Origin of the sequence: Alloyangia mangrovi, assembly GCF_002300555.2 — a bacterium.
Classification (GTDB): domain Bacteria; phylum Pseudomonadota; class Alphaproteobacteria; order Rhodobacterales; family Rhodobacteraceae; genus Salipiger; species Salipiger mangrovi.
Window position 1 is genome coordinate 1 of the sequence record NZ_NTHN02000014.1, and the last position, 97337, is coordinate 97337.

90 protein-coding genes and 2 pseudogenes are annotated in these 97337 nt (G+C 67.3%); 43 read left to right on the forward strand and 49 right to left on the reverse strand.

Annotated elements, in window-relative coordinates:
• The 5 genes from CLG85_RS09530 to CLG85_RS09550 all read right to left on the reverse strand — a co-directional run.
• The coding region (locus CLG85_RS09530; RefSeq protein ID WP_260348786.1) for a condensation domain-containing protein at positions 1-1589 on the reverse strand (1589 nt) is incomplete at its 3' end.
• A 1-nt stretch (position 1590) separates the two neighbouring features.
• Entirely contained in the window at positions 1591-1827 is a 237-nt protein-coding gene (locus tag CLG85_RS09535) for a phosphopantetheine-binding protein (protein WP_095884277.1), read from the reverse strand.
• Positions 1824-3452: a (2,3-dihydroxybenzoyl)adenylate synthase gene (locus CLG85_RS09540; RefSeq protein WP_095884276.1), complete on the reverse strand. Its 1629-nt coding sequence runs from the start codon at positions 3450-3452 to the stop codon at positions 1824-1826. The genes CLG85_RS09535 and CLG85_RS09540 overlap by 4 nt, the downstream gene beginning before the upstream one ends.
• A 121-nt stretch (positions 3453-3573) precedes the next feature.
• The gene (locus tag CLG85_RS09545; RefSeq protein WP_095884275.1) at positions 3574-3993 is read right to left on the reverse strand and encodes a DMT family transporter; all 420 of its coding nucleotides are present in this window, start codon (positions 3991-3993) and stop codon (positions 3574-3576) included.
• A complete protein-coding gene (locus tag CLG85_RS09550) occupies positions 3990-4493 on the reverse strand; it encodes a DMT family transporter (protein ID WP_095884274.1) in 504 nt (167 codons plus the stop codon). Before CLG85_RS09550 ends, CLG85_RS09545 begins: the two co-directional genes overlap by 4 nt.
• A gap of 332 nt (positions 4494-4825) precedes the next feature.
• Here CLG85_RS09550 and CLG85_RS09555 point away from each other — a divergent pair, with 332 nt between their 5' ends.
• From CLG85_RS09555 to CLG85_RS09575, 5 genes are read left to right on the forward strand one after another with little or no spacing between them, the layout of a single operon-like run.
• Positions 4826-5257: a hypothetical protein gene (locus tag CLG85_RS09555; protein WP_235865519.1), complete on the forward strand. Its 432-nt coding sequence runs from the start codon at positions 4826-4828 to the stop codon at positions 5255-5257.
• The gene (locus CLG85_RS09560) at positions 5254-5907 is read left to right on the forward strand and encodes a MotA/TolQ/ExbB proton channel family protein (protein WP_095884272.1); all 654 of its coding nucleotides are present in this window, start codon (positions 5254-5256) and stop codon (positions 5905-5907) included. Before CLG85_RS09555 ends, CLG85_RS09560 begins: the two co-directional genes overlap by 4 nt.
• Positions 5900-6292 carry an ExbD/TolR family protein gene (locus CLG85_RS09565; RefSeq protein WP_224845495.1) on the forward strand — a complete coding sequence of 131 codons (393 nt, stop codon included), beginning with the start codon at positions 5900-5902 and terminating at the stop codon, positions 6290-6292. The genes CLG85_RS09560 and CLG85_RS09565 overlap by 8 nt, the downstream gene beginning before the upstream one ends.
• Entirely contained in the window at positions 6292-6678 is a 387-nt protein-coding gene (locus tag CLG85_RS09570) for an ExbD/TolR family protein (protein WP_260348787.1), read from the forward strand. The genes CLG85_RS09565 and CLG85_RS09570 overlap by 1 nt, the downstream gene beginning before the upstream one ends.
• The gene (locus CLG85_RS09575) at positions 6675-7727 is read left to right on the forward strand and encodes an energy transducer TonB family protein (RefSeq protein WP_260348788.1); all 1053 of its coding nucleotides are present in this window, start codon (positions 6675-6677) and stop codon (positions 7725-7727) included. The genes CLG85_RS09570 and CLG85_RS09575 overlap by 4 nt, the downstream gene beginning before the upstream one ends.
• 48 nt (positions 7728-7775) lie before the next feature.
• Here CLG85_RS09575 and CLG85_RS09580 read toward each other — a convergent pair whose 3' ends face one another.
• The 10 genes from CLG85_RS09580 to chvE all read right to left on the reverse strand — a co-directional run bounded on the left by CLG85_RS09580 (position 7776) and on the right by chvE (position 20166).
• Positions 7776-8579, reverse strand: coding sequence for a helix-turn-helix transcriptional regulator (locus tag CLG85_RS09580; RefSeq protein ID WP_095881911.1), 804 nt, complete (start codon positions 8577-8579; stop codon positions 7776-7778).
• 30 nt (positions 8580-8609) lie between these two features.
• Positions 8610-10415, reverse strand: coding sequence for a TRAP transporter permease (locus CLG85_RS09585; RefSeq protein WP_095881912.1), 1806 nt, complete (start codon positions 10413-10415; stop codon positions 8610-8612).
• A 72-nt stretch (positions 10416-10487) separates the two neighbouring features.
• Positions 10488-11444, reverse strand: coding sequence for a TAXI family TRAP transporter solute-binding subunit (locus CLG85_RS09590; RefSeq protein ID WP_095881913.1), 957 nt, complete (start codon positions 11442-11444; stop codon positions 10488-10490).
• A gap of 150 nt (positions 11445-11594) precedes the next feature.
• Positions 11595-12641, reverse strand: coding sequence for an aldose epimerase family protein (locus tag CLG85_RS09595; protein ID WP_095881914.1), 1047 nt, complete (start codon positions 12639-12641; stop codon positions 11595-11597).
• Complete coding sequence (locus CLG85_RS09600; RefSeq protein ID WP_095881915.1) at positions 12628-13563, reverse strand: Gfo/Idh/MocA family protein; 936 nt, start codon at positions 13561-13563, stop codon at positions 12628-12630. The genes CLG85_RS09595 and CLG85_RS09600 overlap by 14 nt, the downstream gene beginning before the upstream one ends.
• Positions 13563-14438 (reverse strand): SMP-30/gluconolactonase/LRE family protein, encoded by an 876-nt coding sequence (locus tag CLG85_RS09605; protein ID WP_095881916.1) that lies wholly within the window; start codon positions 14436-14438, stop codon positions 13563-13565. Before CLG85_RS09605 ends, CLG85_RS09600 begins: the two co-directional genes overlap by 1 nt.
• Complete coding sequence (gene araD, locus CLG85_RS09610) at positions 14438-16189, reverse strand: L-arabinonate dehydratase (protein WP_095881917.1); 1752 nt, start codon at positions 16187-16189, stop codon at positions 14438-14440. Before araD ends, CLG85_RS09605 begins: the two co-directional genes overlap by 1 nt.
• 43 nt (positions 16190-16232) lie before the next feature.
• Positions 16233-17471 (reverse strand): multiple monosaccharide ABC transporter permease, encoded by a 1239-nt coding sequence (mmsB, locus tag CLG85_RS09615; RefSeq protein WP_095881918.1) that lies wholly within the window; start codon positions 17469-17471, stop codon positions 16233-16235.
• A 13-nt stretch (positions 17472-17484) separates the two neighbouring features.
• Entirely contained in the window at positions 17485-19002 is a 1518-nt protein-coding gene (gene mmsA, locus CLG85_RS09620; RefSeq protein ID WP_095881919.1) for a multiple monosaccharide ABC transporter ATP-binding protein, read from the reverse strand.
• Positions 19003-19101: 99 nt separating this feature from the next.
• The gene (gene chvE, locus CLG85_RS09625; protein WP_095881920.1) at positions 19102-20166 is read right to left on the reverse strand and encodes a multiple monosaccharide ABC transporter substrate-binding protein; all 1065 of its coding nucleotides are present in this window, start codon (positions 20164-20166) and stop codon (positions 19102-19104) included.
• A 134-nt stretch (positions 20167-20300) separates the two neighbouring features.
• On the opposite strand from chvE, the gene CLG85_RS09630 reads away from it, so the two are divergent.
• On the forward strand, positions 20301-21230 hold the full coding sequence (locus tag CLG85_RS09630) for a LysR family transcriptional regulator (RefSeq protein ID WP_176476566.1): 930 nt from the start codon (positions 20301-20303) through the stop codon (positions 21228-21230).
• Between the two features lie 38 nt (positions 21231-21268).
• Here the strand turns inward: CLG85_RS09630 and yjfF are convergent, their stop codons facing one another.
• From yjfF to CLG85_RS09660, 6 genes are all read right to left on the reverse strand, one after another.
• Positions 21269-22987, reverse strand: a complete 1719-nt coding sequence (yjfF, locus tag CLG85_RS09635) for a galactofuranose ABC transporter, permease protein YjfF (RefSeq protein ID WP_260348790.1) — start codon at positions 22985-22987, stop codon at positions 21269-21271.
• Positions 22984-24033, reverse strand: coding sequence for an ABC transporter permease (locus CLG85_RS09640; RefSeq protein ID WP_260348791.1), 1050 nt, complete (start codon positions 24031-24033; stop codon positions 22984-22986). The genes yjfF and CLG85_RS09640 overlap by 4 nt, the downstream gene beginning before the upstream one ends.
• Entirely contained in the window at positions 24030-25532 is a 1503-nt protein-coding gene (locus CLG85_RS09645; protein ID WP_235865485.1) for a sugar ABC transporter ATP-binding protein, read from the reverse strand. The genes CLG85_RS09640 and CLG85_RS09645 overlap by 4 nt, the downstream gene beginning before the upstream one ends.
• A gap of 93 nt (positions 25533-25625) precedes the next feature.
• Positions 25626-26579, reverse strand: coding sequence for a galactofuranose ABC transporter, galactofuranose-binding protein YtfQ (gene ytfQ, locus CLG85_RS09650; RefSeq protein WP_095883790.1), 954 nt, complete (start codon positions 26577-26579; stop codon positions 25626-25628).
• A 272-nt stretch (positions 26580-26851) separates the two neighbouring features.
• Complete coding sequence (locus tag CLG85_RS09655; RefSeq protein ID WP_235865486.1) at positions 26852-27445, reverse strand: hypothetical protein; 594 nt, start codon at positions 27443-27445, stop codon at positions 26852-26854.
• A gap of 256 nt (positions 27446-27701) precedes the next feature.
• Positions 27702-27929, reverse strand: coding sequence for a hypothetical protein (locus CLG85_RS09660; protein WP_141244686.1), 228 nt, complete (start codon positions 27927-27929; stop codon positions 27702-27704).
• On the opposite strand from CLG85_RS09660, the gene CLG85_RS09665 reads away from it, so the two are divergent.
• Positions 27928-29238 (forward strand): AAA family ATPase, encoded by a 1311-nt coding sequence (locus CLG85_RS09665; protein ID WP_095883792.1) that lies wholly within the window; start codon positions 27928-27930, stop codon positions 29236-29238. The genes CLG85_RS09660 and CLG85_RS09665 overlap by 2 nt on opposite strands.
• Complete coding sequence (locus CLG85_RS09670) at positions 29235-30287, forward strand: ParB/RepB/Spo0J family partition protein (protein WP_095883793.1); 1053 nt, start codon at positions 29235-29237, stop codon at positions 30285-30287. Before CLG85_RS09665 ends, CLG85_RS09670 begins: the two co-directional genes overlap by 4 nt.
• 640 nt (positions 30288-30927) lie before the next feature.
• Here CLG85_RS09670 and rhaI read toward each other — a convergent pair.
• Both rhaI and CLG85_RS09680 read right to left on the reverse strand, forming a co-directional pair.
• Positions 30928-32202 carry an L-rhamnose catabolism isomerase gene (gene rhaI / locus CLG85_RS09675; RefSeq protein ID WP_095883794.1) on the reverse strand — a complete coding sequence of 425 codons (1275 nt, stop codon included), beginning with the start codon at positions 32200-32202 and terminating at the stop codon, positions 30928-30930.
• 75 nt (positions 32203-32277) lie between these two features.
• Positions 32278-34378, reverse strand: a pseudogene (locus CLG85_RS09680) (bifunctional rhamnulose-1-phosphate aldolase/short-chain dehydrogenase).
• A gap of 187 nt (positions 34379-34565) precedes the next feature.
• Between CLG85_RS09680 and CLG85_RS09685 the strand changes: the two are divergent.
• The 8 genes from CLG85_RS09685 to CLG85_RS09720 all read left to right on the forward strand — a co-directional run bounded on the left by CLG85_RS09685 (position 34566) and on the right by CLG85_RS09720 (position 42879).
• The gene (locus CLG85_RS09685) at positions 34566-35366 is read left to right on the forward strand and encodes a DeoR/GlpR family DNA-binding transcription regulator (protein WP_260348792.1); all 801 of its coding nucleotides are present in this window, start codon (positions 34566-34568) and stop codon (positions 35364-35366) included.
• A 46-nt stretch (positions 35367-35412) separates the two neighbouring features.
• The gene (gene rhaS / locus CLG85_RS09690; protein WP_260348793.1) at positions 35413-36411 is read left to right on the forward strand and encodes a rhamnose ABC transporter substrate-binding protein; all 999 of its coding nucleotides are present in this window, start codon (positions 35413-35415) and stop codon (positions 36409-36411) included.
• A gap of 72 nt (positions 36412-36483) precedes the next feature.
• Positions 36484-38028, forward strand: a complete 1545-nt coding sequence (locus tag CLG85_RS09695) for a sugar ABC transporter ATP-binding protein (protein ID WP_095883476.1) — start codon at positions 36484-36486, stop codon at positions 38026-38028.
• Positions 38029-38143: 115 nt separating this feature from the next.
• Positions 38144-39124: an ABC transporter permease gene (locus CLG85_RS09700; RefSeq protein ID WP_095883475.1), complete on the forward strand. Its 981-nt coding sequence runs from the start codon at positions 38144-38146 to the stop codon at positions 39122-39124.
• The gene (locus CLG85_RS09705; protein WP_095883474.1) at positions 39121-40122 is read left to right on the forward strand and encodes an ABC transporter permease; all 1002 of its coding nucleotides are present in this window, start codon (positions 39121-39123) and stop codon (positions 40120-40122) included. The genes CLG85_RS09700 and CLG85_RS09705 overlap by 4 nt, the downstream gene beginning before the upstream one ends.
• Positions 40122-40436 (forward strand): L-rhamnose mutarotase, encoded by a 315-nt coding sequence (gene rhaM / locus CLG85_RS09710; protein ID WP_095883473.1) that lies wholly within the window; start codon positions 40122-40124, stop codon positions 40434-40436. The genes CLG85_RS09705 and rhaM overlap by 1 nt, the downstream gene beginning before the upstream one ends.
• Positions 40437-40443: 7 nt before the next feature.
• Positions 40444-41859, forward strand: a complete 1416-nt coding sequence (locus CLG85_RS09715) for an FGGY-family carbohydrate kinase (RefSeq protein WP_095883472.1) — start codon at positions 40444-40446, stop codon at positions 41857-41859.
• 66 nt (positions 41860-41925) lie between these two features.
• Positions 41926-42879 carry a 3-hydroxyacyl-CoA dehydrogenase NAD-binding domain-containing protein gene (locus CLG85_RS09720; RefSeq protein ID WP_095883471.1) on the forward strand — a complete coding sequence of 318 codons (954 nt, stop codon included), beginning with the start codon at positions 41926-41928 and terminating at the stop codon, positions 42877-42879.
• 96 nt (positions 42880-42975) lie between these two features.
• Here the strand turns inward: CLG85_RS09720 and CLG85_RS09725 are convergent, their stop codons facing one another.
• The gene (locus CLG85_RS09725) at positions 42976-43404 is read right to left on the reverse strand and encodes an Lrp/AsnC family transcriptional regulator (RefSeq protein WP_095883470.1); all 429 of its coding nucleotides are present in this window, start codon (positions 43402-43404) and stop codon (positions 42976-42978) included.
• Between the two features lie 120 nt (positions 43405-43524).
• On the opposite strand from CLG85_RS09725, the gene rocF reads away from it, so the two are divergent.
• Both rocF and ocd read left to right on the forward strand, forming a co-directional pair.
• Positions 43525-44451 (forward strand): arginase, encoded by a 927-nt coding sequence (rocF, locus tag CLG85_RS09730; protein WP_095883469.1) that lies wholly within the window; start codon positions 43525-43527, stop codon positions 44449-44451.
• Positions 44451-45515 carry an ornithine cyclodeaminase gene (gene ocd / locus CLG85_RS09735; RefSeq protein WP_375796909.1) on the forward strand — a complete coding sequence of 355 codons (1065 nt, stop codon included), beginning with the start codon at positions 44451-44453 and terminating at the stop codon, positions 45513-45515. The genes rocF and ocd overlap by 1 nt, the downstream gene beginning before the upstream one ends.
• Before the next feature lie 41 nt (positions 45516-45556).
• Here the strand turns inward: ocd and CLG85_RS09740 are convergent, their stop codons facing one another.
• Positions 45557-46219: a TetR/AcrR family transcriptional regulator gene (locus CLG85_RS09740; protein ID WP_095883478.1), complete on the reverse strand. Its 663-nt coding sequence runs from the start codon at positions 46217-46219 to the stop codon at positions 45557-45559.
• Between the two features lie 261 nt (positions 46220-46480).
• Between CLG85_RS09740 and CLG85_RS09745 the strand changes: the two genes are divergently transcribed.
• Positions 46481-47515 (forward strand): HlyD family secretion protein, encoded by a 1035-nt coding sequence (locus CLG85_RS09745; RefSeq protein WP_260348794.1) that lies wholly within the window; start codon positions 46481-46483, stop codon positions 47513-47515.
• A 69-nt stretch (positions 47516-47584) separates the two neighbouring features.
• Positions 47585-49078, forward strand: a complete 1494-nt coding sequence (locus tag CLG85_RS09750) for a DHA2 family efflux MFS transporter permease subunit (protein ID WP_260348795.1) — start codon at positions 47585-47587, stop codon at positions 49076-49078.
• A 109-nt stretch (positions 49079-49187) separates the two neighbouring features.
• Here CLG85_RS09750 and CLG85_RS09755 read toward each other — a convergent pair whose 3' ends face one another.
• The 3 genes from CLG85_RS09755 to CLG85_RS09765 form a co-directional block, all read right to left on the reverse strand.
• Positions 49188-51107 (reverse strand): DEAD/DEAH box helicase, encoded by a 1920-nt coding sequence (locus CLG85_RS09755; protein ID WP_260348796.1) that lies wholly within the window; start codon positions 51105-51107, stop codon positions 49188-49190.
• A 125-nt stretch (positions 51108-51232) separates the two neighbouring features.
• Positions 51233-52747 (reverse strand): inorganic phosphate transporter, encoded by a 1515-nt coding sequence (locus CLG85_RS09760; protein ID WP_095883465.1) that lies wholly within the window; start codon positions 52745-52747, stop codon positions 51233-51235.
• Between the two features lie 5 nt (positions 52748-52752).
• A complete protein-coding gene (locus CLG85_RS09765) occupies positions 52753-53238 on the reverse strand; it encodes an NUDIX hydrolase (protein WP_095883464.1) in 486 nt (161 codons plus the stop codon).
• 163 nt (positions 53239-53401) lie between these two features.
• Between CLG85_RS09765 and CLG85_RS09770 the strand changes: the two genes are divergently transcribed.
• Both CLG85_RS09770 and CLG85_RS09775 read left to right on the forward strand, forming a co-directional pair.
• Complete coding sequence (locus tag CLG85_RS09770; RefSeq protein ID WP_095883463.1) at positions 53402-54640, forward strand: aminopeptidase; 1239 nt, start codon at positions 53402-53404, stop codon at positions 54638-54640.
• Positions 54641-54816: 176 nt separating this feature from the next.
• The gene (locus tag CLG85_RS09775; protein ID WP_095883462.1) at positions 54817-55092 is read left to right on the forward strand and encodes a hypothetical protein; all 276 of its coding nucleotides are present in this window, start codon (positions 54817-54819) and stop codon (positions 55090-55092) included.
• A 25-nt stretch (positions 55093-55117) separates the two neighbouring features.
• Here CLG85_RS09775 and CLG85_RS09780 read toward each other — a convergent pair whose 3' ends face one another.
• Positions 55118-56002, reverse strand: a complete 885-nt coding sequence (locus tag CLG85_RS09780) for a LysR family transcriptional regulator (protein WP_095883461.1) — start codon at positions 56000-56002, stop codon at positions 55118-55120.
• A gap of 141 nt (positions 56003-56143) precedes the next feature.
• Here CLG85_RS09780 and CLG85_RS09785 point away from each other — a divergent pair, with 141 nt between their 5' ends.
• The 8 genes from CLG85_RS09785 (at position 56144) to CLG85_RS09820 (ending at position 64338) form a co-directional block, all read left to right on the forward strand.
• Positions 56144-57091 (forward strand): tripartite tricarboxylate transporter substrate binding protein, encoded by a 948-nt coding sequence (locus CLG85_RS09785; RefSeq protein WP_095883460.1) that lies wholly within the window; start codon positions 56144-56146, stop codon positions 57089-57091.
• On the forward strand, positions 57088-57603 hold the full coding sequence (locus tag CLG85_RS09790; protein WP_095883459.1) for a tripartite tricarboxylate transporter TctB family protein: 516 nt from the start codon (positions 57088-57090) through the stop codon (positions 57601-57603). The genes CLG85_RS09785 and CLG85_RS09790 overlap by 4 nt, the downstream gene beginning before the upstream one ends.
• A gap of 1 nt (position 57604) precedes the next feature.
• Positions 57605-59122, forward strand: coding sequence for a tripartite tricarboxylate transporter permease (locus CLG85_RS09795; RefSeq protein ID WP_260348798.1), 1518 nt, complete (start codon positions 57605-57607; stop codon positions 59120-59122).
• Positions 59106-60695: a gamma-glutamyltransferase family protein gene (locus CLG85_RS09800; protein WP_260348800.1), complete on the forward strand. Its 1590-nt coding sequence runs from the start codon at positions 59106-59108 to the stop codon at positions 60693-60695. The genes CLG85_RS09795 and CLG85_RS09800 overlap by 17 nt, the downstream gene beginning before the upstream one ends.
• A 61-nt stretch (positions 60696-60756) precedes the next feature.
• A complete protein-coding gene (locus tag CLG85_RS09805; protein WP_095882813.1) occupies positions 60757-61743 on the forward strand; it encodes a bile acid:sodium symporter family protein in 987 nt (328 codons plus the stop codon).
• 189 nt (positions 61744-61932) lie between these two features.
• A complete protein-coding gene (locus CLG85_RS09810; RefSeq protein WP_095882814.1) occupies positions 61933-63213 on the forward strand; it encodes a flavin-containing monooxygenase in 1281 nt (426 codons plus the stop codon).
• A gap of 17 nt (positions 63214-63230) precedes the next feature.
• Positions 63231-63656, forward strand: a complete 426-nt coding sequence (locus CLG85_RS09815; protein WP_092422995.1) for a RidA family protein — start codon at positions 63231-63233, stop codon at positions 63654-63656.
• Positions 63657-63663: 7 nt separating this feature from the next.
• Positions 63664-64338, forward strand: coding sequence for a DUF1028 domain-containing protein (locus tag CLG85_RS09820; protein WP_095882815.1), 675 nt, complete (start codon positions 63664-63666; stop codon positions 64336-64338).
• A gap of 70 nt (positions 64339-64408) precedes the next feature.
• Here CLG85_RS09820 and CLG85_RS09825 read toward each other — a convergent pair whose 3' ends face one another.
• The gene (locus tag CLG85_RS09825) at positions 64409-64930 is read right to left on the reverse strand and encodes a CBS domain-containing protein (protein WP_095882816.1); all 522 of its coding nucleotides are present in this window, start codon (positions 64928-64930) and stop codon (positions 64409-64411) included.
• A gap of 81 nt (positions 64931-65011) precedes the next feature.
• Here CLG85_RS09825 and CLG85_RS09830 point away from each other — a divergent pair, with 81 nt between their 5' ends.
• Positions 65012-65194 carry a hypothetical protein gene (locus tag CLG85_RS09830; RefSeq protein ID WP_095882817.1) on the forward strand — a complete coding sequence of 61 codons (183 nt, stop codon included), beginning with the start codon at positions 65012-65014 and terminating at the stop codon, positions 65192-65194.
• 93 nt (positions 65195-65287) lie between these two features.
• Here CLG85_RS09830 and nqrM read toward each other — a convergent pair whose 3' ends face one another.
• Both nqrM and CLG85_RS09840 read right to left on the reverse strand, forming a co-directional pair.
• Positions 65288-65536 (reverse strand): (Na+)-NQR maturation NqrM, encoded by a 249-nt coding sequence (gene nqrM, locus CLG85_RS09835; RefSeq protein WP_095882818.1) that lies wholly within the window; start codon positions 65534-65536, stop codon positions 65288-65290.
• A 32-nt stretch (positions 65537-65568) separates the two neighbouring features.
• Complete coding sequence (locus tag CLG85_RS09840; RefSeq protein ID WP_235865430.1) at positions 65569-66597, reverse strand: FAD:protein FMN transferase; 1029 nt, start codon at positions 66595-66597, stop codon at positions 65569-65571.
• 164 nt (positions 66598-66761) lie between these two features.
• Here CLG85_RS09840 and CLG85_RS09845 point away from each other — a divergent pair, with 164 nt between their 5' ends.
• From CLG85_RS09845 to nqrF, 6 genes are read left to right on the forward strand one after another with little or no spacing between them, the layout of a single operon-like run.
• The gene (locus tag CLG85_RS09845; protein WP_095882820.1) at positions 66762-68105 is read left to right on the forward strand and encodes a Na(+)-translocating NADH-quinone reductase subunit A; all 1344 of its coding nucleotides are present in this window, start codon (positions 66762-66764) and stop codon (positions 68103-68105) included.
• A 4-nt stretch (positions 68106-68109) separates the two neighbouring features.
• Positions 68110-69309 (forward strand): NADH:ubiquinone reductase (Na(+)-transporting) subunit B, encoded by a 1200-nt coding sequence (locus CLG85_RS09850; RefSeq protein ID WP_095882821.1) that lies wholly within the window; start codon positions 68110-68112, stop codon positions 69307-69309.
• A complete protein-coding gene (locus CLG85_RS09855) occupies positions 69302-70111 on the forward strand; it encodes a Na(+)-translocating NADH-quinone reductase subunit C (protein WP_095882822.1) in 810 nt (269 codons plus the stop codon). The genes CLG85_RS09850 and CLG85_RS09855 overlap by 8 nt, the downstream gene beginning before the upstream one ends.
• Positions 70111-70764: an NADH:ubiquinone reductase (Na(+)-transporting) subunit D gene (locus CLG85_RS09860; RefSeq protein WP_095882823.1), complete on the forward strand. Its 654-nt coding sequence runs from the start codon at positions 70111-70113 to the stop codon at positions 70762-70764. The genes CLG85_RS09855 and CLG85_RS09860 overlap by 1 nt, the downstream gene beginning before the upstream one ends.
• Positions 70764-71372, forward strand: coding sequence for an NADH:ubiquinone reductase (Na(+)-transporting) subunit E (nqrE, locus tag CLG85_RS09865; RefSeq protein ID WP_095882824.1), 609 nt, complete (start codon positions 70764-70766; stop codon positions 71370-71372). Before CLG85_RS09860 ends, nqrE begins: the two co-directional genes overlap by 1 nt.
• Before the next feature lie 20 nt (positions 71373-71392).
• Positions 71393-72616: an NADH:ubiquinone reductase (Na(+)-transporting) subunit F gene (gene nqrF / locus CLG85_RS09870; protein ID WP_095882825.1), complete on the forward strand. Its 1224-nt coding sequence runs from the start codon at positions 71393-71395 to the stop codon at positions 72614-72616.
• A 79-nt stretch (positions 72617-72695) separates the two neighbouring features.
• Here the strand turns inward: nqrF and cynS are convergent, their stop codons facing one another.
• From cynS to gloA2, 6 genes are all read right to left on the reverse strand, one after another.
• Positions 72696-73163 (reverse strand): cyanase, encoded by a 468-nt coding sequence (gene cynS, locus CLG85_RS09875; protein WP_095882826.1) that lies wholly within the window; start codon positions 73161-73163, stop codon positions 72696-72698.
• A gap of 23 nt (positions 73164-73186) precedes the next feature.
• Positions 73187-74908, reverse strand: coding sequence for a bifunctional protein-serine/threonine kinase/phosphatase (locus CLG85_RS09880; RefSeq protein ID WP_217989769.1), 1722 nt, complete (start codon positions 74906-74908; stop codon positions 73187-73189).
• Between the two features lie 68 nt (positions 74909-74976).
• Entirely contained in the window at positions 74977-75822 is an 846-nt protein-coding gene (locus tag CLG85_RS09885; protein WP_095882827.1) for a formate/nitrite transporter family protein, read from the reverse strand.
• 36 nt (positions 75823-75858) lie between these two features.
• Entirely contained in the window at positions 75859-76200 is a 342-nt protein-coding gene (gene nirD / locus CLG85_RS09890; RefSeq protein WP_095882828.1) for a nitrite reductase small subunit NirD, read from the reverse strand.
• Positions 76197-78671, reverse strand: a complete 2475-nt coding sequence (gene nirB / locus CLG85_RS09895) for a nitrite reductase large subunit NirB (protein WP_095882829.1) — start codon at positions 78669-78671, stop codon at positions 76197-76199. The genes nirD and nirB overlap by 4 nt, the downstream gene beginning before the upstream one ends.
• A 432-nt stretch (positions 78672-79103) precedes the next feature.
• The gene (gene gloA2 / locus CLG85_RS09900; protein WP_095882830.1) at positions 79104-79487 is read right to left on the reverse strand and encodes an SMU1112c/YaeR family gloxylase I-like metalloprotein; all 384 of its coding nucleotides are present in this window, start codon (positions 79485-79487) and stop codon (positions 79104-79106) included.
• A 405-nt stretch (positions 79488-79892) separates the two neighbouring features.
• Between gloA2 and CLG85_RS09905 the strand changes: the two genes are divergently transcribed.
• The gene (locus CLG85_RS09905) at positions 79893-81059 is read left to right on the forward strand and encodes a hypothetical protein (protein ID WP_260348802.1); all 1167 of its coding nucleotides are present in this window, start codon (positions 79893-79895) and stop codon (positions 81057-81059) included.
• 9 nt (positions 81060-81068) lie between these two features.
• Here CLG85_RS09905 and CLG85_RS09910 read toward each other — a convergent pair whose 3' ends face one another.
• The gene (locus CLG85_RS09910) at positions 81069-81830 is read right to left on the reverse strand and encodes an NAD kinase (protein ID WP_095882602.1); all 762 of its coding nucleotides are present in this window, start codon (positions 81828-81830) and stop codon (positions 81069-81071) included.
• A 184-nt stretch (positions 81831-82014) separates the two neighbouring features.
• Here CLG85_RS09910 and glyA point away from each other — a divergent pair, with 184 nt between their 5' ends.
• Entirely contained in the window at positions 82015-83310 is a 1296-nt protein-coding gene (gene glyA, locus CLG85_RS09915; protein ID WP_095882603.1) for a serine hydroxymethyltransferase, read from the forward strand.
• A gap of 222 nt (positions 83311-83532) precedes the next feature.
• Entirely contained in the window at positions 83533-85155 is a 1623-nt protein-coding gene (locus tag CLG85_RS09920) for an MFS transporter (protein ID WP_095882604.1), read from the forward strand.
• A gap of 4 nt (positions 85156-85159) precedes the next feature.
• Here the strand turns inward: CLG85_RS09920 and CLG85_RS09925 are convergent, their stop codons facing one another.
• Together CLG85_RS09925 and CLG85_RS09930 are read right to left on the reverse strand one after the other, a co-directional pair.
• Positions 85160-86773, reverse strand: coding sequence for a mechanosensitive ion channel family protein (locus CLG85_RS09925; protein WP_235865410.1), 1614 nt, complete (start codon positions 86771-86773; stop codon positions 85160-85162).
• A gap of 217 nt (positions 86774-86990) precedes the next feature.
• Positions 86991-87644: a peroxiredoxin gene (locus CLG85_RS09930; protein ID WP_095882605.1), complete on the reverse strand. Its 654-nt coding sequence runs from the start codon at positions 87642-87644 to the stop codon at positions 86991-86993.
• 169 nt (positions 87645-87813) lie between these two features.
• Between CLG85_RS09930 and CLG85_RS09935 the strand changes: the two are divergent.
• Positions 87814-89255 (forward strand): annotated as a pseudogene (locus tag CLG85_RS09935) (aldehyde dehydrogenase family protein).
• A 109-nt stretch (positions 89256-89364) separates the two neighbouring features.
• Here the strand turns inward: CLG85_RS09935 and lpxK are convergent.
• The 7 genes from lpxK to rbfA form a co-directional block, all read right to left on the reverse strand.
• Positions 89365-90351, reverse strand: coding sequence for a tetraacyldisaccharide 4'-kinase (gene lpxK / locus CLG85_RS09940; protein ID WP_260348803.1), 987 nt, complete (start codon positions 90349-90351; stop codon positions 89365-89367).
• Entirely contained in the window at positions 90351-91559 is a 1209-nt protein-coding gene (locus tag CLG85_RS09945; RefSeq protein ID WP_260348805.1) for a 3-deoxy-D-manno-octulosonic acid transferase, read from the reverse strand. Before CLG85_RS09945 ends, lpxK begins: the two co-directional genes overlap by 1 nt.
• Before the next feature lie 5 nt (positions 91560-91564).
• Positions 91565-91807: a DUF4170 domain-containing protein gene (locus tag CLG85_RS09950; protein WP_260348806.1), complete on the reverse strand. Its 243-nt coding sequence runs from the start codon at positions 91805-91807 to the stop codon at positions 91565-91567.
• 116 nt (positions 91808-91923) lie between these two features.
• Positions 91924-92730: an inositol monophosphatase family protein gene (locus CLG85_RS09955; protein WP_260348808.1), complete on the reverse strand. Its 807-nt coding sequence runs from the start codon at positions 92728-92730 to the stop codon at positions 91924-91926.
• Positions 92717-94090 (reverse strand): TldD/PmbA family protein, encoded by a 1374-nt coding sequence (locus tag CLG85_RS09960; protein WP_260348809.1) that lies wholly within the window; start codon positions 94088-94090, stop codon positions 92717-92719. Before CLG85_RS09960 ends, CLG85_RS09955 begins: the two co-directional genes overlap by 14 nt.
• A gap of 118 nt (positions 94091-94208) precedes the next feature.
• Entirely contained in the window at positions 94209-94964 is a 756-nt protein-coding gene (locus CLG85_RS09965) for a phosphodiester glycosidase family protein (protein ID WP_095884385.1), read from the reverse strand.
• Positions 94965-94966: 2 nt separating this feature from the next.
• A complete protein-coding gene (rbfA, locus tag CLG85_RS09970) occupies positions 94967-95389 on the reverse strand; it encodes a 30S ribosome-binding factor RbfA (protein WP_095884384.1) in 423 nt (140 codons plus the stop codon).
• A gap of 147 nt (positions 95390-95536) precedes the next feature.
• Here rbfA and dapB point away from each other — a divergent pair, with 147 nt between their 5' ends.
• Complete coding sequence (dapB, locus tag CLG85_RS09975) at positions 95537-96352, forward strand: 4-hydroxy-tetrahydrodipicolinate reductase (protein WP_260348811.1); 816 nt, start codon at positions 95537-95539, stop codon at positions 96350-96352.
• A 189-nt stretch (positions 96353-96541) separates the two neighbouring features.
• On the opposite strand, the gene CLG85_RS09980 is transcribed toward dapB, so the two are convergent.
• Entirely contained in the window at positions 96542-96754 is a 213-nt protein-coding gene (locus CLG85_RS09980; protein WP_224842946.1) for a DUF1674 domain-containing protein, read from the reverse strand.
• 100 nt (positions 96755-96854) lie between these two features.
• Between CLG85_RS09980 and CLG85_RS09985 the strand changes: the two genes are divergently transcribed.
• Positions 96855-97337: transcription antitermination factor NusB (locus CLG85_RS09985; RefSeq protein ID WP_311734981.1), on the forward strand; the 483-nt coding region annotated here is incomplete at its 3' end.

Here is a 97337-nt window from a genome sequence, read left to right on the forward strand (position 1 = left end):
GGCACGTAGGCCGCCCCGGCGCGCAGGATCGCCACCAGCGCGACGGCGAGATATTCGGAGCGCGGCAGGGCGGTGGCGACGACGCTCCCCGGCCCCGCGCCCTGCGCCCGCAGCGCTGATGCCAGCGCGGCGGAACGGCGGTCCAACTCGGCATAGCTGAGGGTCGCTGTGCCGAAGACGACTGCGGGCGCGTCCGGCGTGGCGCGCATCTGCGCGGTGATGAGCTCGGTGAGTGTGACCTCGGGGACCTCATGATCGGTGGCGTTGACCTCATGCACCGCCCAATGCGTTTCATCCGCGGTCAGCGTCGGCACCTCGGCGAGCCGCCCCGCGCCAAGCGCGGCAGTGAGGAAGGCCGCCAGCCGGTCGAGGTGCCCCCGCGCCTCCTCGGCCGAATAGAGCGCCGGGTTGCTGTCGATCTCCAGCGAGAGCGAGGCGGTCGCATCGCCCCGGAAGGTGGCGGTGATGTCGTCCACCGCCCCGGCCCCGAGAATGTGAAGATGCGCCTCGAGCCCGGCGAAGCGCGGCGGCATGTCGAAGGGCTGCACGTTGATCATCGGCCCGTAAAGCCGCGCGTCGATGGCGGTGCGCCGCAGGTCGCGGCGCAATTGTTCCGAGCGGTAGCGGCCATGCTTGCGCAGCGCGCCGAGGCGCTGCGCCTCGGTCTTCAGCAGCTCGGACAGCGGCATGTCCTCGTCGGGTTCGCAGCGGTAGGGCAGCACGTTCATCCACATGCAGGGCACACGGGCAGCCTTGGTCCCCATGCGCGCCATGAAGGGCAGGCCGTAGACCCGCTCGCCCACCCCCGAGACGCGCGAGAAATAGGCGGCGCTCAGCACCGTCAGCGCGTCGGGCCAGCCGATGCCCGCGGCCTTGGAAACGGATGTCAGCGCCTCGCAGAACGCGGGCGGCAAGTCGAGCCGCGCGCGGTCGAAGCGCGCCGAGGTGACGGCGCGCCCCTCGGCAGGGCCGGCGACGGTCTCGAGCCCGCGCATCTCGCCCTGCCAGAAGGCGGCATCGGCGGTGCGGCGCTCGGAGAGGCGATAGGCAGCGTCTTCCTCCAGCACCGGCTCCAGCGCCGGGAAGGGGCTCGGGGCCTTGCCGGACTCTTCTGCCGAGTAGAGCTCGCCGACCCGGTTGGTCAGCAGCACGATGCCGAAGCCATCGGTGGCAAGATGGTGGATGCGCTCGTACCAGAAGGCCCGGCTCTCACCCAGCAGGTAGAGCACGAAGCGCCCGGCCTGCTCCGCGGCCAGATCGACGGCGCGACCGCTGTCGGCCTGCATCCGGGCCAGTGCCTCACGCTCGGGACGGTCGGCACCCGATAGGTCCACCACCTCAAGCAGCGGCGGCGCATCGGCTAGCCATTGCCGCGGCGCGCCGCCCCGCATGCCGAAGCGCAGGCGCAGCGCCGGGCTCTGCGCCACCGCGGCGTCGAAGGCGCGGGTGAAGCGGGCCACGTCGAGCGGGCCGAGCAGCTCGATGTACTGGCCGCAGTTGAAGATCGGGTTCGCGCGGTCGAGTGCCTGTGCGTACCACAGGCCCTCCTGCGCCTCGGTCAGCGGGAAAGCCGCGCGCCCCGTCGCCATCTCAGGCCCCGGCGTGCTGGGCCGCGACCACGCCCCACCAGGCGGCGAAGGTCTGGTGCTCCCAGATCTCGGAAAGATCGGCGTCCTCGGCGTCCTCCTGCCAGGTCATGACCAGCGACATGAGCCGCATCGAGTCGAGCCCGAGGTCGAAGAGATTGGCTTCGGCGGTGATCTCCTCGGGGGCGATCTCCAGCGCCTCGGCAATATCCGCGCGCATCTTGTCCTGCGTGAGACTCATGCGGTCTCTCCTTTTTCCAGGTATTTCTCTTTCAGCGCGGCGCGCAGTGCCTTGCGGCTGACCTTGCCCACGGCGGTGGTCTCGAACTCGGGGACAAAGACGATCTGGTCGGGCACCTTGAACTCGGCGATGCCGCGGCTGCGGACAAAGGCCTTGAGATCCCTGGGCTGCACCTCGCCCGCATCGCTGCGCACCACGAAGGCGCAGGTCTTCTCGCCGAGGAACTTGTCGGGCACCGAGACAACGGCGGCGTCGAAGACGCCCTCATGGGCGATCAGGTGATCCTCGACTTCCTCGGCCGAGATCTTCTCGCCAGCCCGGTTGATGTGGTCTCCGGCCCGGCCCCTCACCTCGAGGTAGCCGCCGGGCAGGCGGCGCACGACGTCGCCGGTGCGGTAGAATCCGTCGGGGGTGAAGCTGCGGGCGTTGGCCGAGGGTTCCTCGTGGTAGCCCCGGATCGTGTAGGGCCCGCGGGTGTAGAGATTGCCGGGCGCGCCCTCGGGCACGGGGTTGCCCTCGTCATCGAGCACCAGCACCTCGTCGTCGGGGCTGATCGGGCGGCCCTGCGTGCTGATGATGATCTCCTCTGGGTCGTCGAGGCGGGTGTAGTTCACCAGCCCCTCGGCCATGCCGAAGACCTGCTGCAGGGTGCAGCCGAGCACCGGGCGGACCTTTGCCGCCGCCTCGGGGATAAACTTCGCGCCGCCAACGCCGAGCACCTGCAGGCTCGACAGGTCGTGCTTCGTGCGCGGCGCGGCCTGCATCCAGAGCAGCGCCAGCGGCGGCACGAGGCCGGTGATCGTCACGCCATGCTCGGCGATCAGCCGGAAGGCGACATCGGGCTGCGGGTTCGGACTCATGACCACGGTGCCCCCGGCGTGCAGCGCGCCGAGGTAGCCGGGCGAGCTCATCGGGAAGTTGTGCGCCGCGGGCAGCGCGCAGAGGTAGACGCTCTTGTCGCTCAGGCCGCAGATCTCGGCCGAGGCGCGGACACTATAGAGATAGTCGTCATGGGTGCGGGGGATGAGCTTCGGCAGGCCGGTGGAGCCGCCGGAGATCTGCAGGAAGGCGACTTCGCGCGGGTTGCGCGGAACCGGGGCGGAGAGACCCTTGTCCCCGAGACTGTCGAAAGCGGTGAATTCCGCCGCCTCGCCCGCAACGATCACATGCGCGACGTCCGCCACCTCGGCCCGGACCTTGCGCGCCAGCGGCAGGTAGTCGAAGCCGTCGTGCCTGTCGGCCACCACATAGGTGCGGGCGCCGGACTTGGCGACGAGGTGCAGCACCTCGGTCTCGCGGTGCGCGGGCAGCGCGTAGACCGGCACCAGCCCGGCGTAGAAGAGGCCGAAGACGGCGACGAGGAACTCGGCACGGTTCGGCAGTTGCACGAGCACGCGATCCCCGGGCGTCAGCCCGAGAGCGGCAAACCCCTCGGCGGCGATGCGGGCGCGGCGGGCAAGCTCGGCATAGCTCCAGCGCGCGTCGCCGGCGACCAGCGCAAGGCGTTCCCCGTGAGTCGCCTCCAGCCGGTCAAGCATCTGGCCGAAGGTCTCCCCCTGCCAATAGCCCTTGTCTTCATAGCGTTTCGCGAAGTCCTCGGGCCAGATCTGCTGGGGGATGCTCATGGTCTTGTCGCCTCTGACTGTTCCTGCACCGCGCGTATGGTCGCGCCTTTGCGCTACCAATCACTACAAAAACAGTCAACTTACAAGACCGTGTGTTTCAGTCGGAAATCACGCGCCGCTCTCAGCCCCGGCGGCTGAGGTAGACCCCCAGCAGGATCAGCGCGACCCCGGCGAGTTGCATCCAGAGCACCGCCTCGACCCCGCGCAGCAGATCCAGCGCCACGCTCGAGAGCATTTGCCCGGCGACGAGCAGCCCGCCGGTCAGCGCCGCGCCGAGCCGGGGGATGAGCCAGCTGCCGCTGGCCACAAAGACCACGCCGATCGCCCCGCCCACCCAGGCAAACCAATGGGCGGAGGCAGCCTCGGCGGGCCAGAGGCTGCCGGCGATCAGCGCGCAGGGCACCAGCACCGCAAAGCCGACGAGGTGGTTCCAGAACGACGACTGCATGGCCGAGGTCGAGAGCGCGAGCCGCCCGTTGAGCTGGCGCGACAGCGACACCAGCATGCCCGAGCAGATGCCCAGAAGGATCATCCAGATCATGCCGCACCTCCCCGTGCGAAGATGATCAGCAGGGTGCCCGCGACGATCGCCGCCAGCGCCAGAAGATCATTGCGCCGCGGCAGCCGACGCTCCAGCCCAAGCGCGCCGGTGGCGTCGAAGACAAGCGCCAACACCACCTGCCCCGCCAGCCCCAGTGCCATCGTGCCGGTCAGCGCCAGCGAGGAGTTCACCACCACGGTCGAGACGACCACCGTCAGCGCGCCGGAAATCCCGCCGAGATAGGCCCAGAGCGGCGCCCGGCTCGCGGCCATGCGCGGCTGCGGCGGCGTGCGGAGCCGGAACAGCAAGAGCAGCAGAACCGCCACCGCGGTGCCGACCCCATGGGCGGTCAGCGAGGCGAAGATCGGTGTCGTATGCGCCGCCATCATGCCATTGCTGAGAAGCATCAGCGTCAACAGGCTGCCCGCGCAGAGGGCGGCGAGGATCTCGACGGGGTGAGGCCGGCGCGGCTCTTCGGCGGTTGGAATGCGGGCGGGCATGGTCTGTCCTGCTGTCTGGAGAGCACTTGCAACCTCCTTACCCACCGGAAGCGGTGGAGGTAAGCCCCCGGTTGCACGAGACATTGCGCGGCGCACAGCCCGCCACCCCACCGCATGAGGTGCCTGCGCAGCGAAAGCACCCGTTTCACCGTTAATACGGCCGCGCGTGGAGGCCCCTAAGGAAGTTTCATACTGGATTGATTTAGTCAGGTATTGAGCATTGCTTGCGTTCGTGACAGACAGAGCGAGAATGGAGTCCTATCTCCCCGTGCATGCCAGCCTACGGACCCCCGCGGGCGAGCCCTTCTAGCCAAAGTCAGGAGACCCAAGTTTTGCGTATTCTCCGCATGACCCTGCCGCTTCTCGCGCTGCTGCCGGTTCCGCTCGCCGCCCAGCAGGCCGAGACCGGATCCGCCGGAACGCTCTCGCTCGAGCTCAACACCACCAAGAGCGTCGAGAGCGGCTGCCAGCTCAGCTTCCTCATCAACAACGGCCATGACACCGACATCGACGCGGCGGTCTACGAGACCGTGCTGCTGAACACCGAGGGGCAGGTCGACCGGCTGACCCTCTTCGATTTCGGCGCCCTGCCCGCCGGACGCCCGCGCGTGAGGCAGTTCGTGGTGCCTGGCACCGGCTGCGAGGCGCTGGGACAAATTCTCATCAACGGCGCCAACCGCTGCGAAGCGGGCGGCACGGAGTCGGACCTCTGCACCCAGGGGCTGGAACTGAAGTCGCGCAGCGACGTGGAGGTGATCGGATGATCGACATGATCCTGGACGGCATCCGCCGCATTGCCGACCTTGGCGGGCCGGTGGTTCTGCTGCTGGTCGCCATCTCGCTGCTGACGCTGGCGGTGGTGCTTTACAAGTTCTGGCAATTCGCAGCCTCGGGCGTCGGTCGCCATGCGGCGCTGCGCGAGGCGGTCAACGCCTGGGATCGCGGCGACCGCACCGGCGCGCGCGAGGCGCTGAACCGCTCGCGCTCCTACCTGCGCCCGGTGATCGACATGGCCATGTCCGGCCAGACCGATCCGGCACGGCTCGAGGCCGAGGCAGAGACCCGCTTTGCCCGGCTCGAGAAGGGCTTCCGCCTGCTCGACTCGGTGTCGCAGCTGGCGCCGCTTCTGGGCCTTTTCGGCACGGTGCTCGGGATGATCTCGGCGTTCCAGTCGCTGCAGGACGCGGGCAGCCAGGTGGATCCGTCGATCCTCGCGGGCGGCATCTGGGTGGCGCTGCTGACCACCGCGGTCGGGCTCGTCGTCGCCATGCCCACCGCCGTGATCCTGAGCTGGTTCGAGGCGCGCATGGAATCAGAGCGCGTGCTCGCCGAACGCGCGGTGCATACCATCCTGTCGCCCACCGGTGCCGCCGCCGAGTCGCGGCTTGCCGAGGGTGCCGCGCGCCATGCGTAAGCTCCGCAAGCGGCGGAAGCTGTCGATGACCTCGCTCATCGACGTGATCTTCCTGCTGCTGCTCTTCTTCATGCTGACCTCGACCTTCACCCGCTTCGCCGAGGTGGAGCTCGCCGCCGCCGGGTCCGGGGCCGCCGCCTCGGACACGCGCCCGCTGTTCCTGCAGCTCGCGCCCGAGACCCTGCGCCTCAACGGCGCCGAGATGACGCTCGAGGAGCTGCCGGCCAAGCTGGCGGAGACGCGGGGCGAGGTCCCCGAGGAGACGCCGCCTCAGCCGCTCATCGTGGCGCTGCGGGGCGAGGTCTCCTCGCAACGGCTGACGGATCTGCTGGTTGCCCTGCGCGGCGTCAGCGGCTTCCGCGCCACGGTTCTGGGAGCGTCGTGATGCGCCGCAGGAAACAGAAATCCGAGCGCGAACCGACGATCGCGCTGATCAACATCGTCTTCCTGATGCTGGTCTTCTTCCTCGTCGCGGGCACCGTGGCGCGGCCGCTCGATCCGGCGCTGAACCTCGTGCACACCGCCGATCTCGAAGGCGCCGCCCCCGCCGACGCGCTGGTGATCAACGCCGATGGCAGCATGTCCGTCCGCGGCGAGGCGATCGACAAGCCCGAGGCTTTCCTCGAGGCACTCGGCGACGAGGCGATGACGCTTGCGCGCATCGTGCCCGACCGCGACCTGCCCGCCGACAGGCTGGTGGAGATCGGCCGCGCCCTGCGCGCTGCCGGGGCCGAGAAGGTGATGATCGTCACCGAAAGGGGGCTCGAATGATTGCATCCTCGCGCAAGGTTAAGCTGGCCGCCGCCGTGCTGGCCCTTTCTGCCCATGGCGGCGCATTGCTGGCGGTGATGCCGCCCAAGATGGAGGCCGAGATGGAGGGCATGGCTGGGGGCAGCGATCTCGCCCTCGGCACCGATTTCGCCGACATGGCCGTGGGCACGATCAGCGCCGATCCGGTCGAGGAAACCGCCGAGACAGTGGTGCCCGACCAGCCGGATCCGATCCCCCCGCAGGTGGTCGAACAGGCGACACCCGTTGCCCCGGAGCCCCCCACCGAGGCCGAACCGCTGCCCGAGCTGACCGCCGCCCTGCCGGTGGTGCCGCCGCTCGAGGCCGAGCCGGTGCTGCCGGCCCTGCCGGTGGAGCCGGTCAAGCCCGAGGACCAGCCCGAGCCCGAACTGCTGGAGGCGCAGCCGCCGCAGACGGTGGAAGCGCCCGAGCCCGAGGTCGCCGAGCCCGTCGAGCCCGAGCCCGAAACCCTCAGCGCCGAGGCACCCGAGCCCGAGACGCTCAAGGCCGAAGAGCCCGAGCCCGATGAGGTCACCGAGGCGGCGCCGGAGCAGTCTCCGCGTCCGCAGCCGCGCACCGCCGAAGTCGCGGAGCGCGCGCAGGAACCCGAACCGCAGCGCAGACCAGAGCCGACCCCCGAACCGCGCAAGCAGGCCGCGCGGCCGCAGGGCAATGCCGAGCGGAATGCCACCGCCGGTGCCGCGACGGGTCGCGCTGGCGGCACCTCGGCCACCGCGGGCAGCGGCGGTCAGGCGCAGGAGGCCGGCAATGCGGCGGCCAGCAACTACCCCGGACTGGTGATGCGCAAGCTCTCGCGGGTGCCGCGGCCCCGCGTCAACGCGCGCGGTGCGGCGGTCATCGCCTTCAAGGTCTCCGGCAACGGAGGTCTTGCGGGGGCATCGGTGGCGCGCAGCTCTGGTTCGGCGACGCTGGACCAGGCCGCTTTGCGCGTCGTGCGCAGCGCCTCGCCCTTCCCCGCACCACCCGCGGGGGCTCAGACGAGCTTCACGATCCAGATCAAGGGTCGCTGACCCAGCGGCGGCGGTGGCCGGGCGATCCCGGCGCCGCCTTCGCCCCCTTCAGAGCGAGAGCAGCCCGCGCGCCATGGCCATCGACAGCGCCTGCTCCGGCGCGGCGACGCCCAGCGTCCGGCAGGCGCTGAGCAGGTGGCAGGCGGCCTCCTGCTCGGTGATGGTGAAGCGCTCGGCCACCTCGTGCAGCTGCAGGCCGTGGGCAAGGTAGCCCAGCACGTCGCGCTCCCGCGAGGTCAGCTGCGCCCAGGGCGACTCGCAGGCCCATTCCTGCGCGGTCTCGTCGCCCGGCGGCAGGATCGCATCGTTGAGCAACGCCGAGATCGCGCGGAAGGCGCGCGCCGTTCCCGGGCCGTAGAGACCCATCGGATCGCTGTCACAGCCGAGCACGATGGTGCGTTCGGCACCTCCGACGATCCAGGTCTGGGTGAGGAAATAGCGATAGTCGAAGTCCAGCAAGCAGCCGAACATGTCGCGCTCGCGCGCGCTGCGCGCCCGGCGGAGCCGCTCCGGGACATCCACGAATTGGTTCGGAACACCCGCCTTGCAGGCCTCGAGAACGGGATCGACCTCGTAGAACCGGGCCTGGTGGTATTGCCGCAGCCAACGGATATCCATCGAACTGCGCAGCCATGCCAACTCGCGCGAGTCCCGCATGATGGCTCCGCAATTGAGGTCCTTCGCCCCGATCCTTCGTACGATCCGCACCGCCGCATCCCAGGACTCTTGCGCGTTCCGCGCCCCTGCAAGGGTGTCGGCCGTGTCGATCAACAGCTTCGCGTAACGAGTCGAAACCATGTCACTCACGTCTTTGTTTGCGTATCCCAGTTCAATGTGAACACGGGATTCCATCAAAGGCCAGCGCGAAAGTTGCCGTGGTGCCTATAGCATAGGTTGAAGCAGGATTCCGCCGAAGACGACGGCCAGCCCCGAAACGACACAGAGCGCCCGGACGAGCGCGGGGCGCCGTCCGATCAGACCGTGCGAGATCAGCGCCAGGCCAAGGCCGATCCGGACAAAGGCAAAGAGCGCCAGTGCCGGGGCCGCGGTCAGCTCGAGGATGCCCGGGTTGGCGATCATCCCGAGCGGAATAATGTAGAGCCCGATCCCCAGCGCCATGGCGGTGCCCGCCACCTTGACCCAGTTCTCGCCTATCATCCCCGCGGCAATGAAGACCGCGCCGCAGACCGGCGGTGTGATGGTCGACAGCAGCGCGAACCAGAAGACGAAGAGGTGCGCCTGCAGCGGCTCGAGCCCGAGTTGCGTCAGCGCCGGGCCTGCGACCGAGACGCAGATCACATAGGCGGCGGTGGTCGGCACCTCCATGCCCAGCACGAGGCAGGCCAGAGCGGTGAGGATCAGCGACGGCCAGAGCAGCCCGCCGGAGCCCGACAGGATCAGCGAGGTGATCTTCACCCCGAGACCGGTCACTCCGAGTACACCGATGACGATCGAGGCGCAGAGGATGATCGCGGCGATCATCGCCACCTGCTTGGCCGAGTTGAGCAGCGCCTCGATGACGCGCTCGGCGGTCTGGTGCGGATCGAAGGTCAGCCGGCCATTGGTCAGCAGCAGCAGCGCGCCAGCGAGGATCGCGAGGCAGGCGGAATATTGCGGCGTGTAGCCAAGGCCGAACATGCCGATCATCAGCACGGTGAAGGGCACGAGGAAGAAGAGGGAGGTGATGATCACGTCGCGCTTCGCCGGGCGGTCCTCGTCGCGGATGCCCTTGAGGTCGAAGCGCGTGGCATAGGCGTTGATGCCGACCCAGACCGCCCAGAAATAGAGGATCGCCGGAAGGATTGCCGCACCCATGATCTGCGTGTAGGGCGTGCCGGTGAGCTCGACCATGACGAAGGCCCCCGCCCCCATCAGCGGCGGCATGATCTGCCCGCCCGAGGAGGCCACGGCCTCGACCCCCGCAGCCAGCCGCTTGGGGTAGCCGAGCCGGGTCATCGCCGGAAGGGTGATCGCGCCGGTCGAGGCGACGTTGGCGCTGGCCGAGCCCGAGATCGAGCCGAAGAGCGCCGAGGAGAGCACCGAGACCTTGGCTGCGCCGCCGGTCAGGCGCCCCGCCGCGGCGGCGGCGACGTTCATGAAGCCCTGCCCCGCCTCGCCCGCGTTGAGCACCGCACCGAAGATCACAAAGATCGACACCACGCCCACCGAGACCGCGGTGAGCGAGCCCCAGATCCCGCCCTCGGCAATGGTCATCGTGCCGAGGAAGCTCTGGATCGGCGTGCCGGCGTGGCCGAATTCGCCGGGGATGTGCTGGCCGAAGAGCGCGTAGGCCAGCGCGATCACCGCGACCAGCGGCAGCGGCCAGCCGATCGCGCGCCGCGCGGCCTCGATCACGCAGAGCAGCAGCACCGCCGCTACGCCGATCTGGAAGTCACTTTCGAGAAAGCCATACTGGTCGCCCAGCATCTCGTGGTTCAGCGCGATCCAGCCCGCGGCGCCGACGCCCAGCACGGTCAGCACCGCACCCGAGATCAACTGCCAGCGCCCGGTGACTCCGAAGAGGAAGACCCAGGGCAGGATCACCGCCATGTGCAGCGGCCGGCTGACGAGATTGGGCACGAGCCCCGAGAAGACCAGCCCGAGGTGATAGACCACGACCAGCGCCGCAAGAACGATCCACACCGCCCGCTGCCATGCCGCCCGCGGCAATTGCGTCTCAAGCCCCATCGTCTGCCCTCGTCTCAATAAGCGCGGGCCGGACAGAACTGCCCGGCCCGCCTGCCTTGTCTTTCCGCCCGGTTACTTCTGCGCGTCGCTCAGCGCAATGCCCGCTTCCTCGTAGTAGCGCACTGCGCCGGGATGCAGCTTGCCCGTCACGTTCTCGAGCAGCGCCGCATCGACGCCGGTCCACCAGGGCGACTCCTCGCCCATGCGCGCCTTTTCCTCCCAGAAGGTCTTGGTGAGCTGGTAGGCGGTCTCGTCGTCCATCTTGGTGGTGGTGTAGGTCACCACCGGCAGCGAAGTGGTGACGATGTCCGCGTCCTGACCGGCATAGGTGCCCGCCGGGATCACCAGCTTGGCGCGGCCAGTTTGCGCGACCTGCTCATCGGTCAGCGACAGCACGGTCACATCGGTCGAGGCTGCGGCCTCGACGACGTTCGGCGCCGGGAAGCTGCCGGCGGTGACGAAGCCGTCGATCTGGCCGTTCTTCAGTGCCGGAACGGCGTTCGACAGTTCGACGTCGGCGATCTTCACCTTGCCGTCGAGGCCGAAGAGCTCGAGGTACTTCTCGCCCTCGGTGGCGCCGAAGCTGCCCTTCCCGAGCAGGATGTTCTTGCCCTCCATGCCGGCGAAATCGGTGACACCGCTGGACTTGGACATGACGAAATGCATGGTCAGCGAGGGCAGCGGGAAGAGCGCACGGATCTCGCCGAAGGCGGGGTTTTCCTTGCCCTCGAAGGCGCCCTTGCCATCGCGGGCCGCCGCGACCAGCGCGGGCGGCGAGGTGAAGACGTAGTCGCCGCCGCGGGCGCGCACTTCCATCACGTTCTGCTGGCTGCCCTGGCTTTCCTCGACGGTGACGATCACGCCGCCGTCGGTGCCCGCCTTCATCGCCTCGGCGATCTGCACGCTCATCTGGTAATAGGAGGAGCCCGACTTCGCCGCCTTCAGCGTGACCCGGGTTTCCGCCTGCGCCGGCATTGCTGCCAGCAATGCAAGCCCTGCCGCCAGCGCGGCCTTGCCAAGAAAGTTCATTTATCCAGCTCCTCCAAAAGCTTCGCGTGACATAGACACCGCGTGTCCCGTCGGGTCAAGCAGATGCCTTGCGCGGTCTTCGCGCCCGTCGGGGTGCCTCCCGGCGCGAGCATGGCACAGCGGGAGCGGCTTTTGCGAGGCGGGGCCGTCTCAGCGGATGCCGAAGGTGAAGCTCATCTCGGCGCGGCGGGTCTCGCCCGGGCGCAGCACCGGGCTCTGCGCGCCCCAGCTTTCGGGCATGTTGATCGCGTCGGGCCAGATCTGCGGCTCGAGGCAGATGGCGTCATGCTTGCGCGCGGCGTATCCGCCCTTGGCCGGCACCGAGCCGTCGAGAAAGTTGCCGGTATAGACCTGCAACCCCGGCAGGTTGGTGGTCATCCGCATGAGCCGTCCGCTCACCGCGTCATGCAGCTCGATCTCGCCAGGATCGAGGCAGAGGCAATGGTCGTAGCCGTCGAGCGCCCCCGAACGCACCGCGGTGAGCGGCTGCCGCCCTTCGCGGAAGTCGAAGGGGCTGGCACCGACCGGCGCGACGCCGGTGGGGATGAGCGCGTCGTCCACCGTCAGGTAGCGCGACGCGGGCACCTTCAGCCGGTACTCGAGCGCCGAGCGCGGCCGCCCCGGCAGCGCCGAGAGCCCCGCCAGCGCGAAGAAGCTGTGGTTGGTCATCGAGACGATGGTCGGCGCCTCGGTCTCGGCCTCGTAGGTGAGGCTGAGGCAGGGGCCGGCCGGTGTCTCGCGCAGCGCGTAGATGGCACGGGCGGTCAACGTGCCCGGAAAACCCTGGTCCCCCGCATGGCTCACCATCTCGAGCGTCACCGAGCAGTCTCCCAATTCGGAGACTGCCCAGTTGCGCCGGTCGAAGCCGTCGGGTCCGCCGTGCAGCGTGGTCGGCCCCTCGTTCTGCGCCAATTGGTGGGTATAGCCGTCGAGCTCGAACCGCCCGCCTGCGATGCGGTTTGCAAAGCGCCCCACCGAGGCGCCGAAGAACATGCGGTTGTCGACGTAGGCCTTCAGGTCGTCGAAGCCGAGCACGATGTCGTCCACCCGGCCGTCTCGGTCGGGCACCTGCAGCGATTTCAACGTGGCACCGTAGGTGAGCACCTCGGCGCTCACCGCGCCCGCGCGGAGCACGATGCGCTCGACCGGAGTGCTCGAGCGGACATGGCCGAAGGGATGGCGCTCAGGGATTGTCATGGAAGGCCTCGACGCGGGTCTGGGCGCCCAGCAGGAAGGCATCGGCCACCAGTTGCAGCGGCGCGAGGTCGACATCGGACTCGCCCGCCGCGATCAGCTCGGCGAAACGGGCGTAGAGACGGCGGTACTCGCGGTCCTCGGCCGAGATACGGGGCTCGCCGCCGACGAAGAGCTTCGCCCCGCCCTCGCGCAGAAGAACGTCGGGCCCGTCGGTCTCGACGAGGATGTCCCAGGTCTGCGGGCCGGTCTGGCGCCAGTCGAACTCGGCCGCGACGGGCGCGCCGGAGGCGGTTTCCATCTCGAGCTTCGCGGCGATGGGGGCCTGCTTGTTCTCGGGCACTTCGAGCTGCGCGGAAACGGGGTGCACCGGGTCGGGCAGGATGCGCGTCAGGATCGACAGCGCGTTGATGCCAGGATCGAAGACGCCGAGCCCGCCCGGCTGCCAGATCCATTCCTGCCCCGGATGCCAGTGGCGCACGTCTTCTTTCCAGGTGATCGTCGCGCGCTTGACCCTTGCGCCGGCCAGCAGTTCGCGCGCCTCCTCGACCGCCGCCGCCTCGCGCGAGTGCCAGGTGGCAAAGAGCGTCACGCCCTTCTCGCGCGCCAGCCGCGCCAGCCCCTCGACCTCCGAAACGCTGGCGCCCGGCGGCTTCTCCAGCATTACGTGCTTGCCCGCGTTGATCGCCGCCGCCGCCTGGGCAAAACGGCCCTGCGGCGGGGTGCAGAGAGAAACGGCCTGCAGGCCGGGCTCCTTCGCCAGCATCTCATCGATGTCGTGGTAGGAGGGCAGCGTCTCATGCCCGGCGTGGCGACTGGCGATGGCGGCAAGCTGCAGCGCCGGAACGTCCTCGAGCGAGGGCAGGTGCTGGTTGCGCGCAATGGTGCCAAGGCCGACGAGGCCGAGCTGGATCGGATCGCTCATCAGGCGTCTCCCATATCGAGGATGAAGGCCGGCTCCGCCTTGCCCTGCCCCGCGCCGGGTTCGGCGAAGAGCGCGCCGGAGTGCGGTGCCTCCGCCAGCGCCTTGGCGCCAAGACCCTGCGTCGCGGTGGTGCAGTAGAGCGTCGTGAACTCCGGCCCGCCGAAGGCCGGGCAGGTGCTGTGGGGCGCGTCCATCTCGTGGCGCGCGCCGAAGCTGCCGTCAGGCGCGACCTCGATCACCGCGCCCTCTCCCCAGAGCGCCACCCAGAGCGTGCCCCCCGCATCCGTCACCGCGCCGTCGGGACTGAGCCCGGCGTGGCTGAAGTCGACGAAGACCTCGGGCGCCTCTGTGGGCCAGCCCGCCTCGTCCAGCGCGACGCGGAACAGCAGCCGCGCGTCGGTGTCGGCGAAGTAGCCGCAGCCCCGCGCCGCATCGAAGCAGATTGCGTTGGGGATAGAGATTCCGTCGGCGATGGTCCGCAGCTGGCCGCCATGATGGCGGTAGATCGCCCCGGCATGCGGCTCGGCATTCTTGCCCATGGTGCCGATCCAGAAGCCGCCCCAGGGATCCGCCCGCCCGTCGTTCGACCGGGTCGCGGGGTTGTCCGCCTCGAGATCCGCGAGGTGCCCGAAGTCGCCGGTGCCGAGGTCATAGGTCCAGAGCCCGGTCTCGGAGGCGATCAAAAGCCGGTCCCGGTCGATCCAGGCCGCCGCCGAGCACATGTCGGTCAGCGGCACGGCCCGGGTGTGGCCGGAGGCCGGGTGGTGCGACAGCAGCCGCCTGCCGGTGATGTCGAACCAGAACAACTCGTCCCGCAGGGGGTGCCAGAGCACCCCCTCGCCAAGCGCGCAGATCCGGGCGTCGAAGACCTCCATCAGTGGCTGTCCTTACCCACGTCGTTGCCCCGGCAGCCCTTGAGGAAGTCGAGGTCCGCGCCGGTGTCGGCGCCCTCGACATGGCTCTGGTGCAGCCAGGCGTAGCCGGATCCGGGCAGATCATGCGTCGGCTTCCACGCGGCGAGCCGTGCCTCCAGTTCCGCGTCTGGGATGTCGAGATGCAGGCGGCGGCTTTCCACGTCGAGCTCGATCATGTCACCGTTCTGCACGACCGCCAGAGGCCCTCCCGCCGCCGCCTCGGGCGAGGTGTGCAGGATCACCGTGCCGTAGGCGGTGCCCGACATGCGCGCGTCGGAGATGCGGATCATGTCGGTGATGCCCTTCTTCAGCACCTTGGGCGGAAGGCCCATGTTGCCGACCTCGGCCATGCCCGGATAGCCCTTGGGCCCGCAGTTCTTCAGAACCATGATGCAGGTCTCGTCGATGTCGAGCGCCTCGTCGTTGATCTTGGCCTTGTAGTCGTCGATGTCCTCGAAGACCACGGCGCGGCCCTTGTGCTTCAGCAGGTGCTCCGAAGCCGCAGAGGGCTTCAGCACCGCGCCCTTGGGCGCGAGGTTGCCGCGCAGCACGGCGATGCCGCCCTGCTGGGTCAGCGCCTTCTCGAGCGGCAGGATAACGTCCTCGTTGTGGTTCACCACGTCCTTGACCTCGTCCCAGATGCTCTGCCCCGAGACCGTCAGCGCATCCTTGTGAAGCTGGCCGCTCTCGCCAAGGCGCTTGAGCACCACCGGCAGGCCGCCGGCGTAGAAGAATTCCTCCATCAGGTATTTGCCCGAGGGCATGAGGTTGACGATGGTCGCCACGTCCCGCCCGCAGCGGTCCCAGTCGTCGAGCGTCAGGTCGACGCCGACCCGGCCCGCCAGCGCCAACATGTGGATCACCGCGTTGGTCGAGCCGCCGATCGCACCATTGGTGCGAATGGCGTTCTCGAAGGCTTCCTTGGTCAGGATGTCCGACGGCTTCAGGTCGTCCTTGACCATCTGCACGATGCGGCGGCCCGAAAGCTGCGCCATCACGCGGCGGCGGCTGTCCACCGCCGGGATCGCGGCGTTGCCGGATAGCGCCATGCCGAGCGCCTCGGCCATCGACGCCATCGACGACGCCGTGCCCATGGTGTTGCAGGTGCCCGAGGAGCGGGACATCGACTGCTCCGCCTCGAGGAACTCCTCCTGCGTCATCTCGCCGGCCTTCACCATCTCCGAGAACTTCCACAGATGAGTGCCCGAGCCGACGCGCTCGCCCTGGAAATAGCCGTTCAGCATCGGCCCGCCGGTGACCACGATGGAGGGCACATCACACGACGCGGCGGCCATCATCAGCGAGGGCGTGGTCTTGTCGCAGCCGACCATCAGCACCGCGCCGTCGATCGGCTGGCCGCGGATGGTCTCCTCGATGGCCAGCGCCGCGAGGTTGCGGAACATCATCGCCGTGGGGCGGAAGGTGTTCTCGGAGGCCGAGAACACCGGCACCTCGACCGGGAAGCCACCGGCCTCCCAGACGCCCGCCTTCACCTTTTCCGCCAGCTCGCGCAGGTGGCCATTGCAGGGGGTGAGGTCGGACCAGGTGTTGAGGATGCCGATAATCGGCCGCCCGTCGAACAGGTCATGCGGGTAGCCCTGGTTCTTCAGCCAGCCGCGGTGGTAGATCGTGTCGCGCGAATTGCCCGAGTACCAATGCGTCGAGCGCAGCTTGCGGGGCCAGGGGGCGGGGGTGAAATCCTTGACGGACATGGGTGGCTCCAGAGCGGCTGTAGTGAGGGGCCGAGCGCGCGGCTCAGCCCTGTTTCGATTTGTTGTAGACGTCGAAGATCACGGCGGCGAGCAGCACGAGGCCCTTGATCATCTGCTGGTAGTCGATGCCGATGCCCATGATCGACATGCCGTTGTTCATCACGCCCATGATGAAGGCGCCGACCACGGCCCCGACGATCTTGCCCGAGCCGCCCGCCATCGACGCGCCGCCGATGAAGACCGCCGCGATCACGTCGAGCTCCATGCCGAAGCCCGCCTTGGGGGTCGCGGTGTTGAGACGCGCAGCGAAGACGAGGCCCGCCAGCGCCGCCAGCACCCCCATGTTGACGAAGGCGAGGAAGGTCAGACGCTCGGTTTTGATACCCGAGAGCTTGGCCGCCTTGCGGTTGCCGCCGAGCGCGTAGATGCGGCGGCCGATCACCGTCTTCTGGGTGATGAAGGCATAGATCACGATCAGCACGCCCATGGTGACCAGCACGTTGGGCAGGCCCCGGAAGGTGGCGATCTTGAAGGTCAGGAAGAGCAGCGCGCCGCAGACGATGGCGTTGCGCACCCAGAAGAAGTTCGCGGGCTCGCCCTCGATCCCATAGGCCTTGTCGCGGGCGCGCTCGCGCAGGCCGAGCCAGACGATGGTCACCGCGGCGATGATGCCGACGCCCATGGCCAGCAGGTTGAAGTTGCGCGAGCCAGCGATCTCGGCCAACCCGGCGGTCATCTCGCGCGGGAAGATGTCCGGCACGAACCCGGTCGAGAGCATCTGGAAGCTCGGCGGGAAGGGGCCCACGGACTGGCCTTCGAGCAGCCAGAGCGAGGCGCCGCGGAACACCAGCATCCCCGCCAGCGTCACGATGAACGAGGGGATCGACCAGTAGGCCACCCAGTAGCCCTGCGCCGCGCCGATGAGGCCACCGACGACGAGACAGGCGAGGATGGTCAGGGGCACGGACCAGCCCCAGTGCACAATCATCACCGCCGCCAGCGCGCCGATGAATCCGAGCACCGAGCCGACCGAGAGGTCGATGTTGCCCGAGACGATGACGATGAGCATCCCCAGCGCCATGATGATGACGTAGCTGTTCTGCAGGAACAGGTTAGTGATGTTCACCGGGCGCAGCAGCGTGCCGCCGGTCACCGCCTGGAAGAACACCATGATGGCAATGAGCGCGAAGAGCAGGCCGTATTCGCGCATGTGGTTGCGCAGGTAGTGCTTCAGGCCCTGGCCCTCGGACTGCCCTGCGGTTTCTGCCGTTTGAGTGGACATGTCCCCTCCCCTCTCACTCGCTGACGATGAGCGACATGATGCGCTCCTGGCTGGCTTCCTCGGCGGAGAGTTCCCCGACGAAAGCGCCTTCGTTCATGACATAGATGCGGTCGCACATGCCCAAGAGTTCGGGCATCTCCGACGAGATCATCACGACGGCTTTTCCTTCGGCGGAGAGCTCGTTGATGATCGAGTAGATTTCGTATTTCGCCCCGACGTCGATGCCGCGCGTGGGCTCGTCGAGGATCAGCACCTCGGGCTCGGTGAAGAGCCACTTGGCCAGCACGACCTTCTGCTGGTTGCCGCCCGAGAGGTTGCCGACCTTCTGCATCACCGTCGGCGTGCGCGTGGCCAGCGCCTTGCGGTAGCGCTCGGCGACATCGGTTTCCTCGGCCTCGTTCAGTACGCCCCTCTCGGACACGCCGTTCAGATTGGCGAGGGTGGTGTTGAAGCGGATGCTCTCGTCGAGGATCAGCCCCAGCGACTTGCGATCCTCGGTCACATAGGCGAGCCCGTTGTCGATGGCCCGGTCAACCTTGGACACGTCGATCGGCTTGCCGTGCAGCGACACCTCGCCCGAGATGCCCCTGCCCCAGCTCTGGCCGAAAATGGACATCGCCAGCTCGGTGCGGCCAGAGCCCATGACCCCCGCGATGCCGACCACCTCGCCGGCGCGGACGTTGAAACTGATGTTCTTGATGACCTGCCGCTCGGCGTGCTCGGGGTGCCAGACGTTCCAGTCCTTCACCGCCATCACCACCTCGCCGGCGCGGCGGGTGCGGTCGGGGTAGCGCTGCGACATGTCGCGGCCCACCATGTCCCGCACGATGCGGTCCTCCGAGAGCCCCTGCGAGGCGTCGAGCTCCGAGACCGCCATGCCGTCGCGGATCACCGTCACGGTGTCGGCGACGTAGCGCACCTCGTTGAGCTTGTGGGAAATGATGATGCAGGTGACGCCCTGTGCCTTCAGCTCGAGCATCAGGTCAAGCAGCTTGCGGCTGTCGTTCTCCTGCAGCGCCGCCGTCGGCTCGTCGAGGATCAGCAGCTTCACATCCTTGGACAGCGCCTTGGCGATCTCGACCAGCTGCTGCTTGCCCACCCCGATGCTGTCGACCAGCGTGCCCGGCGCGTCGCGCAGGCCGACCTTGGCGAGCAGCTCCTCGGTGCGGCGGAAGGTCTCCTGCCACTGGATCACGCCGCCAGTCTGCCGCTCGTTGCCGAGGAAGATATTCTCGGCGATCGAGAGCTGCGGCACCAACGCCAGTTCCTGGTGGATGATGACGATGCCGCGGTCTTCGCTGTCGCGCAGCGTCTTAAACTCGGCGAGCTGACCGGCGTAATGGATTTCCCCGTCGTAGCTGCCCACGGGATAGACCCCGGAAAGCACCTTCATCAGGGTCGACTTGCCGGCACCGTTCTCACCGCAGATCGCGTGGATCTCGCCTTCGCGGACCTGGAGGTTCACCTGGTCGAGCGCCTTCACCCCCGGGAACTCCTTGGTGATACCGCGCATCTCGAGCAGAAGAGTCATGACCCGTACCTGCCTTGTATGAAGTGAAGGTCGGGGGAGGCCCGAGGGCCTCCCCCAATTCAGCGCCCCGGGAGCAAATGGGGCGCTCGGGAGGACCGCTTACTTGATCTGGTCTTCGGTATAGTAGCCGGAGCCGATCAGCACTTCTTCCCAGTTCGAGGCGTCGACGGGGACGGGCTCGAGCAGGTAGGACGGAACGACCTTCACGCCGTTGTCGTAGGTCTCGGTGTCGTTGATCTCGGGCTCGGAGCCTTCCATCAGCGCGTTGACCATGCCGACGGTGACGCGGGCCAGCTCGCGGGTGTCCTTGAAGATGGTCGAGTACTGCTCGCCGGCGAGGATCGACTTGACCGACTGAACTTCCGCGTCCTGACCGGTGACGATCGGCATCTTCAGATCGCCCGAGCCATAGCCGACGCCCTTGAGCGACGACAGGATGCCGATGGACAGGCCATCGTAGGGCGCGAGCACACCGTGCACGTCCTTGTCGGTGTAGTTGGCCGACAGGATGTTATCCATGCGCGCCTGCGCGACCGCGCCATCCCAGCGCAGCGTGCCGACCTTGTCCATGCCCATCTGGCCGGACTGCACGACGATGTCGCCGCTGTCGATCAGCGGCTGCAGCACCGACATGCCGCCGTTGTAGAAGAAGTAGGCGTTATTGTCGTCCGGCGAGCCGCCGAAGAGTTCCACGTTCCACGGCTTGCTGTCCGGGAAGCGCTCGTTCAGGCCCTCGACCAGCGAGGTCGCCTGCTGCACGCCGACCTTGAAGTTGTCGAAGGTGGCGTAATAGTCGACGTCGCCGCTGTCGCGGATCAGCCGGTCATAGGCGACGATGCGCACGCCCGAGGCGGCGGCATTGGCCAGCGCGTTCGACAGGGTGGTGCCGTCGATGGCGGCGATCACCAGCACGTCGACGCCCTTGGTCACCATGTTCTCGATCTGTGCGAGCTGGTTGGGGATGTCGTCTTCGGCGTATTGCAGATCGGTGCCGTAGCCGGCCTCCTCGAGCTGCTTGACCATGTTGTTGCCGTCGTCGATCCAGCGCGCCGAACTCTTGGTCGGCATGGCGATGCCAACGGTACCCTTGTCCTGCGCGAAGGCCGCGCTGGAAAGCGCAACGAGGCTTACCGCGAGCGCACCCGCGAGTTTCTTCAGTTTCATCGGTATCCTCCCGTTGAGGGGGCGTCTCCCGCACCCCGCTAGTCCCCTTGGGGAACGTCAAAAGTCCTACTTAATGGTGACATACCGAACAAATACCAATATTGGTCATCCGCATAACTTTAATGGTATGCGCTATGTCCGAGCTGCTGAGAAACCTGCGCCCCGCGCAGATCCGCCTGATCGCCGCGATCGCCGAACACGGGCAACTGCAGGTCGCCGCCACCGCCTGCCGGATGACCCAGCCCGGCGCCTCGCGGATGCTGGCCGAGCTCGAGAGGGCCATCGGTGCGCGGCTGTTCCAGCGCACGCCCAAGGGGATGGAGCCCACGCCTACCGGCGCACTGCTGGCCCAGCACGCCCGGCGGATCGAGCATGACCTGCGCCGCATGGCCGAGGATTTCGATGACCTGCACTCCGGCCTCGGCGGCACGGTGCGCGTCGGCGCGGTGACCGGCCCGGCGCTCGGCCAGCTGGTGCCGCAGGTGCAGCGGCTGAAGGCGCTTTCCAGCTCCGTTGACATCTCGATCGAGGTCGCGCCCTCGGTGGCGCTGGTGCAGGCGCTGGAGCGCGGCGAGCTCGATTTCGCCCTCGCCCGCCTGCCGCCGCAGGTCAACGAGCGTGACTTTATCCTCGAGCCGGCGCGCGACGAGATCGTGCAGCTTCTGGTGCGCGAAGGCCATCCGAAGCTCGGGCGCAGCCCGGTCGCCATCGCCGACCTGCACGGCACCCGCTGGATCCTGCAGCAGCGCGGCGCGCCGATCCGCGCCGCCATCGAAACCGCCTTCCATGACGAGGGGATGACCTCCCCGCCGGATGTGATCACCACCTCCTCGCTACTGGCGATCATCGCGCTGCTGAAGGATTCCGACGCCGTCGCGCCCATGTCGCAGGAGGTCATCGACCTCATGCTGGAGCCGCCGGTCTCGGCCGAGTTGCGCCGCCTCCAGTTGAACCGGCTGCTGACGGTCGAGCCCTACCTGATCATCCAGGCGCGGGGGCGGCACATCTCGAAGGCGGCGGAGCGGCTGCTCGGCATGGTGCAGGAAAGCATTCGGAGTTTCTGAGGGCATTCCCGACTTCGGGAAATCTTCCCATCCGCATTTCACCCCGCCCGGCGCACGCCTCCGGCGGGGGCATCCATCACCACCTTCTCCATGCAGGCACGCGCCCGTTCGGGCACCCCGGCGCGGATCGCGTCGACAATGGCGCGGTGCTTCTCGACGCTGCGCGCCAGATCGCCCGGCTCGCGCGCCTCCTCGGCCTCGGCGATGAGCTGCGAGTAGAGCGCCGCCTGCACCAGATCGCCCAGCGACTGCAGGAAACGGTTGTCCGAAAGCTGCAGGATCAGCTTGTGGAACTCCAGATCCGCCATGGCGAAGGCCGTGCGGCTGCCGGCCTGCGCCAGCGCCTCGCAGCTTGCCTCGAGCCGCGCGTGTTCCGCCGGTCCCGCCCGCTCGGCCACCAGCGCCGCCGCCGAGGGCTCGATGATCAGCCGTATCTCGTTGAGGTCGGCGACGAAACGCCCCGGCGTCTTCTGCTCGGAATGCCAGCGCAGCACGTCGGGGTCGAACATGTTCCACTCGGACGAGGGCTGCACCCGCGTGCCGACCTTGGCCTTCGAGGCCAGCATGCCCTTGGCGATCAGCGTCTTCTTCGCCTCACGGATGACCGTGCGCGAGACGCCGAACATCTCTTCGAGGTCCGGGTCGAGCGGGATCATCGCGCGCTCGGGGTATTCCCCGGCGACGATGGCAAGACCAAGCTGGTCCACCACGTGGGTGGTATGGCTTTGGGCGCGGTCCGAGAACCCGCCGCCCGCCGTCAATGTCATGATCGCGCGTCTGATGCGGTCAGAAGCCTTATGCGCGCCGTCGTTGCCCAACCCAAACCCTTCTGCAGCATGATGAAGGCGAAGAGCAGGCCCCCGATCACGATCTTCGTCCACCAGCTCGAAAGCGTGCCGTCGAAGACGATATACGTCTGTATCAGCCCCATGATCAGAATGCCAAAGAAAGTGCCCGCGACAAATCCGCTGCCACCGCTCAGGAGCGTCCCCCCCGATGACCACCGCGGCGATCGCGTCGAGCTCGACGCCGACGGTCGCCAGCGAGTATCCCGCCGAGGTGTAGAGCGTGTAGACGATCCCTGCGAGACCGGCCAGACCGCCCGAGACGGCGTAGATTCCGATGGTCGTCCGCGCCCGCGGCACCCCCATGAGCTGCGCCGTCTGCGCCGAGCCGCCGATGGCATAGACGTTCTGGCCAAAGCGCGTGCGGTGCAGGACGATCATCGCCAGCGCATAGGTCAGCAGCATCAGCCCGCCGGTGAGGCGGAACCGCCCGCCGCCCGGGGCCTTCCAGTAGAGCGACTGAAGCCAGTCGTAGAATTCGTGAGTGATCGGCACGGACTCGGTCGAGAGCACGTAGGCCAGCCCGCGCATCAGGAACATGCCCGCGAGCGTGACGATGAAGGGCGGCATCTCGAGGTAATGGATGATCCCGCCCATGGCCGCGCCGAAGCCGGTGGTGATCACCAGCACCAGCGCGAAGGCGACCAGCGGGTGAATGGATGTGTCGCGCAGGATCACCGCGAGGAAGACCCCGGTGAAGGCGATGACCGAGCCGACCGAGAGGTCGATGCCCCCCGACAGGATCACGAAGGTCATGCCGACGGCGGTGATCCCGAGGAAGGCGTTGTCGGTCAGCAGGTTCGCCACAACCCGCGTGGACAGCATCGCCGGGAACTGCACCGCGCAGAGCGCGAAGGCCAGAACGAAGGTGGCAAGCGTGATGTACAGCGGAAGCTTGGTGGACTGGCTCATGACTGGCCCTTCTCTGGACGGGTCCGCGGCGCGGCGCGGGACGGGCGCTCGCGCAGGACGGGGCCCGTCGAGGCGCGCAGCAGGTAGAGGCTGTGGCGCACGCGCGGGCTCTGGATGACGAGGATGGCGATGATGATCAGCGCCTTGATGACGAGGTTGAACTCCACCGGCATGCCCGAGAGCAGGATCAGCGCGTTCACCCCCTGGATGATCAGCGCGCCCAGCAGCGAGGCGGTGATCGAGAACCGCCCGCCCAGCAGCGAATTGCCCCCGATGACCACGGCGAGGATGGCGTCGAGCTCCATCCAGAGCCCGGCGTTGTTGGCGTCCGCGCCCTTGATGTCGGCGGCAACGATGACGCCCGCCAGCGCGGCACAGAGCCCGGAGACGAGGTAAACCGCGATCAGCAGCACCCGCGCATTGATCCCGGCAAGGCGCGAGGAGGTCTGGTTGATCCCAACCGCCTCGATCAGCAGGCCGAGCGCAGAACGGCGGATCACAAGTCCGGTGACGCAGGCCACGGCGATCCACAACCAGATCGGTGTCGGCACGGCGGCGATGGTGCCCGCGCCGAGCCGGATCAGCCCGGGGTCGTTGAAGGTGAGGATCGCGCCCTCGGTCAGCAGTTGCGCGATGCCGCGCCCGGCGACCATGAGCACCAACGTTGCGACGATCGGCTGGATGCGGAAGATCGCCACCAGCAGCCCGTTCCACAGCCCGCAGGCCGCGCCCGCCGCCAGCGCCATGAGCACCGCCAGCGTCCAATGCGCGCCGCCGGTCACGGCCGAGGCGGCAACCGCCCCGGCAATGGCCATCACGGCCCCGACCGAAAGGTCGATGCCGCGTGTGGCGATGACCAGCGTCATGCCGGTGGCCAGAAGCGCCGTCGGCGCGCCGCGATTGAGCACGTCGATCAGGTTGCCGAAAAGCCGCCCATGTTGAAACTCGACGTGGAAGAACCCGGGGAAGACCAGAAAGTTGGCCGCCAGCACCAGTGCGAGGATGACGATCTGCGGGGTGACCCGTCTCAGCGTGGATTTCATCATGCCGCGTCCTCCGCCGCGATGGCCTCGACGATGGATTTGGTCGAGATCTCGTGGCCGGTGAGTTCACCCACCTGCCGCCGGTCCCGCAGCACGACGATGCGGCTGGAATAGGCCACCAGCTCTTCCATCTCCGAGGAGGCGACGATCAGCGCCATGCCCTTCTCGCGCAGGTCTTCGATGAGGGCGATGATCTCGGCGTGGGCGCCCACGTCGATACCACGGGTCGGCTCGTCGAGGATCAAGAGCTCGGGCTCGGTCGCCAGCCAGCGCGCCAGCAGTGCCTTCTGCTGGTTGCCACCCGAAAGCAGCCGGATCGGCATGTCGAGCGAGGCAAGGCGGATATCCAGCGCCTTCACGTAGTGCTGGGCGATCTCCTCGGCCCGGGCACGGGGAATGGGGCGGTGCCAGCCCTGCCGGGCCTGCAACGACAGGATGATGTTCTCACGCACCGAGAGGTCGCCGACGATACCGTCGGTCTTGCGGTCCTCGGGGCAGAGCGCAAAGCGGTTGCGGATCGCCTCGCGCGGATTGGAGATGCGGAGCGGCCTGCCGCGCAGCTCGGCCTTGCCTTGATCCGCCGCGACCACGCCGAAGACCACGCCCAGCGTCTCGCTGCGTCCCGATCCGAGCAGCCCGGCAAGTCCGACGACCTCGCCCTCGCGGATGTCCATGTCAAAGGGCTCGATGCTGCCGCGCTTGCCGTATCCCTTGAGCGAGAGCAGCAGCTCCCCGGGCTCGGACTGAGCACGGTGATGGGTCGCCGCCTCGAGCTGGCGGCCAAGCATCAGGGTGACGATCTCGGTCTGGCTGACATCGGCGAGCCGCCGGGTGCCCACGACCCGGCCGTTGCGCAGGATGGTTGCGCGGTCGGAGATGGCAAAGACCTGGTCGAGGAAATGGGTGATGAAGACGATGGCGAGCCCCCTGCCCTTCAGCCGCTCGATCACCGAGAACAGCAGTTGCACCTCGTCATGGTCGAGGCTGGCGGTCGGCTCGTCGAGGATCAGCACCTTGCCGGAAAGCTCGACGGCACGGGCGATGGCGACGATCTGCTGAATGGCGATGGAATAGCTGTCGAGAAGCCTCCCCGGGTCGATCTCGAGGCCGTAATCGCGCAGGATCTCGAGCGCCTCGGCGCGCATGCGGCGGTGATCGACCATGCCCCAGCGCATCGGCTGGCGCCCGAGAAAGAGGTTCTCGGCGACCGTCAGGTTCGGCAGGAGGTTCACCTCCTGATACACCGTGCCGATGCCGAGCGCCTGGCTGTCCAGCGGATCGCGCGGGTCGATCTCGGTGCCCGAGAGGGTTATGGTGCCGCCGTCGCGGGTGTAGGCCCCGGTCAGGCACTTGATTAGCGTCGATTTTCCCGCGCCATTCTCGCCCAGCAGCGCGTGCACCTCGCCAGGATAGAGCGCCAGCTCGACGTCATCGAGCGCGATCGCGCCCGGAAAGAATTTGCTGATGCCGCGCGCGTGCAGCACCGGTTCTGGCATGGCCATCCCGAAGTCCCCTCCCCTGGACAGGGTTCTGCGCCTCCCGGAACCCCCTCCGGAAGGCGCGTTGGGCAGGGGCCCTGCCCCCGCCGCGCAGCGTCAGTATCCGAGATCCTTCTTGCTCTCGTAAATGGCCGCGTTGTCGTCGTCGCTCGTGTAGAGCTTGGATTCGGTCTGGATCCACTTCGGCGGCATGGTTCCGTCCTTCCAGTAGGCTTCCAGCACGTCGAAGGCCGGGCCGGCCATGTTCGGCGTCAGCTCGACCGTGGCATTGGCCTCGCCGGCCTTCATCGCGAGGTGGATGTCGGGCACCGAGTCGATCGACACGATCTTGATGTCCTCGCCCGGCTTCAGGCCGGCTTCCTTGATCGCCTGGATCGCGCCCACGGCCATGTCATCGTTATGGGCGTAGAGCGCGCAGATGTTGGCACCGCCCTCGGACTTGAGGAAGCTCTCCATCACCACCTTGCCCTGCGCGCGGGTGAAATCGCCGGTCTGGCTGCGGGTGATCTTGAGGTTGGGCGCATCGGCGATGGCCTCTTCGAAGCCCTTCTTGCGCGAGATGGCGGGCGACGAGCCGGTGGTGCCCTGAAGCTCCACGATCGGGCACTCCTCACCGGCGACGGCTTCCTTGAGCCAGTTGCCGGCGACCATGCCCTCGTGCACCTGGTCGGAGGTGACGGCGGTCATGTAGAGATCTTCCGGCGCGTCGATGTTGCGGTCGAGCAGGATCACCGGGATGTCGGCGTCCTTGGCCTCTTCCAGCACGTCCTCCCAGCCGGTGGCGACCACGGGCGCGAGCAGGATCGCGTCGACGCCCTGCGCAACGAAGCCGCGGATCGCCTTGATCTGGTTCTCCTGCTTCTGCTGGGCGTCGGCAAACTTGAGGGTGATGCCGCGCTCCTCGGCCTGTTGCTTGGTGACCGTGGTTTCGGCGGCGCGCCAGCCGGATTCCGAGCCGATCTGGCTGAAGCCGACGGTCTCTCCCTCGGCCATGGCAACAACAGGCACAAGAATAGCGGCGCTTGCGAGCAAGCTTTTCAGAATGGTCATGATGTCCTCCCTTGGACCTCTCCTCAGGTCCTTCGGATATTAAGTATTACTTTATTACTATTGTAAAGCGCCCTGTGCGGAGGGTGAGAAGGAGTGAGCTATCTCATATGGTTAGTGAGACCATGCTGGGTGCCTCGCATGCAAGCGCGCGACTCGGGGACGTATGGAGCCTTGGCCAAGGCCGCTGGGGGCTCTGCCCCCGTCGCCGCCGAGGCGGCGCCTCCCCCGGGATACTTTGGCCTAGAAGAAAGGGGCTGGGCACGTCCTGAGGATCAGCCGGTGATCTCGATGCGGCGGAGGCCGTGGAATTCCTGAGCGGCCATGCCCTGCAGCGGGCGCAGGTGGTGGGTCAGCACGTATTGCGCGGCAAAGGCCGAGGGCGCCTTGAGCAGTAGCAGCCCTTGCTCGAAATCGTCGAAGACCAGCCCCGAGAACCAGCTGCGGTGCAGGCCCGGATCGCTCTGCGCCAGCCGCGCCAGGGTGCGCGACCAGGGGCCGCTGCCGGGCGTGGGGGCGGCCACATCCGCCGCACGGGCGCCGAAGTCGACGCGGACGACCTTTTCGCCGGTTGTGGCGGGCTCGGGCTGCTGCACCTCCATGCGGGCAGAGAAATCGGGACCGACGTTCTCCCAATGCGGTGCCGAGAGCCGGTAAACCTCGGCGTAGTTGAGCCGGTAGGCCGCCACCCTGCCCCGCACGCCGGGCCTGAGCTGGAGCAGGATCTCGGTTTTTGTCAGCCGCTTGATCTCGCGCTTCACCGTGCGCTCGTCGACCGACCAGAGCCGCGCCATCTCGCGCTGGCCGACCGTCAGCTCGTCGTTTCGCCAATTGTAGCGCGCCGTGACGATGGCCACGAGCCGCAGCATCGAGGTCTGGAATCCCGGTGACCCGTTTAGCCCGGCAAGGGCCAAGGCCGTCAAAAGGTCGTATTTCTGGGACCCTGCCTGAGGTCCCGTAAATCGTTTGAAGTCCATGTTCGTCTGCTCTGCCGCCGGTTCGGGTTCGGCTTCATTGGCCGATTCCCCATTGGCTTCGAGACTGCTCGATTTTCCCGTCGTTTGTCAATGTGGACAAAAAAGCGGGACCGGAACCCTTCTCCAAATTTATTTGGAAAAAATCGGTTCATTGGTAATGGGTGACAGGCATGGTGACACCAATATAGGGGGTGTTTGTCACCTTATCCACCATTTTGGCCCCAGAGCTGTCACCGAGTCCGTGACTTGGGTGCTGCGGAAATCCCGTAATCCTGAAAATCTTCGCCGAAATACGAGAAATGCGAACTCTGGGTTTTGCCCTTTCTGCAATTCGCGTTATTGAAGGGGTAGTAACAGAAAACACGAGCAGGCTCATGAGAGATCATTCCGACCTTCAATCCATGAACGAACGCAGCCTTGCGCAGCAGGCTGCGGTGCGCCGCGCGACCTTTTCCCCGGCCGAGGAGAAGATCCTGCGCCCCTTCTCCATCTGGGAGATCAGCCACTTCATGTTCGACGTGCCTGCGGACACGTTGCGCAAGAAGCTGGCCGACGATCCCTCGCTGCCGCAGGGCACCGTGGAAGAGGACGGGCGCCAGCGCTGGTTCTCGCTGCAGGAGATCAACGAGCTGCGCCGGCGCCTGCGCTTCCGCGGCAAGCCGCTGCTGCCCCACCGTCCCGGTGGCCGGGCGATGCGCGTCGCGGTCTCCAACTTCAAGGGCGGTGTCGGCAAGACCGTCGTGGCCCAGCACCTGGCCAATGCGGCGGCGCTCGACGGCTACCGCGTCCTGGTGATCGATTTCGATCCGCAAGCCACGATGACCCACTCCATGGGTCTGACCGAGGTGAAGGAGTGGAACACGGTCTGGGGCATCATGTGCCGCGACCTCTGCCGCGAGGCGGATCGCATCGCCGCCGCCTATGACGACCCGGCCGACTGCCCCTACCCCACCGCCGACGAGCTGCCCGAGGACGTGCAGTCGATCGGCGCGCAGCGCATCCAGGATTTCATCCAGAAGACTGCCTGGCCGACCATCGACATCATCCCCTCCTGCGCCAACGCCGCCTTCGTCGAGTTCGCCTCGGCGCAGTACCGTGCCATGCACAAGGCCTGGAGCTTCTTCGGCTGCGTGTCGCGCTACCTCGACGAGCTGCCCGAGGATCAATACGACCTCATCATCTTCGACTGCCCGCCGGCCATCGGCTACCAGTCGCTGAACGCGGCCTTCGCGGCGGACATCCTCTATATCCCCTCGGGTCCGGGCTACTGGGAGTATGACTCGACCACCAGCTTCCTCGGTCAGCTCGGCGACGCGCTCGAGGACATCTCGGACGGTTTTGCCAAGGTCGCCGAGGATGCCGGCATCCGCCTGCCCAAGCGCTTCGATGACGTGCGCCTCCTCATGACCCGCTTCGAGCAATCGAACCCGCTGCACGTCGCCATGATGGATGCCTTCCGCAATGTCTTTGGTGCCGACGTCTGCAAGCACGCCATCGAGATGACCCGTGCGGTCGAACAATCCGGCCGCTTCCAGCAGTCGGTCTACGAACAGGACTATCGGCAGATGACCCGCGAGACCTGGAAGCGGGCGCGTCAGAGCTTCGACTCCGCCTACGACGAGTTCAAGGAGGTGGTGCTGCGCGCCTGGGAAGCGAAGAACGCGAAGGAGGAGGTTGAAGCATGAGCAGCAAGAACAAGTTCGGCTTCGGCCCGATCGAGACCGCAGAGGTGAAGCCGCGCCGCCGTGACGTGGGCCCAATGGGCGCCGCAGTGCGCGAGGCGGCCAGCAGCATGACCGAGAGCACCGAGAACCTCGTCGAGCAGCGCCGCCAGAATGCCACCGATGCCAAGGCCTTCCGGCTTGCGCAGGAGGAAGGACGCGTGCTCGTCGCGATCCCGCTCGAGGACATCCGCACCGATGATCTTCCGCGCGACCGCCTTGACCTCAGCGGCGTGGCGACCTCGGACGAGATGGAGGAACTCAAGGCCTCGATCCGCGAACGTGGCCAGAAGGAGCCGATCGAAGTCTACCGCACCGAGCACGGCTACCAGTTGAAAAAGGGCTGGCGTCGGATCACTGCGCTTGAACAGCTTCTCACCGAAACCGGGGACGCGCGGTTTGCCAAGGCCATCGCGCGCGTGGCGGAAGAGGCGGGAACGCGGATCGATCTCTATATCGACATGGTCGAGGAGAACGTGATCCGCGAGGACCTGAGCTTCGCGGAGATGGCGCAGGTCGCGATCACCGCGGCGCAGGACAGCGGTCTCGACGGGATGGGCGCCGAGGAACTCGTCGGCCGCATCTATGCGTCGCTGCACAAGATGAAGCGCTCTTACATCCGCAGCTTTGTCTACCTGCTCGAGCAGCTCGACGAGGCGCTGCCGTATCCCAAGGCGGTCTCGCGCAACCTCGGTGTCGATGTGGCGCGGAAACTGCAGGCCGCGCCGGAGCGGGCAGGGGCGCTGCGCAGCGTTTTGTCGACGGTAAGCTCGGCCGAGGAACAGGCCGAGATGCTGAAGAAGTTCGTGCAGAGCGCCGAGCGGGCAGAGGCGAAGTCGCAGGACACGCCGCGGCAGCGCAGTGTGAAATACGAATTCCATGTCGGACTGTCGAAGGTCACCGCGCGCAAGGGCGAGTGCCGGATCCTCTCCGAGATCGATTTCTCCTCGGTAGACCGTAAACGGCTGCAGCGCGCGGTCGAAGCGTTCGAGGCGGCGCTGCGCGACGGGTAACCCATGGGTTACGGGGCGGGTGATGGTAACCCGACCTGAAAACAAAGGGCATGAGAGGCCGGTAACCCATGGGTTACCGGCCTTTTGCTTGGGTGGGGGGGGAGACAAAGATCAGGCGGTCTTGGCCAACGGAAGACGGTTCGAAGCGGTCTTGGTTCGCTGCATTGGAGATGGGGCGACCCTCTTTACCCGCCGTTGGTGGGCGAGGGTGCCGGGCATCTGCTGGGTGACGCGCGACTCTGGGTAACCCATGGGTTACCCAGAGTCGCGCAGCTCAGCCGGGCCATGAGTTCGGGCCTGGCCTAGCCGATCTTTGATGGGGGTGAAAACGTCTTGCGCGTGCCAGACGACGCGTGGGGCAGGGTAGGGCAGGGCGCTCAGAGCGGCAGGTTTCACCAAGCTAAACGCCAGTGAAATCCTCTCCGAAGAGTCGGGCGGCGTCTTCGAGAAATGGGCGATCCCCAACACCAAGAAATTGCCGTTCCAGAGGTGATTCGCCCTGAAATCCCTGCGAATCAGGGGTTTCAGGGCGAAATCTAGACTAGAATCGACCCTAACCGCATGACTCGGAACGAAAAATCCCGGCAGATTTCACTGCCGGGACCGAAATATTGCTCGAGATGCAGGAATTTGCGTCGGATCAGACGATTCCGCCGCCTGCGCCGCTGACCGCGGGCCGTTCAGCCGAGACCTTCGCCCGGTAGTTCGAGGCCCTGTAGGCGGCAACGGGATCGATGGCGCCACCGGCCTCGAGGCGCGCCATGGCGAGGATCGGCTCCACGTCCAACCGGTAAGCCGCCTTGAGTGTCGCCGCGGCCATGAGCGCGTCGTTCTCCTCCTGGAAGCCTTTCAGCGAGGCGCGGTCTACCAGCAGCGCCTGCGCATAGGCCCGACGGACTTCATTGGCCGAGGAAATCAGGCTCTCGATCGGGTCCGTCACGTTGTGCGACTGGTCGAGCATATGGGCGGGCGCGAAGCCTTCCTTGCCCTCGGCGGCGACCAGTTCGTTGAACACGAGGAACAACCGGAACGGGTCGATGCTGCCGGTATCGAGGTCATCGTCGCCGTACTTGCTGTCATTGAAGTGGAAGCCGCCGAGCTTCCCGAACTGGATCAGCCGCGCGACGATCATCTCGATATTGGTATTGGGCGCGTGGTGTCCGAGGTCGACGAGGCAAAAGGCGCGCTCGCCGAGTTCCCTGGCGATCAGATAGTTCGTGCCCCAGTCCTGCACGACGGTGGAGTAGAAGGCGGGCTCGAACATCTTGTGCTCGGAGAACAGCCGCCAGTCCCCGGGTAGGCCCTTGTAGATCTCCTGCATGGCCGAGAGGTAGCGCTCGAATTGCGCCGTAAGGTCGGTCTGTCCGGGGAAGTTCGAGCCGTCGCCGATCCAGACGGTCAGAGCCTTGGACCCCAGTTTCGAGCCGATTTCGATGCAGTCTAGATTGTGCTCGATCGCCTGCGCCCGTACCGCCGGGTCAGTGTGCGACAGGGAGCCGTATTTATAGCTGAGGGTCTGGCCTGGCTGGTCCTGGAAGGTGTTGGAGTTCATCGCGTCGAACCCGAGACCGAGCGAGGCGGCCTTCTCGAGCAGGGCGGCGGGGTCTTCCTTGTCCCAGGGGATGTGCAGAGAGACCGTTGGCGTGGCCGCCGTAAGCTGGTGGATGACACCACAGTCATCGAGCTTGTCGAAGATGCCGCGCGGCTCGCCGTCGCCGGGGAAACGGGCAAAGCGGGTGCCGCCGGTGCCCACGCCCCAGCTTGGGACAGCGACGCCGTAGGAGCCGACTTTGCTCTTGATAGTGTCGATATCGACGCCGCGGCGGGCGAGCTGCGTGCCCAGGGCCTCGTAGTCGAACTTGAGCGCCTCGGCGCGGGCCGCGTTCTGCGCGGCAATGAGATCGCTGTCGATCATGAAATCCTCCCGTGCCATCGCTTCGGACGGCGTGAAAAAGGCGGCCCGGGAACCCCGCGCCGCCGTAACAGAGACTTATCGCGTGAAGGCTTCCTTGTTGCCCGCATCGACGTTGAGGATGTTGCCGGTCGACTTGGCAGAGAGGTCCGAGGCCAGGAAATAGGCCGCTTCGGCGATGTCCTCGGGCAGTACTGAGCGTTTGAGCATCGAGCGATTGCGGTACATCTCTTCGAGCCCTGCCTTGTCGGTGCCATAGGTCGATGCGCGCTGGTCGAGCCATTCACCCTCCCAGATGCGCGAGCCGCGCAGCACCGCGTCGGGATTCACCACGTTGACCCGGATGCCCAGCTCGGCGCCTTCCAGCGCGAGGCAGCGGGCAAGGTGCAGCTCGGAGGCTTTGGCAGTGCAATAGGCCGAGGCATTGGGCGAGGCGGCGAGGCCGTTTTTCGACCCTATGAAGACGATCGACCCACCCAGACCCTGCTTGCGCAGCAGCCCGAATGCCTCGCGCGAGACAAGGAAATAGCCGGTGGACAGGATGTCCATGTTGCGGCTCCAGAGCGCCAGCGAGGTCTCTTCAACCGGGGCCGAGGAGGCGATCCCCGCGTTCGACACTAGAATGTCGACCCCGCCGAACTCGACGGCAGCCTCTGCATAGGCTCTTGCGACGGCCTCTTCGCGGGTCACATCCACGGCGACGGTGCGCACGACATCGCCGGAATAGAGACTGGAAAGCTCGGTGCCGACTTTCTCGGCGGCGGCGAGATCGATGTCGGCCAGCACCACGCAGGCGCCCTCGCGCAGCAGCCGCTCGGCGGTCGCCGCGCCGATGCCGCCGCCGCCGCCGGTGACCAGCGCCACGCGGCCGGCCAGAGACTTCGGTTTCGGCATCCGCTGGAGCTTGGCTTCCTCGAGCAGCCAGTACTCGATATCGAAGGCTTCCTGCTCGGGCAGGCCCTGGTACTCGCTGATCGCCGAGGCACCGCGCATCACGTTGATGGCGTTGACGTAGAACTCGCCCGAGATGCGCGCCGTGGCCTTGTCCTTGGCAAAGGTGATCATGCCGACGCCGGGAACGAGGTAAACCACCGCGTTAGGGTCGCGCAGGGCAGGGGAGTCGTCCCGCTTGCAGCGCGCGTAATAGGCGGCGTAGCTCTCGCGGTAGGCCTCGACCTGCGCGGGCAGGCTGGCCAGCACGGCGTCCAGATCCGGCTTGTTAGGGTCGAAATCCACCACCAGCGGCGCGATCTTGGTGCGCAGGAAGTGGTCCGGGCAGGAGGTGCCCATCGGGGCGAGGGTGTCCAGCGCGTGCGAGTTCACGAACTCCAGCACCGCTTCCTGATCGTCGAAATGGCCGACCATGTGCTGGTTGCCCGATACCATGCCACGGATCGCCGGCATCAGCGCCGCCGCCACCTCGCGCCGCGCCTCGGGGGCAAGGCTCTGCAGCTTGGCGCCGCCGAAGGCGGGAGTGCCCTCCGTCTTGGCCTCGAGCCAGCCGATGGCCTCGTTGATGATCTCGATGGTGGTGGCGTAGCAGTCCTCGGCGGTGTCGCCCCAGGTGAAGAGCCCATGGCTCTCCAGCACGACGCCGTCTGCCTCGGGGTTATCGAGGCAGAATTTCTCGAGCCACAGGCCCAGTTCGTAACCGGGGCGCTTCCAGGGCAGCCAGCCGATGCGCTCGCCGAAGATCTCGCGGGTCAGAGCCCTGGAGTCTTTCGAGGCGGCAATGGCGATGATCGCGTCGGCGTGCATGTGGTCGACATGGGCGCGCGGCACGTAGGCGTGCAGGGGGGGTGTCGATGGAGGCGGCGCGCGGGTTCAGATTGTAGGTGCAATGCGGCAGGTAGCCGACCATCTCGTCTTCGAACTCGACCCCGCGATAGACCCCCTTAAGCGCCCGCAGCTTGTCCATGTAGAGGGTCGAGAACCCGTCCAGCTTCATCGAGCCGACGTCGCCGCCCGAACCTTTCACCCAAAGCACCTCGACCTGATCGCCGGTAAGCGGGTCGCGCTCCAGAACCTTGGCCGAGGTGTTGCCGCCGCCGTAGTTGGTGATTCGCTTGTCCGACCCCAGAAGGTTGGACCGGTAGAGCAGCTTTTCCGGCTCGCTCATCCCCGCAGCCTTGCCGCTATCCCACAGATTTTGCAGGCGGTCCTTGGCCCGTGTCAGCATGGTGATCCTCCATTGTCGCGGTCCGGAATGGCCGCCTCCTCGCCCTGAAAGCTGCGGCTCGCCCTGCGATCTGTCAACCAGAAACGATCAAAAACGATCATGCGGCAGCGCAGCATGATTGAAACTGAAAAAACATGATTGACTTGAGGGGGGGATTCGTCCAATCTGAACCGAACGGGAGGACCAGATGCACGAAACGGAACGCCACAGGATCATTCTTTCCGCCGTCCAGGAGCGGCCGATCGTGACCGTGTCCGAGCTCGTGGCGCTGACCGGCACCTCCGAGGCGACGATCCGGCGCGACATCGCCACGCTGCATGGCGCCAAGCGGCTGCGCCGGGTGCGCGGCGGCGCCGAGGCGCTGACCCCGCCGCCGCTGCCGGGGCTGGCCGGACGGCCCTTCGCGGTGAGCCAGTCGATCAACATCGACCAGAAGCAGGCCATCGCCCGCGAGGCCGTGGCGCTTTGCGACGACGGCGAGGCGATCATCATCAACGGCGGGACGACGACCTTCCAGATGGTCCACCCGCTGGCCAACCGCCGGCTGCAGGTGCTGACCAACAGTTTCCCGATCGCCGAGCACCTGCTGAAGAACTCCAAGAACACGGTGATGCTGCCCGGCGGCGCGCTCTACCGCGAGCAGAACATCATCCTGTCGCCCTTCGCCAATGACATGACGCGGCACTATTACGCCAAGCGCATGTTCATGGGCGCCCATGCGCTTGGGCCGATCGGCCTGATGGAGGCCGACCCGCTGCTGATCCAGGCAGAGGAAAAGCTCATCGACCAGGCCGACGAGCTGGTCGTGCTGGTGGACAGCACGAAGTTCGACAACCGCTCGAGCCTCGTGCTCTGCCCGCTCGAACGCATCGACATCGTCATCACCGATGACGGGATTTCCGACCGCACCGCCTCGATGCTGGAGGCAGCCGAGATCCGGCTGATCGTGGCGCAGACGGGACGGGCAAGAACCGCCGGGGCCGGGTGACCGCCCGGCACGATACGTGACCGCTCATAAATTCAGGGAGGATACCATGGGCATTACGAGACGACTTTTCGGAGGATGCGCGCTGGCCGCGATGATGCTGGCCGGCGGCGCCGCGCAGGCGCAGGACAACGTGCGCATCGCGCTGGTGGTCAAGGCGCTCGGCATCGGCTTCTTCGAGGCCGCGGCCAAGGGCGCCGAGGAAGCCGCCAAGGAGCTGGGCAACGTCGAGGTGATCTACACCGGCCCCACCGACACCACCGCCGAGGGCCAGATCGAGGTGATCAACTCGCTGATCGCGCAGAACGTCGATGCGATCGCCGTCTCGGCCAATGATACCGATGCGCTTGTGCCCGCCCTGAAGAAGGCGATGCAGCGCGGCATCACCGTGATCTCCTGGGACAGCGGCGTCGCGCCCGAGGGGCGGCAGCTCCACCTCAACCCCTCGTCGAACCCGCTGATCGGCAACATGATCATCAAGCTTGCCGCCGACAACCTGCCCGAGGGCGGCAAGGTTGCGGTGCTTTCGGCCACCACCACCTCGACCAACCAGAACATCTGGATCGAGGAGATGAACAAGGTGATGGGCAACTACCCGGGCATCGAGGTGGTGGGCACGGTCTATGGCGACGATCTCGCCGATAAGTCGTACCGCGAGGCGCAGGGCCTGATGCAGACCTACCCGGATCTCGACGCGATCATCGCGCCGACCTCGGTCGGCATCGTCGCCGCCGCCCGCGCCGTCGAGGACGCCGGCAAGGTGGGGCAGGTGAACGTCACCGGCCTCGGCCTGCCGTCCGAGATGGCCGGCGCGATCGAGAGCGGCGCGTCGAAGAGCTTTGCCATCTGGAACCCGATTGATCTGGGTTACTCGGCGACCTACCTCGCCTACGAGCTGGCCACCGGCGATGCCGAGGCCGCCCCGGGCGCCGAGATCCCCATGGGCCGCATGGGCAAGCTGACCCTCGATGACAACAACGAGGGCGCGATGGCCGATCCCTTCGTCTACGACGAAAGCAATATCGACGAGTTCAAGAGCATCTTCTGATCCGCTCCTGACCTGAGCCCCGGCGCGCGCTTGCGCCGGGGTCCCACCCAAACCCACCAATCGGGGGCCTCGATGCAAGTCAGCCTCACCACCCCGCCCGTCGCGCATGTGACGGCCGATGCCGCGCCTGTGCTGCGGCTCGAGGGGATCACCAAGACATTCCCGGGGGTCAAGGCCCTCGACGGCGTCACGCTCGAGCTCTACCCGGGCCAGGTCACCGCGCTGGTGGGCGAGAACGGCGCGGGCAAGTCGACCATCGTCAAGACGCTGACCGGCATCTACCAGCCCGACGGCGGCACGATTTCCCTTGGCGGGGCGCCGGTGCACTTCGCCACCGCGCAGGATGCCACCGCTGCGGGCATCACCGCGATCCACCAGGAGACGGTGCTCTTCGACGAACTCAGCGTCGCCGAAAACATCTTCATCGGCCACGCGCCGCGCACAAGGTTCGGCCTCATCGACTGGCCGAAGATGCGCCGTGATGCGCAGGAGATCCTGTCCCGCATCGACGCCGATCTCGATCCCGACATGCCGCTGCGTGAGCTTGGCATCGCCTCGAAGCACCTCGTGGCCATCGCCCGGGCGCTCTCGGTCGACGCCCGCGTCGTCATCATGGACGAGCCCACCGCCGCGCTGTCGCACAAGGAGATCGAGGAGCTTTACGAGCTGGTCGAGCGGATGCGCGCCGAGGGCCGCGCGATCCTCTTCATCTCCCACAAATTCGACGAGATCTTCCGCATCGCCGACCGCTACACCGTCTTCCGCGACGGCCAGCACGTCGGCTCGGGTCTGATCTCCGAGGTGGACGAGGCCGAGCTGGTGCGCCTCATGGTCGGCCGCTCGGTCGACCAGATCTTCCCGCAGCGCGCCCACAATATCGGCGACGAGGTGCTGAAGGTGGTGGGCTACGCCCATCCCACCGAGTTCGACGAGATCAATTTCACCCTGCGCCGCGGCGAGATCCTCGGCTTCTACGGGCTGGTCGGGGCAGGGCGCTCGGAACTCATGCAGGCGCTCTTCGGCGTGACGAAACCTTCCAAGGGCGCGGTGCGCATCGACGGGCAGGTGCGGGTGATCCGCTCGCCCGCCGAGGCGGTCGAGAACGGCATCGTCTACGTGCCCGAGGACCGCGGCCGGCAGGGGGCGGTGATCGGCCTGCCGATCTTCCAGAACGTCACGCTGCCCTCGCTGGCGCAGACCTCGCGCCACGGCTTCCTGCGCCTGTCCGAAGAGTTCGCCCTCGCGCGCGAGTATACGGAACGGCTTGACCTGCGCGCCGCCGCGCTCGACCAGGACGTCGGGACCCTGTCGGGCGGCAACCAGCAGAAGGTGGTGATCGCCAAGTGGCTGGCGACGAAACCCAAGGTCATCATCCTCGACGAGCCCACCAAGGGTATCGACATCGGCTCCAAGGCCGCCGTTCACGGCTTCATGGCCGAGCTCGCGGCGCAGGGCCTGTCGGTGATCATGGTCAGCTCCGAGATCCCCGAGGTGCTGGGCATGTCCGATCGGGTCATCGTCATGCGCGAGGGGCTGATCGCCGCCGAGCTGGAGGGCGAGGCGCTTACCCCCGAGAACCTCGTGCGCCACGCCGCCGGCATCGGGGCCCGGCCATGAGCTCGGCACCGTTCGCTCTCCATTCTTCTAGGTCCAAATATCCCGGGGGTGAATTGGCCGTCAGGCCAAGAGGGGGCAGCGCCCCCAGTCGCCCTCCGTCACAGGGAGCCGCCACATGACATCCTTCCTGAGATCCCGCGAAGCCATCCTCGCTGCCGCGATCCTCGCGCTTCTCGTGCTGATCTCCAGCCGCTTCCCGGCCTTCGTCGAGCCCGGCAACCTCGCCCGCGTTTTCACCGACACCTCGCCGCTGATCCTGCTGGCGCTGGGGCAGACGGTGGTGATCCTCACCCGCTGCATCGACCTTTCGGTGGCGGCCAATCTCGCGCTCACCGGCATGGTCTGCGCCATGCTCAACGCCGCCTACCCGGGGGTGCCGGTGGCGGTGATCCTGATCCTCGCGCTCGGCATGGGCGCGGTGATGGGGATGATCAACGGGCTGATGGTCTGGAAGCTGAAGATCCCGCCCATCGTGGTGACGCTGGGCACGATGACCATTTACCGCGGCCTCATCTTCGTCCTCTCGGGGGGCGCCTGGGTCAACGCGCATGAAATGAGCGCCGCCTTCACCGGCTTCCCGCGCGTCGATATTCTCGGCCTGCCGGTGCTCGCCTGGATCGCCATCCTGGTCACCGGGCTATTCTTTCTCGGCATCGCCCGCACACCGCTCGGCCGCGCGTTCTACGCCGTGGGCGGCAACCCGCATGCGGCGGTCTATACCGGCATCGACGTCGGCAGGACGCAGTTCATGGCCTTCACCATCTCCGGCATGCTGGCGGGGCTGACGGGGTATCTCTGGGTCGCCCGCTACTCGGTGGCCTATGTCGACATCGCCGGCGGCTTCGAGCTCGAGGTGGTGGCGGCCTGCGTCATCGGCGGCATCTCGATTGCCGGCGGGGCGGGGACCATCCTCGGCACGCTGCTCGGCGCGCTCTTCCTCGGCATAGTCAAGAACGCCCTGCCGGTGGTCGACATCTCGCCGTTCTGGCAGCTCGCCATCTCGGGCACGGCGATCATCGTCGCGGTGGCCTTCAACAGCCGCTCCGGCCGCAGCAAGGGCCGCATCATCCTCAAGCGCGCGGAGGGCCACGCATGACCGACATCGCCGACCATCAGCAGGCCCCCCGCCGCATCCCCGACCGGCTGCAGGGCCCCGGCGCGCGGCTGCTGAAAAGCTGGGAGCTGCTGCTCTTCCTCGTCGCCGTGGCGATCTTCACCGCCAACAGCTTCGCCTCGCCCTATTTCCTCAACGCCTGGAACCTCAGCGACGCGACCTTCAACTTCACCGAAAAGGCGATGATCGCCTTTGCCATGGCGCTCTTGATCATCGCCGGCGAGATCGACCTCTCGGTCGCTTCGATCATCGCGCTCTGCTCCACTGCCATGGGGGCCGCCGTGCAATACGGTGCGGGCACGCCCGAGCTCGTGCTTATCGGTCTTGTCACGGGGCTCGCCTGCGGCGCCTTCAACGCCGTGCTGGTGACCAAGATGGGCCTGCCGTCCATCGTGGTCACCATCGGCACGATGAGCCTCTTCCGCGGCATTTCCTACATCGTGCTCGGCGACGGCGCCTACCGCGGCTACCCGGCGGAGTTCGCCTACTTCGGCCAGGGCTACGTCTTCTGGGTGATCTCCTTCGAGTTCGTGCTCTTCGCGCTCTTGGCGGTGCTCTACTACGTCCTGCTGCACCGGACCAACTTTGGCCGCATGGTCTATGCCATCGGCAACAATGCCACCGCCGCCAGCTTCTCGGGGATCCGGGTGGCGCGGGTGAAGTTCATCCTCTTCCTGCTCACCGGGCTCATGTCGGGCATCGCGGCGATCTGCCTGACCTCGCGGCTCGGTTCGACGCGGCCCTCCATCGCCTTCGGCTGGGAGCTCGAGGTGGTGACCATGGTGGTGCTCGGCGGCGTGTCGATCCTCGGCGGCTCGGGCTCGATCCCCGGCGTGGTGATCGCCGCCTTCGTCATGGGGCTGGTGACCTTCGGGCTCGGGCTGCTGAACGTGCCGGGCATTGTCATGTCGATCTTCATCGGCCTGCTGCTCATCGGCGTGATCGCCCTGCCGCGGCTCTGGGCCATGTGGAGGCACTGATGGAGAAATATGCCTTCCGCATGGAGCTGAACCCCGGCTGCGCCGAGGAATACAAGCGCCGACACGACGCGATCTGGCCCGAGCTTGTCACGCTGCTGAAAGAGGCGGGCGTCGAGGATTACTCGATCCACCTCGATCCCGAGACGGGCCATCTCTTCGGCGTGCTCTGGCGGCGCGAGGATCATGGCATGGATGCGCTGCCGCAGACCGAGGTCATGCAGCGCTGGTGGGCGCATATGGCCGACATCATGCGCACTCATGCGGACAACGCGCCGGTCGCCGTGCCGCTCGAGCCCATGTTTCACATGAAATGAGGCCGCGATGACCAAGCCGCCCCGCCCGAGCCCCCGTCACGTTGCCGTCTGGGACATCGGCAAGACCAATGCCAAGCTCGCGGTCGTCGACATGGCCAGCATGTCCGAGATCGGCGTACGGACCCTGCCGAACAGGGTGCTCCGTGACGGCCCCTATCCGCATTACGACATCGAGCGCCTCCGGGCCTTCCTGTTGAACGGCCTCGCCGAGCTTCAGGCCGAACACGGGATCGACGCGATCAGCGTCACCACCCATGGCGCCTCGCTGGTGCTGCTCGACGGGGCAGGGGCGCTGGCCTGCCCGGTGCTGGATTACGAGCATGACGGCCCGGACCGGCTGGCAGAGGCCTATGACGCGCTTCGCCCCGAGTTCGCCGTCACCGGCTCACCGCGCCTGCCGATGGGGCTCAACGCGGGCGCGCAGCTGCACTGGCTGCTGGAGACGCAGCCCGGGCTGCGCGACCGGCTCGCGCAGGTGGTGACCTATCCGCAGTATTGGTCGGGGCTGCTCACCGGGCGGTTCGGCTGCGAGTACACGTCGCTCGGCTGTCACACCGACCTGTGGCAACCGCGCGAGGGCAGCTTCTCGCCGCTCGTCGCGGCACTGGGGCTCGAGAGTAAGATGGCACCGCTCGCCCATGCGGGCGATGTGGCCGGGACTCCGCTGCCGGAGATCGCCGCCCGCACCGGCATCGCACCCCAGACGCCCGTGCTCTCGGGCATCCACGATTCCAACGCCTCGCTTCTGCCGCACCACAAGGCTTTGGCTCAGCCCTTTGCCGTGGTCTCGACCGGCACCTGGGTGATCTCCATGGCCGTTGGCGGCGCGCAGGTGCCGCTCGATCCGGCGCGCGACCTGCTGATCAACGTGAACGCGCTCGGTGGCCCGACCCCCTCGGCGCGCTTCATGGGAGGGCGCGAGTACGAGATGCTGAAGCCCGAGACCGGGCCCCACTCCGATCGCGACGTGAGTGCGGTCCTGCAAAGGCGGGCAATGCTGCTGCCCTCGGTCGAGACCTCATCCGGCCCGTTCCCCGGACGGCACGGCGACTGGACCGAGGCGCTCTCGCCCGGCGAGAAATCCGTGGCGCTGGCCTTTTACCTTGGCTTGATGACCGCCGAATGCCTGTCGCTGATCGGCGCCGAGGGGTCGGTGGTGGTCGAGGGTCCCCTTGCCCGCAACACGCTGCTGCTCGACATGCTCGCTGCGGCGACGGGGCGCGAGGTGGCCTGTTCCGCCTCGGCCACCGGCACCAGCATCGGTGCGGCGCTGCTGGCGGCAGGCGGGGCCCCGGCCAGCGCGCTGCAGTCGCATGAGGTGACCTCGGGCCGGGAGGCGCTGGAAAATTACGCTGCGGCATGGCGTGCGGTGGTCCGGCAGGAACCGACCGGGGGGTCTTTCACCCGCCGCGCAAACGGCTAGGGTGCGCGCAAGCGAGGCGGTTTCCGCCCAGCCATGCGCGATTTCCCGAATGCGAGAGGTTTTCCCATGCCCTTCCCGACCAATCCCCAGACCGTCGCCGTCATCGGCACGGGCACCATCGGCGCCAGCTGGGCGACGCTGTTCCTCGGCGCCGGCCTTACCGTCCGCGCCAGCGATCCCGGCGCGGGTGCCGAGGCCAAGCTGCGCGCTTTCGTCACCGCCGCCTGGCCGTCGCTGGAGGCGCTTGGGCAGACCTCGGGTCTCAGCGCCGAAGAGGCGCAGGCCGCGCTGACCTTCTTCGCCACGCCAGAAGAGGCCGCCACCGGCGCCGAGTTGGTGCAGGAGAACGCCCCCGAGCGGATCGAGATCAAGCGCGAGACCTATGCCAAACTCGAGTCGGCGCTGGCCCCCGAGGTGGTGATCGCCTCCTCGACCAGCGGCATCATGCCCAGCGAGCTGCAGGCCGGGATGACCCACCCCGAGCGGCTGGTCGTCGGCCACCCGTTCAACCCGCCGCACCTGGTGCCGCTGGTCGAAGTGGTGCCCGGCAAGCTGACCTCGGATGCGGCGGTCGATGCGGCGATGGCCTTCTACAAGGCGATCGGCAAGGTGCCGATCAAGCTCAACCGCGAGATGATCGGCCATATCGCCAACCGCCTGCAGGCCGCCGTCCTGCGCGAGAGCGTCTATCTGGCGCGCGAGGGCGTGGCCTCGATGCAGGACATTGACCTTGCCGCCTCGATGGGGCCGGGCCAGCGGTGGGCCTTCATCGGGCAGGGCAAGATCTTTGCGCTGGCAGGCGGTGTCGGCGGCATGGCGCATTTCCTCGATCACCTCGGCGAGGCGGTCGAGACCTGGTGGGACGACCTTGGCGACGCGCGGCTCGACACCGAGACCCGCGCCATGCTGACCGAGGCCTATGGCACGCCGACCGAGGAGAGCTTTGCCAAGGACGTCGCCTTCCGCGACGCTGCGCTGCTGCGCCGGCTCAAGGCTCTGTCGGAAGACGCCGAGGGCTGACAGCCCGGGCATTGATCGCAGGTTCTACAAGCAAACGCCGGCCGGACACGCGGGTCGGCGTTTACCATTGCGAAGCGGCGGCACGGGGCTGCCGGCTCATCCCCCGACGTGCGACAACAGAAGGCTGCTCTCCGAGTTGAGCACCCCGGGCACGTCGCGGATCTCGCGCAGTACGCGGTCGAAGTTGACGAGGCTGTCGGTCCGTATCTCCACCACCAGATCCCAGGCGCCGTTGGTGGCGTGGATCTTCGCGATCTCGGGGATCCGCGTCAGCGTGCGGATCACGTTGCGCGACAGCCGGCCCTGCAACTCGACCATGGTGATCGCGCGCACTTCGCCTTCGACATCCTGATCGGTTTCGATGGTGAACCGCCGGATCCGACCTTCGGCCACCAGCGCCTCGAGCCGGGCGCGGGCCGTGGTGCGCGAGATTCCGACGGTTTGGGCGAGCTGGGTGATCGACATGCGCGAGTCGCCGCGCAGGGCGGCTATAATGGCGCGGTCGGTGGGGGCGAGTTGTGTCATCCGTCCTATTTGATCTCTGAAGTGATCAAAGTGAACAGCCAATATGACGATCTGTCCACTTTGGTGAGCGAATTTGCCAACAGATCGGTGCATGTTGCGCCAAATCCAGATGGAGTCACCATGTCCAGAACCTGTTCCCTTCTCGGCGCCCCCGTGCAGACCGGCGCATCGCAACCGGGCTGCCTCATGGGCCCCGCCAGCCTGCGCACCGCGGGGCTCGAGCCGACGCTGGCCGAGCTCGACTGGCAGGTGACCGACCTTGGCGACCTGAGCATTCCGGCGCTGTCCCCGCGGGGACACGACAACGAAGCGATCCACAACCTCGCCGAAACCATCGCCTGGATCGAGGTGCTCGAAGCCGCCGCCTATGACGCGGCCAAGGGCCATGACCTGCCGATCTTCATGGGCGGCGATCACTCCATGTCGGCCGGCACCGTCGCCGGGATGGCGCGCTACGCGCAGGAGCAGGGGCGCCCGCTCTTCGTGCTCTGGCTCGACGCCCACCCCGACCTGCATTCGCTGGAGACCACCACCAGCGGCAACCTGCACGGCACCCCGGTCAACTACTTCACCGGCCAGTCCGGCAATGACGCCTACCCGCCGCTCGCCACCGCCGTGCCGGTGGAGAACATCTGCATGATGGGCATCCGCTCGGTCGACAGGGCAGAGCACAAGCTGATCTCGGAGCAGGGCATCGAGGTGCACGACATGCGCGCCATCGACGAGACCGGTGTTCTGGCCCCGCTGAAAGCCTTCCTCGCGAAGGTGAAGGCAGCCAATGGCCTGCTGCACGTCAGCTTCGATGTCGACTTCCTCGAGCCCGGCATCGCCCCCGCCGTGGGCACCACCGTGCCCGGCGGCGCGACCTTCCGCGAGGCGCATCTGATCATGGAGACGCTGGGCGACTCCGGGCTGGTGCGCTCGCTCGATCTGGTGGAACTCAACCCCTTCCTCGATGAGCGCGGGCGCACCGCGAAACTGCTGTGCGACCTGACGGCGAGCCTCTTTGGCCGCCGCGTGCTCGACCGCATGACCCGGAGCTTCTGATGATGGCCGTGAAACCTTCCACACTCAAACCGTCGGCGCAGGCCTATGTGCCCTTCGTGTCGGTCGAGAACATGATGAAACTGGTGCACGCCCATGGCGTCGAGGCCTTCATCACCGGGCTTGCCTCGGTGATTGAGAAGGACTTCAAGCGCTGGCCCGAGTTCGACAAGACGCCGCGCGTGGCGTCGCACTCGCGCGACGGTGTGATCGAGCTGATGCCGACGGCTGATGCCGAGAACTACGGCTTCAAATACGTCAACGGCCATCCCAAGAACATGCGTGAGGGCTACCAGACCGTCACCGCCTTCGGCGTGCTCTCGTCGGTGGCCAACGGCTACCCGATCCTGCTCACCGAGATGACCCTGCTGACCGCGCTGCGCACCGCCGCGACATCGGCGCTGGTCGGCAGGTACCTCGCGCCCAAGGGCGCCGAGGTCATGGCGATGATCGGCAACGGCGCGCAATGCGAGTTCCAGGCCATGGCCTTCCGCGCGCTCTGCGGGATCAACAAGCTGCGGCTCTACGACATCGACCCGGCGGCGACCGACAAGGCCGAGCGCAATCTGAAGGCGCAGGGCTTCGAGGTTGTGCGCTGTGCAGATTCTCAATCTGCAGTTGAGGGCGCGCAGGTCATCACAACCTGCACCGCCGACAAGCAATATGCCACCATCCTGACCGACAACATGGTCGGCGCAGGAGTCCACATCAACGCCATCGGCGGCGACTGCCCGGGCAAGACCGAGCTGCACCGCGACATCCTGCTGCGCTCGGACATCTTCGTGGAATACCCCGAGCAGACCCGCATCGAGGGCGAGATCCAGCAGCTCGACGCGGATTACCCGGTGACCGAACTCTGGCAGGTGATGCGCGGCGAGGCAGCCGGGCGGCGCGACGAGAAGCAGATCACGCTTTTCGACTCGGTCGGCTTTGCCATCGAGGACTTCTCGGCGCTCTGCTATGTGCACGGGCTGATCGAGGGCGGTGAGTTCTGCGAAATGCTCGACCTGCTGGCCGACCCGGATGATCCCCGCGATCTTTTCGGCATGCTGACCCGCGCCGCCTGAGGCGCGGGACTGACCTGACATAAGGCGCCCTCCGGGGCGCCTTATGCTTTGTAGGCGGCGAGAAAGACCCGCACCGCGTCCTTGGCAACGCGGGTGATCTCTTCTTCGGTGGGGGCATCGGGGCGGCGGCCGAAGAGCCGTGGGCGCCAAGTCAACGTGGTGGCAAGCTCGATGAACTGCCCGGCGGCGAGCGCGGTGTCAGGCACGTTCAAGGTGCCGGCCTCGGTCTCGCGCCGCAGGAAGTCCTGCAGGCAGCTCAGGAAATGCCTCGCCCCGGCATCGTAAAAGCGCATGCCGAGTTCAGGCATCCGCTCGACGACGCTGATCACGATGCGCTGCGCGCGGATGACCTCTTCGGAATTGAGCTGCGTCGACAGGCCGATGGCATAGGCCATCAGCCGCTCTTCAAGCGTGCCGGCCTCGGCAAGCCGGGCGAAGATTCCGTCGAAGAAATCGCGGCGCTTGTCCTCGACCAGCGCGACGAAGAGGTCTTCCTTGTTCTCGAAGTACACATAGAGTGTGCCCTTGGAGACCCCCGCCGCCTTGCAGATGCTGTTCATCGAGGCGGCATCGAATCCCTGATCGACAAAGACCTGCCACGCGCCGTCGAGGATTTGACGGCGCTTTTCAGGGTCTTCGCCCGCAGCGTGGCGGCGCTTCTGCGCGCAGGCCTTGGCCTTTTCCGTGAGTATGTCGAGTTTCATGCGCTTCATATAATCGAACCGATCGGTTCGATGAAGTCTTGATTTCGTTGCGGCAGCCTCCTATGTCGTGTCGAACCGAGCGGTTCGATCAGCGAATCCCTCCTCCCAATTGCTTCCGACACCCGAAGGACCTCCTCATGTCCCGCCACGACCGCATCGAACCCGCCGATCCCGAGACCCGCCCCGCCGCGGCTCCGCAGGCCGCCACTCCCGAAACCGCCGAGGCGCCGCCGAAGAAGTCCGGACGCAAGAAGCGCATCCTTGGGGGGGATCGCGCTGATCGCACTGCTGGCAGGGGGCTACGAGGGCTACGGCTGGTGGACCGACGGGCGCTTCATGATCGAGACCGATGACGCCTATGTTCAGGCGGATCTCTCGCTCGTGTCGTCCAAACTGCAGGGATATGTGGAGGAGATCCCCGTGCAGGCGAACCAGCATGTGAGCAAGGGCGACGTGCTGGTCCGGATCGAGGATGGGGATTACCGCATCGCGCTCGAGCAGAAGCAGGCGCAGCTGCCGACGCTTGAGCGGACATTGGCCCGCATCGACGCCGAGACCGCCGCCGCAGAGGCCAGTGTGACGCAGGCGGAAGCCGAGCTGTCCGCTGCCGAGGCCGCGCTGCGCAGCGCGCAGACCGCGTTGACCCGGGCCGAGGGGCTGGCGGCACGCAAGGTGACCTCGCAGGCCGATCTCGACGATGCCACCGAGGCGCTCGAGACCGCCAAGGCCAACCGCGCCGCCGCCGCCGCCGCGATCAAGGGCGCCGAGGCGCAGGTCGAGGTGCTGAAGGCGGAACGGGCCGAGACCGAGTCCAGCCGCCGCGAGATGGAGCTCGACATCGCGCAGGCGCAGCGGGATCTCGATCATACCGTGCTGCGCGCGCCATTTGACGGCACCGTCGCCAATATCGCCATCGAAGAGGGCGAGCTGGTCAGCATCGGCGCGCGGCTTGCCGCCGTGGTCCCGGATCACGGGCTCTACGTCGAGGCGAACTTCAAGGAAACCCAGCTCGCCGGGATCCATCCGGGCGAGACCGTCAAGGTCAGCATCGATGCCATGGAAGGCCATGAAGTCGAGGGCCGCGTGGTCTCGGTCGCGCCGGCCACCGGTTCGGTCTTCTCGCTGTTGCCAGCTGACAATGCCACCGGCAACTTCACCAAGATCGTGCAGCGGGTGCCGGTGCGCATCGAGCTGCCCGAAGGCACGCAGGGCCTGCGCGCCGGCCTGTCGGTGGTGGTCGAGATCGACCAGCGCACCGCGCCCGCGGGCACGGAGCATGCGGAGGTCTCGAAATGAGCACCGCAGCCCAACCCCAGGCCGCAGAACCCGAACTTACGCCGCGCAGGGTCGCGGCGTTTTTTCGTCATGGTCTTCGGCATGTTCATGGCGATCCTCGACATCCAGATCGTCTCGGCCTCGCTGCCCGAGATCCAGGCGGGTCTCGGTGCTTCGGCGGATGAGATCAGCTGGGTGCAGACCTCCTATCTGATCGCCGAGGTGATCATGATCCCGCTCTCGGGCCTGCTCGGGCGGATGATGTCGACGCGGTATCTCTTCGCCATCTCGGCGGCGGGCTTCACCGGGGCGTCCTTCATGTGCGCCACCTCGGGGTCGATCAACGAGATGATCCTGTGGCGCGCGGTGCAGGGCTTCCTCGGCGGCGGCATGATCCCCTCGGTCTTTGCCGCCGCCTTCACGCTCTTCCCGCCGTCGAAGCGGGCGATCGTCTCGCCGCTGATCGGCCTCGTCGCAACGCTCGCGCCCACCGTCGGGCCGACCGTCGGCGGCTATCTCAGCCACGCGATGAGCTGGCATTGGCTGTTCCTGGTGAACGTGCCGGCGGGCATCGCGGTGACCCTGGGGGTGCTGGCGCTGGTCGATTTCGACAAGCCCGACTGGAAGCTCTTCGACAGCTTCGACTGGATCGGCCTCGGGGCGCTGGCCTGTTTCCTCGGCGCGATGGAATACGTGCTGGAAGAAGGGCCGGGCAACGACTGGTTCCAGGATGAAATCGTTGCCGTGCTCTTCGTGGTCATGGTGGTCGGCGGGATCGTCACCTTCTGGCGCGCCTTCACGCTGAAGAACCCGGTGGTGGATTTCTCGGCCTTTGCCGACACCAACTTCGCCGTCGGTTCGGTGTTCAGCTTCGTGATGGGGATCGGGCTCTACGGAATGACCTATCTCTACCCGCTCTATCTGTCGTCGATCCGCGGCTACGACAGCCTGATGACCGGTGAGACGGTCTTCGTGTCGGGGCTTGCCATGTTCGTCTCGGCGCCGCTGGCGGGGATACTGTCGTCGAAGATGGACCTGCGGCTGATGCTGATGATGGGCTTCATCGGGTTCGGGGTGTCGTCCTGGATGCTCACCGGCATGACCGCCGACTGGGATTTCCAGGAACTGCTGTGGCCGCAGGTGCTGCGCGGGCTGTCGCTGATGATCTGCATGGTGCCGATCAACAACCTCGCGCTCGGCACGCTGCCGCCGCAGAAGATGAAGAGCGCCTCGGGGCTCTACAACCTGATGCGCAACCTTGGCGGTGCGGTGGGGCTGGCGCTGATCAACACGGCGCTGACCGATCGCGGCGCGCTGCATACGGCGCGGCTGAAAGAGGCGCTGAGCTGGGACAATCCCGAGGCGCTGCGCCAGCTCGAGATGATGGGGCAGAACCTTTCGGCGCAGGGCATCGACGGTGACAAGGGCGCGTTGCAGCAGATGGCCGGGCGCGTGGCCGAGCAGGCAACGGTGATGTCCTTTGTCGATGTCTTCCTGCTGATCACCGTGCTCTTTGCCGGGCTTGCGGTCATGGCGCTGGCGATGAAGCCTCCGGCCAAGGGGGCAGGGGCGGCGGCGCACTGACGCGCGGCCCGCTCCGCGGGACGGGTCGCGGGCCGGACTTGCAGACAACGAAGAAGGCCGCCGGATCGTCCGGCGGCCTTCTTTTCATTCAGCAATCGAGGCGCGGACCTCAGCCCTTGCGGTGCTTCTTGGGGCCGGCTTTCTTGTGGGCACCATCGGTGTCCTTGAAGGATTTCTTGGCACCGAACTTGCCCTTGGGCTTGTCGCCCTCGGCACGCTCGCGGCGCGGGCGCTCGAAGTCGCCGTCCTCGGACTTGCGCTTAAAGCCGCCGGGGCCACCGAAGCCTTCCTTCTTCTTGAAGCCGCCTTCCTTCTTGAAGCCACCCTCCTTGCGGAAGCCACCTTCCTTCTTGAAACCGCCTTCCTTGCGGAAGCCGCCCTCTTTCTTGAAGCCACCTTCCTTCTTGAAGCCGCCGGGCTTCTTGGGGCCGCGCGGCGCGCTCTTGAGCTCTTCGGGCAGGCCGTCGACCTGCTCCATCACCAGCCCCTGCGCCACTTCCATGTCGGGGCCGAGCGCCTCGAGGAAGCCCTCGACCGCGCTGTCGGCGATCTCGACGTAGGTCAGCTCGTCGGCGATGCGGATGGCGCCGAGCGCCTCGCGGGTGATGTTGCCGGCGCGGCAGATCTTCGGCAGCAGCCAGCGCGGGTTGGCATTGCCCTCGCGGCCGACGGTAACGGTGAACCAGCGGCTCGGGCCGAAGGGCTCGGTGCGCGGCGCCTTCTCGGCGCGGGCGTCGACCGGCAGCAGCTCCTCGGGGGCCGAGCGCAGGCTGCGCCACTGGCGCACCATAGCCTGGGCGATCTCCTCGGCGCTGTACTTCTCGGTGATCTGGGTCACCAGCGCGGCGTCGGTCTCGGGCGAGGGGTCGGTCCACATGGGATCGGCCAGCATCCGCGCCTCGTCACGCTCGAGCACGGCGTCGGCGCTGGGGGCTTCGCCCCACTCGGCCTCGACCTTGGCGAAGCGCATGATGCGCTCGGCCTTCTTGCGGTCACGCAGCGGCACGATGAGTGCCGAGATGCCCTTGCGCCCGGCGCGGCCGGTGCGGCCCGAACGGTGCAGCAGCGCCTCGTTGCTCTGCGGCAGCTCGGCGTGGATCACCAGGTCGAGGTTCGGCAGGTCGATGCCGCGGGCGGCGACATCGGTCGCCACGCAGACGCGGGCACGGCCGTCACGCATCGCCTGCAGCGCGTGGCTGCGCTCGTCCTGGCTCAGCTCGCCCGACAGGCCCACCACGGCAAAGCCGCGGTTGGTCAGGCGCGACACCAGCCGCGACACGGTGGCGCGGGTGTTGGCGAAGACGATGGCGTTGGGCGCCTCGTGGAAGCGCAGCAGGTTGGTGATCGCGTTTTCCTGGTCGCCCTGGGCGACGATCACCGCGCGGTATTCGATGTCGGAGTGCTGCTTGGCCCCGCCCTGCACCTGGATGCGCTGCGAGTCGCGCTGGTAGCGCTGCGCCAGCTGGGCGATCTGCGGCGAGACGGTGGCCGAGAAGAGCAGCGTCTGGCGCTCGGGGTTGGAGGCCTCGAGGATGGTCTCGAGGTCTTCGCGGAAGCCGAGGTCGAGCATCTGGTCGGCCTCGTCGAGCACCACGGCCTTGACCTGCGACAGGTCAAGCGCGCCGCGGCGCAGGTGGTCGCACAGACGGCCCGGGGTGGCCACGACGATATGCGCGCCGCGCTCGAGCGCCCGGCGCTCGGTGCGCGCGTCCATGCCGCCAACGCAGGAGGCCATGACCGCGCCGGCTTCGGCGTAGAGCCAGCTCAGCTCGCGGCGGACCTGCAGGGCCAGTTCACGGGTGGGGGCGATGATCAGCGCTTCCGGCGCGCCAGCGGCGCCGAAGCTCTCGGCGTCGCCGAGGATTGCGGGGGCAATGGCAAGGCCGAAGCCCACCGTCTTGCCCGAACCGGTCTGCGCGGAAACCAGCAGGTCGGCACCGGCGATGGCCGGGTCGGCCACGGCTTCTTGCACCGGGGTGAGCGTTTCATATCCGCGGGCTTGCAGAGCGGCTGCGAGGGTTTGTTTCAAGGTCTGAGATCCGATCCAAGGACTGTCGGCGAGGGATGTCGGTACGAGGAGTCAGACCGAGTCAGGGCGCCGGGAAAGGGTGCGCTATATACCCTGCACCCCGGTCCGTAAAGCGCCGATTGAGCTCAGCCGACCAACGTGGTGATCAGTAGGAAACAAAGCGCCGACAGCAGCGCCGAGGCGGGCACCGTCACCAGCCAGGCGGCGATGATCGTCATGAAATGCGAACGGCGGACCAGCTTGCGGCGCTGGCGCTCCTCGGGCGGGAGCACCTTGGCGGCGCGCTTCGGGTCGGCGTGACGGGCGCGGCGGGCCACGTACCATTCGCGGTAGAAGCCGACGCCGAAGACGCCGCCGACCGCGATATGGGTCGAGCTCACCGGCAGCCCGAGCCAGGAGGCGAGGATCACCGTCAGCGCCGCCGAGAGCGCCACGCAGTAGGCGCGCATCGGGTTGAGCTTGGTGATCTGGCTGCCGACCATGCGGATCATCCGCGGGCCGAAGAAGATCAGGCCGCAGGAGATCCCCAGCGCGCCGATCATCAGCACCCAATGCGGCAACACCCCAAGCTCGGTGGCGCGGTCCTCGGTCTGCAGCGCGCGGACGATGGCGCCGAGCGGGCCGACCGCATTGGCCACGTCGTTGGCGCCATGGGCGAAGGAGAGCAGCCCGGCCGAGACCACGAGCGGCAGGCGGAACAGCGCCTTGAGCGAGGCGTTGCGGTTGGCCATGCCCTGCGACTGCCGCCGCACCAGCGGCACCGAGAGCCGCCAGGACAGCAGCCCGACCGCGAGGCCGACGAGCGCCGCCTCGTGGAGATCGAGATCGATCACCTGCCGCAGCCCCTTGAGCGCGAGATAGCAGGCGAAGGTCCCCGCCATCACCCCGATCAGCACCGGCAGCCAGACGCGCGCCGCGGCGATCCGGTCGGGCACGTACATGATCTTCCACTTGATGAAGGCGAGCACCGCCGCCGCGATCACCCCGCCCATGATCGGCGAGATCACCCAGCTGGCGGCGATGGCGCTCATCGTGGACCAGTTCACCGTCCCGAAGCCCGCCGCGGCGATGCCCGAGCCCATGACCCCGCCGACCACCGCATGGGTGGTGGAGACCGGCGCACGCAGCACGGTGGCGGCGTTGATCCAGATGGCGGCGGCCAGCATGGCGGACATCATTGCCTGCACGAAATGCGCGCTGTCGGTGATCTCGCCCTGCGCGATGATGCGACTGGAAATGGTCGAGACCACCTCGCCGCCGGCGAGCATGGCGCCGGCGGTCTCGAAGAGCGCGGCGATGGCGATGGCCCCGGCCATCGACAGGGCGTTCGCCCCCACCGCCGGGCCCATGTTGTTGGCGACATCGTTGGCGCCGACGTTCAGCGCCATGTAGGCGGCGAAGGCGGCGGCGATGGAGATCATCAGCGTGCCCTGCAGCTCGCCCGCCGCGACGGCGACGATTGCGGTGACGATGGCGATGAAGAGCAGCGAGACTCCGACGCCGACCAGCGGACGGGCGGTGTGGATGGCCGCGGATTCGATCAAAGACAGACGTCCGAGATCCTTGTCCAGGGTCGGCCAGTCCTGCTCGGAGTCGCGCTGTGACGCGGGGCGGCCCGCGCGGTGCCTGGGCTCGGTCATGGGGGTCAGCTGATCTCGGGCTGGGGCAGGAGGCTCGGCACCCGGGCCAGCAGGGCCTGCAGCCCGGGTTCGTCGACCATCCTAGCCGCTTCCCTCGGCAAGACCCAGCGCCGTTCGCGCTGGCCGGCCTCGGGGTAGTCGTCGCTGAGCGCGCGCACCTCGGCGGCATAGACAAAGACCACCGTGTCGAGCGGCAGGCCGCCGTCGAGACGCTTCTGGTACCGGTAGCTGCCGATCTCGGCGGTATCTCCGCTCCCGAAGACGACGCCGGCTTCTTCCCAGGCTTCCTCGAGCGCGGCCCCGGCGGAGTCGAGCCCGGCCTTGGGCCAGCCCTTGGGCAGGACCCAGCGCCCGGTGTCCCGCGAGGTGATCAGCAGCACCTCCAGACCCTCGGGGCAATCAGCATGACGATAGCACATCGCCGCGACCTGAAATCGCGGCGGCCGCCGGAACGCCGGGCCGATCACCTTATGCCAGAGGTTTCGAAACATGGCGCGCCTCCTAGCACCGAAGCCGGGAGATCTTCAATCTATATCGGGACGCGTGCGCTCACATGTGACCGTTTCACGCAAGGTCACGCTGGCGGGCCGGCGCTTGACTGTCCTACGCCGCAGGCCCAGCTTTGCCGCAACGAGACAGACACAGGAGTTTTCCATGACGTCGACCCCCATCGACCCGACGCTGATCGACCGGCTTGCCGAAGTGGCCGTGCGCACCGGCGTGAACATCCAGCCCGGCCAGCAGCTCGTGCTGACCGCCCCGGTCTCGGCGCTGCCGCTGGTGCGCGCGGTGACCCGCGCCGCCTATCGCGCCGGCGCCTCGCTGGTGACCCCGCTGCTGTCGGATTCCGACGTTGCGCTGGCGCGCTTCGAGGAAGGCCAGGACGCCAGCTTCGACGCCGCTGCGGGCTGGCTCTATGGTGGCATGGCCGAGGCCTTCGGCGAGGGTGCCGCACGCATGGCCATCGTCGGCGAGGACCCGATGCTGCTCGCCGGGCAGGACCCGGCCAAGGTGTCGCGCGCCGGCAAGGCCAACTCGATCGCCTACAAGCCGGCAATGGAGAAGATCACCAACTTCAACATCAACTGGTCGATCTGCGCATGGCCGGGCGTGGCCTGGGCCAAGCGCATGTTCCCCGAGCTTTCCGAGCCCGAGGCGCAGGCCAAGCTGGCCGAGGCGATCTTCGCCGCCTCGCGGGTCACCGGCGACGACCCCGTCGCCGCTTGGGCCGAGCACAACGCGACCCTGCGCGCCCGCACCGAGTGGCTGAACGCCGAGCGCTTCTCGGCGCTGCATTTCACCGGCCCGGGCACCGACCTGACCATCGGGCTGGCGGATGGCCACGAGTGGCACGGCGGCGCCAGCACCTCGCAGAACGGCGTCGTGTGCAACCCGAACGTGCCGACCGAAGAGGTCTTCACCACCCCGCACGCGCATCGCGTCGAGGGCACCGTACGCTCGACCAAGCCGCTGTCGCACCAAGGCAGCCTGATCGACGGCATCGAGGTGCGCTTCGAAGGTGGCCGGATCGTCGAGGCCAGGGCCTCGCAGGGCGAGGAAGTGTTGCGCGAGCTGCTGGCGACCGACGAGGGCGCGGCGCGCCTCGGTGAAGTGGCGCTGGTTCCGCACAGTTCGCCGATCTCGCAGTCGGGCCTGCTGTTCTACAACACGCTCTTCGACGAGAATGCCGCCTGCCACATCGCGCTGGGTCAGTGCTACTCGAAGTGCTTCCTCGATGGCGCCTCGCTTACGCCGGATGAGGTCGCGGCGCAGGGCGGCAACAGCTCGATGATCCACGTCGACTGGATGATCGGCGACGCCGAGACCGACATCGACGGCATCCGCGAGGATGGCACACGCGTGCCGGTCTTCCGCAAGGGCGAGTGGGCCTGAGGCCCGGCGCCTCTTTCAAGATGAAAATCGCGGGAGCCGCGCCGGGGAAACCCGGCGCGGCTTTCGCGTCGCACGGGCGCCAAAAGTATTAACTGCACGTTAACTTAGCGCATTGTCCACAGGGCGACTCGGGGTACACTTAATCCGCTGCCACGCGAGTATGAGGGGGTTGGTTCATGCGCAAGACAGAGACAGTCACCATCAGCGGCGAGATTCTTTCCTATGCGGAAGGCCTCGTGGCCCGCGGTGAATACCGCGATGTCGGGTCTGCGATCGAAGGCGAGCTGCTGAAGGCCCGCGCCCGGCGTTCGGGCAAGATCAGCCCATTTCAGAACGAGCTGCGCGGTCGCCTGATGATCCAGCCCGACCAATGGGACGCCATGGGCGTCTCGTCGGAGCCCTTCTTCGGCGATGATCCTGCGCTTGCGCGGATGATCGAAGACCGCAGTTGACGCCACAGTTGACGCCTCTTTCCGATCAATCGTGATCGTCGCGCGGGCGGCCATGCTCGATCAGCGCGGCGATCAGGTTTGAGAGCACCTCGGCCCGGCTGGTGGTCGGGCGCTGCACCACGCCGAGCCGGCGGTGGATCGGCGGCGCGCCGAAGGGAAACCAGTCGAGCGCCGCGGTGATCGAATCCTGAAGTGCGACGTAGGGGATGATCGCAAAACCCAGCCCCGCCCGCACGCAGCCCACCACCGCGGTCATCGTGTTGACCGAGACCACTTGCCGCGGCGCGACGCCAAGCCGGGCAATCTCGGTATCGATCTGGCGCGCCAGCGGAACCTGCGTGCGGTAGCGGATGTAGGGCACCTGCCGCACGAGGTCGTGGATCGCCAGTCCGCCGGTGCCTGGCGGCGTGATCACCACCAAGGGCTCGCTCAGCACCTCGGTCCAGCGCAGGCTCGGCGGCACAGCGACGTGCTCGGCGACCAGCGCCGCGTCGAGCTGGCCCGAGACCACCTCGGCCATGAGTTCCTCGGACATGCCGATGCGCAGGCGGAAGCTGAGCTCGGGATAGCGGCCCTGCAAGGAGGCCAGCGCCTGCGGCACCAGCGAGTTCGCCCCGGTGCGCAGTGTGCCGAAGGCCAGCGTGCCACCGACGTCGCCGCCGGTGACCGAGGCCCTGGTCTCGGTGACGATGCGCAGGATCTGCCGTGCCGATCGCAGCATCTCGGCGCCCTTGGCGGTGAGCACTGGCGGGCGCCGCGTGCGGTCGTAGAGCTGCACGCCCAGTTCCGCCTCCAGCGCCGAGACCTGCTGGCTGACCGCCGAGGCGGTGAGGTTGATCGCCTGTGCCGCGGCGGCGAAACCGCCATGCTGCTCGATGGCGAGAAGGGTCTGTAGCTGTCGGGTATCCATTGGCGCAAAGTAAGTAAAGCTAAAGATAATGGCAATAACTTCGCGCTTTGTGTGGCTTCGCCTTGTGTTACTTCGGGGTTACCCAACCAGAACGTCGGCGGAGAAACCGCCAGCTTGCCAACATACACAGGGAGCCTCCCCATGAACCTTCGCACGGGCCTTGCCGCCCTCCTTGCCGCCGCCACGCTCACCGCCGCGCCTGCCAGCGCCGCCGACTACCCCGACCACCCGGTCGAGTTCATCGTGCCCTGGTCGCCGGGCGGCGGGTCGGACACGCTGATGCGCCTCATCGCAGGCAATATCGCGCCCTACCTCGGCACCGAGATGCCGATCATCAACATGCCCGGCGTCGGCGGCACCGTCGGCCTGCGCGAAGCCTCGCGCCGCGCCAACGATGGCTACACCATCAGCCAGGTGCACGAAGGCCTGCTGACCGCCTCCGAGACCGGCATCACCGACCTCCGCTGGGATGACTTCGAGCCGATCGCGCTGATGACCGCCTCGCCGCAGTACCTCGTGGTGCATCCGACAGAGGATTACTCGGACTTCGAGGAGTTCGTGACCTTCGCCAAGGCTCACCCGGGCGAGATCACCATGGGCGTCACCCTGGGCGGCGTGCCGCACCTGCACGCGGCGATGATCGAACAGGCCTACGGCCTGCAGTTCCAATACGTCGGCTATGAAGGCACCGGCGAGCGGGTGCGCGCCCTCGTCGGCGGCAACCTCGACGCGGCGATCGGCGACATCTCGTCGTCGAAGCAGTTCGTCGACAACGGCGATCTGCAGTTCCTCGCCGTCGGCGCCTCGGAGCGCGTGGACGAAGCCCCCGAAGTGCCGACCTTCAAGGAGCTTGGCGCCGATCTCGAGCTGCAGGTGACCCGCGGCATCGTGATGCCGAAGGGCGCCCCGCAGGAGGCCCGCGACAAGATGGAAGCGGCGCTCGAGGCGCTGTCGAAGGACGAGACCTACATCGAGCAGACCAACAACGCCGGTGCCTCGGTCGATTTCCGCGGCCAAGAGGACTTCCGCACCTACCTGTCGAAGCTCGATGAGACCGTGAAGTCGCTGGCAGAGGTTCTCGCACCGTGAGCGACGCCGGCTACGACAAGCAGCAGGCACGGGAGGCGGGCGAGATTGCCCGCCTCCTGAGCTACGTGCTGATCCTTCTCGCCTCGGTCGGGCTGTTTGTCTCGGCCACTGCGATTCCCACCTCGCGCTTCGAGAAACTCGGCGCGGGGGCGTTTCCCAAGATCGTCTTCGCCGGCATCGCGCTGGTGGCGGTGATCGCCATCATCGACGCGCTGCGCAAGATCCCCGCCGGCGCCTATGGCCGCTTTGCCTGCCAGACCGTGGCCTGGGCCAGGCGCCGCTACCTGGTCTTTGTCGTTCTGGCGACGCTGGCGGTCTACCTGCTGGCGATCCCGCTACTCGGCTTCTCGGTCGCGAGTTTCCTCTTCATCCTCGGGCTCGAGCTGGTGCTCATGCCGCGCCGCCCCGCGACGCTGCTGGTGGCGGTAATCGTGGCGGCGGTCTTCTCCTTCGGGCTGAACTGGCTCTTTGCCGAGGTCTTCACCGTCTTCCTGCCGCGCGGGGTGCTCTGATATGGACAGCTTCCTTTCCGGTGCGGCGCAGATTTTCACGCTCGCCACGCTGATCTACATGCTCGCTGGCTCGCTGGCCGGCATCATCGCCGCCGCGATCCCCGGCTTCACCGTCACCATGGCCATCGTGCTGACGCTGCCGCTGACCTTCACCATGGAGCCGCTGCAGGGCATCGCGGTGATGCTCTCGGTCTACGTGGGCGGCTACACCGGTGGCCTGATCTCTGCCGCGCTGCTCGGCATTCCCGGCACGCCCTCGTCGGTGGCCACCACCTTCGACGCCTTCCCCATGGCCCGCAACGGCGAGCCCGGACGGGCGCTGTCGCTGGGTGTCTGGGCCTCGTTCTTCGGCACGATCATCTCGACCGTGGTGCTGATCGTCGCCGCGCCGCCGCTGGCGATGTTCGCGGTGAAGCTCGGCCCGTGGGAATATTTCTCGCTGATCGTCTTCGCGCTGACCATCGTCGCCAGCCTCGTCGGCGACAGCGTGATCCGCGGCCTGCTGGCGGGTCTCATCGGCCTGGCCATCTCGACCGTCGGCACCGATCCGATCATGGGCCGGCCGCGCTTCGACTTCGGCATCGAGATGCTGGAGACCGGGCTGCCGTTCCTCGTGGTGTTGATCGGCATCTTCGCGATCTCGCAGCTGACCTCCGAGGTCGAGGATGCGAAATCCGTCCGCTCGGGCAATGCGCTGGTGACCGGCGCCATCGACTTCCAGACCTGGAAGGTGATGAAGGAGGTGCTGCTGCGCCCGGTGAACCTGATCCGCTCGTCCATCGTCGGCGTGCTGATCGGCGCGCTGCCGGGGGCAGGGGGCTCGATCGCCAACCTCGTCGCCTACGACCAGGCCAAGCGCAACTCCAAGGATCCCGACAGCTTCGGCAAGGGCAACCCCGATGGCGTCGTCGCCTCGGAGGCGGGCAACTCCGCCACCGCCGGTGGCGGTCTTATACCGCTCATCGGCCTCGGCATCCCGGGCTCGGCGGTGGACGCGATCCTCATGGCCTCGCTGATGGTGCACGGCATCTCGGTCGGCCCGCGGCTGATCATGGACCACGCAGACCTCGTCTACGGCATGTTCATCGCCATGGCGGTCGCCTCGCTGATGATGCTCTTCGTCTCGGTGGTGTCGATGCGGATGTTCCTGCGCGTCGCCGAGGTGCCGAAATGGCTTATCGTGCCGGTGGTCATGGTCTGCTGCGTCGTCGGCTCCTTCGCGCTCAACAACCGGGTGACCGACCTCTACCTGCTCGGCTTCATCGGGGTGGCGGGCTACGCGCTGCGCGCGCTCGGCTACTCGCTGGCGCCGCTGGTGCTGGGCGTCATTCTCGGCCCGATCGCCGAGACCAACCTGCGCCGGGCGCTGATGACCGATGCCGACCCGTCGCTGTTCTTCACCCGCCCGATCAGCCTCATCTTCCTCATCGCGGCCGTCGTCTCGATCGCCTGGGCGATCCGCGGCCATCTGAAACAACGTAAAACTTCCGGGAGGAGCACCGATGCGCCTGCGTCATGATCCCGTCTACCCGTCGCGCCGTTCGCCTGTCTTGGCTGAAAACATCGTGGCGACCTCGCAGCCGCTGGCCACGCAGGCCGGGCTGACCATCCTGCAGCAGGGCGGCAACGCGGTGGATGCCGCGATCGCCACCGCCGCCGCGCTGACCGTGGTCGAGCCCACCGGCAACGGTCTCGGCTCGGATGCCTTCTGCATCCTCTGGGACGGCAAGCAGCTGCACGGGCTCAACGCCTCGGGCCGCGCGCCCGCCGCCTGGTCGCCCGAACGCTTCCCGAACGGCATGGTCCAGCACGGCTGGGACGCGGTGACGGTTCCGGGCGCGGTCAGCGCCTGGGTCGAGCTGTCGGAGCGCTTCGGCAAGCTGGGGCTGGCGACGGTGCTGGCGCCCGCGATCCGCTACGCGGAAGAGGGCTTCATCGTCTCGCCGGTGATCGCCACGCTCTGGGCCAAAGGCGGCGAGACGCTGGGCAAGCAGCCTGGCTTTGCCGAGACCTTCCTGCCCGGCGGCCGCGCGCCCAAGGCGGGCGAGCGCTTCCGCAACCCGGGCGCCGCGCGCACCCTGCGGGCGATTGCCGAAACCAAGGGCCGCGCCTTCTATGAGGGCGAGATCGCCGAGGAGATCGTCGCTTTCGCCAAGGCCCATGGCGGCGCGATGACCATGGAGGATCTGGCCAGCCACAAGCCCGACTGGTGCGGCACGGTCAGCCAGTCCTTCGACGACGTCGAGCTGCACGAGATCCCGCCGAACGGGCAGGGGATCGCCGCGCTCATGGCGCTGGGGATGCTCCAGCACACCTCGATCCGCGATCACGGCCCGGACGATCTGACCGCCGTGCACCTGCAGATCGAGGCGATCAAGCTGGCCTATGCCGACCTGCACGCCTTCGTCGCCGACCGCGATCACATGACCGAGGTCGACGAGACCGCGCTGCTGGATCCGGAGTACCTCAAGTCCCGCGCTGCGCTGATCTCGGAAGACAAGGCACAGGACTTCGGCCCCGGCGCGCCGAAGCGCGGCGGTACGGTGCTGCTGAACGTGGCGGATGCCTCGGGCATGATGGTGAGCTTCATCCAGTCCAACTACGCCGGCTTCGGCTCGGGCGTGGTGGTTCCGGGCACCGGCGTGTCGATGCAGAACCGTGGCTTCGGCTTCACCACCGAGGAGGGCCATCCCAACCGGGTGGCGGGCGGCAAGCGTCCCTTCCACACGATCATCCCGGGCTTTGCCATGAAGAAGGGTGAGCCGCTCATGGCCTTCGGCATGATGGGCGGGCCGATCCAGGCGCAGGGCCACATGCAGTTGCTGCTGCGCACCGAGCTCTGGGATCAGGACGTGCAGACTGCGGCCGACGCGCCGCGCTGGCGGATGATCGAGGGGCTCGACCTGGCCTGCGAGCCGAGCATGGCGCCGGACCTGCTGGAGGGTCTCAAAGCGCTCGGCCACAAGGTGCAGGTCGAGGCGCCGGACAACGCCTTTGGCTTTGGTGGTGCACAATTGGTGCACCGTCTGCCGGAAGGCGGCTTTGCGGCAGGCTCGGATCCGCGTAAGGATGGGCAGGCCGCAGGGTTCTGAGGCCCATCCGCACCACGATGGGAGCGGCGCGCGCGCCGGAGAGGAAAGAGCAGGAGAAGAGATGAAGTATCTCAAACGCATCGGCATCGACACCTACATGCTGTTGCTCATCGCCACGGTCTGCCTTGGCCTGTTGCTGCCAGCGCAGGGCATCGCGGCCGCGGGTTTGAAGCACGTGACCTTCTGGGCTGTCGCGCTGTTGTTCTTTCTCTACGGGGCCAAGCTCGACCCTTCGTCGGTGCGCGCGGGACTACTGAACTGGCGGCTGCAGGGGCTGACCTTTGCCGCGACCTACGCGATGTTCCCGCTGCTTGGCCTGTTCCTGGCCTGGGTCTTCTCGCCAGCCCTCGGAGCGACGGTCACCCTGGGGCTGCTGTTCCTGTCGGTGTTGCCCTCGACGGTGCAGTCTTCGATCGCCTTCACCTCGATCGCCGGGGGCAACGTGCCCGCGGCGATCTGCGCCGCGTCGCTGTCGAACATCGTCGGCGTGGCGCTGACACCCGCCCTCGTGGCGCTGATGCTGCACCAGGGGGATGGCGGGGTGAGCTTCGACTCGATCGTCAAGATCGGCACGCAGATCCTTCTGCCCTTCGTCCTTGGACAACTCCTCCGGCCCTGGGTCGGCGACTTCGTCAAGCGCCACAAGCTGCTGACGATGGTGGTCGACCGCGGCTCGATCCTGCTGATCGTCTATTCGGCCTTCAGCGCAGGCACGGTCTCGGGCCTGTGGCAGCGGATCCCGACCGCGAGCCTGATCATGCTGGTGCTGGTGGTGTTGCTTTTCCTTGCCATCGCGATGCTGCTGATGGTGGGGGCGGGTAAGCTCTTCGGCCTGCCGTACCCGGATCGGGCGGTGCTGTTCTACTGCGGCTCGACCAAGAGCCTCGCCTCGGGCCTGCCGATCGCGACGGCGCTCTTTGCCGCCGACCAGGTCGGGGCGATCGTGCTGCCGGTGATGATCTACCACATGAGCCAGCTGCTGGTCTGCGCCTTCGTCTCGCAGAAGGCGGCGCGGCGCGAACAGGCCGAGGCCGTCCCGGCGAGCTGACGCAGGCCTCCTTTCATGCGTCCCGAAGGCCCGGCAGATGCCGGGCCTTTTGACGTAGCGGCCCGGCGGGAAGAGCACGCCTCGCTGGGTTAGGACGCGGCTAATCCAAGGCGATGAATTTCATGGTTTGTCAGTCGCCGGCGGCGCGGTACTTACCTCGGGTCGACCCCGGCCGGAAAAGGACTCGCCATGCCCGTTGAAACCACCGACACGCTGGTCATCGGCGCGGGACAGGCCGGTGTCGCCATGAGCGAGCATCTCACCCGCGAAGGCGTCCCGCATCTCGTGCTGGAAAAGAGCCGCATCGCCGAGCGCTGGCGCAGCGGCCGCTGGGATTCGCTGGTTGCCAACGGCCCGGCCTGGCACGACCGCTTTCCCGGCATGGAATTCGACGGCGACGGCGAGGCCTTCCCGGGCAAGGATACCGTGGCCGATTACTTCGAGCGCTACGCCGCCAAGCATGGCGCGCCGATCCGCTGCGGGGTGGAGGTGACCAAGGTCCGGCGCCTCGACGGGCGAGTGGGTTTCCGGGTCGAGACCTCGGAGGGGGTGATCGAGGCTCGGAACGTCGTCTCGGCCACCGGTCCGTTCCAGACCCCGGTGATCCCGCCCGTCGTGCCGCAGGAGGCGCCGGTCCTGCAGCTCCATTCGGCGCAGTACCGGAATCCGGACCAGCTTCCCGAGGGCGCGGTACTGGTGGTGGGCGCGGGCTCTTCGGGCGCGCAGATCGCCGACGAGCTGAACCGGGCGGGGCGCAAGGTCTATCTCTCGGTCGGCCCGCACGGCCGCCCGCCGCGGAGCTATCGCGGCCGCGACTACTGCTGGTGGCTGGGGGTGCTGGGGCTGTGGGACATCCCCGCCCCGACACCGGGCACCGAGCATGTGACCATCGCAGTGAGCGGCGCGCAGGGCGGGCGGACCGTCGATTTCCGCCAGCTCGCGGCGGAGGGCATCACGCTTGTCGGCCGCACCGAGGGCTATGCCGATGGCCGGCTGAGCTTCGGCGAGGATCTCCTGCGCAACATCCGTCAGGGCGACGCCGATTACCTGTCGATGCTCGAGCAGGCAGACGCATACGCCGCGCGCAACGGGCTCGACCTGCCCGAGGAACCCGAGGCATGGCGGATGTTGCCGGACCCGGATTGCGTGACCGAGCCGCTGCGCAGGCTCGATCTCGCCGAGGCCGGGGTGGGGACGATCCTTTGGGCGACCGGCTACGCGCTTGATTACGGCTGGCTGGAGCTCAACGTGCTCGATGACAGGGGCCGCCCTGTGCAGGAGCGTGGGGTCTCGCCCGAGCGCGGTTTCTACTTCCTCGGCCTGCCGTGGCTGTCGCGCCGCGGGTCGAGTTTCATCTGGGGCGTCTGGCACGACGCCCGCTACATCGCCGATCAGATCGTGATCCAGCGCAGCTATTCCAGCTACGACGACCAGGCCCGCCGCCGCCAACCGGCGAAGGCCGCAGAATAACCCCAACGGAGCGCCAGATGGCCCATACCCGCATCCGCAAGTTCAACACCAAGGACACCTACCCCGAGCAGAAGCTCGACAACGATCTCTGCCAGGCGGTGGTTGCCGAGGGAAAGATGGTGTTCCTGCGCGGCCAGTGCCCGCAGAACCTAGACGATGCCAAGAACATCGAGAGCCACGACCCCGTCGAGCAGACCCATAAGGTCATGCAGAACATCCGCCAGCTGATGGAGGAATGCGGCGGCGCGATGGAGCATGTCTGCCGCGTGCAGGTGTTCCTGACCGACGTGCGCAACCGCGAGGCGGTCTACCGGACCATGGGCGAATACATCAAGGGCGTGCACCCGGTGTCCACCGGTCTTGTCGTGACCGCGCTGGCGCGTCCCGACTGGCTGGTCGAGATCGAGGCGACCGCCGTCATCCCGCACGACTACAAGGCCTGATCGCGACATGACCTTCTCGCTTGTCGCCCGCTGCCCCGAGACCGGTATGTTCGGTCTGGTGATCTCGTCCTCCTCGCCCGCCGTTGCGGCGCGTTGCTCCTTTGCGCGCGCCGGGGTGGGGGCGGTGGCCACGCAGAACGTCACGGACCCTTCGCTTGGTCCGCTGGCGCTTGACCTGATGGAAGGGGGGCTCAGCGCGCCCGAGGCCATCGCCGAGGTCCAGAAGCGCGGCACGTTCATCGCCTACCGGCAGGTTCTGGCGGTGGATGCCGCAGGGCGCACGGCGATCCACTCGGGGCCGAATTCGCTTGGCATCTGGACGCAGGCGCAGGCCGAGAACGCGGCCTCGGGCGGCAACCTGCTGGCCAATGACGGCGTGCCGCAGGCCATGGTCGATGCCTATCTGGAGGCCACGGGCCATATCGGCGACCGGCTGATCGCCGCGTTGCGCGGTGCGCTTGCGGCAGGGGGAGAGGCCGGGCCGGTGCATTCGGCGGGTCTCAAGATCGTAGACAAGGTGAGCTGGCCCGTGGCCGACCTGCGTTGCGACTGGACCGACGACTGCCCGATCAAGGCGGTGGCCGCCGCCTGGGAGGTCTACAAGCCCCAGCTCGAGGCCTACGTGCAGCGCGCGCTCGACCCGCGCGAGGCGCCCTCCTACGGGGTGCCGGGCGACGAGTGAGCGTAGCGGCGGAAGACAAAAGGGCCGCGTCCGGCAAGGACGCGGCCCTTTTGGTTGCGTCGGGGTGGTCTCAGCCGACGATGAGCTGCTTGAGCTTCAGCGCCTCGTATTCCAGCGCGGTCAGCCGGTAGTTCACCACGTCGCCGATCGAGATCATGCCGATCAGATCATCACCATCCAGAACAGGCATGTGGCGGAAGCGCCCGTCGGTCATCCGGCGAAGCACTCGCACGAGCGTCTCGTCGGGGGTGCAGGTCTCGACCTTCGTGGTCATCAGCTCGGCCACGGTCTGCGGCAGGGTGCGCCCCGGCGTGTCGGCGAGGCGGCGGACGATGTCGCGCTCCGAGAGGATCCCGACCAGCTCTCCCTGCGGATCCTTGACCAGAAGCGCACCGATGCGCTGGTCGCGCAGCACCTCGACGGCCGTGCCGATGGTCTCCTGCGGCTGGATCCAGTAGAGCTCGCCGTTCTTGCTGTTCAGCACGTGCTGCACCGTCGCCTCGGCTGCCGACAGGTTGGTTTCGACAGACTGGCTGTGGCTGCGTTCGTGATCGTCGTCGTCGCGGGTATGAGGTTTGTATGAAGCTGGCATGGCGTTACCCTCCCTTGAACCTCTTTCAGGTTAGTGCAATCAGCGCACGAGTAAACGAATTCCAGCCGAGAGGTCTGAATCTTGCCCGAGCTTACGCTGACTCCCGCCAGCGCCACGGTGCTCTTCGTGATCGCCTGCCTCGCCGGTTATCGCTACCGCAGCGTGTGGAAGGCCGAAGGTCCGCGCTGGCAGCTCTGGGTGTTCGGACTGATCGCGGCGGCGGTATTGCTGGTGCTGGGGCTGACGCCGCTGACTGGGGGCTGAGGCCACCCGGCTCCGGGCCAGCAATACCAATCCACCGAAAATGAAAACGCCGGCCCGAAGGCCGGCGTTTCGAATTCGGATGATGCATGCCGCTCAGGTCGCCGCGCGTTCCTCGCGCTCCATCTCCTCAAGCATCTTGCGCGCCTTGGGGCAGTGCAGACGGTCGCGGAGCGGGCTGTCTGGGTCGACTTCCTGTTTGCAGACCACGCAGCGGTCGGCACCGGCAATGGCGTTGAGCCCTCCGCAGCTGCCCTTGATCGTGCGCCCGTTGAGAATGACGCCGAGCGCCATGCCCAGCATCACGATCATCAGCAGTCCGAAGGCAAGCAGGAAGGTCGACACGTCGAAACGTCCTTTTCAGCGGCGGGAGGCGATCAGGCCTGCAGCGCGGTGAAGCGGTCGCTGGCGGTGATCTCGAAGCCCTTGTCGCCCGCCTTGCCCGAGCGATCAATGAAGAGTGTCGCCATATCACGCTGATTTGCGATCTCGAGACCACGCTCGCGGCCCAGCACCAGCAGCGCGGTCGCCCAGGCGTCGGCCAGCATGGTGTTCTCGGCCATCACGGTCACCGAGGCGGTGTTGTGGGTCACCGGGCGGCCGGTGGTGGCGTCGATGATGTGCGAGTAGCGCTTGCCTTCGAAGTCGAAGTAGTTGCGGTAATCGCCCGAGGTCGCCATGCCCATGTCCGACACGGCCACGACCTGCTGAACGCCGCGGTTGAAGGCTTCCGGGGTCTCGATGCCGATGTGCCAGGGCTGGCCGTCGGGGTTCTTGCCCGCGGTGTAGAGATCGCCACCCACCTCGACCATGTAGTCGGTGATTCCGAAGCTGGCGAGGGTGCGGGCGACCTGGTCGATGCCGAAGCCCTTGCCGATCGCCGAGAGGTATACCTCGGCCTCGGGGCGAATCTTCTGCAGCGCGCCATTGCCGACAGCCACAGACTGCGACTGGCCGCAGCAGGCCAGCGCCTGCGCGATCTCGGCCTCGGAGGGCATGTCGTTGCGGCTCTTGCCGGCGCCGAAGCCCCAGAGGTCGATCAGCGGGCCGACGGTGACGTCGAAGGCGCCGCCGGTGGCGGCGTTGATCTCATGCGCGGCGCTCATCACGTGGGCAACTTCCGGCGAGACGGCGAAATGATCGGTGGCACCGGCGGCGTTGAAACGCGAGATTTCCGAGCTGGCATCCCAGTTCGACATCTGCGCGGTCACCTGCGTCAGGCTGGCGTCCACGGCCTTCTGCAGATCGGCCTTCTCGATCTTGTTGCTGTGGTCGATGGCCGCGATCGAGTAGCTCGTGCCCATGGTCAGCCCGGAGAGTTCGAGCACGGACCACCCTTTCTTGCAGGCGGCCAGCGCGAAAGGCATCACGAGGAAGCTACGGCGAGAAAAGGTAAGAGGGTTCATCCGGTATCTCCGCAGGAAGCTGTAGGGTCGACGATGAGACAAAGGGCTTCTGAGCCGTTTTGGCGGGTGATTCAACATTAAATTCGAAACTTTCTCGTCAAACTCTTCCAAACTGCGGCGTTGCGGCGCATAAGGCTGCCGGAAAATGGACAGGACGAAGCGACGTGCAGCAATATACGTTGAGAAAAGGTCTCGATGTCCCGGTGCTGGGGACACCCGTAGGCGGAATCGAAGACGGTGCAGCGGTCCGGACCGTTGCGGTTCTGGGGCAGGATTACATCGGTTTGAAGCCGAGAGTGGCGGTTCAGGAGGGCGATCTGATCGCCGCCGGCGCGCCGATTCTGGCCCATAAGGACACGCCCGAGGTTCAGGTCACGGCACCGGTTTCGGGGCGAATCAAGGCGATCAATCGCGGCCCGCGCCGGGTGCTGATCTCGGTTGAGATCGAGGTCGATCCGAGCGCCGCCGAGCCCGTGGATTTCTCCTCTGTCGGCGACGCCACCACTGCCGAGGGCCTGACTGCAAAGCTCTGCGCCTCCGGCCTGTGGACCTCGTTCCGTACCCGTCCCTATTCGAAGGTGCCCGGCGCCGAGGATCGTCCCGCCGCCATCTTCGTCACCGCGATGGACAGCGAGCCGCTCAGTGGCGATGCCGCGACGATCATCGCCGAGGACGCCGACGCTTTCGCCCGTGGCCTGCAGGCGCTGCCGCTGCTGACCGAGGGCAACGTCTACCTGTGCCAGGAAATCGGCGCGACGGTGCCCGGCGCAGATCTGCCGGGGATCACCGCCGCGGGCTTCTCGGGGCCGCATCCGGCGGGCCTTGCGGGCACGCACATGCATTTCCTCGAGCCGCCCTCGGCCTCCAAGACCGTCTGGAGCATCGGCTACCATGACGTGATCGCCATCGGGAAACTGCTCGAGACCGGCCGTCTCGACGCGTCGCGCATCATCGCCCTGTCCGGCCCGATGTGCGGCCGTCCGCGATTGGTGCGCACCCTCGCGGGCGCCTCGATGGAAGAGCTCTGCGCCGAGGACCTCAAGGCCGGTGCCCCCGTCCGGGTCATCTCCGGCTCGATCCTCAGCGGCCGCATGGGCGCGGGGCCGAACGCTTTCCTTGGCCGTTACGCACGGCAGATCACCCTGATCGAGGAAGACCACAAGCAAATCCCGATGGGTTGGATCCGCCCGATGGGCTCGAAGTTCGCGGTGCAGCCGGTGCTCGGCTCGGCCTTCACCAAGAAGCTCTACGCGCTGACCTCGAACCTCAACGGCGGCCGCCGCGCCATGGTGCCGCTCGGCACCTTCGAGGAGCTGATGCCGCAGGACTACCTGCCGACGCAACTGCTGCGCGCGCTGCTGGTGATGGACACCGACACGGCGCAGGCGCTGGGGGCGCTGGAGCTGGACGAGGAAGACCTCGGGCTCGTTGGCTTCGCCTGCCCGGCCAAATACGAATACGGCATCGCCCTTCGCGACAGCCTCAGCAAGATCGAAAAGGAGGGCTAAGACCTTGGGTCTGCGCAATTTCTTCGATCGGATCGAGCCCCAATTCCTGAAGGGCGGCAGGTTCGAGAAATATTTCCCCGTCTACGAGATGGTGGAAAGCTTCATCTACACCCCGAAGACGGTGACCACCGTCGCGCCCCACGCCCGCTCGTATATCGATATGAAGCGGATCATGACCTACGTGGTCATCGCGACGATCCCCTGCATCCTCTTCGGCATGTACAACACCGGCCTGCAGACCAACATGGCGATCGCCGAGTATGGCGCCTCGGGCTGGCGCGCGGCGATCATCGACGCGCTCGGCATCGGCTTCAACCCGGCCAACCCGCTGGCGAACATCCTGCACGGGCTGCTGTATTTCCTGCCGATCTACATCGTGACGCTGATCGCGGGCGGCATCTTCGAGGTGATCTTCGCCGTGGTCCGGGGCCACGAGGTGAACGAGGGCTTCCTCGTGACCTCGATGCTCTACACGCTGATCATGCCCGCCTCCGCGCCGCTCTGGCAGGTCGCGCTTGGCATCATCTTCGGTGTGGTGATCGGCAAGGAAGTCTTTGGCGGCACCGGCAAGAACTTCCTCAACCCGGCTCTGGTCGGGCGGGCGTTCCTCTACTTCGCCTACCCGGCGCAGATGTCGGGTGACCGCGTCTGGACCCCGGTCGACGGCTTCTCCGGCGCGACCGCGCTGTCGGTCAGCGCCAGCGACGGCGTCGCCTCGCTGCCCGCGCATGGCATCAGCTGGATGGATGCCTTCGTCGGCACGATCCAGGGCTCCTTCGGCGAGACCTCGACCATCGCCTGCCTTCTGGGCCTGGCCTTCCTGCTCGCCACGAAAATCGCCAACTGGCGCCTGATCGTCGGCTGCCTTGCAGGCATGATCGGCTTCTCGGCGCTGCTGAACGTGATCGGCTCCGACACCAACCCGATGTTCGCCATGCCCTGGTACTGGCACCTCGTGGTGGGCGGCTACGCCTTCGGCCTCGTGTTCATGGTCACCGAGCCGGTTTCGGCCTCGCACACCAACGTGGGCCGCTACATCTACGGCGCGTTGATCGGTTTCATGGTTGTGATGATCCGTGTGATCAACCCGGCCTTCCCGGAAGGCATGATGCTGGCGATCCTCTTCGGCAACGTCTTCGCGCCGCTGATCGACTACTTCGTCGTCCAGGCCAACATCAAGCGGAGGGCCAAGCGCAATGTCTGACACCAACGCAAGCAAGGGCTTCATCCGCCGCTTCCTCGACATGCCGCCGGATTCCACCGTCAAGACGGTGACCGTGGCGGTGGTGCTCTGCCTCGTCGCCTCGATGGTGGTGTCGGCCGCGGCGGTTTCGCTGCGCCCGGTGCAGGACCTGAACCGCCTGCGCGACAAGCAGCGTAACGTCCTGGAAGTCGCGGGCGTGTACGAGCCCGGCATGGACATCGCCGAGGCGTTCAGCAATTTCGAGCCGCATGTGCTCGAGCTGGCCACCGGCGAGTTCACCGACCAGTACGAGATCGACACCTTCGAGGAACTCGCGACCTCGGGCGATCCGGCGCTGGTGCGCGCGCTCGATGAGGACCCCGCGGGTCTCGGCGGCAAGCAGCAGATCTTCCAGATGGTCTACATCCTGCGTGACGACGCGGGCGCGATCGACAAGGTTGTGCTGCCGATCGAGGGCTATGGCCTCTGGTCGACGCTCTATGGTTTCATCGCGCTGGAAGAGAACGGCAACGACATCTACGGCCTGCAGTTCTATCAGCAGGGCGAGACCCCTGGCCTTGGCGCCGAGGTCGACAACCCGCGCTGGAAGGCGCTCTGGAACGGCAAGAAGCTGCGTGACGAAGACGGCACGCTGCAGATCACCGTCGCCAAGCAGCCGCCGGCCGCCGGCCAAGACTACTATATCGACGCGCTTGCAGGGGCGACCCTGACTTCGCGCGGTGTCGACAACCTTGTCCGCTTCTGGATGGGTGAACAGGGCTACGGCCCGTTCCTCGAGCGGCTTAAGGCAGGAGAGATCTGATGGCCCAGACCCGCAAATCGCAGCTTGTCGATCCGCTGATCGACAACAACCCGATCACCCTGCAGGTGCTGGGCATCTGTTCGGCTCTCGCGGTGACCTCCTCGCTGAAGGTGGCGCTGGTGATGGCCATCGCCGTGACCCTGGTGACGGCCTTCTCGTCGATGTTCATCTCGATGCTGCGTAACCAGATCCCGAGCTCGATCCGGATCATCGTGCAGATGGTCATCATCGCCTCGCTCGTGATCGTGGTCGACCAGCTGCTCAAGGCCTATGCCTACGAGATCTCGAAGACCCTGTCGGTTTTCGTCGGCCTGATCATCACCAACTGCATCGTGATGGGCCGCGCCGAGGCCTTCGCCATGAGCAACCCGCCGGTGGCCAGCTTCGTCGACGGCATCGGCAACGGTGCGGGCTACGGGCTGATCCTGATGGTCGTCGGCGTGATCCGCGAGCTCTTCGGCTCGGGCTCGCTGTTCGGCGTCACGATCCTGCCGACGGTCAACAACGGCGGTTGGTACGTCCCGAACGGCCTGCTGCTGCTGCCGCCCTCGGCCTTCTTCGTCATCGGCCTGCTGATCTGGGCGATCCGCACCTGGAAGCCGGGTCAGGTCGAAGAGCGTGAATACAAGATCCAGAGCGTGGAGGCGCACTGATGGAAGGTCTCATCTCTCTCGCGGTCAAGGCGGTTTTCGTCGAGAACCTCGCCCTGTCCTTCTTCCTGGGGATGTGTACCTTCATCGCCGTGTCGAAGAAGATCTCGACCGCCATGGGTCTCGGCGTCTCGGTGATGATCGTGCAGGCTATCACCGTCCCCGCCAACAACCTGATCCTGAGCTACCTGCTGGCGCCCGGCGCGCTGGCATGGGCGGGCTTTCCGGACATCGACCTGACCTTCCTCGGCCTCATCTCCTACATCGGGGTGATCGCCGCGCTGGTGCAGATCCTCGAGATGGTGCTCGATAAGTACTTCCCGCCGCTCTACAACGCGCTCGGCGTCTACCTGCCGCTGATCACGGTGAACTGTGCCATTCTCGGTGGCTCGCTGTTCATGGTGGAACGGAACTACGACTTTGCCGAAAGCCTCACCTACGGCGTGTCGTCCGGCTTCGGCTGGGCGCTGGCGATCACCGCGATGGCCGGTGTGCGCGAGAAGCTGAAGTACTCGGACATTCCGGTCGGGCTTCAGGGTCTCGGCATCACCTTCATCACCGCGGGTCTGATGGCCATGGCCTTCATGTCCTTCAGCGGCGTGAAACTCTGAGGCAGGAGGACTAGGAACTCATGGAAACTTTCAGCCTCGGCGTCATCCTCTTCACTCTGATCGTGATCGCGCTGGTGACCGTCATCCTGCTCGCGCGTTCGCGGCTTGTGTCGACGGGCAACGTCAACATCACCATCAACGGCGAGAAGACCATCTCGGTCCCCGCGGGCGGCAAGCTCTTGCAGACCCTCGCCGGCCAGAAGCTCTTCGTGCCCTCCGCCTGCGGCGGCGGCGGCACCTGCGCGCAGTGCCGGGTGCGGGTGCATTCGGGCGGCGGGTCGATCCTGCCCACCGAAGAGAGCCACATCACCAAGCGCGAGGCCGCCTGCGGCGACCGCCTGTCCTGCCAGGTTGCGGTCAAGCAGGACATGGAGATCGAGGTCCCCGAAGAGGTCTTCGGCGTCAAGAAGTGGGAATGCGAAGTCATTTCCAACGAGAACGTCGCGACCTTCATCAAGGCGCTGGTCCTCAAGCTGCCGGAGGGCGAGAACGTCAACTTCCGCGCCGGTGGCTACATCCAGATCGAGGCGCCCGCGCACAAGCTGTCGTACAAGGACTTCGACGTCGCCGAGGAGTACCGGAGCGACTGGGACAAGTTCAACCTGTGGCAGTACGAGTCGACGGTCGAAGAGCCGATCGAACGCGCCTATTCCATGGCGAACTACCCCGAAGAGCGGGGGATCATCATGCTCAACGTCCGCGTGGCCTCGCCGCCGCCGGGCTCGACCGGGATCCCGGCGGGGCAGATGTCGTCCTACATCTTCAACCTCAAGCCCGGCGACAAGGTCACCATCTCGGGTCCGTTCGGCGAGTTCTTCGCCCGCGATACCAAGAAGGAAATGGTCTTCATCGGCGGCGGCGCGGGCATGGCCCCAATGCGCTCGCACATCTTCGACCAGCTCAAGCGCCTCGAGAACCGCGACCGGAAGATCTCTTTCTGGTACGGCGCGCGCTCGAAGCGGGAGATGTTCTTCGTCGAGGACTTCGACGAGCTGGCCAAGGAGTTCGACAACTTCGAATGGCACGTGGCCCTGTCGGACGCGCTGCCCGAGGACGAGTGGAAGGGCTACACCGGCTTCATCCACAACGTGCTCTACGAAGAGTATCTGAAGAACCACCCGGCGCCCGAGGACTGCGAGTTCTACATGTGCGGCCCGCCGATCATGAACCAGTCGGTGATCAAGATGCTGCTGGATCTGGGCGTCGACCGCGAAGACATCATGCTCGACGACTTCGGCGGCTGATCTGGCCCGCAGGATTGGAAAAGGGGGGCTTCGGCCCCCCCTTTTGCGTCTTAGAGATGTTTGCGGTCCGGCTTCCGCCTCACCAGGCGTTGTAGCCGAGATACTTGCCGGACATCTCGATCTTCACCCGGTCGCCCTTTGCGTGCGGCACGCGGCTCACCTCCATGTCGAAGTCGATGGCCGACATGATGCCATCGCCGAACTCCTCGTGGATCAGCGCCTTGATGGTCCGCCCGTAGACGCCGACAATCTCGTAGAGCCGGTAGATGCAGGGATCGGTGGGCACGGTCTGGCTCCAGACCTTCGTGGGGCTTTCCGAAAGCACCTCGGCCGCTTCCTCGGGCAGCTCCAGCAGGGCGACCAGCGCGGCGGCCTTCTCGGGGGGCATGGCGTTCATCCCCACGCAGGCGGAATGGGTCCAGACAGGCGACATGCCGATCGCGGTGGCGATGCCTTCCCAGCTCAGGCCCGCGCGTTTCTTGGCAGAGAGGATCAGCGCGGCGACATCGTCCTTGGTCAGCTCCTGCGGAATGAGTGCGTCTTTCATGGCCTTGCTCCTTCGGAATTGGATCAGCCGCTTAGCTGTGCGGCGAGGAAAAGGCAGAGCAACGCGAGGATCGCGGAGACGCCCTGCCAGAAACGGATTGGATTGCGGGCGGCCAAAGGCCGACGGTGCGCGGCCTGCCAGCCCGGAGAGGGGCGGTGCAGGCTGGTCAGGAATTCCGACAGCGCATCGGGGCGGCGCAGCGGGTCGGGATGCAGGGCGCGGGCCAGCGCCTCGTCCATCCATAGCGGCACTGCGCTCTTGTCGTCACAAGCAGAACGGTAGGCGAGGCGCATCTGGTCGCGGCGCGACGCGATGCGCGCGACCTGCGTGCCATAGGGCAGCAGCCCGGTGAGCATCTCGTAGGCGATGACCGCCAGCGCGAACATGTCCGAGCGCCAGCTCACCACATCGCCCGACAGGTACTCGGGCGCGGTATACTGGTAGGTGCCGGGCATCTCGCCCATGAGGCCGGGTGTTGCCTCCTCTACGCCCGCCACGGCGACCGAGCCGAAGTCGATTATCCGCACGGTTCCGCTTGCGTCGATGAGCAGGTTCTCGGGGCGGATGTCCTGGTGGATCATCTCGCGGCGGTGGAGGGCGCGGAGGCCTCCTGCGACCTGGGTGATGATGCCGCGTACCGCGTCGAGCGAGGGGTTGGGGTGATCGGTCATCCACTGGCGCAGGGTGACGCCTTCGACATATTCGGTGACGCCATAGAGCGCGCTGCGCGGGCCGGGCAGAGGAGCGGGGCGCAGCACGTGGGGGCTGTCGATCCTCCGCGCCACCCAATCCTCGAGCAGGAAGCGGCGGCGGGCGTCCGCGCTCTCGGCGATCTCCGAGGCGGGGATCTTCAGTGCCACCTTCGACCCGTCCGGGGCGGCCGCGAGGAAGACATGGCTGCGCGGCGAATGATGCAGCGCGCGCAGGATGCGGAAGCCGTCGATCTCGTCTCCCGGCCTTGGCAGGGGCGGCAGGGGCAGGACGGAGGCTTCGTCGCCAAGCGCGGCGCTTCCGGGCTCGGGCAGGGCGTCGATGCGCAGCACCTGCGCAGTGAGGTTGTCCGAGCTGCCCCGCTGCAGGGCGAGGCCGACAAGGTGCTCGGCCACGGCGTCGAGATCGGTGGCGCGGTCGAGCGCCGCGCGCAGGTCGCGGCCTGTGACATGGGCGTGGACCCCGTCGGTGGTCAGCAGGAAGACGTCGCCCGCCTGCAGCGCCACGCGGCGGTGGTCGAGCCGCAGCTCGGACGAGACTCCCATCGCGCGCGACAGCATCCCGCCGCTCACGTGGTCCTCGGTAAGCGGCTCGAGGCTTTCGCCCGAAAGCCTCGAGATCCGGCTGTCGCCGACGTGGAAGAGATGCGCCTCGCTGCCTTTCAGGATCATCGCGGAGAGCGTGCAGACGAAGCCCCGGTCGGGATCGCCCGTCGCGACGGCGCGGCTCTGCCCATGCAGCCAGCCGTTGGTGGCCGCGATCACCCGCCCGGCGGCGGTCTGCACGGTCCAGCTCTCGGGGGTGTCGTAATAGTCGGTGACCAGCGCGCCTACCGCCATCTCGGCGGCAGTGCGGGCGTGCGGGCTGCTCGAGATGCCGTCGGCGAGCGCCACCACGGCACCCTTCAGCGCAAGCTGGGTGCCCTCGGGCAGCAGCGCGCCGTGGAAGTCCTGCATCTGCGGCTTCATGCCCTGCCGGGCGTGCTGGCCGAGCGAGAGGTGCAGGCTCTGGGTCATGGCGCTGTCGCGGGGCATCGCGGGCTCGGGAAAGGGAAATGAAAAGGGGCCCCGCACGGTGGCGGGGCCAAAGTTGAGGTCAACGCTTATTCGGCCGGGACACGCACCGCATCGTCATTGCGGACGGCGTTGCGCTTCGGCGATTCACGGAAGTGGGTGGCGTAGATCATCCCGCCCACGAAGGTCAGGCCGCCGACGAGGTTGCCCAGGACCACGGGGATCTCGTTGTAGACGAAGTAGTCGACCCAGGTGAACTGTCCGCCCAGCATGATGCCCGAGGGGAAGAGGAACATGTTGACGATCGAGTGCTCGAAGCCGAGGTAGAAGAACACCAGGATCGGCATCCACATGGCCATGATCTTGCCGCCGGTGGAGGAGGACATCATCGCCGCCACGACGCCGGTCGAGACCATCCAGTTGCACATCACGGCGCGGACGAAGACGGTCAGCAGGCCTGCGCCGCCGGCGGCGGCATAGCCGAGGGTCCGGGCCTCGCCGATGTGGCCGATCTTCTCGCCCACCGCGTTCGGCTCGGTCGAGAAGCCCATGGTGAAGATCACCGCCATCATGACCGCGGTTGTCATCGCGCCCGCGAAGTTGCCGCAGAACACCAGGCCCCAGTTGCGCAGCACGCCGCCCCAGGTGCAGCCCGGGCGTTTGGCGATCACCGCCAGCGGCGCGAGGGTGAAGACGCCGGTCAGCAGGTCGAAGCCCATCAGGTAGAGCATGCAGAAGCCGACCGGGAAGAGCAGCGAAGCGACAAGGAAGTTGCCGGTGTTGACCGCGATGGTCACCGCGAAGGCGGCGGCAAGCGCGAGGATGGCCCCGGCCATGTAGGCGCGGATGAGCGTGTCCTTGGTGGACATGAAGATCTTGGATTCGCCGGCGTCGACCATCTTGGCCGCGAATTCCTTGGGAGCGATATACGACATTTGCGTATCCTTTGCTGAAGGGTTCGGAGCCTGGGGTCAGGCGCCCTGTTCGAGGTTGAGGTAGATGTCCCGACCGTCGAGACGGACGGGGAAGGAGGCGGTGCGGCCTTCGTCGGCGCCGGTGGCGGCACCGGTTTCCAGCGAGATCACCCAGTTGTGCAGGGGGCATGTGACGCAGCCGCCGTGCACGATGCCCTGGCTGAGCGGCCCGTTCTTGTGGGGGCACTTGTCTTCGAGCGCGAAGATCCGGTCGTCCGCGGTGCGGAAGACGGCGATCTTGGTCTCTCCGTTCTCGACGCAGCGCGCGCCCTGGCTGGGGATGTCGTCGATGGAGCCGACGAGGTGCCATGCATTGCTGTCGCGGGTCAGGGCGTTCATTCTGCGGGCTCCACGCTGGCGGGGGTTTCAGCCTCTTCGCCGAAGACGGCGAGCGGCTTGAACTCGTGCTTGTCGACGCCCGAGACGCGCTCGGACCAGGGGTCGGTCTGGGCAAACTGCTGGCTGAAGACGAAGCGCTCGTAGTAGGCGCGGCGGCTGTCCGTATCGTCGAGGATCGCGGCCTTGATCGTGTCGTAGCCGACGCGCTCGGCCCACTTGTAGATGCGCTCGAGGTAGAAGCCCTGCTCGCGGTACATCTGGGTCATGGCGGCGGCGATCTCGATCACCTCCTCCTCGGTCTTCACGGTGCCGAGCTTGGTGGTGCCCTGGATGTGCAGGCCGGCGGCCCCGCCGTAGACGATCTCGTAGCCGCTATCGACGCAGATCACGCCGATGTCCTTGCAGGTCGCCTCGGCGCAGTTGCGCGGGCATCCGGTGACGGCGAGCTTCACCTTGGCCGGCGTCCACGACCCCCAGAGGAACTTCTCGAGCTTGATGCCGAGCCCGGTGCTGTCCTGCGTGCCGAAGCGGCACCAGGTCGAGCCGACGCAGGTCTTCACCGTGCGCAGACCCTTGGCATAGGCATGGCCCGAGACCAGACCCGCGGCATTGAGATCGGCCCAGACGGCGGGGAGGTCTTCCTTCTTCACGCCAAGGAGGTCGATGCGCTGGCCGCCGGTCACCTTCACGTCGGGGATGGCGAACTTGTCCACCACGTCGGCGATGGCGCGCAGCTCGTCCGAGGAGGTCATCCCGCCCCACATCCGCGGCACCACCGAATAGGTACCGTCCTTCTGGATGTTGGCGTGCACGCGCTCGTTGATGAAGCGGCTCTGCTGGTCGTCCTTGTATTCGCCCGGCCAGTCGCTGAGCAGGTAGTAGTTGAGCGCCGGGCGGCACTTGGCGCAGCCGTGTGAGCTCTTCCATTCCAGCTCCTGCATCACGGCGGGGATGCTCTTCAGCCCCTGTGCCTTGATCAGGCGGCGCACCTCGCCATGGCCGAGATCGGTGCAGTCGCACATGCCCTCGGCCTTCTTGGCGAAGGTCTCGCCGAGGGTCAGCGCCATGACCGACTCCACGAGGCCCGTACAGGTGCCGCAGGAGGCGCTGGCCTTGGTATGGGCGCGCACTTCTCCGAGCGACGTCAGCCCTTTGTCGGTGATGGCCTGCACGATCTTGCCCTTGCAGACGCCGTTGCAGCCGCAGATCTCGGCATCGGCCGAGAGGTTGGCGACGGCGGCCAGCGGATCGGCGTCCATCCGGCCGCCCTGATGCGCCTGCCCGAAGATCAGCGTCTCGCGCATCGCCGAGACGTCCTCGCCGGACTTCAGCAGCTCGTTGTACCACATGCCGTCGGCGACATCGCCGTAGAGCACCGCGCCGATCACCCGGTCGTCCCGTAGGATCACCCGGCGGTAGCTGCCGCGGGCGGCGTCGCGCAGGACCACGTCCTCGCGGTCCGGGCCGTCGCCGAAGTCGCCCACCGAGTAGAGGTTGATGCCGGTGACCTTGAGCTTGGTCGGCGTCTCGGCATGGGCAAAGGCAGCCTCGGAGGGGCCGGCGAGATGCTCGGCCGCGACCTTTGCCATCTGGTAGAGCGGGGCGACCAGACCGTAGACGCGGCCATCCACCTCGGCGCATTCGCCGAGGCTGAAGACGTCCGGGTCGGAGGTGCGCATGGCAAGATCGGTCTGGATGCCGCGGCCCACCTCGAGCCCGACCTCGCGGGCCAGATCCACCGAGGGGCGGATGCCCACGGCCATGACCACCAGCGAGGCGTCGATGACCGTGCCGTCTTCCAGCTCGACGCCCTCGACCTCGCTTCCGCCGAGGATCGCCTTGGTGTTGGCACCGCAGCGCACCTCGATGCCGCGGCTTTCCAGCTCTTTCTGCAGCAGGTAGCCGGCGGCGGGGTCGAGCTGGCGCTCCATCAGGGTCGGCATGAGGTGCAGCACGGTCACGTCCATGCCGCGCGATTTCAAGCCGGCGGCGGCCTCGAGACCAAGCAGGCCGCCGCCGATCACCACGGCACGGCCACCCCTCGAGGCCGCCCGCAGCATTCCGTCCACGTCGTCGAGATCGCGGTACGCCAGCACGCCGGGCAGCTTGTGCCCCGGCACGGGGATGATGAAGGGCGAGGAGCCAGTGGCGATCACCAGCTTGTCGTAGGCGGCGGTGATCCCGCTGGCCCCGGTGACCTCGCGGGCGACACGGTCGATGCCGGTGACCTTCTCGCCGCGGTGCAGGGTGATGCCGTGCTCTTCGTACCAGGCGTCGCCGTGAATGATGATGTCTTCGAAGGTCTTCTCGCCCGAGAGCACTGGCGAGAGCATGATGCGGTCGTAGTTCACCCGCGGTTCGGCGTTGAAAATGGTGACGTCATAGGCATCGGGGGCCGCCTCGAAGAGGTGCTCCAGAAGGCGGCCGGGGGCCATGCCGTTACCGATGATGACGAGGCGCTGCTTGGACATGAGGGGACTCCGGTTTCAGCGAGAAGCGGAACGGGAGATCCCGGGCCGCGGCGATTTCTGTCAGGGAAAACGGAAGATTGGCGCTTGCGTGATCCCACGGTCCGACATGTGTCGGAGCGAAGATGCAGCGCCATTGCTGCCTGCCCGCTTGGGGCTCTTGACGGAAATTGCCGCGCCGTTGCGGCGGGGTCGCGGCGTTTTGCGACCCGGTACAGTCACTCGTTACGTCCGAATGTCATTTTCGCGCAATAGGGCTTATCCGCGGTGCGGCAAATTTTGCGAAAATTGCCCCTCTGCGCCGGGATGCTGCGCGGCCGCTGCGCAGGATCGGCGCAGCTTGCGACAATTTTCATCAGCGTTAGGATGCAGGGGAACCGGTCCAAAGGGGTCTTTTCGCCGCCTCCGCGACCACGCTCGGCCTTTCGGGGGCCGTCAGAACTCGTAAAGTTCCAGCGGCAGCCCGTCGGGATCGGCGAAGAAGGTGAACCGCTTTCTGGTCAGCTGGTCGATCCGCACCGGCTCGACCTCCACCCCGGCGGCTTCGAGCCAGCGAACGGCCTCGGCCACATCTGCCACGCGGAAGGCGAGATGACGCAGTCCCTTCGCCTCGGGGCGGGAGGGGCGCTCGGGCGGCTCGGGAAAACTGAAGAGCTCGAGCTGTCCGCCCCCCGGCACCGCGAGGTCGAGCTTCCAGCTACCGCGTTCGGCGCGGTGGGTCTCGGCGATCACCTCGAGCCCCAGCAGCTCGACATAGAAGGCGCGGCTACGGGCATAGTCGCCGCAGATCAGCGCCACGTGGTGCAGGCCCTGGAGCATGGGGCATCCCTTCTTGGTTGCTGGCTCTTTTATGGCGTGTGGCGGGGACCGGTCCAATGCGAAACATTCCAGGCGTGGGCGTTTACGTCTCGTTCAGAGTCTGGGCGCAGGCTTTCGGCCAAAGGAGCCGCGCCATGACTGTGCCGATCTCGTCCACCCAGAGCTTGCCGAGCCTATTCGGCAGCCTGTCCTTGTCGTTTCTCCGCGCCAGCGCCGGGACCGGCGGCGCGAGCGCCGAGGTCGGGCTGACCTCCGCCGCGCTCGCCCGGGGCAGGGGGACGGCGACAGAGGGGACCGAGTCTCAGGGGACCGAGACGCAGGCAACCGGATCATCGCTGCGCGCCACGGAAACCCGGGTCGAGGCACGGGCCGAGGCACGGGCCGAGGCCGAGGGAGCAGAGGGCCGTGGCTTGGGCGAGGCACGCGAGCGGGGGCTGCAGCGCATCCGAACCCGGATGGATCACATGGCCAGGGCCTTGTCGCGGCTGCAGGCGGGGGGGCGTCGCGATCTACTCGGGCGCCTCGGCGGCCAGCTATTCCAGCGCCGACGCCCAGGCGAGCTTTGCCAGTTACGGCGGCAATGATGCGCTTTCGGTCAGGGCGGGGAACCTGTCGCAGGTCTATACCGGCGCGGGGCATGATGCCCTCGCGCTCTCGGCGCAGCGGATCGAGGGGGTCTACACGGATGTCGACCCGCAGGGGCGCTCGCCGGGGGGCAATGACGCCGTGGCGATCCAGGCAGCCGAGGTGTCGTCGGTCTACACCGGCGGCGGCAATGATGCGATCGCCATCGCCGCGCGCCGCGTGTCGGGCATCTACAGCGGCTCCGGCAGTGATGCGGTGAGCATTGCCGCCGACATCGTGCGCGACATCTATACCGATCCGCACCCGCGCGCCCGCAGTGCCGGGGGCGACGACACGGTCACGCTGCAGGCCCGGCAGGTCGCGTCGGTCTATACCGGTGCCGGATCCGACGCGGTCACCATCCGGGCCGGCAGCGTGGAGAGCATCTACACGGGTCGGGGCGACGACGCGGTGACCCTCGCGGCGGGGGTGGTCGGCGGCATCTACACCGGCGCAGGGCGCGATGCGGTGAGCATCACGGCCGTGACCGGGCGGGCGACTCTGCCGCGGTCGGGCGACGCGCCTCCCGCTGCCGACCAGACGCCCGAAGCGTGGCTGCGCGCCGCGCGCAGCCCTGTCGCCGACATCGACACCGGGGCGGGGGACGACGCGATCACGCTGACCGTGGCCGAGGTGATCTCGCTGGAAGCGGGGCGGGGTGACGATGCCATCACGCTCGGCGGCGGCACGGTGGCGCTGCGCTACGCGGCGGGGGACGGGAACGATACCGTGCAACTGGCGCCGGGCACCGAGGTGCTGGTGCAACTGGGCGAGGATATTGCCGACTGGTCGGTCACGCAGGACGGCGACACGCTGCTTCTGCAGATCGGGGAAGGATCGATCCGTTTCGAGGGCGTTGGCTCCAGTGGGGCGCTCGGCGTCACCCGGCTTGGCGATCCCGAGGTTACGCTGTTGCACGCGCGGGTGCAGCTGGACGCGGTGGTCTGACGCGCCGCGTCAGACGAACTGCTCTCGGATCAGCCGCTCTTCCAGCCCGTGGCCCGGGTCGAACATCACCCGGTGCGCCACATCCGGGGCCGAACGGATGTCGACCCGCACCACATCGCGCACCGACTCGCTGTCCGCCTCGGCCATCACCGGGCGTTTCTCGTGCTCGAGCACCTCGAAGCTGACCTCCGCGGCCTTGGGCAGCAGCGCCCCGCGCCAGCGCCGCGGGCGGAAAGCGGCGACGGCGGTCAGCGCCAGCACCTCGGAGCCGATGGGCAGGATAGGCCCGTGGGCCGAGTAATTGTAGGCGGTCGAGCCGGCGGGGGTGGCCAGCAGCGCACCGTCGCAGACCAGCTCGGGCAGGCGCAGCTTGCCGTCCACGTGGATCGCCAGCCGCGCCGCCTGCGGGCCGGTGCGCAGCAGGGAGACCTCGTTGATCGCCAGCGCCTCGTGCACCGTGCCATCGACCGTGGTGGCGGACATGGCAAGCGGGGTGATCACTGCCTCCTCGGCCTCTTCCAGCCGCTCCTCGAGCCGGTGCTCGGAATAGGCGTTCATCAGGAAGCCGACGGTGCCGCGGTTCATGCCGTAGACCGGCACGTTCAGCTCCTGCGTGCGGTGCAGGGTCTGCAACATGAAACCGTCGCCCCCGAGCGCCACGATCACATCGGCACCGCGCTCGGCATGATCGCCATAGCGACGCGACAGCGCGGCTTGGGCCGCCTGGGCGATCGGCGCGCGCGAGGCGCAGAAGGCAATTCTCAGAGACATGGGGTTGTGGCGGTCCTGCGGTTTCCTGTCCCGTCCGGGATGTTCCGAAACAATCACAAGTTTTCCTCCGCCGCCAGAGACGCCGGAAGAGAAACACAGGCTGTCGCTTTGGCATCTTTGCGTTACGCGCGGTTTCCTTTACTCAGGCGCCGGAACTCGAATCCTTGACCCCCGGAGACTGCCCATGACCGCCGCGCCCAGCGACACCGGCTTTTTCACCGAAGAGCTTTCCTCCCGCGATCCCGAACTCTTCGCATCCATCACCGGCGAGCTTGGCCGCCAGCGCGACGAGATCGAGCTGATCGCCTCAGAGAACATCGTCTCGCGCGCCGTCATGCAGGCGCAGGGCTCGGTGCTCACCAACAAGTATGCCGAAGGCTACCCGGGCAAGCGCTACTACGGCGGCTGTGACTGGGTCGACGTGGCCGAGAACCTCGCCATCGACCGCGCCAAGCAGCTCTTCGGCTGCGAATTCGCCAACGTGCAGCCGAACTCCGGCTCGCAGGCCAACCAGGGCGTCTACCAGGCGCTGATCCAGCCCGGCGACACCATCCTCGGCATGAGCCTCGACGCCGGTGGTCACCTGACCCATGGCGCCAAGCCCAACCAGTCGGGCAAGTGGTTCAACGCCGTCCAGTACGGTGTGCGCAAGCAGGACAACCTGCTGGACTACGACCAGGTCCAGGAGCTGGCGAACGAGCACAAGCCCAAGATCATCGTCGCCGGCGGCTCGGCCATCCCGCGCCAGATCGACTTCGCCAAGATGCGCGAGATCGCCGACAGTGTCGGCGCCTACCTGATGGTCGACATGGCGCATTTCGCGGGCCTCGTGGCCGGCGGCGAGCACCCCTCGCCCTTCCCGCACGCGCATGTGGCCACCACCACCACGCACAAGACCCTGCGCGGTCCGCGTGGCGGCATGATCCTGACCAATGACGAGACCATCGCTAAGAAGGTCAACTCGGCGATCTTCCCCGGCATCCAGGGCGGCCCGCTGATGCATGTCATCGCCGGTAAGGCCGTGGCCTTCGGCGAGGCACTGCGCCCCGAGTTCAAGGACTACGCCAAGCAGGTCATCGCCAACGCGCAGGCGCTGTCGGAGCAGCTGATCAAGGGTGGCCTCGACACGGTGACCCATGGCACCGACACCCACGTGGTGCTGGTCGACCTGCGCCCCAAGGGCGTGAAGGGGAACGCCACCGAGAAGGCCCTCGGTCGCGCGCATATCACCTGCAACAAGAACGGCGTGCCGTTCGACCCGGAAAAGCCGACCGTGACCTCGGGCATCCGCCTCGGCTCGCCTGCCGGCACCACCCGCGGCTTCAAGGAAGCCGAGTTCCGCAAGATCGCCGACTGGATCATCGAGGTCGTCGACGGTCTCGCGGCCAACGGTGAAGAAGGCAACGCCGAGGTTGAAGCCAAGGTGAAGGGCGAGGTCGAGGAATTCCTCAAGGGCTTCCCGATCTACCCGACCCTCTGAGCGTCGGTTCGGTGAGAGACTGAAGGGCGGGCCCAATAAGCCCGCCCTTTTCCGTTTCGCCGCGCCGCGGGGGGCGACGGGCGAGGCGGTCGGCAAATACATGCGCCCGGCATCTATTTTTCTGCCGCCCCCTTGGCGACGCAATGAAAACCGGCTCTACCTTGGCGGAAGGCCCCTTCGCTTCCGTCGCTTCCAAGGGCCGGCGACCAGCCCCCGAGCCACATGCCCACCAAATCCGCGTCGCCCCTCACCGTCCTGCGCATTCCCGCCTTCCGGTCGCGCTGGACCGCCTCCATGGCCTCGAACCTCGGCACGCTGGTGCAATCGGTCGGTGCAGGCTGGATGATGACGCAGATCTCGGACAGCGATGCGATGGTGGCGCTGGTGCAGGCGGGGGTGACCGTGCCGACCATGCTTTTTGCCGTCTTTGCCGGAACGCTCGCGGACAACTTCGACCGCCGCCGGGTGATGATCGGGGCGCAGCTTTTCATGATGGCCTCGGCTTCGCTGCTCTGCGCGCTGGCGTGGTTCGACCTGCTGACGCCCTGGCTGCTGCTCGTTCTGACCTTTTTGATCGGCACCGGCTCGACCTTCTTCAACCCGTCCTGGCAGGCGTCGCTTGGCGACATCGTGCCGCGCAACGACCTGCCCTCGGCGGTGACGCTCAACTCGATGGCGTTCAACGCCATGCGCTCGATCGGACCGGCGATCGGCGGTATCATCGTCGCCGCCGCAGGGGCCGCCGCGGCCTTTGCGCTCAACACGGTCAGCTACCTGCCGATGATCGCGGTGCTCTGGCGCTGGAAGTCGCCACCGCCCGAGAGCAAGCTGCCGCCCGAACCGATGCGCTTCGCGGTGGGCTCGGGGCTGCGCTATGTCGCCATGTCGCCGAACCTGATGAACGTCATGGGCCGCGCCTTCCTCTTCGGCTTCGGCTCGGTGGCAGTGCTCTCGCTGTTGCCGCTGGTGGCGCATGAGAGGCTGGGTGGAGACGCTTCGACCTTCGGCATAATGCTCGGCTGCTTCGGGGTCGGCGCCGTGATCGGGGCACTCAACAACGCCCGGCTGCGCGACCGCTTCGACAACGAGCACCTGGTGCGCTTCGCTGCTGCCGCGGCGATGATCGGCACGGCGATCCTGTCGGTGGCGCCGACGCTCTGGGCCTGCCTTCCGGCGCTGATGCTGAACGGAATGGCCTGGACGGTGGCGCTCTCGCTGCTCAACGTGACGGTGCAGCTCTCGACCCCGCGCTGGGTGGTGGGCCGGGCGATCGCGCTCTACCAGTCGGCCAGCTTCGGCGGCATGGCGGCGGGCAGCTGGGTCTGGGGCTCGGTGTCTGACGGCTGGGGGCTGGGCGTCGCGCTGGCCGGTGCGGCCTGCCTGCTGGCGGTGGCGGCGCTGGTCGGCTTCAAGATGCCGCTGCCCGAGTACAGCGACCTCGACCTCTCGCCGCTCGACCGGTTCAAGGAGCCCGCGCTGCAGCTCGACCTGAAGATGCGCAGCGGTCCCATCGTGGCGGTGACGCAGTTCGAGATCGACCCGGACGACGTGCCGCAGTTCCTCGCCATCATGGCCGAGCGGCGGCGGGTGCGGATCCGCGACGGTGCGCAGAACTGGGTGCTGATGCGCGACCTCGAGGACCCGCGGATCTGGGAAGAGACCTATCACGTGCCCACCTGGGTCGAATACATCCGCCACAACACCCGCCGCACGAAGGCCGACGGCGGCACCTACGAGCGCCTTCTGGCGCTGCACCGGGGCGAGGCCCGCCCGCACACCCGCCGGATGATCGAGCGCCAGTCGATCCCCCGCCGCAGGGGCGGGGTCTACGACTTCAACCTCTGAGCCCTCAGGTGTTGGTCTCCTCGTCGTGCCCCTCGTCCCCGGCGCGGAACGAGGTCACCCGGTCCTCGCGCGCGTAATAGGGCTCGCCTTCCTCGGGGGTCTTGTCGGCGGGCCGGCCCGGCTCGGCCTTGCCCGCCTTCCCTTTGCCTGCATCGCCGAAGGGAAGGCCGGCAGGGGCGGCCATATGCACGTGCATGTCGGCCTGCGGGAAGGGGATCGAGATGCCCTCGCGGTCGAAGGCCTCCTTCACCTGCCGCGTCAGATCCCAGTAAACGGTCCAGTAGTCGTCGACCTTGGTCCAGGGACGGCAGACGAAATCCACCGAGCTCGCCCCCAGCGCGTTGACCCGGATCACCGGCGCTGGATCCTCGAGGATCAGCGGATGCTCGGCGACCACCTGTTCGAGCACCTCCTGCGCCTTTTCGATCGAGTCGTCGTAGCCGATGCCGAAGGTCAGATCGACGCGGCGGGTGTCGCTGGCGGTGGTGTTGGTGATCACGTCGCCCCAGACCTTTGAGTTCGGGATGACGATCACCTGGTTGTCGGGGGTGACCACGGTGGTCGAGACGATCGACACCGATTTCACGGTGCCGCCGGTGCCCGCGACGGTGACGTAATCGCCCTCGTCGAAGGGGCGGTTGATCATGATCATCAGCCCCGCCGCGAGGTTGCCAAGCGTGTCCTGCATGGCAAAGGCGATGATGAAGGAGGCACCGCCCACCAGGGCGAAGAGCGGGGTCACGTCGATCCCCAGCGCGCTCAGCACGATCATCAGCCCGAAGGCGATGGTCAGCCAGTAGATCACCATGAGAATGAAGGCCTGCAGCAGCTTCGACAGGTCCGGTACGCGCGACAGCCCGCGCCGCGCGACGCCGCGAACCGTCCGGGCGATGATCAGCAGGCCCAGCAGCGAGCCGACGATCACCGCCACGCGCAGCGCCAGCTTGATGCCGCCATCCTCGTCCGTCGCCCAGTTCACCGCCTGCGCCAGCAGGGTGCGCCAGTCGGCGCGCTGGGTCTCGTCGACATGGATCGCGGCGCGGTAGGCGCGGAACTTCGCGACCTCGGCGGCGTCGCCGCCCTTGGCCTCAAGGCCGTCGACCACGGTCGAGAGGTTCTCGAAGGCATTGTTGCGCAGCTCCACGAGCTGCGTCAGCCGCTCGCGCGGCACCTCGGTCTCGCCGGAGCTTTCCTTGGCGAGCACGGCGAGTTGCTCCTCGACGACCGCCTTGGTCATGCCCTTGGCCATGTTTTGCCAGGCGAGGGCGAGTTGACCCATTTCCTCGGCGGTGAGGGGCAGCGAGCGGATCGCAAGTTCCTCCGAGGGGATGGAGGGATCGGTGAGCGCGGCGATCAGGTCCGCATCGCTTTCGGCGGGCAGCGGCGCGTCGGCGGCGCCCTTCGCGCCGATCACCTGCTGGCTCGAGGTGATCGCCTGGCGGGCGCGCTCTTCGGCGCTCTCGATCGCTTCCTCGGCGGGGGAGGGGGGGCTTTCCGCCTCGCTGCTTTCAGCGGGCGGCGGGGTGTCGGCGGTTTCTTGCGCGGCCAGGTCCGTGGCGGCCTGAACCATAAGCAAGACAAGGAGAACACGGAGAAACGGCAGTATCGCGCGCGGCATGCGGGCCTCGTTAAAAAAATGGTTTTTCAAAGGGGTAAAGGACTTCTGATCGCTATGCCGCGAGTTTAGCAAATTGCCCGGACGAAAGGCACTACCCCGGGGCGAGCGTTCTGCCCTGGCGTCGCTGCAGGGCCCCGCCAACACAAAAACACCCGCCGGAAAGCTCCGGCGGGTGGTGGTCATCTGGAAGGGCGGCCGCGTCAGGCCGCGCGGTGGATCACTCCGGGTTCTTGGCGAAGCGCAGGTAGGGCAACTTGATGTCGAGCGCGCCGTATTTCTCGGTCGCCTGCTCGTTGTTCAGCGACAGCGCGACGATCACGTCCTGGCCGACCTCCCAGTTGGCGGGGGTGGCGAGCGGCTGCTCGTAGGTGCGCTGCAGGCCGTCGAGGGCACGCAGCACCTCGGCGAAGTTGCGACCGACGGACATCGGGTAGGTCATCATCAGCTGCACCTTCTTGTTCGGCGCGATGATGAAGACCGAGCGGACGGTGGCGCTGTCCGCCGGGGTGCGTCCGTCGGGCAGGTAGGCATCGGCGGGCAGCATGTCGAGCGCCTTGGCAACCTCGAGCCCGTCATCGGCGATGATCGGGAAACCGGCCTCGGCCCCGGCGACCGCTTCGATGTCGCCCTTCCACTTCTTGTGCTCGGCGACGCCGTCCACCGAGATGCCCATAACCTTGGTTCCACGCTTGGCCCATTCGTCCGAGAGCTGCGCGACCGCGCCGAACTCGGTGGTGCAGACCGGGGTGAAATCCTTGGGGTGCGAGAAGAGGATCGCCCAGCTGTCGCCGATCCAGTCGTGCAGGTCGTACGCGCCCTGATCTGTGGTCACATGGAGGTTCGGAATGGTGTCGTTGATGCGCAGAGCCATGGGAATATCCTTTCCTGTCCGACTGATCGGCTTGGGGTCTCGCGGAATAGATACGAGCCCGAGTCACGATGTAAAGAGCTTGCTTGCGGAGGTCGCGGAGCAGTGACACTGTGCCGCCAGGAACAATTTGATCAAATTCCGACTCAAATTCAGAAGAACGGAGACCATCATGATCGAGAAGCGCCAGTTCTACATCGACGGCCAATGGGTGGACCCGGCCACACCGCGTGACCACGCCGTGATCAACCCCGCCACCGAGGAGCCCTGCGCCATCATCTCACTCGGCGATCAGGCCGACACCGATGCCGCCGTTGCCGCCGCGAAGGCCGCGTTGCCGGGCTGGATGGCGACGCCCGTGGCCGAGCGCATCGGCTACGTCGAGAAGCTGCTCGAGGTCTACAAGGCGCGCGCCGAGGAGATGGCGCAGGCGATGACCCTCGAGATGGGCGCACCGATCTCGCTGTCGCGCTCGGACCAGGTCGGGGCAGGGACCTTCCACCTCACCAATTTCATCCGCGCCGCCAAGGAATTCCCCTTCGAGCATTCGCTGCGCGAGGATCTCCCGGCGCATCGGATCATCCACGAGGCCGTGGGTGTCGCGGCGCTGATCACCCCGTGGAACTGGCCGATGAACCAGGTCACTCTGAAGGTCGGCGCCGCCGCCGTGGCGGGCTGCACCATGGTGCTGAAACCCTCCGAGGAAAGCCCGCTCGATGCCATCCTCTTCGCCGAGATGATGCATGAGGCGGGCTTCCCGAAAGGCGTCTTCAATCTCGTCAACGGCGATGGTGCGGGCGTCGGCACACAGCTCTCGTCGCACCCGGATGTGGACATGGTCAGCTTCACCGGCTCGACCCGCGCCGGACGTGCGATCTCCAAGGCGGCCGCCGACACGCTCAAGCGCGTGCACCTCGAGCTGGGTGGCAAGGGGGCGAACCTTGTCTTCGCCGATGCCGATCCCGAGGCGGTGGAGCGCGGCGTGCTGCACATGATGGAAAACTCCGGCCAGAGCTGCAACGCGCCCTCGCGCATGATGGTCGAGGCACCCTTCTACGACACCGCGGTCGAACAGGCGGCGCAGGCGGCAGAGGCGGTGAAGGTGGGCGATCCGCAGCAGGAGGGCGATCACATCGGCCCGGTTGTCAATGCGGTGCAATGGGGCAAGATCCAGGACCTCATCCAGACCGGCATCGACGAGGGTGCGCGTCTGGTCGCTGGGGGCCTCGGCCGTCCCGAGGGGCTCAACAAGGGCTTCTACGTGCGTCCCACGGTGTTTGCCGATGTTACCCCCGAGATGACCATCGCCCGCGAGGAGATCTTCGGCCCGGTGCTCTCGGTGATGAAGTTCGAAACCGAGGAAGAGGCGGTGCGCGTCGCCAATGACACGCCCTACGGGCTGACCAACTATGTGCAGAGCACCGATGCGGCGCGGGTCAACCGGCTGACCCGGTTGCTGCGCTCGGGCATGGTGCAGAACAACGGCACCGGCCGCGCGGCGGGCGCGCCCTTCGGGGGGGATGAAGCAGTCGGGGAACGGGCGCGAAGGGGGGGTCCTTCGGTATCCTCGATTTCCTCGAGGTGAAGTCGGTCAGCGGCTGGGCCGCCGAGTAAGCCGGTCCTTGCTCGACTGAACCCAAGGTGCGGCGCTTCTCATGGGTGCCGCGCCTTTCTTTTTGCAAAGTGCCCGTCCACCCGGAGCCGCCGCACGTTTGGCGAGGGTTCAGAGCCCCAGTGTCTCCAGCGCGCTTTCCAGAGGCGCGGGGTCCTTGAACCGCAGGCGCACCGGAAGGCTCAGCACCTTGGGGCGGAAGCTGTCGGGCAGGCGCGCCGCGTCCTTCTCGGTGGTGACGAGCTGCGCGCCCAGCATCTGCGCCTCGCGCTCCAGCCGGGTCAGCAGAGCGGCAGTGAAGGGCTGGTGATCGTCGAGCGCCTCCGCCCGGACGACATTGGCGCCGAGGCCCCTGAGCGTGGCGAAGAACTTCTCGGGGTGGCCGATCCCGGCAAAGGCCAGTGCCGGGAGATCCTGCCAATCCATGCCGGTCTGTAGCGGTGCCAGCGCACCGCGCAAGCGCGGCAGGGAGACCTCTCGGCCCCATTGCGCGTCGAAGCTCCGCTGCGCCTCTTCCCCGCCGATGGAAAGCACGAGGTCAGCGCGCTTCAGCCCCGCGCTCACCGGCTCGCGCAGCGGCCCGGCGGGCAGGCAGCGGCCATTGCCGAAGCCGTAGCGGGCATCGACCACGACGATCGAGAGATCCTTGGCCAGCGCCGGGTTCTGGAGCCCGTCGTCGAGAATGATCACCTTCGCGCCCGCGGCAACGGCGGCACGCGCCCCGGCGGCGCGGTCGCGTGCCACCCAGACCGGGCCGAAGGCAGCGAGCAGCAGCGGCTCGTCCCCAACCTCCGCCGCGCTGTGGCGGCGCGGATCCACCTGCACCGGCCCGGTCAGGCTGCCGCCATGCCCGCGCGAGACCACATGCGCCCCGGCCTCGCGCAGCCGCTCCAGAAGCGCGATGACGGTGGGCGTCTTGCCGGTGCCGCCGGCGTTGATATTGCCCACGCAGATCACCGGAACGGGCACCCTTTCCCCCGGTCCCGAGGCGACCCGCCGCGCCGTGGCGCGGGCGGTGAGCGCGCCGAGCGGCGCGAGCAGGCGGGCCTGCCAGGCGGGGGCGTCGGGGGCGGTCTGCCAGAAGCCAGGGGCGCGCATCAGGCGATCTCTGCCTCGTCGAGCCAGCCGCAGGCGAGCGCGATCATTTCGTCGGTCAGCTCGGCACCCTGGGTGATCACGTCCCAGCCCGCATGCGCCATGGCGGCGGCTCGGTCGGGGGCGACGAGTTGGCTGAGCGCCCCGGCGAGCGAGTCGAAATCGCGCACGATCCGCGCCGCCCCGGCCTCCGCCAACCGCGAGTAGGCGGGCAGGTGGCGTCCGACGTTGGGTCCGTAGAGCAGCGCAATGCCATGGGCGGCGGCCTCCATAGGGTCTTCACCGCCGTGGCCGTTGACCAGCGAGCCGCCGAGGAAGGCCACGGGCGCGAGCCGGTACCACAGCCCGAGCTCCGAGGCGTCCTCGGTGACCAGAACCTGGGTGTTCTCGTCGGGCATCTCGCCCGCCTCCCAGGCGCAGAGCCGCAGGCCCGAGTCCCGGGCGACCTCGGCCACTGCAGCCGCGAGGTCGTGTGTTGCGGGCACGAGGACCAGCATGAGCCGGTGCGCGAGGCGCACGGCGCGCTTGTGGGCGTGCAGCACCTCTTCGGCCTCTTGCGCGCTGCGCAGCTTGGCCGCGAGCCAGATCGGCCGCCCGGTGAGCACCCCGGACATCTCCTCGTAGAGTCGGGTGCTGCAGTCGAGCGGCGGGGCGCTGTCGGTAAGCGGGCCGAGCGTGGGCATGGTGCTGTCCTCGACGCCGGCGCGGCGCAACCGGCGGCGCGCTGGCTCGTCCACCGGGCAGATACGGTCGAAGAATTGCAGCGTGGCGGCGGTGGGATCGGGCACCCAGCTTGGCGCCGGACTGGTCCAGGGCACATCACGCGCATCCAGTAGCACCAGCCGCGTGCCCGCCTGCTGCAGCTTCTGCAACAGCGCCGGGCGCAACTCCTGCCCGGTCCAGAAGCCGAGCTGCGGGCGCCAATGCGCGACGAAGGCGGCGACCTCGGCAGGGCTCTCGCCGGGCAGATCGGCCCGCAGGGCGCCCTCGGGCGCGTGGTCGGGCTCCCCGGTGATCAGCAGCGTCAGCTCGGGACGCTGGATCTTCAGTCGGGTGGCGAGCGCCGAGAGCGCCCGTGCCGAGCCTGGGCCTCCGGCGTGCAGCCAGAGCAGCGAGCCTTCGGGCCGAGCCGGGGGCGTCGCGCCGGGCGCCGCCCCTCGGCCGCGCGCATAGGCCATGTAGGCCGACAGGGAGAACGGCCTGCGCGCCACGGGTGTCAGCCGAGTTCTTCGGTCGCGGAGACTTCGGTTTCCTCGTCCCGCAGGCGGTGGATATGGGCGATGAAGTAGCGCATGTGGGCATTGTCCACGGTGCGCTGCGCCTCGGCCTTCCAGGCGTCATAGGCGGAGGCGTAATCGGGGTACATGCCGACGATGTGGATGTCGTTCACGTCCTTGAAGACGGACTTCTCGGGGGTGACAAGCTCGCCGCCGAAGACGAGGTGGAGACGTTGAGGCATGGGGGGGTCCTTTCCCGTACAGACGCGCGCAACCTACTTTCTGCACCCGCAGCGTCAAGATTCTACCGCGGGTCAGCGCTACGCCGCCGGTTCACATGTCCGGGGGCGCGGGCCGGTCAGGGCGCCAGCGTCAGCCGCCCCATGATGTCGGCGTGCAGTGCCGGGTTGGCTGCGACCACTCCCGGATGCTGCGGGTGACGCGCGTTGAAGCGTAACGGGCGCCCGAGCCGGTCGGTGACCCTGGCCCCGGCTTCCTGCAGCAGCAGCGTGCCCGCGGCGATGTCCCACTCCCATGTCGGGCGGAAAGTCAGCATGGCATCAAAGCGCCCCTCTGCGACCAGCCCCAGCCGGTAGGCGAGAGAGGGCCGGTGTGCGCGGCGGATCGGCGGCAGCGGCACACGCCAGTAGGGGCTGTCGATCACCGGACGCGGGGCGAGCACCTCTGCTTCTTCCAGCGTGCCGGTGCCCGTCGCGCGCAGCGGCACGCCGTTCAGCACCGCGCCCTGACCGAGAGCGGCACTGTAAAGCAGGTCGCGCTGCGGCAGGTAGACGGCGGCGGCGGTGACCACGCCGTTCTCGGCCACCGCCAGCGAATGCGCCCAGGTGTCCTCGCCGGCGATGAAGGAGCGTGTGCCGTCGATCGGATCGACGATGAACACTCGCTCGGCGGCGCGGCGCTCGGCATTGTCGAGGCTTTCCTCCGACAGCCAGCCATACTCGGGCCGCGCGCCGCGCAGCAGCTCCTCGAGCCGGGCGTTGACCGCGAGGTCGGCGGCGGTCACGGGGCTGCCGTCGGCAGCCTTGTAGCGCACGTCGAGCGCGTCCCCGGTGAAGGAGCGCGCGACCTCGCCCGCCGCACGGGCCGCGCGCTCGAGCAGCGCGCGGTCGGCGGCGTGATCCGAGACAGCGTCACTCGCCGGCAAGCGTCAGCCCCTCGATCAGCAGCGAGGGCACGACCCGCGACAGCCAGGGCCGGGCGTCGTTCGACGGCACCAGCGCGCGCAGCATCTGCCGCAGGTTGCCGGCGATGGTGACGCCCGAGACCGGGTAGGCGATTTCGCCGTTCTCCACCCACCAGCCGGCGGCGCCACGCGAGTAGTCACCGGTGTTGGGGTTGATCGTCGCGCCGATCATCGACGTCACCACCAACCCGCGGCCCATCTCGGCGATGAGCTGCTCCGGCGACTTCTCGCCCTGCGTCAGCTCGAGGTTCCAGGCGGTCGGCGAGGGCCCCGACGAGGTGCCGCGCGCGGCATTGCCGGTCGGCGCCATGCCGAGCTTGCGGGCGGTGGCGAGGTCCAGCGACCAGCCCGTCAGCACGCCATCCTCGACCAGCGCGCGGCGCCGCGTCGGCAGGCCCTCGGCGTCGAAGGGGCGCGAGCCCGAGATCCGCGGGCGGTGCGGATCCTCGTTCAGCGAGATGCCGTCCGGCAGCACCGGCTCGCCGAGCGCATCGCGCAGCCACGATCCGCCGCGGGCCACCGCAGCGCCATTGGCGGCGGCAACGAGATGGCCGATCAGCGACGAGGCGATGCGCTCGTCGAAGAGCACCGGGTACGCACCGGTCTTGGGCTTGCGCGGGTTCAGCCGTTCGAGCGCCCGCGTCGCGGCGCGGTGGCCGATCTCGGCGGGGCTGCGCAGGTCCGACTGGAAGGTGCGGCTGTCGCCGTCGTAGTCGCGCTCCATCCCGAGCCCGGTGCCGGCGATGGCGACGCAGGAGGTCGAGCGGGCGGTGCGGGCATAGCCCCCGGCAAAGCCGTTGCTGGCCGCCAGGAACACCCGCTGCGCGTCGTAGGACGCCGAAGCCGATTGCACCTGGCTCACGCCCTCGACCGCAAGCGCCGCGGCCTCCGCCTCCAGCGCGTCGCGCTGCAGCGCGTCGGGCGCGGGGTCGGCAGAGGGATCGGCCAGCTCCAGCGCGTCAAGATCCCAGCCCGTTGCCAGCTGTGACGGATCGGCGAGCCCGGCGTAGGGATCCTCGGGCGCCTCGCGGGCCATGGCAACCGCGCGTTCGGCCATGGCGGCCAAGGTCGCAGGCTTCACGTCCGAGGTCGAGACCACCGCGCTGCGCTGGCCGAGCAGAACCCGCAGGCCGACGTCGATGCCCTCGGAGCGCTCGGCGTGCTCCAGTGTGCCGGCGCGCACATCGATGCTGAGCGAGGTGCCGTCGATAGCGATGGCGTCCGCCGAGTCTGCGCCGGCCTTGCGCGCGGCCTCGAGCAGCTGCGCGGTCAGCGCCTGCAGGTCCCGTGCCGCCGGGTGGTTGCGCTCTGTGCCGTCCATGTCGCCTCCGGTATGTCGTCTGATTGATTGGGTAGGCCCCGGGGCGCCGCAAGGCAAGCTCCGGGGGCCGCTTTGGCACGCCTGCGGGTGCAGCCGAGCACAGCGTGCCCGGCCCGGCTTACTCGGCCGGAACCACCACGCCGATGAGCGGCCCGAGCGTGCGGCCGATGTCGGCCCGGCCGATCTCGGGCGCGAAGAGCCGTGAGACATTGCCGTCGAAGAACAGCGCGTTTGGCATCTTCAGCCCGTCGCGGAAGAGGGTGCCGAACTCGTAGAAACTCACCGGCTCCTCCGAGATCGCGAAGACCAGTGTCCGGCCGTCGGCCGAGGTGCCGACGCCATTGCGGATGTAGCGCGAGCTGCTGTCGGGCAGGAAGCGCGGATGCAACTCGCCATCGATCACCAGCATCGGCCCCGACTGCGTGGCATAGCGGCACTCGGGCTTGCGGGTGAGGAAATCACGGGTTTCGTAGACCTGCGCCTCGCCCTTGCCGATGCAGAGCACGCCGTTCGGCAGCATGCCGAAGTTGCCCGGCCCGGGGCTGGAGATGACGCGCATCTCCTCTTGCCCGTTCTCGACATAATGGCCGACCGGGGCGCGGTCCTCGTGGTACATGCCGGCGTTCATCGCGAAGGCCAGCGTCTCGCCCTTTTCACGCAGCGCCGCGTCGAGGGTCGAGAAATGCCCCCAGACGGTGCCATCGGGCGCGCGCAGGAACGTGCGCAGGTCCTCGTCGGCGCCGACTGTGCAGAGCGTGTAGCGCTTGCCCTCGTGGCTGGCGCCCTCGCAGCTGACCGCCCGGGCCTGGGAGGGTGTCAGAGACGGCACCAGCGCCGCCGCCGAAAGCGCCAGCGCAGTAAGGGCTGCGCGCAGGCTCACGCGTCGTCGTCCCCGTCCGCGTCATGGCCCTCGACGTCGCGGCGCACCGCGTCCTGCGAGAACAGCCGGCGGGTCTCATCGAGCCGGTCGAAGGTCTCGTCGTGGCGGAAGCGCAGCTCCGGCGCGTATTTCAGCGTCAGCTCTTTCGAGACCAGTCGGCGCAACTCGGATTTGTTGCGCTCGAGCAGCTCGAACATGTTGCCTTCCTGCTTGCCGCCGAGCGGCACGACATAGGCGGTTGCGACCTTGAGATCGGACGAGACCCGGACCTCGCCGACGGTGATCGAGAGCCGGTTCAGCTCGGGGTCGTGCACCTCGCCGCGGTTGAGCACGTCCGCCAGGGTGCGGCGAATGAGTTCGCCGACACGGAGCTGTCTCTGGCTGGGGCCGGAGCCCTCTTGGAATCTGTTCTTTGCCATGGCGCAGACATAGGCGCCTTGAGGGGGTTTGCCAAGAACGCGAACGCATAGCGGTGCCTGCCCCGGGCGGCGGCGCGCCGACATCGCCTTTGCCATCGGCAGCGCGGCGGAGTATGCCCTGCGGGAAACTCAGGATCGGAGAACAAGATGTCGGAACTGCCGGGAGTTGTCGTCACGGGCGTGTCGGGACGGATGGGCCAGATGCTGGTGCGCGAGGTGCTGGCCAGCGACAAGCTGAACCTCGTCGGCGCGGTCGAGCGGAGCGGCAACGACTGGGTCGGCCGCGACCTCGGCACCTGCATGGGCGGCACCGAGCTCGGCATCACCGTCAGCGACGATCCGCTCGAGACCTTCGCCAAGGCCCAGGCGGTGCTCGACTTCACCGCCCCCGCGGCGACCGTGCAGTTCGCCGAGCTGGCGGCGCAGGCCCGCGCCGTGCACGTGATCGGCACCACGGGCCTCGAGGAGGGCGATCTCGAAAAGATCCGGGCCGCCGCCCGCCACGCGGTGATCGTGCGGGCCGGTAACATGAGCCTCGGGGTCAACCTGCTGACCAAGCTGACCAAGCAGGTCGCGGCGGCGCTCGACGAGGACTGGGACATCGAGATCGTCGAGATGCACCACAACCGCAAGGTCGATGCCCCCTCGGGCACCGCGCTGATGCTCGGCGAGGCGGCGGCCGAGGGCCGGGGCGTGAGCCTCGTCGAGGCCTCGGAGCGCGGCCGCGACGGGATCACCGGCGCGCGTGAGCGCGGCAGCATCGGCTTCGCGGCCCTGCGCGGCGGTGACGTGGTCGGCGAGCACGAGGTGATCTTCGCCACGGCGGGCGAACGCATCACTCTCAAGCACATCGCCTCGGACCGCGCCCTCTTTGCCCGTGGCGCGCTGAAGGCGGCACTCTGGGGCCAGGACAAGGCACCGGGCGAGTATGACATGCTCGACGTGCTCGGCCTCGGCGACTGACGCCGCGCCCGGCCGAAAGCGCGGGACCGCCTCCGGCGGGCGTATTTCGAAAGAGAAGAAGGGGAGCATCGCGCTCCCCTTTGGTCATTCGTCGCTTCTTCTAGGCCCAAATATCCCGGGGGAGTCCGCGTCGCGGACGGGGGCAGCGCCCCTACACGCGCGCCAGCGCGTCCTCGTCCCGAACGGCGATCAGAAATCGATCGCGATGCCCTTCTTCTCCCAATCGCCGTAGCGCGCCGGGTCGAGACCGTCGCGGCCGCCGTATTCCTTGGCGCGCGGGTCTTTGGCCAGCGCCTCTTCGGCGGCCTTGCGGCGCTCGGCGGCCTCGGCCAGCGCGCGCTTCGCGGCAGGGGGCAGCTCGGCGGGGGTTTCGGTCTGGTCGGGGCTGCTGTCGTCGCTCATGGCCATGCCCTCCTCGGGCGTGCTTTCCTTGCGTGGGTCGGCTTGATATAGGCCCGTGGATCATGCGCGGGCAAGACCCGCAGGTTTGCGGAGTGGTCCGATGGCAGCCAAAGGCGCGGAAAAGACAGAAGCAGCGAGCCCGGCACGGGCGGCGGCGGTGGCGCTGCTCGGGCAGGTGCTGGGGCAGGGGCGGCTGCTCAGCGAGGCGATGCAGGGCGGGCCCTTCGTCAAGCTCGACGCGGCGGAGCGCGCGGCGGCGCAGCGGCTGGCCACCGGTGTGCTGCGCAATCTCGGGCGCTGTGACCAGATGCTGAAATCGCGCCTGCGCAAGGCGCCGCCGCTCTTCGTGCGCAACGTGCTGCGGCTCGGCACCTATGAGCTCTGCACCGGCGGTGCGGCGCATGGCGTGGTGAACGATTGCGTCAGCCTGATCTCGGCCGACCGCAAGACCAAGACCATGTCGGGGCTGGTCAATGCCATCCTGCGCCGTCTTTCCGAAGAGGGGCCGGAACACTGGGCCAAGCTGCGCGCGCCGCGGCTGCCGCGCTGGCTGCGCGAGCCGCTGGCTGCGGCCTGGGGGCGG

Coding starts and splice junctions, on each gene's coding strand:
- CLG85_RS09535 (WP_095884277.1), bottom strand. CDS start 1,827: ATGAGTCTCACGCAGGACAAGATGCGCGCGGATATTGCCGAGGCGCTG.
- CLG85_RS09540 (WP_095884276.1), bottom strand. CDS start 3,452: ATGAGCATCCCCCAGCAGATCTGGCCCGAGGACTTCGCGAAACGCTAT.
- CLG85_RS09545 (WP_095884275.1), bottom strand. CDS start 3,993: ATGATCTGGATGATCCTTCTGGGCATCTGCTCGGGCATGCTGGTGTCG.
- CLG85_RS09550 (WP_095884274.1), bottom strand. CDS start 4,493: ATGCCCGCCCGCATTCCAACCGCCGAAGAGCCGCGCCGGCCTCACCCC.
- CLG85_RS09560 (WP_095884272.1), top strand. CDS start 5,254: ATGATCGACATGATCCTGGACGGCATCCGCCGCATTGCCGACCTTGGC.
- CLG85_RS09565 (WP_224845495.1), top strand. CDS start 5,900: ATGCGTAAGCTCCGCAAGCGGCGGAAGCTGTCGATGACCTCGCTCATC.
- CLG85_RS09570 (WP_260348787.1), top strand. CDS start 6,292: ATGCGCCGCAGGAAACAGAAATCCGAGCGCGAACCGACGATCGCGCTG.
- CLG85_RS09575 (WP_260348788.1), top strand. CDS start 6,675: ATGATTGCATCCTCGCGCAAGGTTAAGCTGGCCGCCGCCGTGCTGGCC.
- CLG85_RS09580 (WP_095881911.1), bottom strand. CDS start 8,579: ATGGAATCCCGTGTTCACATTGAACTGGGATACGCAAACAAAGACGTG.
- CLG85_RS09585 (WP_095881912.1), bottom strand. CDS start 10,415: ATGGGGCTTGAGACGCAATTGCCGCGGGCGGCATGGCAGCGGGCGGTG.
- CLG85_RS09590 (WP_095881913.1), bottom strand. CDS start 11,444: ATGAACTTTCTTGGCAAGGCCGCGCTGGCGGCAGGGCTTGCATTGCTG.
- CLG85_RS09595 (WP_095881914.1), bottom strand. CDS start 12,641: ATGACAATCCCTGAGCGCCATCCCTTCGGCCATGTCCGCTCGAGCACT.
- CLG85_RS09600 (WP_095881915.1), bottom strand. CDS start 13,563: ATGAGCGATCCGATCCAGCTCGGCCTCGTCGGCCTTGGCACCATTGCG.
- CLG85_RS09605 (WP_095881916.1), bottom strand. CDS start 14,438: ATGGAGGTCTTCGACGCCCGGATCTGCGCGCTTGGCGAGGGGGTGCTC.
- araD (WP_095881917.1), bottom strand. CDS start 16,189: ATGTCCGTCAAGGATTTCACCCCCGCCCCCTGGCCCCGCAAGCTGCGC.
- mmsB (WP_095881918.1), bottom strand. CDS start 17,471: ATGTCCACTCAAACGGCAGAAACCGCAGGGCAGTCCGAGGGCCAGGGC.
- mmsA (WP_095881919.1), bottom strand. CDS start 19,002: ATGACTCTTCTGCTCGAGATGCGCGGTATCACCAAGGAGTTCCCGGGG.
- chvE (WP_095881920.1), bottom strand. CDS start 20,166: ATGAAACTGAAGAAACTCGCGGGTGCGCTCGCGGTAAGCCTCGTTGCG.
- CLG85_RS09630 (WP_176476566.1), top strand. CDS start 20,301: ATGTCCGAGCTGCTGAGAAACCTGCGCCCCGCGCAGATCCGCCTGATC.
- yjfF (WP_260348790.1), bottom strand. CDS start 22,987: ATGAGCCAGTCCACCAAGCTTCCGCTGTACATCACGCTTGCCACCTTC.
- CLG85_RS09640 (WP_260348791.1), bottom strand. CDS start 24,033: ATGATGAAATCCACGCTGAGACGGGTCACCCCGCAGATCGTCATCCTC.
- CLG85_RS09645 (WP_235865485.1), bottom strand. CDS start 25,532: ATGGCCATGCCAGAACCGGTGCTGCACGCGCGCGGCATCAGCAAATTC.
- ytfQ (WP_095883790.1), bottom strand. CDS start 26,579: ATGACCATTCTGAAAAGCTTGCTCGCAAGCGCCGCTATTCTTGTGCCT.
- CLG85_RS09655 (WP_235865486.1), bottom strand. CDS start 27,445: ATGCTGCGGCTCGTGGCCATCGTCACGGCGCGCTACAATTGGCGAAAC.
- CLG85_RS09665 (WP_095883792.1), top strand. CDS start 27,928: ATGAGAGATCATTCCGACCTTCAATCCATGAACGAACGCAGCCTTGCG.
- CLG85_RS09660 (WP_141244686.1), bottom strand. CDS start 27,929: ATGAGCCTGCTCGTGTTTTCTGTTACTACCCCTTCAATAACGCGAATT.
- CLG85_RS09670 (WP_095883793.1), top strand. CDS start 29,235: ATGAGCAGCAAGAACAAGTTCGGCTTCGGCCCGATCGAGACCGCAGAG.
- rhaI (WP_095883794.1), bottom strand. CDS start 32,202: ATGATCGACAGCGATCTCATTGCCGCGCAGAACGCGGCCCGCGCCGAG.
- CLG85_RS09685 (WP_260348792.1), top strand. CDS start 34,566: ATGCACGAAACGGAACGCCACAGGATCATTCTTTCCGCCGTCCAGGAG.
- rhaS (WP_260348793.1), top strand. CDS start 35,413: ATGGGCATTACGAGACGACTTTTCGGAGGATGCGCGCTGGCCGCGATG.
- CLG85_RS09695 (WP_095883476.1), top strand. CDS start 36,484: ATGCAAGTCAGCCTCACCACCCCGCCCGTCGCGCATGTGACGGCCGAT.
- CLG85_RS09700 (WP_095883475.1), top strand. CDS start 38,144: ATGACATCCTTCCTGAGATCCCGCGAAGCCATCCTCGCTGCCGCGATC.
- CLG85_RS09705 (WP_095883474.1), top strand. CDS start 39,121: ATGACCGACATCGCCGACCATCAGCAGGCCCCCCGCCGCATCCCCGAC.
- rhaM (WP_095883473.1), top strand. CDS start 40,122: ATGGAGAAATATGCCTTCCGCATGGAGCTGAACCCCGGCTGCGCCGAG.
- CLG85_RS09715 (WP_095883472.1), top strand. CDS start 40,444: ATGACCAAGCCGCCCCGCCCGAGCCCCCGTCACGTTGCCGTCTGGGAC.
- CLG85_RS09720 (WP_095883471.1), top strand. CDS start 41,926: ATGCCCTTCCCGACCAATCCCCAGACCGTCGCCGTCATCGGCACGGGC.
- CLG85_RS09725 (WP_095883470.1), bottom strand. CDS start 43,404: ATGACACAACTCGCCCCCACCGACCGCGCCATTATAGCCGCCCTGCGC.
- rocF (WP_095883469.1), top strand. CDS start 43,525: ATGTCCAGAACCTGTTCCCTTCTCGGCGCCCCCGTGCAGACCGGCGCA.
- ocd (WP_375796909.1), top strand. CDS start 44,451: ATGATGGCCGTGAAACCTTCCACACTCAAACCGTCGGCGCAGGCCTAT.
- CLG85_RS09740 (WP_095883478.1), bottom strand. CDS start 46,219: ATGAAACTCGACATACTCACGGAAAAGGCCAAGGCCTGCGCGCAGAAG.
- CLG85_RS09750 (WP_260348795.1), top strand. CDS start 47,585: ATGGTCTTCGGCATGTTCATGGCGATCCTCGACATCCAGATCGTCTCG.
- CLG85_RS09760 (WP_095883465.1), bottom strand. CDS start 52,747: ATGACCGAGCCCAGGCACCGCGCGGGCCGCCCCGCGTCACAGCGCGAC.
- CLG85_RS09765 (WP_095883464.1), bottom strand. CDS start 53,238: ATGTTTCGAAACCTCTGGCATAAGGTGATCGGCCCGGCGTTCCGGCGG.
- CLG85_RS09770 (WP_095883463.1), top strand. CDS start 53,402: ATGACGTCGACCCCCATCGACCCGACGCTGATCGACCGGCTTGCCGAA.
- CLG85_RS09775 (WP_095883462.1), top strand. CDS start 54,817: ATGCGCAAGACAGAGACAGTCACCATCAGCGGCGAGATTCTTTCCTAT.
- CLG85_RS09780 (WP_095883461.1), bottom strand. CDS start 56,002: ATGGATACCCGACAGCTACAGACCCTTCTCGCCATCGAGCAGCATGGC.
- CLG85_RS09785 (WP_095883460.1), top strand. CDS start 56,144: ATGAACCTTCGCACGGGCCTTGCCGCCCTCCTTGCCGCCGCCACGCTC.
- CLG85_RS09795 (WP_260348798.1), top strand. CDS start 57,605: ATGGACAGCTTCCTTTCCGGTGCGGCGCAGATTTTCACGCTCGCCACG.
- CLG85_RS09800 (WP_260348800.1), top strand. CDS start 59,106: ATGCGCCTGCGTCATGATCCCGTCTACCCGTCGCGCCGTTCGCCTGTC.
- CLG85_RS09805 (WP_095882813.1), top strand. CDS start 60,757: ATGAAGTATCTCAAACGCATCGGCATCGACACCTACATGCTGTTGCTC.
- CLG85_RS09810 (WP_095882814.1), top strand. CDS start 61,933: ATGCCCGTTGAAACCACCGACACGCTGGTCATCGGCGCGGGACAGGCC.
- CLG85_RS09815 (WP_092422995.1), top strand. CDS start 63,231: ATGGCCCATACCCGCATCCGCAAGTTCAACACCAAGGACACCTACCCC.
- CLG85_RS09820 (WP_095882815.1), top strand. CDS start 63,664: ATGACCTTCTCGCTTGTCGCCCGCTGCCCCGAGACCGGTATGTTCGGT.
- CLG85_RS09825 (WP_095882816.1), bottom strand. CDS start 64,930: ATGCCAGCTTCATACAAACCTCATACCCGCGACGACGACGATCACGAA.
- CLG85_RS09840 (WP_235865430.1), bottom strand. CDS start 66,597: ATGAACCCTCTTACCTTTTCTCGCCGTAGCTTCCTCGTGATGCCTTTC.
- CLG85_RS09855 (WP_095882822.1), top strand. CDS start 69,302: ATGTCTGACACCAACGCAAGCAAGGGCTTCATCCGCCGCTTCCTCGAC.
- CLG85_RS09860 (WP_095882823.1), top strand. CDS start 70,111: ATGGCCCAGACCCGCAAATCGCAGCTTGTCGATCCGCTGATCGACAAC.
- nqrE (WP_095882824.1), top strand. CDS start 70,764: ATGGAAGGTCTCATCTCTCTCGCGGTCAAGGCGGTTTTCGTCGAGAAC.
- nqrF (WP_095882825.1), top strand. CDS start 71,393: ATGGAAACTTTCAGCCTCGGCGTCATCCTCTTCACTCTGATCGTGATC.
- cynS (WP_095882826.1), bottom strand. CDS start 73,163: ATGAAAGACGCACTCATTCCGCAGGAGCTGACCAAGGACGATGTCGCC.
- CLG85_RS09880 (WP_217989769.1), bottom strand. CDS start 74,908: ATGCCCCGCGACAGCGCCATGACCCAGAGCCTGCACCTCTCGCTCGGC.
- CLG85_RS09885 (WP_095882827.1), bottom strand. CDS start 75,822: ATGTCGTATATCGCTCCCAAGGAATTCGCGGCCAAGATGGTCGACGCC.
- nirD (WP_095882828.1), bottom strand. CDS start 76,200: ATGAACGCCCTGACCCGCGACAGCAATGCATGGCACCTCGTCGGCTCC.
- nirB (WP_095882829.1), bottom strand. CDS start 78,671: ATGTCCAAGCAGCGCCTCGTCATCATCGGTAACGGCATGGCCCCCGGC.
- gloA2 (WP_095882830.1), bottom strand. CDS start 79,487: ATGCTCCAGGGCCTGCACCACGTGGCGCTGATCTGCGGCGACTATGCC.
- CLG85_RS09910 (WP_095882602.1), bottom strand. CDS start 81,830: ATGTCTCTGAGAATTGCCTTCTGCGCCTCGCGCGCGCCGATCGCCCAG.
- glyA (WP_095882603.1), top strand. CDS start 82,015: ATGACCGCCGCGCCCAGCGACACCGGCTTTTTCACCGAAGAGCTTTCC.
- CLG85_RS09920 (WP_095882604.1), top strand. CDS start 83,533: ATGCCCACCAAATCCGCGTCGCCCCTCACCGTCCTGCGCATTCCCGCC.
- CLG85_RS09925 (WP_235865410.1), bottom strand. CDS start 86,773: ATGCCGCGCGCGATACTGCCGTTTCTCCGTGTTCTCCTTGTCTTGCTT.
- CLG85_RS09930 (WP_095882605.1), bottom strand. CDS start 87,644: ATGGCTCTGCGCATCAACGACACCATTCCGAACCTCCATGTGACCACA.
- lpxK (WP_260348803.1), bottom strand. CDS start 90,351: ATGCGCGCCCCTGGCTTCTGGCAGACCGCCCCCGACGCCCCCGCCTGG.
- CLG85_RS09950 (WP_260348806.1), bottom strand. CDS start 91,807: ATGCCTCAACGTCTCCACCTCGTCTTCGGCGGCGAGCTTGTCACCCCC.
- CLG85_RS09960 (WP_260348809.1), bottom strand. CDS start 94,090: ATGGACGGCACAGAGCGCAACCACCCGGCGGCACGGGACCTGCAGGCG.
- rbfA (WP_095884384.1), bottom strand. CDS start 95,389: ATGGCAAAGAACAGATTCCAAGAGGGCTCCGGCCCCAGCCAGAGACAG.
- dapB (WP_260348811.1), top strand. CDS start 95,537: ATGTCGGAACTGCCGGGAGTTGTCGTCACGGGCGTGTCGGGACGGATG.
- CLG85_RS09980 (WP_224842946.1), bottom strand. CDS start 96,754: ATGAGCGACGACAGCAGCCCCGACCAGACCGAAACCCCCGCCGAGCTG.